The 112,619-nt window shown below is 62.8% G+C and carries 107 protein-coding genes and 1 pseudogene (2 of these 108 only partly in view); 41 read left to right on the forward strand and 67 right to left on the reverse strand.

Annotated elements, in window-relative coordinates:
* The 4 genes in view from AC5QPF_RS30980 to AC5QPF_RS30995 are tightly spaced (at most 10 nt apart) and all read right to left on the reverse strand, a layout consistent with a single transcriptional unit that may run on beyond the window.
* On the reverse strand, positions 1-410 hold the start of the coding sequence (locus AC5QPF_RS30980) for an aliphatic sulfonate ABC transporter substrate-binding protein (protein ID WP_494961366.1). 514 nt of this gene lie to the left of the window's left edge; the window shows 410 of its 924 coding nt (coding positions 1-410); the start codon lies at positions 408-410; its stop codon lies beyond the left edge, outside the window.
* A gap of 3 nt (positions 411-413) precedes the next feature.
* On the reverse strand, positions 414-1,451 hold the full coding sequence (mgrA, locus tag AC5QPF_RS30985; protein ID WP_494961367.1) for an L-glyceraldehyde 3-phosphate reductase: 1,038 nt from the start codon (positions 1,449-1,451) through the stop codon (positions 414-416).
* A 10-nt stretch (positions 1,452-1,461) separates the two neighbouring features.
* A complete protein-coding gene (locus AC5QPF_RS30990; protein WP_494961368.1) occupies positions 1,462-2,793 on the reverse strand; it encodes an NtaA/DmoA family FMN-dependent monooxygenase in 1,332 nt (443 codons plus the stop codon).
* A 1-nt stretch (position 2,794) separates the two neighbouring features.
* Positions 2,795-4,933, reverse strand: coding sequence for a TonB-dependent receptor domain-containing protein (locus AC5QPF_RS30995; RefSeq protein ID WP_494964280.1), 2,139 nt, complete (start codon positions 4,931-4,933; stop codon positions 2,795-2,797).
* Positions 4,934-5,247: 314 nt separating this feature from the next.
* Between AC5QPF_RS30995 and AC5QPF_RS31000 the strand changes: the two genes are divergently transcribed.
* A complete protein-coding gene (locus AC5QPF_RS31000; protein ID WP_494961369.1) occupies positions 5,248-6,288 on the forward strand; it encodes a substrate-binding domain-containing protein in 1,041 nt (346 codons plus the stop codon).
* A gap of 305 nt (positions 6,289-6,593) precedes the next feature.
* Here the strand turns inward: AC5QPF_RS31000 and AC5QPF_RS31005 are convergent, their stop codons facing one another.
* The 5 genes from AC5QPF_RS31005 to epsC all read right to left on the reverse strand — a co-directional run bounded on the left by AC5QPF_RS31005 (position 6,594) and on the right by epsC (position 12,838).
* Complete coding sequence (locus tag AC5QPF_RS31005) at positions 6,594-6,875, reverse strand: hypothetical protein (protein WP_494961370.1); 282 nt, start codon at positions 6,873-6,875, stop codon at positions 6,594-6,596.
* Between the two features lie 888 nt (positions 6,876-7,763).
* Complete coding sequence (locus AC5QPF_RS31010; protein WP_494961371.1) at positions 7,764-8,474, reverse strand: DUF4225 domain-containing protein; 711 nt, start codon at positions 8,472-8,474, stop codon at positions 7,764-7,766.
* A complete protein-coding gene (locus tag AC5QPF_RS31015; protein ID WP_494961372.1) occupies positions 8,471-8,953 on the reverse strand; it encodes a type VI secretion system tube protein TssD in 483 nt (160 codons plus the stop codon). Before AC5QPF_RS31015 ends, AC5QPF_RS31010 begins: the two co-directional genes overlap by 4 nt.
* A 689-nt stretch (positions 8,954-9,642) precedes the next feature.
* Entirely contained in the window at positions 9,643-11,604 is a 1,962-nt protein-coding gene (gene betT / locus AC5QPF_RS31020) for a choline transporter BetT (protein WP_494964281.1), read from the reverse strand.
* Positions 11,605-11,905: 301 nt separating this feature from the next.
* A complete protein-coding gene (epsC, locus tag AC5QPF_RS31025; protein ID WP_494961373.1) occupies positions 11,906-12,838 on the reverse strand; it encodes a serine O-acetyltransferase EpsC in 933 nt (310 codons plus the stop codon).
* Between the two features lie 208 nt (positions 12,839-13,046).
* Here epsC and AC5QPF_RS31030 point away from each other — a divergent pair, with 208 nt between their 5' ends.
* The 6 genes from AC5QPF_RS31030 to AC5QPF_RS31055 all read left to right on the forward strand — a co-directional run bounded on the left by AC5QPF_RS31030 (position 13,047) and on the right by AC5QPF_RS31055 (position 18,940).
* Entirely contained in the window at positions 13,047-14,045 is a 999-nt protein-coding gene (locus tag AC5QPF_RS31030; protein WP_494961374.1) for a D-cysteine desulfhydrase, read from the forward strand.
* A gap of 117 nt (positions 14,046-14,162) precedes the next feature.
* Positions 14,163-14,963: a cystine ABC transporter substrate-binding protein gene (tcyJ, locus tag AC5QPF_RS31035; RefSeq protein WP_494961375.1), complete on the forward strand. Its 801-nt coding sequence runs from the start codon at positions 14,163-14,165 to the stop codon at positions 14,961-14,963.
* Positions 14,960-15,634, forward strand: coding sequence for a cystine ABC transporter permease (gene tcyL, locus AC5QPF_RS31040; protein ID WP_330072763.1), 675 nt, complete (start codon positions 14,960-14,962; stop codon positions 15,632-15,634). The genes tcyJ and tcyL overlap by 4 nt, the downstream gene beginning before the upstream one ends.
* Positions 15,631-16,377, forward strand: coding sequence for an L-cystine ABC transporter ATP-binding protein TcyN (tcyN, locus tag AC5QPF_RS31045; protein WP_494961376.1), 747 nt, complete (start codon positions 15,631-15,633; stop codon positions 16,375-16,377). The genes tcyL and tcyN overlap by 4 nt, the downstream gene beginning before the upstream one ends.
* A gap of 113 nt (positions 16,378-16,490) precedes the next feature.
* On the forward strand, positions 16,491-18,350 hold the full coding sequence (locus tag AC5QPF_RS31050; RefSeq protein WP_494961377.1) for a DUF3857 domain-containing protein: 1,860 nt from the start codon (positions 16,491-16,493) through the stop codon (positions 18,348-18,350).
* A 149-nt stretch (positions 18,351-18,499) separates the two neighbouring features.
* Positions 18,500-18,940: a CBS domain-containing protein gene (locus AC5QPF_RS31055; RefSeq protein ID WP_494961378.1), complete on the forward strand. Its 441-nt coding sequence runs from the start codon at positions 18,500-18,502 to the stop codon at positions 18,938-18,940.
* A 4-nt stretch (positions 18,941-18,944) separates the two neighbouring features.
* On the opposite strand, the gene AC5QPF_RS31060 is transcribed toward AC5QPF_RS31055, so the two are convergent.
* The 8 genes from AC5QPF_RS31060 to AC5QPF_RS31095 form a co-directional block, all read right to left on the reverse strand.
* The gene (locus tag AC5QPF_RS31060; RefSeq protein ID WP_494961379.1) at positions 18,945-19,583 is read right to left on the reverse strand and encodes an NADH:ubiquinone oxidoreductase subunit N; all 639 of its coding nucleotides are present in this window, start codon (positions 19,581-19,583) and stop codon (positions 18,945-18,947) included.
* 65 nt (positions 19,584-19,648) lie between these two features.
* On the reverse strand, positions 19,649-19,888 hold the full coding sequence (locus AC5QPF_RS31065; RefSeq protein ID WP_494961380.1) for a DUF2789 family protein: 240 nt from the start codon (positions 19,886-19,888) through the stop codon (positions 19,649-19,651).
* Positions 19,889-20,059: 171 nt separating this feature from the next.
* A complete protein-coding gene (locus AC5QPF_RS31070; RefSeq protein WP_494961381.1) occupies positions 20,060-21,460 on the reverse strand; it encodes an efflux transporter outer membrane subunit in 1,401 nt (466 codons plus the stop codon).
* The gene (locus tag AC5QPF_RS31075; RefSeq protein ID WP_494961382.1) at positions 21,457-22,332 is read right to left on the reverse strand and encodes an efflux RND transporter periplasmic adaptor subunit; all 876 of its coding nucleotides are present in this window, start codon (positions 22,330-22,332) and stop codon (positions 21,457-21,459) included. The genes AC5QPF_RS31070 and AC5QPF_RS31075 overlap by 4 nt, the downstream gene beginning before the upstream one ends.
* Positions 22,329-22,541 (reverse strand): DUF1656 domain-containing protein, encoded by a 213-nt coding sequence (locus AC5QPF_RS31080; RefSeq protein ID WP_458979666.1) that lies wholly within the window; start codon positions 22,539-22,541, stop codon positions 22,329-22,331. Before AC5QPF_RS31080 ends, AC5QPF_RS31075 begins: the two co-directional genes overlap by 4 nt.
* Positions 22,538-24,625: an FUSC family protein gene (locus tag AC5QPF_RS31085; protein WP_494961383.1), complete on the reverse strand. Its 2,088-nt coding sequence runs from the start codon at positions 24,623-24,625 to the stop codon at positions 22,538-22,540. Before AC5QPF_RS31085 ends, AC5QPF_RS31080 begins: the two co-directional genes overlap by 4 nt.
* Positions 24,622-25,074, reverse strand: coding sequence for a MarR family transcriptional regulator (locus AC5QPF_RS31090; protein ID WP_494961384.1), 453 nt, complete (start codon positions 25,072-25,074; stop codon positions 24,622-24,624). The genes AC5QPF_RS31085 and AC5QPF_RS31090 overlap by 4 nt, the downstream gene beginning before the upstream one ends.
* Positions 25,075-25,172: 98 nt before the next feature.
* Positions 25,173-25,994 carry a tetratricopeptide repeat protein gene (locus AC5QPF_RS31095; RefSeq protein ID WP_494961385.1) on the reverse strand — a complete coding sequence of 274 codons (822 nt, stop codon included), beginning with the start codon at positions 25,992-25,994 and terminating at the stop codon, positions 25,173-25,175.
* Between the two features lie 209 nt (positions 25,995-26,203).
* Here AC5QPF_RS31095 and AC5QPF_RS31100 point away from each other — a divergent pair, with 209 nt between their 5' ends.
* Complete coding sequence (locus AC5QPF_RS31100; protein WP_494961386.1) at positions 26,204-27,211, forward strand: WYL domain-containing protein; 1,008 nt, start codon at positions 26,204-26,206, stop codon at positions 27,209-27,211.
* Here AC5QPF_RS31100 and AC5QPF_RS31105 read toward each other — a convergent pair.
* From AC5QPF_RS31105 to dadA, 10 genes are all read right to left on the reverse strand, one after another.
* A complete protein-coding gene (locus AC5QPF_RS31105; protein WP_494961387.1) occupies positions 27,208-28,074 on the reverse strand; it encodes an ABC transporter permease subunit in 867 nt (288 codons plus the stop codon). The genes AC5QPF_RS31100 and AC5QPF_RS31105 overlap by 4 nt on opposite strands.
* Before the next feature lie 13 nt (positions 28,075-28,087).
* Complete coding sequence (locus tag AC5QPF_RS31110; protein WP_494961388.1) at positions 28,088-28,951, reverse strand: ATP-binding cassette domain-containing protein; 864 nt, start codon at positions 28,949-28,951, stop codon at positions 28,088-28,090.
* A gap of 4 nt (positions 28,952-28,955) precedes the next feature.
* A complete protein-coding gene (locus tag AC5QPF_RS31115; protein WP_494961389.1) occupies positions 28,956-29,975 on the reverse strand; it encodes an ABC transporter substrate-binding protein in 1,020 nt (339 codons plus the stop codon).
* A gap of 18 nt (positions 29,976-29,993) precedes the next feature.
* Complete coding sequence (locus AC5QPF_RS31120) at positions 29,994-30,893, reverse strand: TauD/TfdA family dioxygenase (RefSeq protein ID WP_494961390.1); 900 nt, start codon at positions 30,891-30,893, stop codon at positions 29,994-29,996.
* 311 nt (positions 30,894-31,204) lie between these two features.
* On the reverse strand, positions 31,205-33,046 hold the full coding sequence (locus tag AC5QPF_RS31125) for an acetyl-CoA hydrolase/transferase C-terminal domain-containing protein (protein ID WP_494964282.1): 1,842 nt from the start codon (positions 33,044-33,046) through the stop codon (positions 31,205-31,207).
* Positions 33,047-33,237: 191 nt separating this feature from the next.
* Positions 33,238-33,642 carry a c-type cytochrome gene (locus AC5QPF_RS31130; RefSeq protein WP_494964283.1) on the reverse strand — a complete coding sequence of 135 codons (405 nt, stop codon included), beginning with the start codon at positions 33,640-33,642 and terminating at the stop codon, positions 33,238-33,240.
* Positions 33,643-33,802: 160 nt separating this feature from the next.
* The gene (locus AC5QPF_RS31135; RefSeq protein ID WP_494961391.1) at positions 33,803-34,351 is read right to left on the reverse strand and encodes a cupin domain-containing protein; all 549 of its coding nucleotides are present in this window, start codon (positions 34,349-34,351) and stop codon (positions 33,803-33,805) included.
* Positions 34,352-34,457: 106 nt separating this feature from the next.
* Positions 34,458-35,531, reverse strand: coding sequence for an alanine racemase (alr, locus tag AC5QPF_RS31140; RefSeq protein WP_494961392.1), 1,074 nt, complete (start codon positions 35,529-35,531; stop codon positions 34,458-34,460).
* Between the two features lie 88 nt (positions 35,532-35,619).
* The gene (locus AC5QPF_RS31145) at positions 35,620-35,973 is read right to left on the reverse strand and encodes a Rid family hydrolase (RefSeq protein WP_494961393.1); all 354 of its coding nucleotides are present in this window, start codon (positions 35,971-35,973) and stop codon (positions 35,620-35,622) included.
* Positions 35,945-37,246: a D-amino acid dehydrogenase gene (gene dadA / locus AC5QPF_RS31150; protein WP_494961394.1), complete on the reverse strand. Its 1,302-nt coding sequence runs from the start codon at positions 37,244-37,246 to the stop codon at positions 35,945-35,947. Before dadA ends, AC5QPF_RS31145 begins: the two co-directional genes overlap by 29 nt.
* A 155-nt stretch (positions 37,247-37,401) precedes the next feature.
* Between dadA and dadR the strand changes: the two genes are divergently transcribed.
* On the forward strand, positions 37,402-37,890 hold the full coding sequence (gene dadR, locus AC5QPF_RS31155) for a transcriptional regulator DadR (protein ID WP_042121505.1): 489 nt from the start codon (positions 37,402-37,404) through the stop codon (positions 37,888-37,890).
* Between the two features lie 103 nt (positions 37,891-37,993).
* On the opposite strand, the gene AC5QPF_RS31160 is transcribed toward dadR, so the two are convergent.
* The gene (locus AC5QPF_RS31160) at positions 37,994-38,347 is read right to left on the reverse strand and encodes a YkgJ family cysteine cluster protein (protein ID WP_494961395.1); all 354 of its coding nucleotides are present in this window, start codon (positions 38,345-38,347) and stop codon (positions 37,994-37,996) included.
* A gap of 113 nt (positions 38,348-38,460) precedes the next feature.
* Here AC5QPF_RS31160 and AC5QPF_RS31165 point away from each other — a divergent pair, with 113 nt between their 5' ends.
* A complete protein-coding gene (locus AC5QPF_RS31165) occupies positions 38,461-39,738 on the forward strand; it encodes an FAD-dependent oxidoreductase (protein WP_494961396.1) in 1,278 nt (425 codons plus the stop codon).
* 101 nt (positions 39,739-39,839) lie between these two features.
* Positions 39,840-40,301 carry a carbohydrate binding domain-containing protein gene (locus tag AC5QPF_RS31170; protein ID WP_494961397.1) on the forward strand — a complete coding sequence of 154 codons (462 nt, stop codon included), beginning with the start codon at positions 39,840-39,842 and terminating at the stop codon, positions 40,299-40,301.
* A gap of 7 nt (positions 40,302-40,308) precedes the next feature.
* Here AC5QPF_RS31170 and AC5QPF_RS31175 read toward each other — a convergent pair whose 3' ends face one another.
* Entirely contained in the window at positions 40,309-40,533 is a 225-nt protein-coding gene (locus AC5QPF_RS31175; RefSeq protein ID WP_494964284.1) for a YjiS-like domain-containing protein, read from the reverse strand.
* A 177-nt stretch (positions 40,534-40,710) separates the two neighbouring features.
* Here AC5QPF_RS31175 and AC5QPF_RS31180 point away from each other — a divergent pair, with 177 nt between their 5' ends.
* Both AC5QPF_RS31180 and AC5QPF_RS31185 read left to right on the forward strand, forming a co-directional pair.
* Positions 40,711-42,141 carry an aminotransferase class I/II-fold pyridoxal phosphate-dependent enzyme gene (locus AC5QPF_RS31180; protein ID WP_494961398.1) on the forward strand — a complete coding sequence of 477 codons (1,431 nt, stop codon included), beginning with the start codon at positions 40,711-40,713 and terminating at the stop codon, positions 42,139-42,141.
* Between the two features lie 76 nt (positions 42,142-42,217).
* Entirely contained in the window at positions 42,218-43,753 is a 1,536-nt protein-coding gene (locus tag AC5QPF_RS31185; protein ID WP_494961399.1) for a phospholipase D-like domain-containing protein, read from the forward strand.
* A gap of 159 nt (positions 43,754-43,912) precedes the next feature.
* Here AC5QPF_RS31185 and AC5QPF_RS31190 read toward each other — a convergent pair whose 3' ends face one another.
* From AC5QPF_RS31190 to AC5QPF_RS31215, 6 genes are all read right to left on the reverse strand, one after another.
* Positions 43,913-44,848, reverse strand: a complete 936-nt coding sequence (locus AC5QPF_RS31190; protein WP_494961400.1) for a hypothetical protein — start codon at positions 44,846-44,848, stop codon at positions 43,913-43,915.
* On the reverse strand, positions 44,845-47,646 hold the full coding sequence (locus AC5QPF_RS31195) for a toxin VasX (protein ID WP_494961401.1): 2,802 nt from the start codon (positions 47,644-47,646) through the stop codon (positions 44,845-44,847). Before AC5QPF_RS31195 ends, AC5QPF_RS31190 begins: the two co-directional genes overlap by 4 nt.
* Before the next feature lie 13 nt (positions 47,647-47,659).
* Positions 47,660-48,583, reverse strand: coding sequence for a DUF4123 domain-containing protein (locus AC5QPF_RS31200; protein WP_494961402.1), 924 nt, complete (start codon positions 48,581-48,583; stop codon positions 47,660-47,662).
* Positions 48,583-50,706: a type VI secretion system tip protein TssI/VgrG gene (locus tag AC5QPF_RS31205; protein WP_494961403.1), complete on the reverse strand. Its 2,124-nt coding sequence runs from the start codon at positions 50,704-50,706 to the stop codon at positions 48,583-48,585. The genes AC5QPF_RS31200 and AC5QPF_RS31205 overlap by 1 nt, the downstream gene beginning before the upstream one ends.
* Before the next feature lie 103 nt (positions 50,707-50,809).
* Positions 50,810-51,955 (reverse strand): MFS transporter, encoded by a 1,146-nt coding sequence (locus AC5QPF_RS31210; protein ID WP_494961404.1) that lies wholly within the window; start codon positions 51,953-51,955, stop codon positions 50,810-50,812.
* Between the two features lie 146 nt (positions 51,956-52,101).
* Positions 52,102-53,595 (reverse strand): aldehyde dehydrogenase family protein, encoded by a 1,494-nt coding sequence (locus AC5QPF_RS31215; RefSeq protein WP_494961405.1) that lies wholly within the window; start codon positions 53,593-53,595, stop codon positions 52,102-52,104.
* Between the two features lie 198 nt (positions 53,596-53,793).
* Here AC5QPF_RS31215 and AC5QPF_RS31220 point away from each other — a divergent pair, with 198 nt between their 5' ends.
* Together AC5QPF_RS31220 and AC5QPF_RS31225 are read left to right on the forward strand one after the other, a co-directional pair.
* Positions 53,794-54,153, forward strand: a complete 360-nt coding sequence (locus AC5QPF_RS31220) for a cupin domain-containing protein (protein ID WP_494961406.1) — start codon at positions 53,794-53,796, stop codon at positions 54,151-54,153.
* Between the two features lie 80 nt (positions 54,154-54,233).
* Positions 54,234-54,437, forward strand: coding sequence for an I78 family peptidase inhibitor (locus AC5QPF_RS31225; RefSeq protein ID WP_494961407.1), 204 nt, complete (start codon positions 54,234-54,236; stop codon positions 54,435-54,437).
* 123 nt (positions 54,438-54,560) lie between these two features.
* On the opposite strand, the gene rpmG is transcribed toward AC5QPF_RS31225, so the two are convergent.
* Both rpmG and rpmB read right to left on the reverse strand, forming a co-directional pair.
* Positions 54,561-54,716 carry a 50S ribosomal protein L33 gene (rpmG, locus tag AC5QPF_RS31230; RefSeq protein WP_003242516.1) on the reverse strand — a complete coding sequence of 52 codons (156 nt, stop codon included), beginning with the start codon at positions 54,714-54,716 and terminating at the stop codon, positions 54,561-54,563.
* Positions 54,717-54,727: 11 nt separating this feature from the next.
* Positions 54,728-54,964, reverse strand: a complete 237-nt coding sequence (rpmB, locus tag AC5QPF_RS31235; protein WP_037058999.1) for a 50S ribosomal protein L28 — start codon at positions 54,962-54,964, stop codon at positions 54,728-54,730.
* A gap of 363 nt (positions 54,965-55,327) precedes the next feature.
* Here rpmB and AC5QPF_RS31240 point away from each other — a divergent pair, with 363 nt between their 5' ends.
* Positions 55,328-56,917: an ABC transporter substrate-binding protein gene (locus AC5QPF_RS31240; protein WP_494961408.1), complete on the forward strand. Its 1,590-nt coding sequence runs from the start codon at positions 55,328-55,330 to the stop codon at positions 56,915-56,917.
* Positions 56,918-57,023: 106 nt separating this feature from the next.
* On the opposite strand, the gene radC is transcribed toward AC5QPF_RS31240, so the two are convergent.
* Complete coding sequence (gene radC, locus AC5QPF_RS31245; protein ID WP_494961409.1) at positions 57,024-57,713, reverse strand: RadC family protein; 690 nt, start codon at positions 57,711-57,713, stop codon at positions 57,024-57,026.
* 135 nt (positions 57,714-57,848) lie between these two features.
* Here radC and coaBC point away from each other — a divergent pair, with 135 nt between their 5' ends.
* The 4 genes and pseudogenes from coaBC (at position 57,849) to argB (ending at position 61,956) form a co-directional block, all read left to right on the forward strand.
* Positions 57,849-59,057, forward strand: coding sequence for a bifunctional phosphopantothenoylcysteine decarboxylase/phosphopantothenate--cysteine ligase CoaBC (gene coaBC, locus AC5QPF_RS31250; RefSeq protein ID WP_494961410.1), 1,209 nt, complete (start codon positions 57,849-57,851; stop codon positions 59,055-59,057).
* Between the two features lie 4 nt (positions 59,058-59,061).
* A complete protein-coding gene (gene dut, locus AC5QPF_RS31255) occupies positions 59,062-59,517 on the forward strand; it encodes a dUTP diphosphatase (RefSeq protein WP_494961411.1) in 456 nt (151 codons plus the stop codon).
* Between the two features lie 126 nt (positions 59,518-59,643).
* A pseudogene (locus tag AC5QPF_RS31260) lies at positions 59,644-61,017 on the forward strand (phosphomannomutase/phosphoglucomutase); the annotation flags it as partial.
* Positions 61,018-61,047: 30 nt separating this feature from the next.
* Positions 61,048-61,956 (forward strand): acetylglutamate kinase, encoded by a 909-nt coding sequence (gene argB, locus AC5QPF_RS31265; RefSeq protein ID WP_330072797.1) that lies wholly within the window; start codon positions 61,048-61,050, stop codon positions 61,954-61,956.
* Between the two features lie 60 nt (positions 61,957-62,016).
* Here the strand turns inward: argB and pyrE are convergent, their stop codons facing one another.
* Complete coding sequence (gene pyrE, locus AC5QPF_RS31270) at positions 62,017-62,658, reverse strand: orotate phosphoribosyltransferase (protein WP_458979692.1); 642 nt, start codon at positions 62,656-62,658, stop codon at positions 62,017-62,019.
* An 80-nt stretch (positions 62,659-62,738) separates the two neighbouring features.
* On the opposite strand from pyrE, the gene crc reads away from it, so the two are divergent.
* Positions 62,739-63,518, forward strand: coding sequence for a catabolite repression control protein Crc (gene crc, locus AC5QPF_RS31275; RefSeq protein ID WP_042121543.1), 780 nt, complete (start codon positions 62,739-62,741; stop codon positions 63,516-63,518).
* Positions 63,519-63,669: 151 nt separating this feature from the next.
* Here the strand turns inward: crc and rph are convergent, their stop codons facing one another.
* On the reverse strand, positions 63,670-64,392 hold the full coding sequence (gene rph / locus AC5QPF_RS31280; protein WP_330072799.1) for a ribonuclease PH: 723 nt from the start codon (positions 64,390-64,392) through the stop codon (positions 63,670-63,672).
* A 345-nt stretch (positions 64,393-64,737) separates the two neighbouring features.
* On the opposite strand from rph, the gene AC5QPF_RS31285 reads away from it, so the two are divergent.
* Both AC5QPF_RS31285 and gmk read left to right on the forward strand, forming a co-directional pair.
* Positions 64,738-65,601, forward strand: coding sequence for a YicC/YloC family endoribonuclease (locus AC5QPF_RS31285; protein WP_494961412.1), 864 nt, complete (start codon positions 64,738-64,740; stop codon positions 65,599-65,601).
* Positions 65,602-65,614: 13 nt separating this feature from the next.
* Positions 65,615-66,235, forward strand: coding sequence for a guanylate kinase (gmk, locus tag AC5QPF_RS31290; RefSeq protein WP_330072801.1), 621 nt, complete (start codon positions 65,615-65,617; stop codon positions 66,233-66,235).
* A 21-nt stretch (positions 66,236-66,256) separates the two neighbouring features.
* On the opposite strand, the gene AC5QPF_RS31295 is transcribed toward gmk, so the two are convergent.
* From AC5QPF_RS31295 to AC5QPF_RS31310, 4 genes are all read right to left on the reverse strand, one after another.
* The gene (locus AC5QPF_RS31295) at positions 66,257-67,789 is read right to left on the reverse strand and encodes an amino acid permease (protein ID WP_494961413.1); all 1,533 of its coding nucleotides are present in this window, start codon (positions 67,787-67,789) and stop codon (positions 66,257-66,259) included.
* Between the two features lie 75 nt (positions 67,790-67,864).
* Positions 67,865-68,614 carry a gamma-glutamyl-gamma-aminobutyrate hydrolase family protein gene (locus AC5QPF_RS31300; RefSeq protein WP_494961414.1) on the reverse strand — a complete coding sequence of 250 codons (750 nt, stop codon included), beginning with the start codon at positions 68,612-68,614 and terminating at the stop codon, positions 67,865-67,867.
* A 95-nt stretch (positions 68,615-68,709) separates the two neighbouring features.
* Complete coding sequence (locus tag AC5QPF_RS31305) at positions 68,710-70,203, reverse strand: aldehyde dehydrogenase family protein (protein ID WP_494961415.1); 1,494 nt, start codon at positions 70,201-70,203, stop codon at positions 68,710-68,712.
* Between the two features lie 16 nt (positions 70,204-70,219).
* Positions 70,220-71,602 (reverse strand): glutamine synthetase family protein, encoded by a 1,383-nt coding sequence (locus tag AC5QPF_RS31310; protein ID WP_494961416.1) that lies wholly within the window; start codon positions 71,600-71,602, stop codon positions 70,220-70,222.
* A gap of 206 nt (positions 71,603-71,808) precedes the next feature.
* Here AC5QPF_RS31310 and AC5QPF_RS31315 point away from each other — a divergent pair, with 206 nt between their 5' ends.
* The 5 genes from AC5QPF_RS31315 (at position 71,809) to AC5QPF_RS31335 (ending at position 76,477) form a co-directional block, all read left to right on the forward strand.
* Complete coding sequence (locus AC5QPF_RS31315) at positions 71,809-72,681, forward strand: LysR substrate-binding domain-containing protein (RefSeq protein WP_494961417.1); 873 nt, start codon at positions 71,809-71,811, stop codon at positions 72,679-72,681.
* A gap of 166 nt (positions 72,682-72,847) precedes the next feature.
* Positions 72,848-73,111 carry a DNA-directed RNA polymerase subunit omega gene (gene rpoZ, locus AC5QPF_RS31320; protein WP_330072807.1) on the forward strand — a complete coding sequence of 88 codons (264 nt, stop codon included), beginning with the start codon at positions 72,848-72,850 and terminating at the stop codon, positions 73,109-73,111.
* A 60-nt stretch (positions 73,112-73,171) separates the two neighbouring features.
* Positions 73,172-75,280 (forward strand): bifunctional GTP diphosphokinase/guanosine-3',5'-bis pyrophosphate 3'-pyrophosphohydrolase, encoded by a 2,109-nt coding sequence (gene spoT, locus AC5QPF_RS31325; RefSeq protein ID WP_494961418.1) that lies wholly within the window; start codon positions 73,172-73,174, stop codon positions 75,278-75,280.
* A gap of 23 nt (positions 75,281-75,303) precedes the next feature.
* Positions 75,304-75,684, forward strand: a complete 381-nt coding sequence (locus AC5QPF_RS31330; protein WP_009394407.1) for a RidA family protein — start codon at positions 75,304-75,306, stop codon at positions 75,682-75,684.
* Between the two features lie 55 nt (positions 75,685-75,739).
* A complete protein-coding gene (locus AC5QPF_RS31335; protein WP_494961419.1) occupies positions 75,740-76,477 on the forward strand; it encodes a hypothetical protein in 738 nt (245 codons plus the stop codon).
* Positions 76,478-76,597: 120 nt separating this feature from the next.
* On the opposite strand, the gene AC5QPF_RS31340 is transcribed toward AC5QPF_RS31335, so the two are convergent.
* Positions 76,598-77,455 (reverse strand): NAD-dependent epimerase/dehydratase family protein, encoded by an 858-nt coding sequence (locus AC5QPF_RS31340; protein ID WP_494961420.1) that lies wholly within the window; start codon positions 77,453-77,455, stop codon positions 76,598-76,600.
* 198 nt (positions 77,456-77,653) lie between these two features.
* Between AC5QPF_RS31340 and exbB the strand changes: the two genes are divergently transcribed.
* The 6 genes from exbB (at position 77,654) to AC5QPF_RS31370 (ending at position 84,460) form a co-directional block, all read left to right on the forward strand.
* A complete protein-coding gene (exbB, locus tag AC5QPF_RS31345; RefSeq protein WP_494961421.1) occupies positions 77,654-78,664 on the forward strand; it encodes a tonB-system energizer ExbB in 1,011 nt (336 codons plus the stop codon).
* Positions 78,665-78,667: 3 nt separating this feature from the next.
* Positions 78,668-79,096 carry a TonB system transport protein ExbD gene (gene exbD / locus AC5QPF_RS31350; protein WP_330072813.1) on the forward strand — a complete coding sequence of 143 codons (429 nt, stop codon included), beginning with the start codon at positions 78,668-78,670 and terminating at the stop codon, positions 79,094-79,096.
* Positions 79,093-79,827, forward strand: a complete 735-nt coding sequence (locus tag AC5QPF_RS31355) for an energy transducer TonB (protein ID WP_330072814.1) — start codon at positions 79,093-79,095, stop codon at positions 79,825-79,827. Before exbD ends, AC5QPF_RS31355 begins: the two co-directional genes overlap by 4 nt.
* Before the next feature lie 144 nt (positions 79,828-79,971).
* Positions 79,972-80,892: a LysR substrate-binding domain-containing protein gene (locus AC5QPF_RS31360; protein ID WP_494961422.1), complete on the forward strand. Its 921-nt coding sequence runs from the start codon at positions 79,972-79,974 to the stop codon at positions 80,890-80,892.
* A gap of 9 nt (positions 80,893-80,901) precedes the next feature.
* Positions 80,902-82,980 carry an ATP-dependent DNA helicase RecG gene (gene recG, locus AC5QPF_RS31365; protein ID WP_494961423.1) on the forward strand — a complete coding sequence of 693 codons (2,079 nt, stop codon included), beginning with the start codon at positions 80,902-80,904 and terminating at the stop codon, positions 82,978-82,980.
* Positions 82,981-83,059: 79 nt separating this feature from the next.
* Positions 83,060-84,460 carry an HDOD domain-containing protein gene (locus AC5QPF_RS31370; RefSeq protein WP_494961424.1) on the forward strand — a complete coding sequence of 467 codons (1,401 nt, stop codon included), beginning with the start codon at positions 83,060-83,062 and terminating at the stop codon, positions 84,458-84,460.
* A gap of 126 nt (positions 84,461-84,586) precedes the next feature.
* Here AC5QPF_RS31370 and AC5QPF_RS31375 read toward each other — a convergent pair whose 3' ends face one another.
* The 4 genes from AC5QPF_RS31375 to AC5QPF_RS31390 form a co-directional block, all read right to left on the reverse strand.
* Positions 84,587-84,958 carry a helicase gene (locus AC5QPF_RS31375; RefSeq protein WP_494961425.1) on the reverse strand — a complete coding sequence of 124 codons (372 nt, stop codon included), beginning with the start codon at positions 84,956-84,958 and terminating at the stop codon, positions 84,587-84,589.
* Positions 84,959-85,113: 155 nt separating this feature from the next.
* Entirely contained in the window at positions 85,114-85,386 is a 273-nt protein-coding gene (locus AC5QPF_RS31380) for an HU family DNA-binding protein (protein ID WP_494961426.1), read from the reverse strand.
* A gap of 187 nt (positions 85,387-85,573) precedes the next feature.
* Complete coding sequence (locus tag AC5QPF_RS31385) at positions 85,574-86,722, reverse strand: FAD-dependent oxidoreductase (protein WP_494961427.1); 1,149 nt, start codon at positions 86,720-86,722, stop codon at positions 85,574-85,576.
* A 33-nt stretch (positions 86,723-86,755) separates the two neighbouring features.
* Positions 86,756-86,923 (reverse strand): rubredoxin, encoded by a 168-nt coding sequence (locus tag AC5QPF_RS31390; protein WP_009394419.1) that lies wholly within the window; start codon positions 86,921-86,923, stop codon positions 86,756-86,758.
* Between the two features lie 161 nt (positions 86,924-87,084).
* Here AC5QPF_RS31390 and AC5QPF_RS31395 point away from each other — a divergent pair, with 161 nt between their 5' ends.
* Together AC5QPF_RS31395 and ubiA are read left to right on the forward strand one after the other, a co-directional pair.
* Complete coding sequence (locus AC5QPF_RS31395; protein WP_494961428.1) at positions 87,085-87,651, forward strand: chorismate lyase; 567 nt, start codon at positions 87,085-87,087, stop codon at positions 87,649-87,651.
* On the forward strand, positions 87,651-88,541 hold the full coding sequence (gene ubiA / locus AC5QPF_RS31400) for a 4-hydroxybenzoate octaprenyltransferase (RefSeq protein ID WP_494961429.1): 891 nt from the start codon (positions 87,651-87,653) through the stop codon (positions 88,539-88,541). Before AC5QPF_RS31395 ends, ubiA begins: the two co-directional genes overlap by 1 nt.
* Before the next feature lie 64 nt (positions 88,542-88,605).
* Here the strand turns inward: ubiA and AC5QPF_RS31405 are convergent, their stop codons facing one another.
* Positions 88,606-88,974 carry a COG4315 family predicted lipoprotein gene (locus tag AC5QPF_RS31405; RefSeq protein ID WP_494961430.1) on the reverse strand — a complete coding sequence of 123 codons (369 nt, stop codon included), beginning with the start codon at positions 88,972-88,974 and terminating at the stop codon, positions 88,606-88,608.
* A 150-nt stretch (positions 88,975-89,124) separates the two neighbouring features.
* Between AC5QPF_RS31405 and phoB the strand changes: the two genes are divergently transcribed.
* From phoB to AC5QPF_RS31420, 3 genes are all read left to right on the forward strand, one after another.
* On the forward strand, positions 89,125-89,814 hold the full coding sequence (gene phoB / locus AC5QPF_RS31410; RefSeq protein ID WP_075805828.1) for a phosphate regulon transcriptional regulator PhoB: 690 nt from the start codon (positions 89,125-89,127) through the stop codon (positions 89,812-89,814).
* A gap of 225 nt (positions 89,815-90,039) precedes the next feature.
* A complete protein-coding gene (phoR, locus tag AC5QPF_RS31415) occupies positions 90,040-91,314 on the forward strand; it encodes a phosphate regulon sensor histidine kinase PhoR (protein WP_494964285.1) in 1,275 nt (424 codons plus the stop codon).
* Positions 91,315-91,428: 114 nt separating this feature from the next.
* Complete coding sequence (locus AC5QPF_RS31420; protein ID WP_494961431.1) at positions 91,429-92,769, forward strand: CNNM domain-containing protein; 1,341 nt, start codon at positions 91,429-91,431, stop codon at positions 92,767-92,769.
* Positions 92,770-92,775: 6 nt separating this feature from the next.
* Here AC5QPF_RS31420 and AC5QPF_RS31425 read toward each other — a convergent pair whose 3' ends face one another.
* The 13 genes from AC5QPF_RS31425 to AC5QPF_RS31485 form a co-directional block, all read right to left on the reverse strand.
* Positions 92,776-93,672: a peptidoglycan DD-metalloendopeptidase family protein gene (locus AC5QPF_RS31425; protein WP_494961432.1), complete on the reverse strand. Its 897-nt coding sequence runs from the start codon at positions 93,670-93,672 to the stop codon at positions 92,776-92,778.
* Positions 93,673-93,872: 200 nt separating this feature from the next.
* Complete coding sequence (locus AC5QPF_RS31430) at positions 93,873-94,769, reverse strand: response regulator (RefSeq protein ID WP_494961433.1); 897 nt, start codon at positions 94,767-94,769, stop codon at positions 93,873-93,875.
* 166 nt (positions 94,770-94,935) lie between these two features.
* Entirely contained in the window at positions 94,936-95,691 is a 756-nt protein-coding gene (phoU, locus tag AC5QPF_RS31435; protein ID WP_494961434.1) for a phosphate signaling complex protein PhoU, read from the reverse strand.
* A gap of 94 nt (positions 95,692-95,785) precedes the next feature.
* Positions 95,786-96,625 (reverse strand): phosphate ABC transporter ATP-binding protein PstB, encoded by an 840-nt coding sequence (gene pstB, locus AC5QPF_RS31440; protein WP_494961435.1) that lies wholly within the window; start codon positions 96,623-96,625, stop codon positions 95,786-95,788.
* An 82-nt stretch (positions 96,626-96,707) separates the two neighbouring features.
* Positions 96,708-98,378 carry a phosphate ABC transporter permease PstA gene (gene pstA, locus AC5QPF_RS31445; RefSeq protein WP_494961436.1) on the reverse strand — a complete coding sequence of 557 codons (1,671 nt, stop codon included), beginning with the start codon at positions 98,376-98,378 and terminating at the stop codon, positions 96,708-96,710.
* Positions 98,379-98,396: 18 nt separating this feature from the next.
* Positions 98,397-100,685, reverse strand: coding sequence for an ABC transporter permease subunit (locus AC5QPF_RS31450; protein WP_494961437.1), 2,289 nt, complete (start codon positions 100,683-100,685; stop codon positions 98,397-98,399).
* A 137-nt stretch (positions 100,686-100,822) separates the two neighbouring features.
* Positions 100,823-101,821, reverse strand: a complete 999-nt coding sequence (locus AC5QPF_RS31455; protein WP_494961438.1) for a phosphate ABC transporter substrate-binding protein PstS family protein — start codon at positions 101,819-101,821, stop codon at positions 100,823-100,825.
* Positions 101,822-101,957: 136 nt separating this feature from the next.
* On the reverse strand, positions 101,958-103,466 hold the full coding sequence (locus AC5QPF_RS31460; RefSeq protein WP_494961439.1) for an S-type pyocin domain-containing protein: 1,509 nt from the start codon (positions 103,464-103,466) through the stop codon (positions 101,958-101,960).
* 58 nt (positions 103,467-103,524) lie between these two features.
* Complete coding sequence (locus tag AC5QPF_RS31465; RefSeq protein WP_494961440.1) at positions 103,525-103,989, reverse strand: DUF6392 family protein; 465 nt, start codon at positions 103,987-103,989, stop codon at positions 103,525-103,527.
* A gap of 5 nt (positions 103,990-103,994) precedes the next feature.
* Positions 103,995-104,123: a hypothetical protein gene (locus AC5QPF_RS31470; protein WP_494961441.1), complete on the reverse strand. Its 129-nt coding sequence runs from the start codon at positions 104,121-104,123 to the stop codon at positions 103,995-103,997.
* A 60-nt stretch (positions 104,124-104,183) separates the two neighbouring features.
* Entirely contained in the window at positions 104,184-104,645 is a 462-nt protein-coding gene (locus AC5QPF_RS31475; protein WP_494961442.1) for a DUF6392 family protein, read from the reverse strand.
* Entirely contained in the window at positions 104,642-107,233 is a 2,592-nt protein-coding gene (locus AC5QPF_RS31480; protein WP_494961443.1) for a pyocin-S2/colicin E7-DNase domain-containing protein, read from the reverse strand. Before AC5QPF_RS31480 ends, AC5QPF_RS31475 begins: the two co-directional genes overlap by 4 nt.
* A 146-nt stretch (positions 107,234-107,379) precedes the next feature.
* Positions 107,380-108,669, reverse strand: a complete 1,290-nt coding sequence (locus AC5QPF_RS31485) for an MFS transporter (protein WP_494961444.1) — start codon at positions 108,667-108,669, stop codon at positions 107,380-107,382.
* A gap of 362 nt (positions 108,670-109,031) precedes the next feature.
* On the opposite strand from AC5QPF_RS31485, the gene AC5QPF_RS31490 reads away from it, so the two are divergent.
* Positions 109,032-109,433, forward strand: coding sequence for an acyl-CoA thioesterase (locus tag AC5QPF_RS31490; protein ID WP_009402429.1), 402 nt, complete (start codon positions 109,032-109,034; stop codon positions 109,431-109,433).
* 70 nt (positions 109,434-109,503) lie between these two features.
* Positions 109,504-110,400 (forward strand): aldose epimerase family protein, encoded by an 897-nt coding sequence (locus AC5QPF_RS31495; protein WP_494961445.1) that lies wholly within the window; start codon positions 109,504-109,506, stop codon positions 110,398-110,400.
* 103 nt (positions 110,401-110,503) lie between these two features.
* On the opposite strand, the gene AC5QPF_RS31500 is transcribed toward AC5QPF_RS31495, so the two are convergent.
* From AC5QPF_RS31500 to purE, 4 genes are all read right to left on the reverse strand, one after another.
* Positions 110,504-111,037, reverse strand: coding sequence for a DUF3299 domain-containing protein (locus AC5QPF_RS31500; protein WP_494961446.1), 534 nt, complete (start codon positions 111,035-111,037; stop codon positions 110,504-110,506).
* Between the two features lie 50 nt (positions 111,038-111,087).
* Positions 111,088-111,333 (reverse strand): GlsB/YeaQ/YmgE family stress response membrane protein, encoded by a 246-nt coding sequence (locus AC5QPF_RS31505; RefSeq protein WP_494961447.1) that lies wholly within the window; start codon positions 111,331-111,333, stop codon positions 111,088-111,090.
* A 91-nt stretch (positions 111,334-111,424) separates the two neighbouring features.
* A complete protein-coding gene (locus tag AC5QPF_RS31510) occupies positions 111,425-112,507 on the reverse strand; it encodes a 5-(carboxyamino)imidazole ribonucleotide synthase (protein WP_494961448.1) in 1,083 nt (360 codons plus the stop codon).
* 10 nt (positions 112,508-112,517) lie between these two features.
* Positions 112,518-112,619 carry the final stretch of a 5-(carboxyamino)imidazole ribonucleotide mutase gene (purE, locus tag AC5QPF_RS31515; protein ID WP_009402441.1) on the reverse strand. The gene runs 390 nt beyond the window's last position, so the window shows 102 of its 492 coding nt (coding positions 391-492); its start codon lies beyond the right edge, outside the window — the gene reads right to left on this strand; it ends in the stop codon at positions 112,518-112,520.

Raw genomic sequence — 112,619 nt, forward strand, 5'->3', positions numbered from 1 at the left:
CTGGAGCCCTTCTGCAGCGCCACCTTGCGGCCCTTGAGGTCCGCTACCTGACGCAGCGCGCTGTCGTCCTTTACCAGGATCACCTCGGCCGACGGCTTGGCCGGTTCGGCGCCGATATACACCAGGTCCGCGCCCGCCGCCTGGGCGAACAGCGGCGGGATGTCACCGGTAGAGCCGATATCGAGGCTGCCGATATTCAGGGCCTCCAGCATCTGCGGGCCCGCCGGGAATTCGATCCACTGCACCGTGGTCTGGCTGAAGCGTTTTTCCAGCAAGCCATGCTCCTTGGCCAGCACCAGGGCGATGGAGCCCTTCTGGTAGCCGATGCGCAGGGCCTGCGGATCGGCCACCGCCACGGTCGCCAGCCCCAGCAAGGCCAGGCCTGCGCTCAATAGTGCGATTGCCTTCATCGGTCACTCCGCCAGCGAGGGCTTTTCCCAGAGGTTGATACCGCCCTCGACCGCATGCCGGTCGATCAGCGCCAGCTCCTCGGCACTGAACACGAGGTTATCCAGCGCAGCGACGTTCTCGACGATCTGTTCCGGGCGGCTAGCGCCGATCAATGCCGAGGTCACCCGCGCATCCCGTAGCGTCCAGGCCAGCGCCAGTTGCGCCAGGCTCTGGCCTCGGGCGCGGGCGATCTCGTTGAGCGCGCGGACATGGGCCAGGTTGGCCTCGGACAGGTGCGATGGCAGCAGCGAACCGCCGCCCGGTTTGTTGACCCGGGCATCCTGCGGGACACCGTTCAGGTATTTGTCGGTCAACAATCCCTGGGCCAACGGCGTGAACGCTATCACCCCCGCACCCAGCTCATCGGTCACCTCCAGCAGATCCTTCTCCACCCAGCGATTGAGCAGGTTGTATGCTGGCTGGTGAATCAGCAGCGGCACCTTCCACTCCTGCAGCAGGCGGGCGATCTCCCGGGTCTTGCTGCCGGAATAGGACGAAATGCCGACATACAGCGCCTTGCCCTGCTGCACCGCCGTGGCCAGCGCGCCCGCGGTCTCCTCCAGCGGCGTGTCGGGGTCGAAGCGGTGTGAATAAAAGATATCCACATAGTCCAACCCCAGCCGCGCCAGGCTCTGGTCGAGGCTGGCGAGGATGTACTTGCGCGAGCCTCCGCCCTGTCCGTACGGCCCCGGCCACATGTCCCAGCCGGCCTTGCTGGAGATGATCAGCTCGTCCCGATAGCCCTTGAAGTCCTCGCGCAGCAGGCGCCCGAAGTTGGTCTCGGCACTGCCGTAGGGCGGGCCATAGTTGTTGGCCAGGTCAAAGTGATTGATGCCCAGGTCGAAGGCAGTGCGCAGCAGCGCACGCTGGCTATCCAGCGGCGTGCTGTCGCCGAAGTTGTGCCACAGGCCCAGGGACAGGGCTGGCAGCACCAGCCCGCTGCGGCCGACCCGGCGGTAGGGCATGGTGGTGTAGCGGGTTTGCGCGGCGACGTAGGTCATGGGGTTTTCCTCAGGAGAAATAGGGGTTGTTCGGTCGGCTCAGGCCCAGGTGCTCGCGCAACGTGCGGCCTTCATAGCGACTGCGGAACAGACCGCGCCGCTGCAGCTCCGGCACGACGTGTTGTGCGACATCTTCGAGGCCGCCCGGCAGGTGCGGCACCAGTACGTTGAAGCCGTCAGCCGCCTCGTTTTCGAACCATTCCTGCAACTGGTCAGCGATCTGCTGCGGCGTGCCGATCAGGCTGTGATGGCCGCGTCCGCCGGCGATGCGCCGACCGAGTTGGGACAGATTGAGGTTTTCCCGCTCGGCCAGTTCGCTGAGCAGTTGCTGACGGCTGCGCTGGCCGCTGTCGGTCAGTGGCAGTGCTGGCAAGGGTCCGTCCTGTGGATAACCCGACAGATCGAAGTTGCCGAGCATCCGCCCGAGCAGGGCGATCCCCACCTCCGGCTCCACCAGTTCCTGAAACACCGCGAACTTATCCTCGGCTTCAGCCTGGCTCTCTCCGGTGACCACGAATACCCCCGGCATGATCTTCAGTGAATCGCGATCACGCCCGTGGGCCGCCAGCCGCCCCTTGAGGTCGGCATAGAACGCCTGGGCCGATGCCAGCGAGGTCTGCGCCGTGAACACCACATCGGCGGTGCGCGCCGCCAGGTCGAGCCCGGCCGGCGACGAACCGGCCTGGACCACCACCGGGCGGCCTTGCGGGGTGCGGGCTACATTCAAAGGACCGCGCACTTTGAAGTGTTCGCCGTCATGATCGAGCAATCGTACTGACTCAGGCTTGTAGTACGTACCGGATTTCTTGTCTCGAATGAAGGCATCGTCGGCCCAGCTGTCCCACAGGCCGACCACCACCTGATGAAACTCGCGAGCGCGAACATACCGTTCTGCGTGGCTTACGTGGGCTTCGAGACCGAAATTCAGCGCTTCGGCGGCTGCATCGGACGTTACCAGATTCCATCCTGCCCGCCCTCCCGACAGATGATCCAGCGAAGCGAATTTGCGTGCCACATGGTATGGCTCGTTGTACGTTGTAGTAGCTGTGGCCACCAAACCGATGCGCTCCGTGACGGTGCTGAGCGCCGAAAGCAGGGTGAGGGGCTCGAAATGGTCGGAACGGGCCATCCTGCTGGCAATCTGCCCTTCCGCTGCGGCCACGCTGTCGGCGACGAACAAAGCGTCGAAACAAGCGTCCTCGGCAATTCGTGCGAGCTGTTTGTAGTGCTGGATATCCAGTCCGGCATTGGCCGGAACATCGGGGTGACGCCAGGCCGCAACGTGATGACCAGTGGCCATCAGAAAGGCGCCGAGGCTCATTTGCCGTGGGGTTTTGCTCATGTCAGAAGTCCTTGCGCAGCTGGATGCCGAAGTAACGTTCGTCATCGCGCGGAACGGCGCGGTAGACGTAGTTGCCGCCGGTGGCCAGCAGGGGTGAGTAGGATTTGTCCGCAAGGTTTTTGGCCAGCAACGCCACGCGCCAGCCTTCGTTGTAGTCGGCCAGGGCGACGCTGGCATTCCATATGCCGTAGGCGCCCTGGATCGTGTCGACGTTCTGGGAAATGTCGTACTGCACTTTGCTCTGCCAGCTGAAGTCCGTGCCCAGTTCGATATCCAGGCCGTTGTCCAGCGGGATGCTGTAGTCGGCGCGCACGTAGCTCTTCCAGTCCGGGCTGTACGGCAACGGCTTGCCGTTGACGTTGCACGACGCCGCGGCCCCCGCCGGGCAGGCGAATTCGTCGATGCGCGCCTTGGTGTAGGCCACTGCACCGGAGAGTTTCAGCTGCGATGTCGCCTGCAGGGCGAAGTCCAGCTCGACACCTTCGCTCTTCACCGAGCCGGCGTTGATCAGGCGGGTCACCACCTGGCCGGCGACGCTGTCGAAGAAGTTGGCCTGGTAGTTGTCGTACTCGGTATGGAACACCGCGAGGTTGCTGGTCAGGCGGTTGTTCCACAGGCTGGCCTTGAGCCCGGCTTCCCAGCTGTTGGAGGTTTCCGGCTTGAGCGCGTCGGTGTCCCGCGGCTGCATGTTGAAGAACACGTTGTAGGCCGGGCCCTTGTAGCCGCGGGAGTAGGTCAGGTAGCTGGTGATGTCGTCGGTCAGGTCGTACTGCAAGCCGAGGCGCCCGGACCAGCCGTCCTCATCCACCGAACCCGAACTGCTGGTGCCCGGCTGGATGCCGTTGACCGCCACCGCCGAGGTAGAGACACGGCGGTGGTCGTATTCGAGGTCGTCGTGAGTCCAGCGCAGGCCGGCGATACCGCGGAAACGCTCGGTGAAGTTGAGGGTGCTTTCGCCGAACACCGCGTAGCTGTCGTTGGTGGTGCTGTAGTCGGCGATGCCCTGCTGGGTGACGGTGGTGGTGCGCAGGGTGCGACGGTAGGTTTCTTCGTCCTTGCCGTGCATGTAGAACAGGCCGCCGACGTATTCGATGAACTGCCCCTTCGGCGAGGCCAGGCGCAGCTCCTGAGAGTACTGGTTGTATTCCAGCTCGCCCTTGTCCTCGATGCCGGGGAAGGCGGCGCTGATGGTCGCCAGGCGGTCGCCGTCCTGCCACTGGGTGTTATCCCAGCCGCGCCAGGCGGTGATCGAGGTCAGAGTGTAGTCCCCGAAGCTCCAGTCGAGAGTGGCCGAAAGGCCCTTGTTGGTGTCGTCGACATGGCTGCGGTAGTCGCTGACCACATCGCGGTTGTCGCTGTCGGCGCGCACCGGCGCCAGGGCATTGGAGAACGCCGGCAGCAGGGACTTGCTGACCACGCCGTTGGGCGCGTCGTCGCGGGATTTCAGGTAGTCGGCGGCGAGGGTCAGGCTGAGGTCGTCGCTGGGCGTGAATACCAGCTTGCCGCGCACACCCTTGCGGTTGTAGCCGTTGACTTCCTGGCCGTTGGCCTTGTTGTCGACGTTGCCGTCGTAGCTGCCGAACAGCGTGGTGATCGAGCCCTTCAAGGTGTCCGGAATCAGGCTACCGCCAATGCCGAAACGGGTGCGGCTTTCGTTGCCGCTGTAGTACGACTGCTCGACGAAGCCGTGGGTCTCTTCCGTCGGTGTGCGGGTGGTGATGTTCAGCACCCCGGCCGAGGCGTTCTTGCCGAACAGCGTGCCCTGCGGGCCGCGCAGCACTTCCAGGCGCTCGATATCCAGCAGGTCGAGGGTCGATTGGCCCGGACGGCCAAGGACCACACCGTCGATCACCGTGGCCACGGTCGGCTCGACCCCCGGCGAGGTGGAGATGGTGCCTACACCGCGGATGAACAGCGAGGTGTCCTTGTTCGATGCTCCGGTACGGAAATTCAGGCTCGGCACCTGCTGCACGATACTCGCCACGCTGTTGCGGTTTTCCCGCTCCAGTTGCTCGCCGTCCACCACCGACACCGCTACCGGTACCTGTTGCAGCGAGGCTTCGCGGCGGGTGGCGGTGACCGTGACGGCTTTCAGCACAGGGCTGTCGTCCTGCACGGCGGGTGCCGCGTCGGCGGCCATGGCCGGGGCCAGTGGCAAGGCGCTCAAGGCGAGCACGCCGAGGCTCAGGCGTTGACGACGGATGGCCTGGGCCAAGGGAGAAATTGCGGTCTGGAACATGGTTGCGCTACTCGATGAATGCCCTGTCCACCGCAGTCACGGACCGCGGCGCCTGATGAAACGTCAGCGCGGGGTTCTTGGGGCATTCGCTCGTGCGAGTAGCAGACAAACCACTTTGTTAGCGCTAACATCGCCAGTATCAGCGGCGCTCGAATAGATCGTCCAATAATGAAAAATTACTTTTATATGCCTTTCAGTTTGTAAGGACGTGCCCCGTGACCGATGAGAAAAGCCCCACCCGCAAACGCCGCGGCGCCGGTCGCGTGACCCTGCAGGCGGTGGCGCGGGCGGCCGGGGTGTCGGCCATCACCGTGTCGCGCTACTTCAACCAGCCGGAGCAGGTTTCGCCGGAGCGACGCGAGCGGATCGCCGAGGCGGTCGCCGAGCTGGGCTATGTGCCGAACCTGGTGGCGGGCGGACTGGCGTCGGCGCGAGGGCGGATCGTCGGCATGGTGATCCCCAACATCTCCGGGCCGATCTTTGCCGACACCATCCAGGGTTTCAGTGACACCCTCAGCCGGCATGGCTACCAGTTGCTGCTGGCGTCCAGCTACTTCTCTGCGGAGCAGGAAGAGAACGCGGTACGCGCCTTTCTCGGCTGGTCGCCGGCGGCGTTGGTGCTGACCAGTCACTTCCACAGTGCGGCCACGGAAAAGATGCTCGCCGAGGCGGATATCCCGCTGGTGGAAACCTGGGACTACCGACCCGAGCGGGCGCCGGTACAGATCGGGTTTTCCCATCATGAGGTAGGGGTGGTGGCGACGCGGTATCTGCACGGCAAGGGTTACCGGCGGATCGCCTTCGTGCAGAACAGTGCGGCGGGGGATTTCAGTGCGCTGGAGCGGCGGGATGGGTATGTCGAGGCGCTGACGGCCCTGGGAGGCGAGCCGCAGGTGTTTGCGCCCGAGACGGACCTGGCGCCGTTCGAGGCCGGGAAGCAGGCGATGCTGGCGCTGATGGAATCGGCGCAGCGGCCGGAGGCGATCATCTTTGCCAATGACAATCTGGCGGCGGGGGCCTTGCTGGCCGGGCAGCGGGCGGGGTTCAGGATTCCCGAGGATTGTGCGGTGATGGGGTTTGGGGATTATCCGTTCGCCGGGATGCTGATGCCGGGGCTGACTACGGTGAAGCCACCGGCGTTGCAGATGGGGGTGATGGCGGCTGAGCGGGTGTTGCAGCAGTTGGGGGTGATCGAGGGGGAGGCGGTGCAGTTGAATCTGTTGGGGTGCGAGGTGATTGGGCGGGAGAGCGCTTGAGTAGCACTACCAATCGTTCTTGCGTTTGGACAAGGTCGCAAATCCCAGCGCAACCCCGTGAATTGCTGCTGCGACAACAGCCACCCATTGGACAATCTGGTACCCGTCGCGCCACCTGTCCATACACCCCCAGAGCACCAGGCAACCTGTTTCAGCTGCGCTCGTATATATGCAGAGGAATGCCATATTTACAAAAATGGCTAGAACGTACTTCCATGTAGCGTAGCGAAAATGCTCATAGAATCTTTTTAGCCAGTGAGCCAGTATCAGGCTGAAAAGGACAAGTAGCAAAAATGGAAGGGACGTCATCGTGTGGCCTTCAATGCATCAACACCTGCGACAAGGTGAAGAAATGTTGGAAATAATGCCATCATTGTTTCTCCTGCGGTGACCTCTCCAGCGCAGGGGCCAGTTCTCCCACAATTAATTTCATAAACAACACCATAGAAATATGAAGCCACCATATTCACAATGAAGAAGAGAAAATACCGCCCATTACCCCTCCATTCGACTAGATAGTAATCCCGCAGCATTCTGAGACATGCCAAGCTTAAGAAGCTTAAAACGGCCAGATCCAGATAAATCATTCAATACCCCTATAAAAAATCAACCAACCCCCGCACCAACCCCAGATATCCAGCGACGCACCTGTAAAACCCTCTAACTAATCACCCGACAGAAAGCCACTAATCCAAGCACGATTTAATTTATATATATCATCTCCCCAAGAGCCATGTAGGCATGGCCTATGACAACGATTTCAAGTGAGCTAAAGTATTTTCCTTCTTATCCTAAACAGCCGCCACGGCTCCCATTGAGTAGGAATGGCAAAGCAGTGAAGGAAAATGGCTGCGGTCGCTACTACTTCCAATATCAAGCTACTTTCAATCAGCCCCGGAAAGCATTTAAAAAATAGCACGCAGTCAGCCTGGGTCAGTTCTATGTAAAAGAAACTACAGAACGCATTGAGCAGCACAAGAAAAATCGCGATGTATTTATTGTAGTTTCTTCCTGAAAATCTAAATTTAAGAACATAGGCTAAAACCAAACCTAAGATCGCGCTAAATACAAGCGCATGAGCAATCACTTCTCAGCGCCCTACGGATTTATCTAGAAGAATCAAAATATCCGCCTGTCATTACGAAAATCAAAGACCGGTGATCAGTTTGATTTTTTCTTACGAAAAACCCAGCGCTTAACCTCCGAGTCCACTGGAAAAGCGTAAGCATGTAGAAATAGACAGACCAGGGCCGTCCAAAAAACAGCTGGATTCTCATTGATGAACTCCGGAAAGCATCCTAAAAACGAAATACATGCTTCTCGTGCGAGCTTCAGGTAAAAAAAACAAAAGATCCAATTAAAAGCGAGGCAGCCGGCAGAGTGGCTCACCTTGAGATTTTCACCGGAAACACAACCTCTCAAAAAATACGCCACCGACACACTGGATATTGCCACCAGAAAAAAAAGGAAAGCCATCAATTCTCTGCATCCTTATTCACAACCTCATACAGTTTTTCCATCGTAAAACCTGTTGCGGCCCCATCCAGAACAACAGCAACTTTACCCATCTTCCTGTAAGCACTCTGCATATCAGACTTTATATATCTAAACAATTTCCAAGCGCCTCTCTTCGGCACAGGCCTCAATAACGATACCGCAGAGAAAGATATATCTACAGAACCATAGGCAATATCACCTTTAACCGGATCCTCGCCCATCCACCGGGCACCACGCCGGTATGCCCACCTCACTGGGCCAGTAGCGTCAGACCGCCCTGTCCAGAGGTTATGACTGTTTTCGTAAAAATTATTAATGCCATGGGTAATCATAGGAAGTCCGATAATACAGCCTACCCGTGATCGGCATAGATCCGCGCCATCAAAGATCTGATACAAAGCTGCTCTAAGACCAATAACACCAACACCGGTATCAAAGTGTGGGTTCAGCTCATCCTGCCACGTCTTAATCTGTTTTAATCCATCTTCCGTCGAGGCTTTCGCACTTCTCACATCTTCCAGAACCTGCCGTACGTAATACGCCATATCCCGATTGAACCGCCCCCGCAGCGCACCATCCTTGATATATCGTGAACTGACCATGCAGGCATACTGCGTCAGGTTGACGGCACTTTGATGCAGTTCCCAGGACTCTTGCTGCAACCTGTATGGCGATGGGCGCTTGGTCATTCTTCTGGTCCCCAGAAGGCATGACCATCGGTGCTGGCGACACGGTGAACCCAAGTAATGCTGTGGTAACGCAACATGATCTCCTCGGTTGCTGGAGCATCGTTAAACATCAGTACATTGGGTATATCGAGGTTAATACCGATGATCCGTGCCCCCAGAAGTTTCACGGTGTAGTACCTCTGCTGTCCCCCATTGGCGGTCCGGTAGAGATCGATCTCGCACGACAGCTCTTCCCGGTTGGCCATCGCTTGCGCCAGCAGCGGAGAGGATTTGTCCAAGTGCTTATAGATAAGAAGAGGGTTGTGAACGGTGTGAGAGACGTTGCTGACGCTCGTCATCGCATGATTCAGCGCAAGCACGAGAATCTGGTCGGCATGCCCGATCTGGCATCTGTTGCCAATCGAGTCCGAGGTAGAACATCCGGCAGAAATCAGCCCGCTCTTGTCGCCGGTAATGCGCATGTAGCTGTGATTGGCCATGATCGAACTCCTGTGTAGGTTGGAGTTCGCAGCCTAGAGCGGTGAGACGGCAGCGTCTGTGAGACGTTTCCGAAAGAATGTGCGGATTTTCGGAAAGGTGGCGGGAGGACTCCGATTTCGGGAAAACGCATATCCCTGTAGGAGCTGGCTTGCCATTGGGCCCGACCTGACAACATCTTTGTCATTGCCGGCCCTATCGCTGCTTGGGTATCTACACATCTTTTCGGAACAGTGGTGGCTGCCATGTGTATGTCAGGAGATCGCATCATGGCCACCAGGCGCATGCCGGTAGATCTTCAGCGCCCTCAAGATCGAGCGCCGCCCGCGCGGCGCATCGCCGGCAACGCCGGCTCCCACATTTATTGCAACGTACCTATGTCTGTAAGGCCATAGTTGACCGCCTTGTTTGTCCGACTCGATATCCCGCCAAGCCCAACAGCCTCCCCGCGATATATCGCCGAACACCCAAAGGCTGGCAACGGAGATCTCACAGGCCATGGCGCGTTGCAACAAATGTGGGAGCTGGCTTGCCAGCGATGCGCCGCGCGGGCGGCGCTCGATCTCAAGGGCGCTGGAAAAGTCGTGGCGAGCACCTCTCAGCCCTCATGCAATCTACTGACGGGCCTTCTCACCTCAAAAGATGTGCAGATACCCATGCCTATCGCTGGCAAGCCACAGCGACCACCCCGCTAGCGCACCAAATGCAGATACTGCAAATGCCGCTCATACTGGTCGAGGATGTCGTTGATGATCTGCTCCTTGCTGTAGCCCATCAGGTCGTAATCCTGGCTACCCTCGGCCAGATGCACCTCGGCGCGGTAGTAACGCCGGTTCTTCAGCTCCTGCGTCCCCAGCCCGGCCAGGGCGAACGATGGCGTAAAGTACCCGCGCATCTGCACCTGATAGAGGAACGGCTGCTCCTCGCCATGCCCGATCTTCAGACTGACATTGTCATGGCTCGGGTCTTCCTGGGTAATGACACTCAGCCCCTTCTCCGCATACACCTCGGTGACCTCGGCAATCGCCGGCCGCACCACGTCGTCCATGAAGCGATACACCTCGTCCCGTGACGGGAAGTGCACCGCCTGGCTCAGACGCTGGCGCCAGCCGCCCTTGCCGCGGCGCGAGCTGGCGAACGGTGCCAGCGAGTGCATCTGCGCGATCTGCCGCTGCGACTCCAGGTAGAACGCCTTGTGCAGCCCCCACATCATCGCCAGCAGGATCACCGAGAACGGCAGCGACGTCAGCACCACCGCCGACTTCAGCGAGTCGATACTGCCGGCGAACAGCAGTCCGCTGGTCACCAGCGCCGTCATCACGCCCCAGAACACCCGCAGCCAGTTCGGCCCGTCTTCGTCAGTGCCGCCGCCCTTGGCCGACAGGGTCGAGAGCACCACGGTGCCGGAGTCGGCCGAGGTGACGAAGAACACGAAGCTGATGAACACGGTGATGGCGATCACCGTCTTGCTCCACGGATAGGTTTCCAGCAGCAGGTACAGGGTCATCGACGGGTTCTGCACGGCGGTGTCGGCCAGCGCGGTCATGCCGTGGTCGAGCACCTGGGTCAGGGCGCTGTTGCCGAAGATCGACATCCACGCCAGGGTAAAGCCCAGCGGGATCAGCAGCACGCCGAAGACGAATTCGCGAATGGTCCGGCCACGGGAAATCCGCGCGATGAACAGCCCCACGAACGGCGCCCAGGCGATCCACCAGGCCCAGTAGAACACCGTCCAGTTGCCCAGCCAGTCGTTGGCGCCGTCATAGGCATACACGTCGAAACTCTTGCGCGGCAGCACGGCAAGGTAGTCGCCGAGGTTCTGGATCAGGGTGTTGAACAGGTGCTGCGTAGGGCCGGCGAACAGCACGAACAGCAGCAGCGCGCAGGCGAGGAACAGGTTGATGTCGGACATCACCCGCACGCCCTTCTCCACCCCGGCCACCGCCACCATCACCGCCGCGCCCATCATCAGGACGATCAGCGCCACCTGCACCCATTGGGTGTGGGCCACGCCGAACAGGTAGTCGAGGCCGGAATTGAGGTGCAGCACGCCGAAGCCCATGTCGGCACCCAGGCCGAACACCGTGGCGATGATGCCGAAGCCGTCCACCGCATAGCCGATCGGCCCGTTGATGCGCTTGCCAATCAGCGGGTACAGCGCCGAACGCAGGGCCAGCGGCAGATTGTGGCGGTAGGCGAAGTAGGCCAGGGCCATGCCGACGAAGGCGAACACGCCCCAGCCGTGCAGGCCCCAGTGCAGGAACAGCACCTGCATCGCCTGACGCCCCGCCTCCACCGTACCGGCTTCGCCCTGGGGTGGCTGCAACAGGTGGGTCAGGGGTTCGGAGACGCAGAAGAAGAACAGGGTGATGCTGATCCCGGCGGCGAACAGCATGCCGGCCCAGGACAGGTAGCTGAATTCGGGCTCGTCATGGTCGGCACCGAGCTTGATCTTGCCGTAGCCGGACAGCGCGGTGACCACCACGAACACCAGGTACAGGGTCATGGCCAGCATGTAGTACCAACCGACGGTGTGTGCCGCCCAGTTCTGCGCGGCCAGCAGCCATTCGCCAGCGGCCTGGGGGTTGGCGATGACGATCAGGGCGAACAGCAGGATGAAACTGGCGGCGAAGTAGAACACCGGGGGATTCATGCGGATCTTTGACGGGGCATTCATCGACGAAGCACCCCGCAAGACGGGAAAAAGGCGAGGTTGAACGGGTTCAGCAAAGGCAGATCCTCCTGTTGAACACCGGCAGCGGACCAGCGTTTTAATTTGAACACGTGTTCAAGTTAAACATGGAACGGGGGTGGGAGGCGACCTATAGCTGACCATTGGAGTGGGAAATTGCTGATGTTGCACCGCAAATCTGTGGGAGCGGGTTCACCCGCGATTGCGGTAGTGAATCCACCATCGCCATCGCGGGTGAACCCGCTCCCACAGAGATCGGCGTTTACTTCTGCGCGCCTTCGTCCGACTGCAGATTGGCCTGGGTGATATTGCTCTGCGCCGGCACATTGCGCGTCAGCCACACGTTACCGCCGATGGTCGAACCCTTGCCGATGGTGATCCGTCCGAGAATGGTCGCCCCGGCGTAGATCACCACGTCGTCCTCGACGATCGGGTGGCGCGGATGGCCTTTCTGCAGCTTGCCGCACTCGTCCTCGGGGAAGCGCTTGGCACCCAGGGTAACGTGCTGGTAGATGCGCACCCGCTCGCCGATGATCGCGGTCTCGCCGATCACCACGCCGGTGCCGTGGTCGATGAAGAAGCTCGGGCCGATCTGCGCGCCCGGGTGGATGTCGATGCCGGTGATGGAGTGCGCCAGCTCCGAACTGATCCGCGCCAGCAGCGGCAGACCGGCGCGGTACAGGTGGTGGGCCAGGCGGTGGTGAATGATCGCCAGCACGCCCGGGTAGCACAGCAGCACTTCGTCGACGCTGCGCGCGGCCGGGTCGCCGTTGAAGGCGGCCAGCACGTCGGTGTCGAGCAGCACGCGCATGGCCGGCAGGGCTGCGGCAAACTCCTGGATCAGACGCAGCGCGGTGGCATCCACGGTGCTGGCGTCCTGATTGTCGTGCCGCGCGGCATAACGCAGTTCCAGACGCGCCTGGGCGAGCAGCGCGGTCAGCGCCGAGTCGAGGGTATGGCCGACATAGAAGTCCTCGCTTTCCTCACGCAGGTCGACCGGCCCCAGGCGCATCGGGAACAACGCGCCACACAGCTGTTCGAGGATGTGCCTGATGGCTTCACGCGATGGCAGTTCGCGTCCGCCCTGCTCGCCGCTGCTGCGGCCATTGCGGGTGCGCCACTGGTCGCGGGCCGCGCGAAGCTGGCCGACGATGGAGTGAAGTTGCCAATGCCCGGTTTGCGCGTTGTCGCTCACGGTTGTTTCTCCTGCTCGGCGGCATGGGACTGGAAGGGGAAATGCCGCTCTCTTGATCGAGCACTCTACGGCATAGGCCCGGTGTGGAAAAAATAACGGTTTATGCCAGTTGGCTATATGTAAGGCATAAGCCACAACCCTGTGGGAGCGAGCTTGCTCGCGAACGGCCGCCTGCCTATGCTCGAATTTTCCTACAGCGACTTCTCCCATGATCGAACGACAGCTAAACCGCTTCAATCGACTGGAACTGCTCGGCGCCCCGACTCCGCTGGAAAAGGCCCGGCGCCTGAGCGAATGGACCGGCCGCGAGATCCACCTCAAGCGCGACGACCTCACTCCCCTCGCTCTCGGCGGCAACAAGCTGCGCAAACTTGAATACCTCGCCGCCGATGCCCTGGCCAAGGGTGCCGACACCCTGGTCACCGCCGGTGCGATCCAGTCCAACCACGTACGTCAGACCGCCGCCCTCGCCGCCCGCCTGGGTCTGGGCTGCGTGGCGCTGCTGGAAAACCCCATCGGCACCGACTCGGCCAGCTACCTGGAGAACGGCAACCGCCTGCTCCTCGACCTGTTCGATGCCAGGGTCGAGCTGGTGGACAACCTCGACAACGCCGACGAACAACTGCAGTCCCTTGCCGTGCGCCTGCACGCCAGCGGCCGCAAGCCATACATCGTGCCCATCGGCGGCTCCAACGCCCTCGGTGCCCTCGGCTACGTGCGCGCCGGCCTGGAACTGGCCGAGCAGATCGAGCACAGCGGCCGGCGCTTCGCCGGTGTCGTGCTCGCTTCCGGCAGCGCCGGCACCCATGCCGGGCTGGCCCTGGCGCTGGCCGAACGGCTGCCGGACCTGCCGGTGATCGGCGTCACCGTGTCGCGCAGCGAAGAAGCGCAGAAGCCCAAGGTCCAGGCCCTGGCCGAGCGTACCGCCGAGCTGCTGGAGGTCCGTGTACCGGACGCTTTCAACGTGCAGTTGTGGGACGAGTACTACGCACCACGCTACGGCGAAGCCAATGCCGGCGGCCTCGCCGCGGTGCGCCTGCTGGCCAGCCAGGAAGGCGTGCTGCTGGACCCGGTGTACACCGGCAAGGCCATGGCCGGACTGCTCGACGGCATCGCCCGGGAGCGCTTCGACGAAGGTCCGCTGATTTTTCTGCACACGGGCGGGGCGCCGGCATTATTCGCCTACCCTGATGTCTGTAAACGTTGAATCAGGTGCGGTTTCATAGCTCTTAAATACATAAGAAAATATTCTTTTATTATTTTTGAACCTATAAACCGCGCCCTATAGTCACCACCACTTTCACAACAAGACTGGGGACAGGGCATGACGATTTCCGTTTTCACCAAACGTATTCTCTCCATGGGTGCCGGCCTCGTGCTGGGCGCCAGCCTGCTCGGCCAGGCGGTTGCCGGCGAGCAGTTGCAGGACATCCAGAAAAAAGGCGTGATCAACGTCGGCCTGGAAGGTACCTACCCGCCGTTCAGCTTCGTCGACGAGAACGGCAAGCTCACCGGTTTCGAGGTCGAGCTGTCGGAGGCCCTGGCGCAAAAACTGGGGGTCAAGGCCAAGGTGCAGCCGACCAAGTGGGACGGCATCCTCGCCGCCCTGGAATCCAGGCGCCTGGACGTGGTGGTCAACCAGGTGACCATCTCCGACGAGCGCAAGAAGAAGTACGACTTCTCCGAGCCCTACACCGTGTCCGGTATCCAGGCGCTGATCCTGAAGAAAAAGGCGGCCGACCTGAAGATCAACGCCGCTGCGGACCTGGCTGGCAAGAAGGTCGGCGTGGGCCTGGGCACCAACTACGAACAGTGGGTAAAAAAGGACGTCCCGCAAGCCGACGTGCGCACCTACGAGGATGACCCGAGCAAGTTCGCCGACCTGCGCAACGGCCGCATCGACGCGATCCTGATCGACCGCCTGGCGGCCCTGGAGTACGCGCAGAAAGCCAAGGACACCGAACTGGCCGGCGCCGCCTTCTCGCGCCTGGAGTCCGGCATCGCACTGCGCAAGGGCGAACCGGAACTGCTCGCGGCGATCAACAAGGCGCTGGACGAACTGCGGGCTGACGGCACCCTGGCCAAGCTTTCGGAGAAATACTTCGGTGCCGATGTCACCAAATGATCGCTGAAAGCCTGCAACTCGTTGCCGACTCCACGCCCTTCCTGCTGAAGGGCGCTGGCTACACGGTGCTGCTCAGTGTCGGCGGCATGTTCTTCGGCCTGGTGCTGGGCTTTGCCCTGGCGCTGATGCGCTTGTCGAAGATCCTGCCGCTGGACTGGCTGGCACGCATCTACGTCTCCTTCTTCCGCGGCACGCCGCTGCTGGTGCAGTTGTTCGTGATCTATTTCGGCCTGCCGCAGATTGGCATCGAGCTCGATCCGATCCCGGCCTCGCTGATCGGCCTGTCGCTGAACATGGCCGCGTACATCTGCGAGATCCTCCGTGCGGCGATTTCCTCCATCGACCGTGGCCAGTGGGAAGCCGCCGCCAGCATCGGCATGACCCGCACCCAGGCGATGCGCCGGGCGATCCTGCCGCAGGCGCTGCGCACCGCCCTGCCGCCGCTGGGCAACAGCTTCATCTCGCTGGTCAAGGACACCGCCCTGGCCGCGACCATCCAGGTCCCCGAGCTGTTCCGCCAGGCTCAACTGATCACTGCGCGCACCTTCGAAGTGTTCACCATGTACCTCGCGGTGGCGGTCATCTACTGGATCCTCTGCAGCGTCCTCGCGCACTTCCAGCACCGCATGGAAGCGCGGGTCAACCGTCATGACCAGGAGCCGCAGCGATGATCCGCGTGCAACGCCTGAACAAGCAGTTCAACGGCCAGGCCGTGCTCAAGGACATCGACCTCAGCGTCGAACCCGGCGAGGTGATCGCCATCATCGGTCCCAGCGGCTCGGGCAAGACCACCTTCCTGCGCTGCCTCAACCTGCTGGAAACCCCGGACAGCGGCCTGATCCAGGTCGGCGACGTGGAGATCGACGCCAGCCGCCCGCTCAAGCAGCAGGGCGGGCTGATCCGCCGCCTGCGCCAGCAGGTGGGTTTCGTGTTCCAGAACTTCAACCTGTTCCCCCACCGCACCGCGCTGGAGAACGTGATCGAAGGCCCGCTGGTGGTGAAGAAGACGCCCCGCGAAAAGGCCGAGGCACTGGGCCGGCAGTTGCTGGCCAAGGTCGGCCTGGCGGGCAAGGAAGACTCATACCCACGGCGCCTGTCCGGTGGCCAGCAGCAGCGCGTGGCGATCGCCCGGGCCCTGGCGATGGAGCCGGAAGTGATCCTGTTCGACGAACCCACCTCGGCCCTCGATCCGGAGCTGGTCGGCGAAGTATTGGCGACCATCCGCGGCCTGGCCGAGGAGAAGCGCACCATGATCATCGTCACCCACGAGATGAACTTCGCCCGCGACGTGGCCAACCGGGTGATCTTCTTCGACAAGGGGGTGATCGTGGAGCAGAACGAAGCCAAGGCGCTGTTCGCCAATCCGCAGCATGAGCGGACCCGGCAGTTCCTCGGCAAGATCCTTGGTGGTTGAGGGCCTGCCCCAAGGTACGCATAGAGCATTCGACCTGCGTCTTCGGGCACAATGCCAGTAGTGATTCGCATTACTGCGGATCAGCCCTGGAATCGTCTGCAAGAAGGATCTCTATGAAGTGGCTCGTTTCACGCCCGGCACATTGGCTGGGCCTGCTGGTCTGCCTGCTCACCCTGAACCTGGCCCAGGCCGCCGAGGACGGCGGCGACAGGTCGGTCACGGTGGAAAAGGACGCCCGCCATTACCGCGTGCAAACCGATGGCAGCTACGACCTGCGCCATGAACTGGTCTTCCAGATCGAGGAAGAACGCGCAATCAAGACCACCGCGCAACAGTCCCTGCCCTACAACCGTACCCTGGAAACCCTTGAGGTGATCGAGGCGTACACGCAGAAGCCCGACGGCCGCAAGGTGACCGTCAGCGCCGAGCAGATCAAGGAACAGCAGCAACAGGCCTCGGCCGATGCGCCGATGTTTCTCGACAGCCTGGTCAAGGTGGTGATCTTCCCGGAAGTGGCCGTGGGCGACCGCCTGGTCCTGACCTACCAGCGCCACCGCAACACCGCGCTGTTCCCCGGCCAGTTCGAGGACACGGTATTCCCCTATATCTACCCGGTACGCCAGATGAGCGTGGTCTACGACTTGCCCGCCGACCTGGCGCTGCATGCCGATGACCGCGACTTCAAGCCGTCCACCCCGGCCGCAGACAGCGGGCGCAAGGTCTGGCGCTGGGACTACCAGCACGACGCGCAGCCGCGTGCGGAAATCGGTTCGGTGTCCTATGCCGACTACGGCCAGTACCTGGCGGTCTCGACCTTCGCCGACTACGCCGCCTTCGCCAGGGCCTACGCGGCGCGCTCGCAGTTCGAGGTGACCCCGGCCATCGCCGAACTGGCGAAATCCCTCACCACCGAAATCAAGGAGCCGCGCGCCAAGGCCCTGGTGCTGAGCGACTGGGTCCGCAAGAACGTGCGCTTCGTCGCCGTCTACATCGGTGCCGGCGGCGTGGTGCCGCATGCCGCCGAGACCGTGCTGAACAACCGCTACGGTGACTGCAAGGACCATGTCGCCCTGCTCGGCGCGCTGCTGGCGGCGGTGGACATCCACAGCACTCCGGCGCTGATCAACCTGGGCAACGCCTACCAGTTGCCGAAGGTGCCGACCCTTGGCGTGATCAACCACGCCATCACCTACGTCCCGAGCCTGGACCTGTACCTCGACCCGACCATGAAAGCCATCGCCGCCGGCTTCCTGCCGTTGCCGGACATGGACAAGCCGGTGGTGCTGGTCGACTCGGCCACCCTCGCCCACACGCCGAAAACCCAAGCCAACATCGTCAAGAGCCGCACCCTCTTCAGCATCAACGAGAACGGCGAAGCGGACTTCAGCAACGATTCGGATATCCAGGGCTGGGGCGCCGAGCTGAACCGCTACGGCCTGCGCAACATGGCCCCGGGCGAACGGGACATGCTGGTGCAGCGTATCCTCAGCACGTACAACCAGTCCGGCAACGGCCGCGTCGAAGGCAAGAAGCTGGACAAGCAGGGCCATGGCTTCCAACTGAAGATCAACGGCCACTCGCGCAACCTGGTCAACCTGCCGGGACCGATCGGCGTGCCGACCCTGAGCAGCTTCGCCGGCGGCATCGCGCAGAACGCCCAGGGCTTCATCAGCGAGAAATCGCGCAAGCAGGCGTTTCTCTGCGTCTCGAGCCGGACCGAGGAAGAAGCGCGCTTCGACTTCCCGGCCCAGGTGCAGATCATCGCAACGCCCAAGCCGGTGTCGCTCAAGGCGCACAACCTCGAGTACAGCGCCGACTACCGCCGCGAAGGCAACAGCGTAGTGGTGACCCGGCGCATGGACTTCCGCAACGACGGTTCGACCTGCACACCGGAGCAATTGCGCACGCTGATGCCGACCGTGGAAGCGCTGATCCGCGACCTCAACAGCCAGGTGATCGTGCAGCAAAGCTGAGGCCGGAGGGGTAAAACGGAAAAAAACGCGGCGATGACGTTTTTCAATGGCGTCGATGCCGCAATCCGCCTTGCCCCTTTGCCCGCCGTGCACGATTCTTGAGGGTATCTGCCGTTACAACAACCATCCCCCCATGCAGAGGGCCCGCAATGAAAACCGTGGCACAGCTATTGAAGTTGAAAGCGCAGCACGCGCAGCAGGTCTACACCATCGCCCCGCACCAGACAGTGCTGGAGGCGCTGATGGTCATGGCGGAAAAGAACGTCGGCGCCCTGCCGGTGGTCGAGGGCGGCAAGGTGGTGGGCATCGTCAGTGAGCGCGACTATGCGCGCAAGATGGTGCTCAAGGGGCGCTCGTCGGTGGGCACCGAGGTGCGCGAGATCATGAGTTCGCCGGTGATCACCGTGGACTCGCACCAGAACGTCGAAACCTGCATGACCATGATGACCGACAGTCACCTGCGCCACCTGCCGGTGGTGGAAAACGGGCAACTGCTCGGCCTGCTGTCGATCGGTGACCTGGTCAAGGAGTCCATCGCCGCGCAGGCCGAGATGATTCGTCAGCTGGAAGGCTACATTCGCGGCGACTGACGGGTTACCTGTACTCGCCTTCCAGCTCGTCGAGCTGATGATCGAAACTGCGCAACCGCGCCGACCAGGTGTACACCAGCACTTCGAGGTCGCGGTTGAGCACCGCAGCACCACGGCGCGAACTCTGTTGCGAATCGCAGAGGTCGAGCTGGTAGCGCTCGCGGGCCATGGCCGTCGCCACGCTGGACAGCTCGCGGGCATTGTTCAACCAGTGGCGATGGTGATCATGGATTTCCTGGTCGAGCTCCTGACACTGCGCCTTCAAGGCTTCCAGGCTGCGTTCCAGCGGCGTGCCCTCAAGCTCGCCCATGACTTCCTGGAATGTCCGCCCAGGCTGCCAATAGCTGCCCCAGAAATACCGGTCGAACACCGTTTCCACGCGGCGCAGGGCGACTTTGGTATTCCAGATCGCCACCAGCGTTCGCCCCTGTTCCAGCTGGCGGCGACGCACCCTGAGCAGTTGCCAGCGTATCCACGCCAGCGCGCTCAGGGCGAGGGCCGCGATCAGGCCGGCGGCGCCATAAAGGAACTGGCGAGCCTGCTCGAGCTGGTGAACTTCCCTGACTCCGTAGAAATAACCGGTGGTCAGCAGGCCCAAGGCTGTCACGGCAGCCCAGAAGCCAACGGCATAGGGGTCTTTCATTGGCGCTGTCCCCTTGTTGTTTTTTTCTGAGCATAGCAACGCCAATGGGGGACATCAGGTGCCGCTCAGCGTTTATTTCTGAGGGCGACGTTGAGTTGATCGATGGTCATGATCCAGTCCGAATCGGCAATGTATTCGGCCTTGAGAAACGCCCGCTGGCTTTCGCTCCAGAACGGCGCGTCGACCAGCTTGATTTCGTTCTTGAGCGGGGAGTGACTGGTGAGGAATTGCTGGATGCTGGTGGCATCGGAGGGCAGGCCGAGTTGTTCGAACAGGACGGAAAACTCGTGGTGGGACAGGTCCATGATTCACTCCTTGGGCTGGGGTTACCAAGGGATTGAGTGCCTTGGGGAGTGAAAGTTTAGGTCAAGACGTCTGCTGTGCTCTTGAGGGCCTCATCGCGGGCAACGCCCGCTCCCACAGGTCCTGAGTACACCGCCGGACCTTGTGGGAGCGGGCGTTGCCCGCGATTGGGCCTACCAGCCGCCGCCAAGAGCCAGGAACAATCCCACCTGCCCCATCGCCACCTGGGTATTGGCCATCGCCAGTTGCCCACGCATCTCGGTATAGGTCCGGGTCGCTTCCAGATCGGCCAGGAACGACGCCCGTCCCGCCTGATAGAAGCGATGCGTCTGGTCCGCCGCCAGCTTCGCCGAACGCTCGGCATCCTCCAGCGCCTCACGCCGGTCCAGCAACGCGCTGTACTGCGCCAGGCTGGTCTGGGTCTCGCGGATGGCGTTGAGCACCACCCCGTCGAAATTCGCCAGCGCCGCCTGGGTGCTCGCCTCCGCCTCGCGGATTCGCGCCCGCGAGCCGTTGGTCGGCACGGTCCAGGTCAGCAGCGGGCCGAAGCCCCAGCGGTTGGTCGCCGGCTTGCCGAGGTTTTCCAGGATACCGATGGTGCCCACCTGGGCACCGATGCTGATGTCCGGATACAGCTGACCGGTAGCGACGCCAATGGTCGCGGTGGCCGCCGCCAGTTGCCGTTCGGCGCGACGCACATCAGGCCGGCGCTTGAGCAGCGCGGCACCATCGCCCACCGGCAGCAACTGGGCGATATGCGGCAGCTCGGCGCAATCGGCAGTGCCCGCCGGCAGTTGATCGACCGGCTTGGCGAGGAGCATCGACAGGGTGTACAGGCCCGCCTCCCGGGCCGCCTGGAAACGCGGCAGCTCGGCACGCAACGACTTGAAACGGGTCTCGGAACGGGTCACCTGGGTCTCATCGCCGCGCCCGGCATCGCGCAGGCGCGCGGTCAGGCTGACGCTCTGCTCCTGCAGGTCCAGCGACTCGCGGGCGATATGGTATTCCTCGTTTGCCGCACACACCTGGGTGTAGGCCCGCACCACGTCGGCGACCACGGTGATCCGCGCGGTATCCGCCGCCGCCTGCACCGCGTCGGCATTGGCCTGGGCCGCCTCGACGCCGCGCTTGAGGGTGCCCCACAGGTCGAACTGGTACGAGGCACTGAAGATCGCCTCGCCGATGTTCGCCACCGGTACCTTCTCCGGCAGCAGGAAGGCTTCGCCGGACTCCTGCAGACGCTGCGCCCCCAGCTTCACGCCGCCATTGAAACCGCCCTGGGCTTCGGCTTCCTCGACCTGGGCACGGGCCCGGGCGATGTTGGCCGCGGCCACGCGTAGCTCGCTGTTGGCCGCCAGCGCCTGATTGACCAGTCTGTCGAGGCGGTCATCGCGGTATAGCCGCCACCAGTCCTTCGGCACCGGCGCCGAGACTACGCTGTCGGCATCGGCGCGCAACTGGCCTTGCAGGTCGCCACGATTGAAGGCGGACTTTTCCGGCAGGTGGTAATCCGGCCCGACCATCTGGCAGGCCGACAGCATCAGGCTGATGCCCAACAGCGACAGCCTTTTCATTGCGCCTTGTCCTCGATGATCGACACCGTGGCCGTCCGCCCGGCGATCAGGCGGAAGTCCGCTGGCACTTCGTCGAAGGCGATGCGTACCGGAATCCGCTGGGCCAGGCGTACCCAGCTGAACGCCGGGTTGACGTTGGGCAGCAGGTTGGCGCCGCTGCTGCGGTCACGGTCCTCGATGCCGGCGGCGATGCTCTGCACATGGCCGCGCAGGCGGGTGTTGTCGCCCATCACGCGGATATCCACGGCCTGGCCGACCTGGATGCCGGACAGCTTGGTTTCCTCGAAGTAGCCATCAACGTGGTACGACTCACTGTCCACCACCGCCAGCACTGGCCGTCCGGCACTGACGAACTCGTGGGCACGCGGCGCACGGTCGTTGAGGTAGCCGTTGACCGGGCTGCGCACCACCGAGCGGTCCAGGTTCAGCTGTGCAGCGTCCACCGCCACCTGGGCCTCATCCAGTGCCGACTGGGCGCGGGCCTGGCGCGACTGGCTCTCTTCCAGTTGCTCGGCGGCGACCAGATTGCCCAGGCCCTTGTTGCGCTTGGTCTCGCGCTGCGCCTGGGCCAGGGTTTCCTTGCGCTCGGCCAGGGTGGCCTGGGCGTGACGCAGGGCCAACCTGAAGCGGTCCTGGTCGACGGTGAACAGCACATCGCCGCGCTTGATCGGCTGGTTGTCGCGCACCGCAACGTCCTGGATCAGCCCGGACACGTCCGGCGCCACCTGGATCACATCGGCGCGGATATGTCCGTCGCGGGTCCAGGGGGCGAACATGTAGTACAGGACCATCTGCCAGACCAGCACGGTCGCCAGGGTCACTACCAGCAGCGTCAGGACCACTTGGCCCAGGGTCAACAAAGGTTTTTTCATGGCAGCATCAGGCTTCGGCAAAAGTGGTCCACCGTGCCAAGCAGCACGGCATAGAGAGCAACGTTGAACAACGCCCGGTGCCAGACCAGGCGGTAGAAATGCACGCGGTTGAGCACCGCATGGATGCCGAGGAACAGCACGTAGCTGGCCAGCATCATCACCAGCAGCGTGGGCAGGAATACCCCGCTGATATCCAGTTCACCGATCACAGCGGGGCTCCGTCGAGGCCAAAGGGCAGTTGCGGTGGGTCAGTAGGTTCGAGCACCACCTCGACACCCGGCAGCAGCGCCAGGCGCAGGCCGCTGAGGGCGTGCAGCAGGTGCAGGCGGGCATCGCCGTGGCCGTCCATGCTTTGCATGTTCAGCGCACGCCGGGCCAGCTCCATGCTGCCCAGCAGCGCGGCGGGCGCGTGCAGACGCTCGCCGGCGTCGAGGCAGGCCTGAAAATGCCCGCCGACCTCCTCGATGACCTTCTCCAGCGCCGCTCGCGGTTGCGCTGCGGCACGCGGCAGGTAGGCCAGCAGGTCGAGCAGGTTGAGGCCCACGCGCAGGTCGCGCAGGGCGCCGCCGCTGTCCTGGCCGGTCTGGCTGAGGCGTGGCAGGTGCTGCATCAGGCGGTCGAGCATCTGCACGCCAAGGTGGCGGTGTTCAGCGAGGGTGGCCGGCTGGGTCATGCCGACGATGTCGCGCCAGCTGAAGCGGGTCAGGCGGCGTGCCGCCAGCTCGACGCCGAACGGGCGCATCACCAGGGTCCAGATGAAGGCGAACAGCAAGCCCACGGGGCCGGCGATATTGGCGTTGATGAAGGCCAGGAAGTCCGCATCGTAGGCACCCTGGATGCTGATGAACGAGGCGGTATTGACGATGGTCAGCAAGGTGCCGAGGTAGAAGCGCGGCTGCACGGTGAGGGTGCCGACGCAGATGAAGGGGATGGCGAAGGCCAGCACCAGCATCGGGAAGTCATGCAGGTTGGGCAGCACGAGGAACAGGTACAGGCTGGCGAACACCACCGACAGCGTGGTCCAGAAGAAGAAGCGGTAGATCTGCGGCGCCGGGTCGTCCATCGCCGCGAAGAAGCTGCAGGCTACGGCGGCGAGGATCACCGCGCTGGCGCCGTCGGCCCAGCCGGTGAGGATCCACAGGGTAATGGCGACAACGATGGCGCTGAAGGTGGAGAACACCGAGTAGAGCATCAGGCCGCGGTCGAAGAACGGCGTCAGGCGACTCAGACGCCAGTGCCGGTACACCGCGCGCCAGGGCGACAGGTCTTCGCGGGCGATGGCGTGCTTGAGGCTGCAGCAGTCCTGCCACAGGTCGATCCATTCGCCGAGGCGATAGAGGGCGTTGGACATCAGTAGACCCGGGCGCTCGTCCAGTTCGGCGGTACTCGGCTGCAAGCGCTCGAGCTGCTCGCGCAGGGCCGACCAGCGCGCTACCGAGGCATCCTCGGCGGTTGATTGCAGCCATTCCCGGCATTGCTCCAGCAAGCCCTTGATCGCCTCGGCCTGCTGCGGCGCGCGGCCTTCGAGGGCGAGCAAGGCGTCGTCGAGGGCATCGATCACCGGCAGCAGGTGGATCATGCGTCCACGCAGCTCGCGGGCGTTCTTCACCGTCTGCGGCCGCGCGCCTTCGTGGGACAACTGGCCGATCATCATTTCCAGGGAGTTGAAGGTAGTCACCATGGAGGCGCGCAGTCCGCCGACGGTGTCGGGAGTGGCGGTACGGGCGAGAAAGGTGTCGCTGTAACGGATCGCCTCGGCGAACCAGCTGCCGGTGGCGCCGACGAACACCGGGGTCAGCCGGCGAGGCCAGAAGATCGCCCCGACCACGGCGGCGCAGACGATACCCAGGCAGATTTCCTGGGCCCGCGACGACGCGATGTCGAACACCGCCAGCGGGTTGTCCACCACCGGCAGGGCGATCATCGGCAGGGTGTAGCCGGCGAGCATCAGGGTGTAGCTGTTGGCGGTGCGCAGGTGCAGGGAAAGGAACAGCAGCGTCGCGGTCCACAGGGCCACGGCGACGGTCAACAGCACCGGCGCCTGCACCAGCATGGGCACCAGGAAGATTGCCCCGGCAGCGCCGAGCAGCGTGCCCAAGGCGCGATACAACGCCTTGGAACTGGTAGGGCCAACGAAGGGGCTGGAGACGATGTACACGGTGGCCATCGCCCAATAGGGACGCGGCAGTTGCAGGAGCAAGGCGATGTACAGAGCGATCATCGACGCGGCGAAGGTGCGCACGCCGTAGAACCAGTCGCGGGCCGGCGGCATGGAGCTGAAGAAGCCTTTCACAGGGGCAGTCCTGGCGAACGCTGGGCGGCGTCTTCGAAGGCTTTCACCACCCGCAGCGCGGCTTCCAGGTCAGAGGCGGAAATGTCCTTGAGCACGTCGCGGCGCAGGCGTACCAGCTCGCCTTCGATAGCTTCGGCCAGTTCGCGGCCCTTGTCGGTCAGGCACAGCGCCTTGGCGCGGCGGTCACCTGGGTCCTCGGTGCGGCAGACCAAGCCTGCGTTGCACAACTGGTCGAGAAGGCGAACCAGAGACGGGCTTTCCACCCCTACCGCCTGGGCTACGGCGACCTGATGCACGCCGTCGCCGAGGCGCAGGATCATCAACAGCGGCACCGCGCAGGCTTCGGAAATGCCGAAGCGCGCCAGGGTGGTCTGGCAGATGCGCCGCCAGTTGCGGCTGGCCATCACCATGCCGCTGCTGGTGTTCAGTTGGAGGGCGTCGAGCGTCATGAGAGGGGTCGCGATCATATTCATAGTTTGCTAACTATCAATATTCTTCCATCACGGCGGGAGCGTCAATAGCCACCAATCTTTTGCCTGCACCGGCCTCAAGGCCGCAACTGATCTTCCAGCTTCATCGTCAACGCCAACGGACTCCCCAACCCGATCGCCTGGTCGCGCCAGAACAGATAACGCAGTTCGTTACCCATATCCTGGAAATGCAGCGCCAGTTCCTCCGCCGCCTGCACTACCCCGGCCACCGCCGCCAGTTCCAGCCAGTAGACCCCTGCCCGGCTGTCCGCCGTCACCTGCTGCCCATGCAACAGACGATACCCGGCCTCGAACCGGCAGCGCGCATCGCCCCGCTGAGCCCCGCGCAGGAACCATTCGCAGGCCAGGCCAAGGTCGACCCGCCAGGGGTTTGGCTCATCCTCGCTGTCGCAGGTCTCCTCCTCGAAGAGATCCCCCAGCGCCGCTGCGGCTTGCGCCAGTCCGGCTTCGAAGGCATGGCGGTAATACTCGGCAGCACTGGCGTAGGAAACATCCACACCCTTGCCGAAGTAGTACTGCTGACCCAGGTTGAACCAGGCCACCGCACTCCCCTGCAACGCCGCCATGCGCAGCAGATGCCCGGCCAGTACCGGATCGGCGCGCCAATAGCGACCATTCAGCCAGATCCAGCCCAGGTCGTTGAGTGCCGCCACGCTACCGTCCAACGCCTGCGCGCGCAGGTCAGCGTAGACCTGCTGCAGGTCCGGCGCTTCGTCCAGCAGGCTGACCAGGCTGAAGCTCTCCCCCAGCGCCGCTCGTTGTGCCGGCATGCCGACGCCGGTGTACAGCCGGCGCACCTGGGCGCGCCCCGGCGCCGGGACGACGCGCTCGGGCAACAGGCGCCCGAGCAGAGAATAGATATTGCTGGCAGCAGACATGTTCATCCTCATTGAACCGCCCTCCCTCTTGGTGTCCTTGTGGGCGATGAGGCGTGATTCTGCGCAGCGCCACGACAAAACCTGTCGCGAACGCGTTCGTCGGGGCAATTCAACGGTTCGTCCCTGAAGTGGGTAAATTAATGGCAAATTGCCATATGATGTCGCTGACTACCTGCGACCGCCGCAAGCCTAGACAAGGACTCACCGTTTTGCCCTCCGCCACCACCCGTGCCACCCTCAGTCGTCAATGGGAACTGCTGCGCCAACTGCCCAGCCGCTCCCCCGGCATCACCACCGCGGAGCTGGTGATGCGCCTCAAGGACGCCGGTTTCAACATCAGCAAGCGCAGCATCGAGCGCGATCTCAACGAGCTGTCGCTGATCTTTCCGCTGGAGCGCAACGACCGCAGCATTCCTTATGGTTGGTACTGGGCAGCGAATGCTTGCGTAGAGTTGCGTGGGCTTAGCGTGAGCGAAGCCTTGAGCCTGGCCCTGGTGGAAGAAGCCGTGCGTCCGCTACTGCCGGGCAGCATGCTCAAGGGCCTGGATGCACGTTTCGCCCATGCGCGGCAGAAGCTCGAGACCCTGTCGTCGGAAAACAAGGCGGCGCGCTGGCTGGACAAGGTCGCCAGCGTGCATCCGGAACTGAACATGCGCGCCCCCGAGGTGCCGGACAGCATCCTCGAAACCGTGCAGAAGGCCTTGCTCGAAGAGCATCAGTTGCAATGCCTGTACTACTCGGCGCACAACGACCGCACTGTCGAGCTGACCCTGGATCCGCTGGCGCTGATCCAGCGTGGGCAGGTCGCCTACCTGATCGCAACGGCACAACCGTACACCGATATCCGCCAGTTCGCAGTGCACCGTTTCCGTCAGTTGAGCGTGCTGGACAGCCCGGCCAAGGGCCTGGACGAATTCGACCTGCAGCACTACCTGCGTAGCGACGCCCTGCAGTTCGGCAGCGCGGAGAAGATCGAGCTGCATGCCTGGATCAGCGACAACCTGGCCCGCCTGATGCGCGAGACCCCGCTGTCGCCGGACATGCAACTCACCGACCTGGAGCACGGCCATCGCCTGCAGGCCACCGTCAGCAACAGCTGGAGCCTGCGCTGGTGGCTGCTGAGCAAGGGCGATGAGCTGATCGTCGAGCAGCCGGCGGCGTTGCGCCAACTGATCGCCACGACCCTGAGCAACGCCGCGGCGCAGTACAGCGATTAACGCTGCATGCCCCAGCGGCGCACGGTCACCCGTTCCAGGGCGTTGAACACCAGTCCTTCCACCAGCAGGCCGATAAGGATCACCACCGCAAGGCCGGCGAACACCTTATCGGTGTACAGCTCGTTGCGATTCTGAAAGATGTACCAGCCCAGCCCGCCCTTGCCGCTGGTGGCGCCAAACACCAGTTCGGCAGCGATCAGCGTGCGCCAGGCGAAGGCCCAGCCGATCTTGAGCCCCGACAGGATCGACGGCAGCGCCGCCGGCACCAGGATGTGCACGACCAGGCGCAGTCCGCGCAGGCCATAGTTGCGCCCGGCCATGCGCAGGGTGTCGCCGACGCCGCGAAAACCGGCGTAGGTATTCAGCGCCAGCGCCCACAGCACCGAATGCACCAGGACGAAGATCAGGCTGTTCTCGCCCAGGCCGAACCACAGCAGCGCCAGCGGCAGCAGGGCGATGGCCGGCAGCGGGTTGAACATCGAGGTCAGGGTGTCGAGCAGGTCGCGGCCGATCTGGGTCGAAACCGCCAGGCTGGTCAGGCCGAAGGCCAGGACGATGCCCAGCACATAGCCCTTGAGCAACACCACCAGGGACACGCCGACCTTGGCCGGCAGTTCGCCGCTGACCAGGCCGTCGAACAGCGCCCGGGCGGTTTGCAGGAAGGTCGGCAGCAGCAGGTCGTTGCCCTGATAGCGGGCGGCGATCTCCCAGAGGATCGCCAGCACGACCAGGATCACGCTCTTGCGCAGCCAGCCGTGCTGCCACAGGCGCTGCAGCAGCGGCAGCTCGCGCTCCAGGGCGACGCCGTCCCAGGGCTCGAGCACGACTTCGTACTCCTGGCGTGGAGTGGATGGGGTAGTCATGACGAAGCTCCCGTCAGTAGGCGATGCGGATGTCGTTGAAGTCCAGCGCGGCCTCGGCGGGCGGTTGCTGGCCATCTTCGAACAACAGGCTGTGGATACGCCGCGCACTGGCCTGGAAATCGGCGCCGCCGAGGCTGTGCAGGTCGTACTGATGGCTATGGATCTCCGCCCGCACCCGGCCCGGATGGGGCGAGAGCAGGAGGATGCGGTTGCCCACCACCAGCGCTTCCTCGATAGAGTGAGTGACGAACAGCAGGGTGAATTTCACCTCGTCCCACAGCGCCAGCAGTTCTTCCTGCATCTTGCGCCGGGTCAGGGCGTCGAGGGCGGCGAAGGGTTCGTCCATCAGCAGGATCTTCGGCTGCATGGCCAGCGCCCGGGCAATCGATACCCGCGCCTTCATGCCGCCGGACAAGGTGTGCGGGTAGGCGTCGGCGAAGGCTGCCAGGCCGACCTTTTCCAGGTACTCCAGCGCCCGCTGCTCGGCCTCGGCTCGCTTGAGGGTGCCGGACACCAGCAGCGGGAACATGACGTTCTGCTTCACCGTCTTCCACGGCGGCAACTGGTCGAACTCCTGGAACACCACGATGCGATCCGGCCCCGGGCCGTGCACCGCTTGGCCTTGCAGGCGAATGCTGCCTTCGCTCGGCTCGATGAAGCCTGCGACCGCCTTGAGCAAGGTCGACTTGCCGCAGCCGGAAGGCCCGAGCAGGACGAAGCGATCGCCCTTGTCCACTTCGAAACTGACCTGGTGGGTGGCCCGCACCACACGCTGCGCGGTGCGGTATTCCAGGCTGAGGTTGTCCACCTGCAACAGCGGTGGGGTGTCTACGCGGCTCAGCTTGCTGGCCGTGTGGCCTTGCAGGTGGGCGGTCATGGAATCAGCTCCCCTGAAGCGGCTTTTCATCCTGGAAGAAGTAGTCCTTCCACGACTCGGGCTTGTGCTTGATGGCGCCGACCCGGTAGAGGAATTCCGCCAGCGGGTAGGTGTTCTTCGGCGTGACGGTGAACTCGTATTTCGGGCTGTCGATGATCTTCAGCAGTTCTTCGCGGCTGATCTTGGCCTTGGTTACACGGATGTAGGTGTCGGCAGCGGCCGCCTTGTCCTTCTGGGCGAAGTCCGCCGCCTCGGCCAGGGCGTCGACGAAGGCTTTGTAGGTCTTCGGGTTGTCCTTGCGGAATTTCTCGGTGGTGAACAGCACCGTCGGTGAGTTGGGGCCGAGCAGTTCGTAGGTATCGAGGACCACGTGCACGTCCTTGTTGGCCAACGCCTGCTCCTGGAACGGCGGGTTGGAGAAGTGGCCATTGAGCTCGGTGCCGCCGGCGATCAGCGCCGCGGTGGCATCCGGGTGCGGCACGGCGATGGTGTACTTGTCGAGACGGTTGAATTCCTTGTCGCCCCACTGCTTGGCGGCGGCGTACTGGAGGAAGCGCGACTGCACCGACACGCCCACCGCCGGCAGGGCGATGCGGTCCTTCTCGCTGATGTCGGCGATGGTCTTCACGTTCGGGTTGCTGCTCAGCAGGTAGTACGGGAAGTTGCCCAGCGAAGCCACGGCCTTGACGTTCTGCCGGCCGTAGGTGCGGTCCCAGATGGTCAGCAGCGGGCCGACGCCGGCACCGACGATGTCCACCGAACCGGACAGCAGCGCATCGTTGGTGGCCGCACCACCGGACAGCTGGGTCCAGTCGACCTTGATGTCGATGCCCTGCTCCTTGCCGTGCTTCTCGATCAGGTGCTGGTCGCGGACCACGTTGAGCAACAGGTAGACGATGCCGAACTGTTCGGCGATGCGGATTTCGCCTTCGGCGTGGGCGGTGGCCGGGGCCACGAGGCTACCGGCAATCAGGCTGGCGCTCAGGCCGATACCGGCCGCAAGGCGGCTGAGTGTTTTGCGCATGTTGGATTCCTCGGCGGATCAAAACGGGGCGTCGCCCTGGATGGTGGTGCGGTACAGCTTGCGACGCAGGTGCGCCGGGCAGCCGGTGGCGAGGTGGATCAGCGAACGGTTGTCCCAGAACACCAGGTCATGGGGGCGCCACTGATGGCGGTAGATGTTCTGCTCCAGCACGCTGTGGGCGTATAGCTCGGCGAGGATCTGCCGGCTTTCGTCTTCGGGCAGGCCGACGATGCGGGTAGTGAAGCCTTCGCTGACGAACAGCGCCTTGCGGCCGTTTTCCGGGTGGGTGCGGACCACCGGATGGATCACTTCGGCCACCTGCGCCAGTTGCTCGGCGGTCAGGGTCGGGCGCCAGTTGCCCTCGAATTTGGTCTCGCTGTAGCGCGCGGTGTAGGAATGCGCCGCCTGACGACCTTCGACCGCCTTGCGCAGCGCCTCGGGCAGGCCGTCCCAGGCCTTGTGCATGTCGGCGAACAGGGTGTCGCCGCCTTCGCTGGGTAGCTCCTGGGCGTGCAGCATGGAGCCCAGGCTTGGCAGTTCCTTGTACGACAGGTCCGAGTGCCAGAACTTCCCGGCATCGCCCAGGCCGATGTTCTGGCCGTTCTCGATGATGTTGGAGACGATGAGGATTTCCGGGTGGTTGGCCAGCAGGAACTGCTTGAGCACATGGATCTGCAGCACGCCGAAGCGGCGGCTGAAGGCGATCTGTTGTTCGGGGGTGATGCGCTGGTCGCGCAAGACCAGGACATGGTGGTCGAGGTGGGCCCGGTGGATGCGGGTGAAGTCCTCGCCGTTGACCGGGCGGGTAAGGTCCAGGCCGATGATCTCGGCGCCGACCGCGCCGTCGAATGGCCGAATCTGGAAATCTTGCTGCTGTGCACCGTCGATGGACGACAAGGCGTTGGAGGCCGCTGACATGTTTCAACTCCCGCGAAGAGCGCGACCAGGGGTGCGCGCGTCGATCAGAAACTCACGGTTTCGCCGTGTGGGTTCGTGTTCGTGCGGCGCGCCGATTGGTCGGCAGGTACGCAGGAGTAAAACTTTAAAGGAATAAGAAAAATTATTTAAATATCTTTAACGCATAACAATATGTGGGTTTCAAGGTGTGGCCTTACCGGCCTCATCGCCGGCAAGCCGGCTCCCACAGGGTCCTGAGCCAGCCTCTGGACCTGTGTACGACGCGGACCCTGTGGGAGCTGGCTTGCCAGCGATGAGGCCGGAACAGACACTCAAGACGTTGCCTGAAGAGCAGCCAGCAACAGCCGCTGATAGATCTCTTCCTTCAACCCCTCCGGCGTCTCCAGCCCCATCCGCGCCAGTTGCGCCGGCCAGTCCTGCGCCGGTGGCGCATCCAGCGCCGCCTTGCCAAGCTCCAGTACCTCGCTCAGCTTGAACTTGCTCTTCAACCAGTTCAGCGCCCGCAACAGATCCCGTTCCTCCGCAGTGAAATCACACCCCAGCGGATACTCCGGGAACAACCTTGCATGCCGCTCACGCAATCCCGCCAGGCGCTGCGGAGTGTTATCGCGATAACGCGCATCGAGCTGGAACTCCGCCGGCAGCTTGCCGGCCTTCTGCGCCTCGGCCTGCAAATGCGGCTGGAAGCGCGAGTCACTGATCGCCAGCAATCGCGCGATCACCTCGGCGTCGGTCTGCCCACGCAGGTCGGCGATGCCGTACTCGGTCACCACCACGTCACGCAGGTGCCGGGGAATGGTGCAGTGGCCATAGTCCCAGACGATGTTCGAACTCACCTCGCCGCCCGCCTCGCGCCACGAGCGCAGCAGCAGGATCGAGCGTGCCCCTTCCAGCGCATGGCCCTGGGCGACGAAGTTGTACTGCCCGCCCACTCCGCTGAGCACCCGCCCGTCTTCCAGCTGGTCGGCGACCCCGGCGCCCATCAGGGTCATGGTGAACACCGTATTGATAAAGCGCGCATCGCGACGCTGCAGGCGCTTGAGCGACTCCTGGCCGTAGAGTTCGTTGATGAAGCTGATCGCGCCCATGGCGATGCGACCGCGCACCTCCATCGGCAGCTCGCGCAGGCGCTGGTAGAACGCCTGCGGCCCGAGGAAGAACCCACCGTGCACCAGCACGCCGTCATTGCTGCCTGACGCACCCTCCAGGGCGGCCTGCTGACGCACCTCGTCGGCATACACCGCCCGCCGTACGATTCCCGCCTCCAGCAGCGCCAGCAAGCCGTTGACGAACATCTCGCTGCAACCGTAGAGCCCGTGGGCAAACGGCATTACCCCGCCCTCGCGCTCGATCAGCACCTGCCACGGCGACAGGTCGAGCTCACCGAGCAAAGCCTGGTAACCCGGATTGTCCGCCTGCCGCGCCAGCAACGCCGCGGCCAGTGCATCGCCCATGGCGCCGATGCCGATCTGCAGGGTGCCGCCATCGCGCACCAGGGTGCTGGCATGCAGGCCGATCAGGTGGTCCTGAATGCCCACCGGCATGTTCGGTGTGGAAAACAGCCGGGTGCGCTCGGGTTCGTCGATCAGCAGGTCGAAATCCTCCTGCGGCAGCTCGGCGGTGCCGGGCATGTACGGCAGTTCGCTGTGCACCTGGCCGAGCAGCAGGATGGTCTCGCCGGCGGCGCGACGCCGCTCGATCATCGGCAGCAGGTCGAGGGTGATATCGGGGTTGCAGCTCAGGCTCAGGTGGTCGGGACGCGAAGGGTCCTCGGCGACGATCTGCGCGATGAGGTTCAGGCCCTTGGCGTTGATGTCCCGCGCCGCATGGCTGTAGTTGCTGCTGACGTAGTCCTGCTGCGCCTGCTCGCTGTGCAGGAGGCTGCCGGGCTGGAGGAAGAACTGCTCGACACGGATGTTCGCCGGCAACTGGCTGGCGCGCAGGTCGTGGAGGAAATCCAGTTCGGGATAGTCGGCGAACACTCGTTCGACGAAGGGTTCGAGGAAACGCCGCTGCAGGCCGTCACCCAGCTCCGGCCGGCCCAGGCACAGCGCCGTGTAGATCGTCAGGCGCCGCTCGGGCAGCTCGCGCACCCGCGCATACAACGCGTTGACGAAGCGGTTGGGTTTGCCCAGCCCCAGCGGCAGGCCCATGTGGATATGCGCCGGCAAGCGCGCCAGCACCTCTTCTACCGCGTCCTCGATCGAATGCCTGCGCACGCTGCCGTCTCCCGATGGTGCCCGTTGAGACAACTTGGACCGGGCGGGTGTACGAATTACTGCACAGTAGCCCAGAAACGACGAAGCCCGCGCAAGGCGGGCTTCGGTGCGGTATTTCGCGCGGCTTACAGGCCGGACATCTTCTTGATGGCGCCTTTCAGGTCGTCATCCGAGCAATCGGCGCAGGTGCCTTTCGGCGGCATGGCGTTGATGCCGGTGATGGCCTTGGCGAGGATGCCGTCCAGACCACCCTGGTGGTCGGCGCGCTCTTTCCAGGCAGCGGTGTCGCCGATCTTCGGCGCGCCCAGCAGGCCCGAACCATGGCAAGCGTTGCAGTGCTTGGCGATGATCTCATCCGGGGTCTTGGCACCGCCGCCACCAGCGGAGGCCGCCACTTCCATGCCCTTGCATTCCTGACCCTGAACGCAGACCTGGCCGACCGGTTCCAGGCGTTTGGCAATGTCGTCATTGGTCGTAGCCTGGGCACTGACTGCCCAAAGGGCCACTACGGTAGCTGGTATAGCCAGCATTTTCTTGATTGGATTCACACGTACACCCTCATGGTGGCTAGTCACGCCCGCGGCCACGGAATCGCAGGCGGCGCAAGTATAGCGGGAACCCTGACTCGCCGAAACAACCCTATTAATTAAAGGGCTTTATCCGCGACAATCAGCCGCGCCACCCTTTACGTCAGAAGTTCGCGGGGGTGGCCGCGCTGATCAGCCTGGCCGGCTCATCGTAGGGGTTACGAAAACGGTGCGGCTTGGTGCTTTCGAAATAGTAGCTGTCGCCCGCTTCGAGGATGAAGGTTTCAAGACCCACTACCAGTTCCAGCTTGCCTTCGAGGAGGATGCCGGTCTCTTCGCCGTCGTGGGTGAGCATTTCTTCGCCAGTGTCGGCGCCCGGCGGGTAGATTTCGTTGAGGAAGGCGATAGCGCGGCTCGGATGGCCGTTGCCGACCAGCTTCATGGTCACCGCACCGTCCGAAATGTCGATCAGTTCATGCGCCTTGTAGACGATCTGCGTCGGATTTTCCGGCAGCAGATCTTCGGAGAAGAACTCCATCATCGACATCGGAATGCCACCCAGCACCTTGCGCAGCGAACTGATCGAGGGGCTCACGCTGTTCTTCTCGATCATCGAGATGGTGCTGTTGGTCACGCCTGCGCGCTTGGCAAGCTCCCGCTGGGACAGGCCCTTGAGCTTGCGAATGGCTTGTAGTCGTTCACCGACGTCCAAAGCGTGCGCCCTCCTGAGGATCGAAATGGGGTCGAAATGTGCGCCATCATCGCAACAGCGTTCAGTATTTACAACACTTCGACCCGCAGCTCGTCAGTGATGGCGCTCACTCTCCGGTGTAGACCAAGGGCACCCGGCGCAGGTTGCAAAAGATCTGGTAGGGAATGCTGCCGGCCTGGGTTGCGACGTCGCTGGCCAGGACGTTCTTGCCCCACAGTTCCACCGGGCTGCCAAGGCCGGCTTCGGGAACGTCAGTGAGGTCGATGCACAGCATGTCCATCGATACCCGGCCGATCAGTTGGCTGCGCTTGCCCGCCACCAGCACCGGGGTCCCGGTCGGTGCGTGGCGCGGGTAACCGTCGGCGTAACCCATGGCGACCACACCGACCCGGGTCGGCCGCGGGCTGACGAAGCGCGCACCGTAGCCCACCGGCTCGCCGGCCGGCAGTTCACGCACGCTGATGACTTTCGATTCCAGAGTCATCACCGGCTGCAGGCGATCGGCCTCGGCCTGGGCGGTTTCGAACGGCGTGGCACCGTACATCATGATGCCCGGGCGTACCCAGTCGCTGGGGATCTGCGGCCAGCCCAGCACGGCCGGCGAGTTGCGCAAGCTGACTTCAGCCTTCAGCCCTTGGCGCGCCGCTTCGAACACCGCGACCTGCTCGTTGCTGGCATTGCTGTCCAGCTCGTCGGCGCGAGCGAAATGGCTCATCAGGACGATTTTGGAAACCTTGCCGCTGGCCTGCAGGCGCTGGTACGCCGCCTGGTAATCGCGCGGATGCAGACCTACGCGGTGCATGCCGGTGTCCATCTTCAGCCAGACCTGGATCGGTTTGGCCAGGCCGGCCTTCTCGATCGCTTCCAGCTGCCACAACGAATGCACCACGCACCAGAAATCATGCTTGACGATCAGCTCCAGTTCACTGGCCTCGAAGAAGCCTTCGAGCAGCAGCACCGGCGCCTTGATCCCGACCTCGCGCAGTGCCAGCGCCTCCTCGATGCAGGCCACGGCAAAACCATCGGCCTCGGCCTCCAGCGCCAAAGCGCAACGTACCGCGCCATGCCCATAGGCATCGGCCTTGATTACGGCCAGGGCGCGGGCGCCGGACAGCTTGCGGGCCAATTGATAGTTGTGACGAAGCGCTTGGAGGTCGATCAGGGCACGGGCGGGACGCATGACGGCAGCCTTCTGGCAGTCTGTTTGGAATAAAAGACCCGGTGCCGCAACGACCTGTAAGCCAGGGCACCGGGTGAAGAGAGGATCGTTACGAGAGCGCGGCGACCACCGACATTTCGACGAGGATCTCCGGCTCGCAGAGCTTGCTTTCAACGGTGGCGCGGGCCGGTGCCACACCCTTGGGCAGCCACTTGTCCCACACTGCGTTCATGCCCTGGAAGTCGGCATCGATGTCCTTCAGGTAGATGGTCACCGACAGCAGACGGGTCTTGTCGGTGCCCGCCAGGTCCAGCAGGCGCTCGATGTTGGCCAGGGTCTCGCGGGTCTGCTGTTCGATCCCCGCGCTCATGTTGTCACCCACCTGGCCCGCCAGGTACACGGTGCCGTTGTGGGCGACGATCTGACTCATGCGCTCATTGGTGAGCTGGCGCTGGATTGCCATGCTTGGCGATCTCCTGGTTGTGTCCGTAGCGGGAAATGTCGAGGCCTTCAGCACTGATCTGCGGTTTTTTGCGCGCCATCAGGTCGGCGAGCAGGCGACCGGAACCGCAGGCCATTGTCCAGCCGAGGGTACCGTGACCGGTGTTGAGGAACAGGTTGCGGAACGGCGTGGCACCGACGATCGGCGTGCCGTCCGGGGTGGTCGGACGCAGGCCGGTCCAGAAGCTGGCCTGGCCCAGATCGCCGCCGAGAGGATAGAGGTCGTTGACGATCATCTCCAGCGTTTCGCGCCGGCGCGGGTTCAGCGACAGGTCGAAACCGGCAATCTCGGCCATGCCGCCGACGCGGATGCGGTTGTCGAAGCGGGTGATCGCGACCTTGTAGGTTTCGTCGAGGATGGTCGAGGTTGGCGCCATGTCCGGGTTGGTGATCGGCACGGTCAGCGAGTAGCCCTTGAGCGGGTACACCGGGGCCTTGATGCCCAGCGGCTTGAGCAGTTGCGGCGAGTAGCTGCCCAGGGCCAGCACGTAGCGGTCGGCGGTTTCCAGCTTGCCGTCGATCCAGACGCCGTTGATGCGGTCGCCGGCGAAGTCCAGGCGCTGGATGTTCTGGCCGAAGCGGAACTCCACGCCCAGCTTGACTGCCATCTCCGCCAGGCGGGTGGTGAACAGCTGACAGTCGCCGGTCTGGTCGTTGGGCAGACGAAGGGCGCCGGCGAGGATGTCGGAAACGTTGGCCAGGGCCGGCTCGACCCGGGCGATGCCTTCGCGATCCAGCAACTCGTAAGGTACGCCGGCCTGTTCGAGGACGGCGATGTCCTTGGCGGCGTTGTCGACCTGGGCCTGGGTGCGGAACAGCTGGGTGGTGCCGAGGGTGCGGCCTTCGTAGGCGATGCCGGTTTCGGCGCGCAGTTCGTCGAGGCAGTCGCGGCTGTACTCGGACAGGCGGACCATGCGCTCCTTGTTCACCGCGTAGCGGTTAGCGGTGCAGTTGCGCAGCATCTGCGCCATCCACAGGTACTGGTCGACGTCGCCGGTGGCCTTGATCGCCAGGGGCGCGTGGCGCTCCAGCAGCCACTTGATGGCTTTCAACGGTACGCCCGGGGCGGCCCACGGCGAGGCGTAACCCGGCGATACCTGGCCGGCGTTGGCGAAACTGGTTTCCATGGCCACCGCCGGCTGGCGATCGACCACGACCACTTCGAAACCTTGCCGGGCCAGATAGTAGGCACTCGCGGTCCCGATTACACCACTACCCAGTACCAGAACGCGCATTTGATTACCCTCGAAGCGGCGCACCGCAGCTATTTATTGTGAAAGGCGTGAATGCGCGCAGTGTAAAAAACTCGGGCCAGTGCATTTCACTATATAAAAGCCTATATTTGGCGAGAATTCTCGGCAAAGTCGGCTTTTACAAAGGGGCATCCACTATGAGAACCCAGCACCAGAGCAAGCGCGAGCTGGACAAGATCGACCGCAACATCCTCCGTATCCTGCAGACCGACGGGCGAATTTCCTTCACCGAGCTGGGGGAGAAAGTCGGGCTGTCGACCACACCGTGCACCGAGCGCGTCCGCCGCCTGGAGCGCGAGGGCATCATCATGGGCTACAACGCCCGGCTCAATCCGCAGCACCTGAAGGGGAGCCTGCTGGTGTTCGTCGAGATCAGCCTGGACTACAAGTCTGGCGATACCTTCGAGGAGTTTCGTCGCGCGGTGCTGAAGCTGCCCCATGTGTTGGAGTGTCACCTGGTATCAGGTGATTTCGACTATCTGGTGAAGGCGCGGATTTCCGAGATGGCCTCGTACCGCAAGCTGCTGGGCGACATCCTGCTCAAGCTGCCGCATGTGCGGGAGTCCAAGAGCTATATCGTGATGGAAGAGGTGAAGGAGAGTTTGAACCTGCCGATTCCGGATTGAGACTTCGCTGGCCTTATCGCGGGCAACGCCCGCTCCCACAGGTATCGCATGCGCCGCGGCCCCTGTGGGGAGCGGGCGTTGCCCGCGATGAGGCCAGCAGCCGTTACACCAGCACCTGCCGGGTCGTGGCAATGAACTCATGCACCAACCGCTCTGCCCCGGCATCGATCATCTCGTCCGGGCCGCGTCCACGCGGGCATGGCAGGCGCGGCGTGGTACCGAACAGGCGGCAGATCAGCGGCCGCTCTTCATAAACGGTGCAGCCCCGCAGCCCCAGGTGCACGCAGTTCAACTCGGCCAGCGCCGCCTCCTGCTCCGCCGCCGTCTTCCTCGGCAGCCGGGCCATTTCCTCGGACGAGGTGGTCACCGGCCCGCAGCAGTCATGACAGCCGGGCACGCAGTCGAACGAAGGAATCTGCTCACGCAGGAAACGGATCTTGTGGCTGTTGCAGGCCATGGCACGGGACCGCGAGAACAATAAAGGCCGCCATTCTGCCTCACGGTTGCCGACCCATGAAAGCACCGCCTATGCTGCGCCGACCTCACCGACACTCACCCAGGACCACCTCCATGCACACCGCTTCCTACTACGCCGCCAGCAGCGTCCCACAGCCGGACTACCCCACGCTGAACGGCGAGCAGCAGTGCGACGTCTGCGTGGTCGGCGGCGGCTATTCTGGCCTGAACACCGCCATCGAGCTGGCCGAACGCGGCTTCAGCGTGGTCCTGCTGGAAGCCCGCAAGATCGGCTGGGGCGCCAGCGGACGCAACGGCGGGCAACTGATTCGCGGCGTCGGCCATGGCCTGGAGCAATTCGAAGCGGTCATCGGCGCCGATGGTGTGAAGCAGATGAAGCTGATGGGCCTGGAAGCGGTGGAAATCGTCCGCCAGCGTGTCGAGCGCCACGCCATCCCCTGTGACCTGACCTGGGGCTACTGCGACCTGGCCAACAAACCCCGCGAGTTCGCCGGCTTCGCCGAGGAAGCCGAGGCCCTGCGAGCCCTGGGCTACCGCCACGAGTTGCGCCTGGTCCAGCCGGAACAGATCCACACGGTGATCGACTCAGAGCGCTACGCCGGCGGCCTGGTCGACATGGGCTCCGGCCACCTGCACCCGCTCAACCTGGCCCTGGGCGAGGCCGCAGTGGCGGCACAACTGGGCGTGCGTGTGTTCGAACGCTCTGCGGTCACCCGCATCGACTACGGTGCGCAGGTGAACGTGCACACCGAGCGCGGCAATGTCCGTGCGACCACCCTGGTGCTCTGCTGCAACGCCTACCTCAATGACTTGAACCGCGAGCTCGGCGGCAAGGTCCTGCCCGCAGGCAGCTACATCATCGCCACCGAGCCGCTGGGTGAGGAACGCGCACGGCAGTTGCTGCCGCAGAACATGGCGGTGTGCGACCAGCGGGTGACGGTGGATTACTTCCGCCTGTCCGCCGACCACCGCCTGCTGTTCGGCGGTGCCTGCCATTACTCAGGACGCGACCCGCAGGACATCGGCGCCTACATGCGGCCGAAGATGCTCAAGGTGTTCCCGCAACTGGCCGACGTGCGCATCGACTTCCAGTGGGGCGGCATGATCGGCATCGGCGCCAACCGCCTGCCGCAGATCGGCCGCCTGCGAGAACACCCCAATGTCTATTACGCCCAGGCCTACGCCGGGCATGGCCTGAACGCCACGCACCTGGCCGGTCGTCTGCTCGGCGAGGCGATCAGCGGCCAGCAGGGCGGACGCTTCGACCTGTTCGCCCAGGTGCCGCACATCACGTTCCCGGGTGGCAAGCACCTGCGCTCGCCGTTGCTGGCGTTGGGGATGTTGTGGCATCGGTTGAAGGAGTTGGTCTGAGTCCGGACCTGGTATTTCTGTCAGTTTCGAGGGGGTGGGCTCGATCTTAATATCGAAGTGCCTTGAACACACCATTCACGCAATCGATTGGAGCCCGCATCATGAACCTCATCAAAAACGGAAGCTTCGAGTCCGGCCAACTGGAACCATGGGAAGCCTACCCCGCAGCTGTCACTATTTCGAACAACGCCGTCCTCTTGCCACTGGGTTCGCACCTACTTCAGGTCCTTGACCTCGACGCAATTGGCGACGCCACTACATTCACCGTAAAAGTGAGGGCTCGCGCATCACAGGAGCCGCCGGCCGAGGCACTGAAAACCAAAAGTCGCTTCCAACTTAGTTTCTATTATCAATACGGTACGCAGTTCATCGTACACCCCATCGAATTCGACGCTTCCGGCGGTTTTCAAAACTTCGAGAGTTCGTTCAGGATCAGCCTGCCTGAGCCCTTGGTCTATGCCCGGATCAAATGCTGGGTTCCCCGCAATTCGACACCTGATTACGATCCTCGGGACATCTGGTTCACCGGCTTCGAACTCCTGCCCGGAGCGCATATCCCTTGAGTTGAGCTCAGCTCCGCCAGAACGGCTTGAGCCCTTCTTCGATAGCGTCCGCGCGGCTTAGCCCGATGTCCTTCAACTGCGCGGGCGTCAACTCGAGCAAGGCCCGCCGGGTTTCCCAGCGGTGCCGCCACAGGCGCAGCGTGCTCGGCAGTGCGCGAATTCCGACCTTGCGCTGAGCCTGCTCCAGCTCGCCGCCATACAGTTTCAAGCGCACATCACTCAGGCCGTTCATCACATCGTTCTCCAGGGTTGGTAAACCGTGAAGAAAGAATGCGCGTTTGGGAAATTCCATTACAGATTCAACCGATCAGAATTTTCCTCATACAGATTTCTCCATTTCTTCTCTGAATGATGTATTTTTCCGACATCTGTAATGGTTTCATCCTACGGAGCTGCCTGGAGTATGCCCATGACCCTCTACGTCAATCTCGCTGAACTGCTGGGCGCCCGTATCGAGCAAGGCCTCTATCGTCCGGGCGACCGCCTGCCGTCGGTGCGTGCTCTGAGCCTGGAGCACGGGGTCAGCCTGAGCACCGTGCAGCAAGCCTACCGCCTGCTGGAGGACAACGGCCTGGTGGCGCCGCGGCCGAAGTCCGGCTATTTCGTACCGCAGCACCGCAACCTGCCTGCCCTGCCGGTTGTGGGACGCCCGGCCCAGCGGCCCGTGGACATCTCCCAGTGGGAACACGTGATCGAGCTGGTGCGCAGCTCGCCGAGCAAGGACGTGGTGCAACTCGGCCGCGGCATGCCCGACGTCAACAGCCCGACCCTCAAACCCCTGCTACGCAGCCTCGCCCAGTTGAGCCGACGCCAGGACATGCCGGGCCTGTACTACGACACCATCAGCGGCACCGAAGCCCTGCGCGAGCAGGTCGCACGGCTGATGCTCGACTCTGGCTGCACCCTGAGCGCCGCCGACCTGGTGATCACCACGGGCTGCCACGAGGCGCTATCAGCCAGCATCCGCGCGGTGTGCCAGCCCGGCGATATCGTCGCGGTGGACTCGCCCAGCTTCCATGGCGCCATGCAGACCCTAAAGGGCCTGGGTATGAAGGCCATGGAAATCCCCACCGACCCGCTCACCGGCATCAGCCTCGAAGCCCTGGAACTGGCCCTGGAACAATGGCCGATCAAGCTGATCCAGGTGACCCCGACCTGCAACAACCCGCTCGGCTATGTCATGCCCGAGGCCCGCAAGCGCGCCCTGCTCAACCTGGCCCAGCGCTTCGACGTGGCGATCCTCGAAGACGATGTGTACGGTGACCTCGCCTACACCTACCCGCGGCCGCGTACCATCAAGTCGTTCGACGACGATGGCCGGGTCCTGCTCTGCAGTTCCTTCTCCAAGACCTTGGCCCCAGGACTGCGCATCGGCTGGGTGGCACCAGGACGCTACCTGGAGCGCGTGCTGCACATGAAGTACATCGGCACCGGCAGCACTGCGACCCAGCCACAGCTGGCCATCGCCGACTTCATCGAGGCCGGCCACTACCAGCCACACCTGCGCCGCATGCGCAATCAGTACCAGCGCAGCCGCGACCAGATGATCGACTGGGTCACCCGCTACTTCCCCGAGGGCACACGGGTCAGCCGGCCGCAAGGCAGTTTCCTGCTGTGGGTCGAACTGCCGGAGCACTTCGATACCCTGAAGCTCAACCGCGTGCTGCTCGAGCAGGGCGTACAGATCGCCATGGGCAGCATCTTCTCCGCCTCGGGCAAGTACCGGAACTGCCTGCGCATGAACTACGCAGCGTTGCCGACCCCGGCCATCGAGGCGGCGGTGCGCAAGGTGGGGGAAAACGCCATTCGTCTACTGGCGGAGCAAGCGAACGCCGGGTAACGTTTCGCTGTTCAACGCGGTCTACAGTTCACCTGCCCCGCGACCACGGAATCCGCCCTTGACCCGTCACCGGCTCATGCCCTTTCTGCTTGTCTTCCTGCTGACACTGGGCGGCTGCGCCAGTGTCGACGTGCCACGCGACGTCAGCCAGGCCCTGCCGGCCAGCCAGTCGGCGTTCGGCCGCTCGGTGCTGCGCCAGGCCGAAGCTTATGACGGGCGCTCGGGCTTTCGCCTGCTGCCCAACAGCAACGAGGCTTTCCGCGCCCGCGCCGAGCTGATCCGCCGTGCGCAAAGCAGCATCGACCTGCAGTACTACATCGTCAATGACGGCCTCAGCACCCGCGCACTGATCCATGAGCTGCTGGTGGCGGCCGACCGTGGCGTGCGCGTACGCATCCTCCTCGACGACACTACCAGCGATGGCCAGGACGACCAGATCGGCGTGCTCGCGGCACACCCGAATATCCAGATCCGCGTGTTCAACCCGCTGCAGCTGGGGCGCGCCACCGGCGTGACGCGGGCCATGGGTCGCCTGTTCCACTTGTCGCGCCAGCACCGGCGCATGCACAACAAGCTATGGCTGGTGGACAACGCCATGGCCATCGTCGGCGGGCGCAACCTCGGCGACGCCTATTTCGACGCCGAGCCCAACCTCAACTTCACCGACATCGACCTGCTCGGCGTTGGGCCGGTGGCCGAGCAACTGGGGCACAGCTTCGACCAGTACTGGAACAGTGCCCTGAGCAAGCCCATCGGTGATTTCCTTTACAGCCAGCCGGACGCCGACGACCTGCGCAGCAGCCGCCAGCGCCTGGAAAAGTCCCTGGCCGAGGCCCGTGCCCAACACAAGGCACTCTATGAGCGCCTGATGGCCTGGCAGACCCAGCCGCGCCTGGACATCTGGCGCAACGAGCTGATCTGGGCCCATGCCCAGGCGCTGTGGGATGCGCCGAGCAAGGTGCTGGCCGACGACGAGCCGGACCCGCAGTTGCTGATGACCCGGCAACTGGCGCCGGAGCTGAATGGCGTGCACAAGGAACTGATCCTGATCTCGGCCTACTTCGTACCGCGGGAACAGGGCCTGCTGTACCTGACCAGCCGCGCCGACGCCGGGGTGTCGGTGAGCCTGCTGACCAACGCCCTGGAAGCCACCGACGTGCCGGTGGTCCACGGCGGCTACGCGCCCTATCGCCGAGCGCTGCTGGAGCACGGAGTGAAGCTCTTCGAACTGCGCCGCCAGCCCGGCGACCCGGGACAGCCGCGCTATCGGCTCAGCGGTGGCTCGGATTCCAGCCTGCACAGCAAAGCGATCGTCTTCGACCGGCAAAAGACGTTCATTGGCTCGTTCAATTTCGACCCGCGCTCGGTGTTGTGGAATACCGAGGTCGGGGTGCTGGTGGACAGCCCGGAACTGGCCCAATACACCCGCGACCTGGCGATCCAGGGTATGGCGCCGGCGGTGGCGTATCAGGTGGAGTTACGGGAAGGGAAGCTGGTGTGGGTGACCGAGGACGATGGTCAGCTGCATGTGCTGACCACCGAGCCTGGGGGGGTGTGGCGAAGGTTCAATGCGTGGATCGCCAAGGCGGTGGGGTTGGAGAAGATGCTTTAGGCGGGGGGGTTTACTCCAGCAGCCAGTCGGCGTCGCCTTCGATCAGGGTGCCGCCGTGGCTGGTGGTGTCCTCGAATTTCTGTCCCATATAGATCCGCTGGGACACCGTGTTCTTGGCCGTACAGGGAGGGAGCTCACAGACTGTTTTAGTGCACAGAATCAAGCGTCCCGACTGCTCGATTCAACTTCACATAAATCATCAACTTCTTTAGAGAATCTAACTTCGGGAATGGTGTAGTCGAGGTAGTCACCGATACTCTCGGGAAAAACCATGGTGATGAGCCAAAGTACTTTGGCAGGTATCCACAGAATGCCCCAACGTTTTCCTTTTGGGCTGGACAAATCTTCACGAAACTTCCGCCCCCACTGCCGATAGCTATGGAGAAACGCTTGATTGCGGGACATCTTCGATATCAGAGGAGGAGGAGCCGGTAGACCTTGGGGTCCATGACTCATGAAGTGCTGCATGTAGCTCCAAAGCTTGCGAGCGGTTTCACCTTGGTCACGCCAGCCTAAGTTTCCACATGAGACAAAAAACTCTTCGGGTGGTAGTTTGGTCCAGTCAATGCCAACCAGGCAAAGAGGGTGAAAGCTGGTATATCCACCGGCGTTAGTTATTGGTAGATACCCTTCCAATGGTTTCAATTCATCCCAATCCAGCACCACCAGATTTCCACTGGGGAAAGTGTAATATAATTTACGTGTTCTCCTGCTCAAGCGTATGCAGCTACCACGAATGTTTCTAGTGACCGCATATAAAAAACCTGCTATTGCGGCTAAAGTAAACGGAGATAGAATTGTAAAATACCACATACCCGCAGAAACTGGGGAGGCCGCTTGGAACAGCATTACAATTGATATCCCAACCCCCATCAAAAACATAACACCAACCCCACTACTAAAACTACTTTTTGCGCGGTGACCGGCTGAAATAACTTCAAGAACTGTTCCATTGAGCTTTATGACTCCAAGCTCACCATAAATATAATCTGGACTTACCGGACCTTCATAACGTTGATGGCGCTGATAGGAAATCGGGGTTGTTCCTGCAAGCTCACTTCCCGCAAGCTTTTTCAGCGTGGAATTGGAACTCATTCTGGCTTCCTGACCGGAGCCAGCTTATCCGGATTAATCTCATGAAAATTAAGCCAACCCGTAGAGGTAAAGACCAGCGGTTCCGGGGCATCGGGTTGTTGCAATGCAAAAGTCGGACGTGACGTTGTGTCTGGCCTGTACAAGTATTCAAGCTTGACGTGGGCATCCTCATGCATAGCTATCTGCCATCCCCGTTCAGCCCCCTTACCATCAGTTAAGGGAGCAATCACAAAGTGAGTGTCAAGATTGATCTCCCGTGCAGATGTGGCCAGAGCTTCCTCTGCCGGCATTCGCCTTAGGGGCTGGCCATTCAACTCGACCGTCACTAGCGCACGGAAATCTTCATTGCCGAGGATAAAACCGGGGAGAGTGCATCTGAGCCACAATGTACCGGCGGCCCCTGGTCCACTTTCCCAACGTGCAGTAATTTGCGGGCTGAACTGAATACTGTTCCAAGCGTTCATTTCTTCCTGAAACGAAAACTTAGGCGTTAACCACCCCCAGGCAGAGTGTTTCAACAGAATTTCGACTGGGCCATGACCCACCTCCGCTATTTTGAACGCAAGGTAGAAAATCACCCCCACAGCGACCAGGGCCAAGATCACGCAGATCGACGGCTTAATTGCTATCGCCGTTAGCCCTATATACTTTGCACCCAACGCCAAGGTAGAAAAAGCAATCACAGAGCCCGCTATTGCTGAGAGTAAGTACAACCTGGCCTGTTCTGGATTTCCATCCTCATAAGCCAGGTACGCCCGGAAACCGTCCACAAATGCAAGGATGATTGAGGATATCGTCCCAGCGACAGTAGATGCCCATTTAATTCCGAAGTTTTTAATCGCTATTGCAAACCCCGCGTTTCCACGAGATTTTAAATATGATGAAAGAGCAAGAGTTGTGACTTCCACAGAAGCCGACACAAGGGCAATATAAGCACCGACCATCGAAGCTTTATTTACGAAGTTTTCCTCTCTCTGAAGCGCTTCATGTGAGTTTCTCACCCCCCATATCGCCAGCCCCGCTCCAATCCCTGAAAAAACTGCCCCGGCTGGCTCCTGCATTTTTTTCAGATTACGCAGTAGAGGATTCCCTTCCGCTGGCATTGATTGAGGCAGGTTAACTACAGCGTTTGAGGATACAGTCTCCCACTCCCAAATCTCTACATACTGGACGACGGATTGCTGTTTATGGCCCGAATGAGGTGCCGGATCTTCCCCAAGACGAATTCCCCAACGTGCCTGTAGTTCTCCAAGCTCCATATAGCCTTGCAGTTCCAGCGCCCATGTATTGAATTGCTCCAAAGGCACGTCCCGTCGACCGATAACTACACCGAACCGAAGTTCCGCGACATGCCTGAGCCGACGTACGTGTATTTCCGCAACATTCTTCGGCGCCCTGGCTAAGCTGGGCCATATAAGTCGGCTTAAAAGCTCGGTAATGACTGTTCCGGGTCGTTCATCAAGTACTTTGTCGACCACGTCAAAAACACGTTTGGCGATAGTGAGAGGAGTATTCAACCTACTCATCAACGAAGCATTTCCCGCGCCCAGCGCCCGCCATACCGGGCTGATTTCCGGGCTCTCGTTGATGTGCATGCTTAAAGCCTCAAGACCAGCTTCCGTATAGGGTGTTGTCGCCAAGCAATTGAGCACTGCCTGCTCGTAATCACTCGCGTTGCTGGCACACGATAGATCGAACAACTCCAGCGCCTTGCCCACCAGCCCGGACTTGTTCATCAACCGGGCCCAGACGGCTGCGGCAGTCCCCGACCGATTGATGGCCTCATTGAAGGCCTTCACCTCTTTCTCGTAGAGCGCCGAGAAATTTCCCGCACCGGTGACGTCAACCAACTTGCGCTGACGTTGCAGCGCCTCGTAGATCTCCTGCTTCTTGCCCCCCTCGTTGTAAGTCTTCTCGGCATGCTTGAAGTAGCTGGTCACCAGCGCCGCACTTTGCAGGCGATGCTTGTTGCTGGCCTGATACCGGTCGCGCCTGGCGACATCCATTGCGCAGATCTGGTTGAGTTCGCTGGCCATGCCGAGAAAATCATTCAGCACTACAGCCAGGGGCTTAATGTCCTTGCGCGGGACAAGGGCCCGATGCATCGCTGTGAAGATGAAGTCAGAAGTCGCCATCCTTTCCGGCAACACGACTTCACTCCAGGGAAAGTGCCTGGGCCGCTGACTCAGCCCGGGTGAGAGCAGCTCTTTAGTGGAAGAACCCAGCAGCACGGCATCGAATGCGTTCTTCTGCTCCGTCCCTCCCTCCGGCTTCACCTCGGTTGCCAAACTCCGACGTAGCCCGTTGGTGTCCTGCTCGATCTTCCACAAGGTGGCATGGGTAAGGATGGTGTCGCTCATCAACACGTACACCGTCTGCGCAACACTGGCTTCCGGTGCCAGGAGATACAGGGTCGAACCGGCAATATCGGGCGGGACGTGCCGTCCCGGCGCCTCGTCGTTGTAGTCTGCCTCGGTCCACCAAAGAGGGGCGAAACGGAGATCCATGGTGACCTGATAGTGGCGGGTCAGCATGCGACCGTCCCGGAAGTAGAACAGGTAGACGTAGCTGCTGGGCCTCAGTACTCGCAGCCCATAGGCCTTGCCTGCCTTCAGCTCCGGGTAACCCTCCACGCTCAGCGTGGGATAGATCGCGGCATTGATCGGTTGGTCCGATACGCCGTAGCGCAGCGGATACAGCGGCACACCGCGTTCACACGGCGGAGGAGAAATTGCACTTAGCGTTTTGCTACCAGGCCGGTCGGGCTGCACGGCTCTCTTGAACGATGATTTGGACATTCGAAGGAGTTCCTTAGAAAGATTTGGTCGCGGTCTGGCTGAGCCTTGCGCTGGCCTCGAATAGCCGCGCCAATCCGTGAATGTGGGATTGGCCTAATAGCGTTCTGATTTCCTCATTCTTGCTGAAGGCTTCCTGCGGATAGCGCAGGCGCAGTTCCATGTAGAAGCGCATGTCGCGTTCCAGGCGCAAACCGATGCGCTCAGCCTCTTCAACGAACAGGACCAGTTGCCGACGCATACGCAGTTGGTTGCGTTCGGAAGCAAACAGGGGAAAGCGCTCGGTCATGTCTCGCGAGAAATGGCGGAGGAACCAGGCGCGGCTGGCGAGGTTCAGGGCGGCTTCATCGCCACTGGTCAGGGTGATGCGCTGGTTGTCGTCGGATTCGGCTGACGCTGCGATCTGTGCCGGCATCTGCAGCCATTCACCGAAGTCCTCACCTGCATGCCAGATCGCACTGGTGATCGGCCCGAAAAGACGGGCCCGCTGCCCTGAGGGCAGCGCCTCGCACATTTCTTCCAGTGTCCGTAACGCACCCAGTTGGAAAGCGATCGAATGACCATCCGGGCCGATGATCTGATCCAGGAGTTGCAAGTGCTGCAACAGGGACTCAGGGTCTTGCGGACCGATCAGGACGAGCCCTACCTGCTCTGGTCCCCAGGTGCTGACGAACTTTTCCAGCAGCGACGCATTCAGCGGTATGAGCATCGGTCCATGTTGATAACCAGGGTGCTCATATTCTTTCGGTGTTCCACGCCACAACCATTGAACAGAGAAGGGGTCGGCCAGGGGCTGTACTTCACTCTCCAGCTCCAGACGGTTTCTTCCGTCGAGCCAGAGCCAGGTTTTGCCCTGGGTTTCCAACCGGCTCCATTCAGGTTCAGCGACCACTTTCACGACCTGACGAGGCCAGCCTGCATCGATGTAGTGCTGATCCATCACGCTGCTCCTCTGGCACAGGGACATGGCACACGGGAGCAACTGCCATCGGCGCGCATACCGCACACCTGGTCCATCGCCAGCCCTTCCTTGGACACGCCTGTCACCACGTGACCAGTACCGCTTCCGACTGTTGTGAGTTGCATCGGTCCCTTGAAGTCGAGGGCGACTCCGTTCAGGGATATGCCCGCCCGGTTGATGCGGAATGTGCCGCCCGGCCCTTCGATCACGAACTCGTCTTCCACCTGAATCCGATAGGTCTTGGTGCGGTGACGGATTTCCTGCATCGCGTCCAGATAGGCATGGCCTTGCACAATCTCTTCGCGATGGTTGCCAATCTCGATGTGGTGGCTGGCGCCGGTCTTGTCTCGACGGTTATTGCCAACCTCCTCCGTACGGTCCTTGCCCGTCTTGATACGGTGATTGCGACCAATGACCAGGTCGTCATCCTGTCCGGCTTCATGGCGCCGGTCGCGGCCAATGGACACCTGCTCGTCATTGCCAACGGTGTCCTTGCGGTCGTGGCCGACAGTCAGGGTTTCGTCGTGTTCCACCTGTTCGCTGCGGTCGTTCCCGACAAGAGTGGTTTCGTCATTCTTGACGACATTGTTCTGATCCCTCTGCGCATGAATGAACACCTCTTCCAGCCCGGCCTCATCCTCGAAGCGCAACTCGTTGAAGCCGTCGCCCTTGTGGGTCTGACTCTTGATGGTCATGCGCGTCTTGTTTGCGGGCAGTTCGTAGGGCGGACGCTGTAGCGCCGTGTAACACCTGCCCGTGATTATTGGCTGGTCAGGGTCCGAGTTCTGGTAGCTGACAATGACGCCCTGGCCGATGCGCGGGATCGCCATATGGCCCCACAGCGCCCCGGCGATGTTCTGCGAAACCTGAATCCAGCAGGAGCTGGGTTCGTTTTCCTTGGTTTGGCGGTCCCAGGGGAAATGAACCTTCACCCGACCGTATTCATCGCAGTAGATTTCCTCGCCCGGCGGCCCGACCACCGTGGCCATCTGCGGGCCGTCGATGCGGGGTTTGGGCAGCGGCTCGGGGCGCCATTCGGCATTGTCCCGCACCAGCGTGGCGATGCAGTTGTAGTGGGTGCCGCTGTCGGCCCCGGCACTTTCCTCGGCCTGGCTGACGTACTGCTTGCCATGGTGCTCCAGGTGCACCGGGCGCCAACCGCAGTTCATGTCGTCGCGGGGGTGGCCGACCAGGTCGAAGTACAGGCCGGGGACCATCCGGGCATCGTCGCCCTCGGCAATGACCTGGCAGGCATCACCGCGCAGGCCGAGCAGGCGGCTGCGGCTGAAGGCCTCACCGGTCTTGTCTCCCCGGTAGCGACCGGGGTAGTCGTAGCGCTCGTAATTGTCGGCCTGGTGCTCGAGGTCCGTGGCCTTGTACTTGCTCTGCTCAGTGAATTTCGGGTTCTTGAAGCTGTAGTCGCGCTGGACCTGCTGGGCGCTGCGCACGTTTTCGCTGTAGGTGAAGCGGTGTAGCGCCGGGCCCGGGCGGTCCGCGCCGGGCTTGGGGTTGTATTCCACCGGCAGGCCGGGCTGCTTGCCGAAGATCAACGGGAAGTCGCAGTGGACCAGGCGACAGCCTTCCTTGCTGTGCACGAAGCCGTAGAAAAAGCCCTCTTCGCGCATGATGCGCTCGACGAAGTGATAGTCGGTTTCGCCGGCCTGCACGCAGTACTCGCGGGCATTGCGGTCCTTGGCGGCGCGCAGTTCGTAGTCGAGGTCGAGGGCGTGCTTCTTCAGCATCACCTTGGCGATGTCGGGCACGCTGAGGGTCTGGAAGATGCGCCAGTCCGAACACAGATTCAGGCGGGCCAGGCGGGGTTCGACGACCGCGCGGTAGCGGGTGCGGCGAAAGCCGGTTTCGCCCTGCTGGAAGGTGCTGACCGAGCCGTGGACGTAGCGCACGGCCTGGTCGCCCTGCCAGATCGTGAACAGCGCGGGACGGTCGAGGATCTTGCCGAACTTGACGGCGGGATCGGTGCTGCTCAGGTCGACTTCGAGGCGGAAGGTTTCGGAAAGACCTTCGCTGAGGTGGAATTCGACAACCTCGAATACACCAGTTGCTGCGGTGAAGGTGAAGCGCAGATCGGACTGGACGACCATGGAGGATTTCCTGGGGAACGAATTCCTTGGAGATCCTCCATGTCAGCCAACAGACGGGATATAGGAAAAATCCTGAGAGAACGTGTGAAACTTCCGTTCGTGCTCAGTCAGCTACCGCTACCGCCTCGAAGGCATTGGCCCGACGCGACAACAGCACCAGCACGAAAGCCCCCACCGCCATGAACCACGGCAACGCATGCCCACTCAGCCACTGGCTACCCGCCCCCGCCGCCAGCGGCCCGATCAGGCAACCGATACCCCACAGCTGCGCCACATGGGCGTTGGCCCGCACCAGCGCATCATCGCGATAACGCTCGCCGATCAGGATCAGCGACAGGGTGAACAACCCGCCGGCACTGGCGCCGAACAGCACCCACAGCGGCCAGATCAGTTGGGTCTGCAGGAACAGCGGAATCATCAGGCTGGACACCGCCAGCGTCACCGCACACCCAGTGAACAGCGTGCGCCGGGACATGCGGTCGGCCAGGGCACCGATCGGCAATTGCAGTATGGCATCCCCCACCACCACGGTACTGACCATGAACAGCGCCACTTCCGCACTGAAGCCCTGTTGCAGGCAGTACACCGGCAGCAAGGTCAGGATCATTGCCTCGAATGCGGCGAACAGGGCGATGGCCCACGCAATCACCGGCAACTTCCGACAGAAGCCAAACAGGTCGAAAAAGGTCACGCTGGCCGCCTCGGTGCTCGGCGCACCACCGCGACCGAACAGCAGCAGCGGCGAGACGATCAGCAGGCCGACGCCGATCCAGAAGCCGAGGTCATCATCCGAACCCACCACGCCCAGCAACAAAGGTCCGGCCAGTTGGCTCAGGGCATAGCTGCTGCCATACAGCGCCACCAGACGCCCGCGCCACTCCTCCACCACCAGCTGGTTGATCCAGCTTTCACCGAGGATGAAGACGATGGTCAGGACCACGCCGATCAGCAGGCGCAGCACCAGCCAGACCGGGTAGCTGGGCAGCAGCGCCAGGGCCCCGATGGACAGCGCGCCGGCCCACAGACACATGCGCATCAGGCCTGGCGTGCCGAAGCGCGCGGCCAGGCGGCTGGCGAGGCTCGCCCCGAGCAATACGCCAATCGCCGGCATCGCCGCCATCACGCCAATGGCGAAGCTGCCGTAGCCCCAGCCTTCCAGGCGCAAGGACACCAGCGGCATGCTGACGCCCAGGGCCAGGCCGACGCTGAGGACGGCGGCCAGGACGGCGAAGTAGGTACCCCAACGCATTGCATGCTCCTTGAAGAGAATGGGGCCGCCTTGCGGCCCTTCGCGAGCAAGCTCGCTCCTACAGAGGGCCATGTTAAACACCCTGCGGGAGCGAGCTTGCTCGCGAAGGGCTGCAAAGCAGCCCCAATGGCATTAGCCGATCTGGATTACAGCTTGATCCAGGTAGCCTTCAGCTCGGTGTACTTGTCCAGCGCATGCAGCGACTTGTCGCGGCCGTTGCCCGACTGCTTGAAGCCACCGAACGGCGCGGTCATGTCGCCGCCGTCGTACTGGTTGACCCAGACGCTGCCGGCACGCAGTGCCTTGGCGGTCTTGTGGGCCTTGCTGATGTCCGCCGTCCACACGCCGGCGGCAAGGCCGTATGGGGTGTCGTTGGCGATGGCGATGGCTTCTTCGACGGTGTCGAAGGTGATCACCGACAGCACCGGCCCGAAGATCTCTTCCTTGGCGATGCGCATGGCGTTGTTCACGCCGTCGAAGATGGTCGGCTCGACATAGGTGCCGCCGGTCTCTTCAAGGATGCGCTTGCCGCCGACCAGCAGCTTGGCGCCGTCGGTGTGAGCCGACTCGATGTAGCCCAGCACGGTGTTCAGTTGCTGGGTGTCGACCAGGGCGCCGACGGTGGTCGCCGGATCCAGCGGGTTGCCCGGTTTCCAGGCCTTCAGCGCATCCAGCACCATCGGCAGGAACTGGTCCTTGATCGAACGCTCCACCAACAGGCGCGAGCCGGCGGTGCAGACTTCACCTTGGTTGAAAGCGATGGCGCTGGCTGCGGCTTCGGCAGCAGCCTTCAGGTCAGGAGCGTCGGCAAAGACGATGTTAGGGCTCTTGCCACCGGCTTCCAGCCACACGCGCTTCATGTTCGACTCGCCCGCATAGACCATCAACTGCTTGGCGATCTTGGTCGAGCCCGTGAACACCAGGGTATCGACGTCCATGTGCAGGGCCAGGGCCTTGCCCACGGTGTGGCCGAAGCCTGGCAGGACGTTGAGCACGCCCGCCGGGATACCGGCGTCCACGGCCAGCTGGGCGATACGGATGGCGGTCAGCGGGGATTTTTCGGACGGTTTTAGGATCACCGAGTTACCGGTGGCCAGCGCCGGACCAAGTTTCCAGCAGGCCATCAGCAGCGGGAAGTTCCACGGCACGATGGCCGCGACCACGCCCACCGGCTCGCGGGTGACCAGGCCGAGCTGGTCGTGCGGGGTGGCGGCGACTTCGTCGTAGACCTTGTCGATGGCTTCGCCATTCCAGGCCAGGGCATTGGCTGCGCCTGGGATATCGATGGTGGACGAGTCGCCGATCGGCTTGCCCATGTCCAGGGTTTCCAGAAGGGCCAGCTCCTCGACGTTCTGCTTGAGCAGGCCGGCGAAGCGGATCAGGGTGGCCTTGCGCTTGGCCGGAGCCATGCGCGACCAGACGCCGGAGTCGAAGGTGGCGCGGGCATTTTCCACGGCGCGCTGGGCGTCGGCTTCGTCACAACTGGCGATCTGCGCCAGGAGGCGGCCGTCGACCGGACTGATACATTCGAAGGTGTGGCCGGAAGCGGCCGCGGTGTATTCGCCGTTGATGAAGGCGCGGCCTTCGATCTTCAGTTGCTGGGCACGCTGTTCCCAATCCGCACGCGTCAGGGTGGTCATAGCAAACTCCTCCTGTTGTTGATGTGCAGCGTCGTGCGAGAAGTCATCGACACTGTCAGAAATTTCCGCCGGAGCTGTCATCGCTCTACAGCATTCGACACCCTAAACTACCGGGACCCGGATTATCAATATATTTGACATTAAGCCGTCAAAAGCCTAGTGATGTTCATTTTATTTAACAATCAGGTGAGCCGTTCCATGAATATCCAGCAGATCGTCGACTTCGCCCAGGTCCTGACCGAAGCAGAACGCTACCGTCCCGCCGCCGAGAAGATCCTCAAGGGCGAACCCGACCAGGCGGTCTACAACCACTACTCCAGCCCGTGCGGGCAGTTCGCCGCCGGCGTCTGGGAAGGCGCAGCGGGACAGTGGACGGTGAACTACACCGAGCATGAATATTGCGAGATCGTTCAGGGCGTTTCGGTCCTGCGTGACGAACAGGGCCAGGCCAAGACCCTGCGTGCCGGCGATCGCTTCGTGATTCCCGCAGGTTTCAAGGGCACCTGGGAGGTGCTGGAACCATGCCGCAAGATCTATGTGATGTTCGAACAAAAATAGATATGTAGCACACGCGGGGTCGTCGACATTGAGAGCATGACATGGTCCAACCGGACAACAACCTACAAGGAAGAATCCTCATGACCAATGAAGAAGCGCAAGCAAAACTGGCCCAACTGATCGGCAGCAACTACACCGAAGCCGTCAAGGCCAAGATCACCGAGCTGACCGGCCGTGCCCGTGTCGTCGGCCCGAATGACATGGCCACCATGGAAGTCGACGAAGCCCGTATCCACGTTGTCGCTGGCGGCAACGGCGTGATCACCGGCTTCCGCTTCGGCTGATCGGCCCCGCGTCAGGACGCCCGGCACGAAAGTGCCGGGCGTTTTCGTTTGCCTGCGGAAAACCGCGGGCATAAAAAAAGCCCGTATCCAGGGGATACGGGCCTTTTTCGCAAGCCGGATCAATTACTTGATCTTGGCTTCCTTGTACATCACGTGCTTACGGACGACCGGATCGTATTTCTTGATCTCGATCTTGTCCGGAGTGGTGCGCTTGTTCTTGTCGGTGGTGTAGAAGTGGCCAGTACCGGCGCTCGACACCAAACGGATCAGTTCACGCATGACGTTCTCCCTTAGACCTTGATGCCGTTACGGCGAATGTCAACCAGAACGGCGTCGATGCCGCGCTTGTCGATGATACGCATGCCCTTGGCGGAAACGCGCAGACGCACGAAACGCTTCTCGGACTCGACCCAGAAGCGATGATGCTGCAGGTTCGGCAGGAAACGACGACGGGTTTTGTTGTTTGCGTGGGAAATGTTGTTCCCGGTTACTGGACCCTTACCAGTAACTTGACAGACTCTCGACATGCCTCAGCCCTCTAAAACCACATGCCCAACCCGGCATGGGTTGGCCGCTTAATCTCTCAGTCTTTGGCGCCAGGCGCCTTGATTCTTCAGGGTCTTACCGGCTACACCCAAGGGTGCTGCACACCGGGCCCCTAGAAAAGAGCGCTGCTTTATACCAGAAACGCCAGAGTACAACAACACAGAATGTGATTGCCCAAACACGTTCCGTGGCCCGCACGGCGCGGCAAACGGGCTGCGGCGCTTATTACCGCTCGTCGCGCAATTCGTTTAAAAAGGTGTTGGCGATTTGTAATCCGGGGCACTAGGGTAGGACTTTTCCAGACTGCACTGGCAGATGGGTCGTCGTTCAGCCAAGGAGTCCTCATGCGTCGCGCCGTTCTTCCCCTGTTGTTCATCGCCCTGCTCGGTCCCGCCCTGGCCCAGGCTGCCGCGCTCAGCGTGTGCACCGAGGCCAGCCCCGAAGGCTTCGACGTGGTCCAGTACAACTCGCTGACCACCACCAACGCCTCGGCCGACGTGCTGATGAACCGTCTGGTGGAGTTCGACGCGAAGGCCGGCAAGGTGGTACCGAGTCTGGCAGAAAGCTGGACGGTGTCCGAGGACGGTCTGGTCTACACCTTCAAGCTGCGCCCGGAAGTGAAGTTCCACACCACCCCGTACTTCAAGCCAAGCCGCGCACTGAACGCCGACGACGTGCTGTTCAGCTTCCAACGCATGCTCTATCCGGCGCACTCTTGGCACAAGATCGCCCAAAGTGGCTTCCCTCACGCACAGTCGCTGCAGTTACCCGAGCTGATCAAGCAGATCGACGCCCCGGACCCGCTGAGCGTGCGCTTCACCCTGAGCCACCCGGACGCCACCTTCCTCGCCACCCTGAGCATGGGCTTCGCCTCCATCTACCCGGCGGAATATGCCGATCAGTTGCTCAAGGCCGGCACGCCCGAGAAGCTCAACAGCCAGCCGATCGGCACCGGGCCGTTTGTGTTCAATCGTTTCCAGAAGGACGCGGTGATCCGCTACCGGGCCAACCCGGACTACTTCAATGGCAAGCCGGCGGTCGATCCACTGATCTTCGCCATCACCCCGGACGCCAACGTGCGCCTGCAGAAGCTGCGCCGCAACGAGTGCCAGATTGCCCTGTCGCCCAAGCCACTGGATATCGCCGCGGCCAGCGAAGACGCCAACCTGAAGGTGGAAAAGACCGAAGCCTTCATGACCGCCTTCCTCGCCATCAACAGCCAGCATCCGCCGCTGGACAAGCCGGAAGTGCGTCAGGCGATCAACCTCGCCTTCGACAAGGACAGCTACCTCAAGGCCGTGTTCGAAGGCACTGCAGTGGCGGCCAACGGACCGTTCCCGCCGAACACCTGGAGCTATGACAAGTCATTGCCGGGCTACCCGACGGACCAGGCCAAGGCCCGGGAACTGCTGAAGAAGGCCGGCCTGCCGGAGGGTTTCAGCACCACGATCTGGACCCGCCCGTCCGGCAGCCTGCTCAACCCCAACCCGAGCCTCGGCGCCCAGCTGCTACAAGCGGACCTGGCCAAGGTCGGGGTCAAGGCGGAAATCCGTGTGATCGAATGGGGCGAACTGATCCGCCGAGCCAAAGCCGGCGAGCATGACCTGCTATTCATGGGCTGGGCCGGCGACAACGGCGACCCCGACAACTTCCTCAGCCCGCAATTCTCCTGCGCAGCGGTGACGTCCGGGACCAACTTCGCCCGCTACTGCGACCCGCGCCTGGACCAGTTGATCAGCGCCGGCAAGACCACCAACGACCAGAGCGTGCGCAGCCGCCTTTACCAGCAGGCTCAAGCGCAGATCCAGCAGCAGGCGCTGTGGCTGCCGCTGGCGCATCCGACGGCGGCGGTGTTGCTGCGCAAGGATGTGGAGGGGTATCAGGTCAATCCGTTCGGGCGCCAGGACTTTGCCGGGGCGAACGTAGAGCGCTGAGGTCAGGTCCGCCTGAGCTCTCATTGTTCATGCTGGCCAATCGCTGGCAAGCCAGCTCCCACAGCGTTCGCAGTGCACTCGATCCTGTGGGGGCCTGCCTGCCACCTCAGGCCGGGGCGCTGAAAAAGCAGCCTCTCTCCCGCATCGATAGCGGCTCGCCGTCACCAACGATGAAGTGATCAAGGATGCGCACGTCAATGGTCTCCAACGCATCCATCAGGCGGTGGGTAAGCCAGATGTCGGCCTGGCTCGGCTCGGGATTGCCGGAGGGATGATTGTGGCAGAGGATCAGCGCAGCAGCGTTGTGCGCCAGGGCCCGCTTCACCACCTGTCGCGGGTATACCGCGGCACTGTCGATGGAGCCACGAAACAGAATCTCGAACACCAGCGGCCGGTGCTTGGTGTCAAGGAACAGGCAGCCGAATACTTCGTCGGCTTCATGGCGCAACTGCGCCTTCAGGTAGGTGCGCACCGCCTCCGGGCTTTCCAGCGCAGAACCGCGCTTCATGGACTCGCCCAGATGCCGCCGGGCCAGTTCCATCACCGCCTGTAACTGCGCGTACTTCGCCGTTCCCAGCCCCAGCTCGGCGCTGAAGCTGCGACGGTCGGATTCCAGCAACCCACGCAAACCTCCAAACCGCCCCAGAACATCCCGGGCCAGGTCCACCGCACTCCTCCCGCGCACTCCAACCCGGAGGAAAATCGCCAGCAATTCTGCATCCGACAGGCTCGCCGCCCCCTGTTCCAACAGCTTCTCCCGTGGTCGTTCCGCCGCGGGCCAATCCCTGATACTCATGACCAATCCCTCTGTCCGTAGGTAACTGCTACCGGTTTGAGCCCTGTGCTATCTTAGCCGCCACTTTTTGCGCAACGCCCGGCCTGGGGAGGCGTCGACGTTGCGTGCAAACCTCCATCAGAAAAAGGCAGGCCTATGCAGCGGCTGTATCGGAAACGCATCGTTCTCGGCGTCGGCGGCGGCATTGCCGCCTACAAGAGCGCCGAGCTGGTTCGCCGACTTCTGGAACACGGCGCCCAGGTACGCGTCGTCATGACCCGCGGTGGCGCTGAATTCATCACCCCGCTGACCATGCAGGCGCTCTCCGGGCACCCCGTGCACATGGACCTATTGGATCCCGCTGCCGAAGCGGCGATGGGCCATATCGAACTGGCCAAGTGGGCCGACCTGGTGCTGATCGCGCCTGCCACCGCCGACCTGATCGCGCGCCTGGCCCAAGGCGTGGCTGACGACCTGCTGACCACCCTGGTGCTCGCCACCGACGCCACGGTCGCCGTGGCCCCGGCGATGAACCAGGCCATGTGGCGCGACCCGGCCACCCAGGCCAACCTGGAAACCCTGCAGGACCGCTCGATCCAGGTCTTCGGCCCGGCCTCGGGCAGCCAGGCCTGCGGCGATGTCGGCCTTGGCCGCATGCTCGAAGCCACCGACCTGGCCTGGCTCGCCGCCGAATGCTTCAAGCGCGAGTCGCTGACCGGCAAGCACGTGCTGATCACCGCTGGCCCGACCCAGGAAAACATCGATCCGGTGCGCTACATCACCAACCACAGCTCCGGGAAAATGGGCTTCGCCCTCGCCGAGGCCGCGGTGGAAGCCGGCGCGCGGGTGACCCTGGTCACCGGCCCGGTGTACCTGCCGACCCCGGACCGGGTCACGCGCATCGACGTGGTCAGCGCCCGCGACATGCTCGCGGCCTGCGAAGCGGCCATGCCCTGCGACCTGTTCATCGCCTCGGCCGCAGTCGCGGATTACCGTCCGGAAGTCGTCGCCCCGCAAAAGCTCAAGAAAGACCCTACGACCGGCGACGGCCTGCTGCTACAGATGGTGCGCAATCCAGACATCCTGGCCACTATCGCCACCCGCCCGGACCGCCCGTTCAGCGTCGGCTTCGCCGCCGAGACCGAACACCTGCTCGACTACGCCGCACGCAAGCTCAAAGACAAGAACCTCGACCTGATCGTCGCCAATGACGTGGCCAACCCCAGCATTGGCTTCAACAGCGAGGAAAACGCCTGCAGCGTGATCGACCGCCAGCTCCACGAAACCCTGTTCGCGCAGACCAGCAAGGGCAAGATCGCCCGCCAGCTGGTCGCTTTCATCGCCGAACGCCTCAACCAGGTTTGATTCAATGCACGCTCTCCAAGCCAAGATTCTCGATCCACGCATCGGCGGCGAATTCCCGCTGCCGCAATACGCCACCCCGGGCTCGGCCGGCCTCGACCTGCGCGCCATGCTCAAGGAAGACACCGTCCTCGAGCCGGGCCAGACCCTGCTGATCCCCACCGGTCTGTCGATCTACATCGGCGACCCGGGCCTGGCGGCCATGATCCTGCCGCGCTCGGGCCTGGGCCACAAACACGGCATCGTCCTCGGCAACCTGGTCGGCCTGATCGACTCCGACTACCAGGGCGAACTGATGGTGTCCTGCTGGAACCGTGGCAGCACCGCCTTCACCATCGCCGTCGGCGAGCGCATCGCGCAACTGGTGCTGGTCCCGGTAGTACAGGCCCATTTCGACATCGTCGAAGCCTTCGACGAGACCCAGCGCGGCGCCGGCGGCTTCGGACATTCCGGCACCAATTGATCCACCGATCGTCCCTGGCGCCCGGCCAGGGGCGAACTCTCCGGCAGAAAGGCCGTCCAAGCGTTCCATACGCCCGCAAGCCTTCGAGACTGGAGTCCCGTGATGAACGATATGGCCCAACTGATCCCTGCACTGCCCGACAGCATCTTCCGCGCCTACGATATCCGTGGCGTGGTCGGTGACACCCTGCATGCCGAGACGGCCTACTGGATCGGCCGCGCCATCGGTGCGCAGAGCCTGGCCCAGGGCGAACCCAACGTCTCGGTCGGCCGCGACGGCCGCCTGTCCGGCCCGATGCTGGTGGAACAGCTGATCAAGGGCCTGGTCGAGGCCGGCTGCCAGGTCAGCGATGTCGGCCTGGTACCGACCCCCGCGCTGTACTACGCGGCCAATGTCCTGGCCGGCAAGTCCGGGGTCATGCTCACCGGCAGCCACAACCCGTCGAACTACAACGGTTTCAAGATCGTCATCGCCGGCGATACCCTGGCCAACGAACAGATCCAGGCACTGCTGACCCGCCTCAAGACCAACGACCTGACCCGCGGTGACGGCACCGTCGAGAAGGTCGACATCCTGCCGCGCTACCAGCAGCAGATCGTCGGCGACATCAAGCTGGCCAGGCGCCTGAAAGTCGTGGTGGACTGCGGCAACGGCGCCGCTGGGGTCAATGCCCCGCAGTTGCTGGCCGCATTGAACTGCGAGGTCATCCCGCTGTTCTGCGAGGTCGACGGCAACTTCCCCAACCACCACCCTGACCCGGGCAAGCCGGAAAACCTCGTCGACCTGATCGCCAAGGTCAAGGAAACCGGGGCCGACCTGGGCCTGGCTTTCGACGGCGACGGTGACCGCGTCGGTGTGGTGACCAACACCGGCAGCATCGTCTACCCCGACCGCCTGCTGATGCTCTTCGCCCAGGACGTGCTGGCGCGCAACCCGGGCGCCGAGATCATCTTCGACGTCAAGTGCACCCGCCGCCTGACCCCGCTGATCGCCGAGTACGGCGGCACCTCGCGGATGTGGAAGACCGGCCACTCGCTGATCAAGAAGAAGATGAAGGAAACCGGCGCCCTGCTCGCTGGCGAGATGAGCGGGCACATCTTCATCAAGGAACGCTGGTTCGGTTTCGACGACGGCATCTACAGCGCCGCGCGCTTGCTGGAGATCCTCAGCAAAGTCCCGGTGGACGCCGAAACCCTGTTCGCCGGCTTCCCGAATGACATTTCCACGCCCGAAATCAACATTGATGTGACCGACGAGGGTAAATTCAGCATCATTGATGCGCTGCAACGCGATGCCGACTGGGGCAAAGCCGACCTCACCACCATCGATGGGGTGCGGGTCGACTATCCCCACGGCTGGGGCCTGGTCCGCGCGTCCAACACCACACCGGTGCTGGTCCTGCGCTTCGAGGCCGACAATGAAGCCGAACTGCAGCGAATCAAGGCTATATTCCATGCGCAGATCAAGCGCGTAGCCCCCGACCTGCAACTACCGTTCTGACCGAACCACTTGTTCCAACTGGAGCCCTGCATGACCCTCGATCGCGATGCCGCTACCCATGTCGCCAAGGTACTGTCCGAAGCGCTGCCTTATATCCGACGCTTTGTCGGCAAGACCCTGGTGATCAAGTACGGCGGCAACGCGATGGAGAGCGAGGAGCTGAAGACCGGCTTCGCTCGCGACGTGGTGCTGATGAAGGCGGTCGGCATCAACCCGGTGGTGGTGCACGGCGGCGGCCCGCAGATCGGTGACCTGCTCAATCGCCTGTCGATCGAAAGCCGTTTCGTCGATGGTATGCGCGTCACCGACGCCGCAACCATGGACGTGGTGGAGATGGTCCTCGGCGGCCAGGTGAACAAGGACATCGTCAATCTGATCAACCGTCATGGCGGCAGCGCCATCGGCCTCACCGGTAAAGACGCCGAACTGATCCGCGCGAAGAAGCTCACCGTCACCCGCCAGACCCCGGAAATGACCACCCCGGAAATCATCGACATCGGCCACGTCGGCGAAGTCGTGGGGGTCAACACCGACCTGCTGAACATGCTGGTGAAGGGCGACTTCATCCCGGTCATCGCGCCGATCGGCGTGGGGCCGAACGGTGAGTCGTACAACATCAACGCCGACCTGGTCGCCGGCAAGGTTGCCGAGGCCCTGAAGGCCGAGAAGCTGATGCTGCTGACCAACATCGCCGGCCTGATGGACAAGCAAGGCACCGTGCTGACCGGCCTGAGCACCGAGCAGGTCGACGGCCTGATCGCCGACGGCACCATCTACGGCGGCATGCTGCCGAAGATCCGTTGCGCACTGGAAGCGGTCCAGGGCGGCGTGCACAGCTCGCACATCATCGACGGTCGCGTACCGAACGCCGTATTGCTGGAAATCTTCACCGACAGCGGCGTCGGTACCCTGATCACCAATCGCAAGCCGCGTCAGTAAACTGTCCGGCAGGCAAAGAGAAAGGCGACCATCCGGTCGCCTTTTTCATGTTCGCTGCAATCAGATGCCGTATTGCGCGCGGTAGGCTTCCACCGCCGGCAGGTGCTGCTTGAGCTGCGGGTCATCGGCGAGGAACTCGAGAACCTGGGTCAGCGAGACAATGCTGACCACCGGGATACCGAAGTCGCGTTCCACTTCCTGGATCGCCGACAGCTCGCCATTGCCGCGTTCTTCGCGGTTCAGCGCGATCAGCACGCCAGCGGCGCGGGCTTCCTGGGCCTTGATGATCTGCATGACTTCACGGATCGCGGTGCCGGCGGTGATCACGTCGTCGATGATCAGCACGTCACCGGCCAAAGGTGCGCCTACCAGGCTGCCGCCTTCGCCGTGGTCCTTGGCTTCCTTGCGGTTGAAGCACCAGGGTACGTCGAGCTGGTGTTGCTCGGCCAGTTGCACCGCGGTCGCCGCCGCCAGGGGAATACCCTTGTAGGCCGGGCCGAACAGCACGTCGAAGGGGATCTTGCTATCGACGATCGCCGCCGCGTAGCAACGCCCGAGCTGGGCCAGGGCCGAACCGCTGTTGAACAGGCCGGCATTGAAGAAATAGGGGCTGGTACGACCCGACTTGAGGGTGAACTCACCGAAGCGCAGAACCCCGCGATCGATGGCAAAACGGATGAATTCGCGCTGATACGGCTGCATGAGGAGTCCCGGATACCACGGATTTAGCTAATTGAGTACAGCTCGGGTATCATACACGCACGAGATTTTTGGGGCCATTTATGCGGATCATCAGTGTGAACGTGAATGGCATTCAGGCTGCGGTCGAGCGAGGGTTGCTCAGCTGGCTGCAAGCCCAGAATGCCGACGTCATCTGCCTTCAGGATACCCGCGCCTCGGCCTTTGAACTCGATGACCCGGCTTTTCAGCTAGATGGCTACTTCCTTTATGCCTGCGACGCAGAAGTACCCGCCCAAGGCGGCGTGGCACTTTATTCGCGCTTGCAGCCCAAGGCAGTCATCAGCGGCCTGGGCTTCGAGACAGCCGACCGCTACGGGCGTTACCTGCAGGCCGACTTCGACAAAGTCAGTATTGCCACCTTGCTCCTGCCTTCCGGACAGAACGGCGACGAAGACCTGAACCAGAAGTTCAAGTTGATGGACGACTTCGCCAAGTATCTGGACAAGCAGCGGCGCAAACGCCGTGAATACATCTACTGCGGCTCGCTCTACGTCGCGCAGCAGAAACTCGACATCAAGAACTGGCGCGACAGCCAGCAGTCGCCGGGCTTCCTCGCTCCGGAACGCGCCTGGATGGACGAGATCATCGGCAACATGGGCTACGTCGACGCCCTGCGTGAAGTCAGCCGCGAAGGCGACCAGTACAGCTGGTGGCCGGACAACGAACAGGCGGAGATGCTCAACCTGGGCTATCGCTTCGACTACCAGTTGCTGACCCCGGGCCTGCGCCGCTTCGTGCGCAGCGCACGCCTGCCACGCCAGCCGCGCTTCTCGCAGCACGCGCCGCTGATCGTGGACTATGACTGGACGCTGACGATCTGATCGTCACGCACAAAAAAGCCGACCTTATGGGTCGGCTTTTTTATTGCAAACTGATCCAGCGGACAACGCGGACCCTGTGGGAGCTGGCTTGCCAGCGATTGCGATGGTGAACTCACTGCCGCTATCGCTGGCAAGCCAGCTCCCACATGGATCAGTCGGCCAGCGAAGCCTTCTGCAGCTCGAACAGGTCGGCCATGCCTTTCTGTGCGATAGCCAGCATGGCGTTCAGCTCTTCCGGCTGGAACGGCGCGCCTTCAGCAGTGCCCTGGACTTCGATGAAGCCGCCAGCGCTGGTCATGACCACGTTCAGGTCGGTCTCGGCAGCGGAGTCTTCCAGGTAGTCCAGGTCGAGGACCGCTTCACCCTGGTACATGCCCACCGATACTGCGGCGATCATGTGCTTGAGCGGGTCGCCACCCTTCAGGCCGCCACGCTTCTTGACCACACGCAGGGCATCGACCAGGGCGACCATCGCGCCGGTGATCGAGGCGGTGCGGGTGCCGCCGTCGGCCTGGATCACGTCGCAGTCGACGTACAGAGTGATGTCGCCGAGCTTGCTCATGTCCAGTGCGGCGCGCAGCGAACGGCCGATCAGGCGCTGGATTTCCAGGGTACGGCCACCCTGCTTGCCACGGCTGGCCTCGCGCTGGTTACGCTCGCCAGTGGAGCGCGGCAGCATGCCGTACTCGGCGGTCAGCCAGCCCTGACCCTGGCCTTTCAGGAAGCGCGGGACACCATTCTCGACGCTGACCGTGCAGACGACCTTGGTGTCGCCGAACTCGACCAGTACCGACCCTTCGGCGTGCTTGGTGTAGTTGCGGGTGATGCGGATCGAGCGGAGCTGATCGGCGGCGCGACCACTTGGACGTTTCATAAGGGATACCTGTACTGGGGGTTCGAATCTGCCGAGCATTATAGAGCGCAAGACACGCAGTGGACATGCCTGAGGGGGTTACCGGTCCATTCATTGTGTTGCCTGGACCGGCCTCATCGCTGAAGCCAGCCCCTACAAGGATCGGCGCGCACCGGACCCTGTGGGAGCCGGCTTGCCAGCGATGAGACCCGAAAGCCCACCCCAAGGCCCCCGGTCGGGATTCACCCACCCCTCTTCCGGCGGTTTGTAACATCAGTGGATGGGACCGGACAGCGCACTGCGTTACAATCCTGCGCCTTTGCAGCCTGTCGGCTTTCCCCTTCATCTATCTGCGAGGTACTTCCCATGGTGCACAGCATGACCGCCTTCGCTCGTGTCGAACGAGCCGGGACCCAAGGCACCCTCATATGGGAACTGCGCTCGGTCAATCACCGCTACCTCGAACCGCACCTGCGCCTGCCTGAAGCCTTCCGTGACCTCGAAGGCGCGGTCCGCGAAGCGCTGCGCCAGGGTCTGTCCCGCGGCAAAGTCGAGTGCACCCTGCGCTTCACCGAGGAAAACGCCAGCAAGTCGCTGCAGGTCGACCAGGAGCGCGCCCGGCAGTTGGTGGAAGCCGCCGAGACCGTGGCCGCCCTGATCAAGAACCCCTCGCCGCTGAACCCGCTGGCCGTGCTGTCCTGGCCCGGCGTGCTGGTGGCCGATGCCGCCGACCCGCAGGCGCTGAACCAGGAAGCCCTCAGCCTGTTCGAGAATGCCCTCGACGAGTTGAAGAGCGGCCGCAATCGCGAGGGCGCCGAGCTGGCCCGGCTGATCAACGAGCGCCTGGACAGCATGAGCCAGGAAATCACGACCTTGCGCGCCCTGGTCCCGCAGATGCTTGCCGCGCAGCGGCAGAAGATCCTCGACCGCTTCACCGACATGCAGGCCGAACTCGACCCGCAGCGCCTGGAACAGGAAATGGTCCTGCTGGCGCAGAAGAGTGATGTCGCCGAAGAGCTCGACCGCCTAGTCACCCATGTCACCGAGGTGCGCCGCGTGCTCAAGTCCGGCGGTGCGGCGGGCCGGCGCCTGGACTTCCTGATGCAGGAACTCAATCGCGAAGCCAACACCCTCGGCTCCAAAGCCTTCGACCCGCGCAGCACGCAATCGGCAGTGAACCTCAAGGTCCTGATCGAGCAGATGCGCGAACAAGTACAGAACATCGAGTAAGGCCACTCCCATCATGAAACACAGCAGCGGCACCCTGTTCATCATTTCCGCACCGTCCGGCGCCGGCAAGACCAGCCTGGTCAAGGCCCTGACCGACGACCTGAACCACATCCGCGTGTCGGTCTCGCACACCACCCGCGCCATGCGTCCGGGCGAGCACGACGGGGTCAACTACCACTTCGTCGACCGTGCTGAGTTCGACCGCATGAACGCCCAGGGCGACTTCCTCGAACAGGCCGAGGTGTTCGGTAACTGCTACGGCACCTCGCGCCAGGCGCTGCAACAGACCCTCGACCAGGGTCACGACCTGATCCTGGAAATCGACTGGCAGGGCGCGCAGCAGGTACGCAAGCTGATGCCGGGCACTCGCTCGATTTTCATCCTGCCGCCGAGCCAGCAGGCACTACGCCAGCGCCTGACCAACCGCGGCCAGGACAGCGACGAGATCATCGAAGGACGGATGCGCGAAGCGGTCAGCGAGATGGAGCACTACGACGAGTACGAGTTCGTCATCATCAATGACGACTTCGCCACCGCACTGGAAGACCTGAAGGCCGTGTTCCGCGCCAACCGCCTGCAACGGGACGGTCAGCAGCAGCGCCACGGCGAGTTGCTCAAGCAGCTGCTGGCTTGAGCTCTCGCCTCCCCGGCCGCTTCAGCGGCGGCTGGGGATGGTGGCATGACGACGCAAGGTCATGCCCAGGAAGAACGCCGGCGCGCGCAGGCGCGACAGCAGCATCAGGACGATGCCCAGCAGCAGGATGATCATCGCGATCACGAACACCAGTCCCAACCCGCCCACATGCGAGCCGCTGCCGAACTCCGGCGAAGCGCTGTCAATGGCCGTCTGCACGAAGATCACCGAGAGAATGGAACCGCCTAGCAGCGGGCACAAGCCGCGCATGAAGAAGTGGCGCAGGCTGTCGAACAGGCTGTGGCGGAAGTACCAGACGCAGGCGAAGGCAGTCAGCGAGTAGTAGAAGCAGATCATCATGCCCAAGGCGGTGATGGTGTCGGCCAGCACGTTTTCGCTGAGGGTGCGCATGGTCACGTAGAAAACGCCTGCGGCAACGCCGGCGCAGATGGTGGCATAGCGCGGGGTCTGCGAACGGGGGCAGATGCTGGCGAAACGCTCCGGCACGGCGCCGTAGTAACCCATGGCCAGCAGCGTCCGCGCCGGGGAGACGAACGTCGATTGCAGCGACGCAGCGGTACTCGCCAGCACGGCGATGGACATCAGGATCGCCAGAGGTCCCATAACCGGGCCGGCCAGGTGGGCAAAGACGTTCTCCTGAATGCGCGGGTTGCCCAGGCCCAAGCCTTCCTCGCTGATCCCGGCAAATTGCAGCGTGGCGATGGCGGTAACCAGGTACAGGCCCAGGATCAGCAGCACAGTCAGGGTCGCGGCACGGCCCGGGACCTCGTCGCTGCCCACCGACTCCTCGCTCATGGTCAGGCACACGTCCCAGCCCCAGAAGATGAAGATCGACAGCGACAGGCCGGCAGCAAAGGCCGAGAACGACTCCACGCCAAACGGATTGAACCAGCTGATATCGAAGTCCATCGGCGGAGTCTCTGTCGAGCCACCGAACGCGGCGAAGGCGAAGCCGATCAGCACCAGCAGTTGCAAGGCCACCAGGCCATATTGCACGGTCATGGTGGTGCCGATGCCGCGACAGCAGATCCACACCGCCATGGCGATGAACACGCAACAGGTGACCACGTTGACCAGCAGGTTGTCGCTCAGCGCAGCCACCTCGTGGCTGCCGACGAGTTGCCCGAGGAACAGATAGAAGAAGTCCACCGCCACGCCGGCCAGGTTGGACAGCACGATGGTGGTCGCCGTGACCAGCCCCCAGCCGCCGATCCAACCGATCATCGGCCCGAAGGCCCGAGCCGACCAGGTGAAGGACGTACCGCTGTCCGGCTCTGCGGCGTTCAGCTCGCGATAACCGAGGGCCACCAGCAACATCGGCAGGAAGCCGACGATGAACACGGCCGGCAGGTGCTGGCCGACCTCCCGCACCGTCGGCCCGAGGGCGCCGGTGAGGGTATACACCGGGGCGATGGTAGAGATGCCGAGCACGATACTGGCGAGCAGTCCGAGGCGGCCCTTGGCCAACCCCTTGGATGCCTTGCGAGCCAGCCCCGCCGTACTCGAGGACAGGCTTGCTTCGAATTCGCTCATGAGTAGATGTCGTCGCTATTGGTATTGTTTTTCAAGGCATCCCTGGGAATGCCCGCACTCGATGAATCTGCCGGATCACTTCCCGGCGTAGGCCTGGCAGGCTGCACGGAACGCCTCGAACAGACGCAACGAAACCGGGTTTTCGGCGTAACGCCACTCCGGATGCCACTGCACTCCGAGCACAAAGCCGGGTGCGTCCTCCATGGAAACCGCTTCCACCAGCCCGTCCGGTGCCAGCGCCTCGACCCGCAGCCCATCGGCCAGGCGATCGATGCCCTGGCCGTGCAGCGAGTTGACCATGAAGCTGTGCGGTAAACCCAGCCGCTGGAATTGCCCCTCGGGCTCGACCGTGACCAGGTGCCGCGGGCTGTATTGTTCTGCCAGCGGGGCATCGTGCGGCTCACGGTGATCCAGGTAGCCGGACAGTTCATGGACGCGCTGGTGCAGAGAGCCGCCCAGGGCTACGTTGAGCTCCTGGAAACCGCGGCAGATGCAGAACACCGGCACGCCGGCGGCGATGGCCGCACGCAGCAGCGGCAGGGTCAAGCGGTCACGCGGGATGTCGTGCCGGGTGCCTTCCGCGCTGGGGGCGCCATTGTAATGATGCGGCTCGACATTAGAAGGCGAACCGGTGAAAAGAATGCCGTCGAGGCGTTCCAGCAGGCGCTGCGGGTCCAGCGCCTGGTCGCGCGCCGGCAGGATCAGCGGCACGCCGGCGAACCCGGCGGCCTCGACGTACTTGTCGCCCACGGTATGGGAAGGGGTGTTGCCGAGCATCTGGCGGCACGCTGTGACGCCGATCAAAGGGGTTCCGGCTTGCTTCATTGATCCAGCCTCGCATGGAACAACAACGGATTCACGGAGATGGCACGGCCCTTGTGGGAACGGGTTCACCGGGTCCGTGTCGCTTCAGCAATTTCTCAGAGCTTGATCCAGGTCGCCTTCAGCTCAGTGTACTTGTCGAAGGCATGCAACGACTTGTCGCGACCATTGCCCGACTGCTTGAAACCACCGAACGGCGCGGTCATGTCGCCGCCGTCGTACTGGTTGATCCACACGCTGCCGGCACGCAGGGCGCGAGCGCTGCGGTGGGCCTTGGAGATGTCCGCGGTCCATACCGCCGCCGCCAAGCCGAATGGCGAGTCGTTGGCGATGGTGATGGCTTCCTCGGCAGTGTCGAAGGTGATCACCGAGAGCACCGGCCCGAAGATTTCCTCGCGGGCGATGCGCATCGCGTTGGTCACGCCGTCGAAGATCGCCGGCTCGACATAGACCCCACAGGTGTCTTCCAGCACCTGGCGGCCGCCGCTAACCAGCGTGGCGCCATCCGCCTTGCCGGCTTCGATGTAGCCAAGCACGGTGTCCAGCTGGGTGGTATCGACCAGCGCACCGACGCGGGTCTGCGGATCCAGGGCATGCCCCGGTTTCCAGGCCTTGAGCGCCTCCACCACCATCGGCAGGAAGCGGTCCTTGATCGAACGCTCCACCAGCAGGCGCGAGCCGGCGATACACACCTCGCCCTGGTTGAAGGCGATGGCAGCCGCAGCGGCTTCGGCAGCGGCGTGGAGGTCCGGGGCGTCAGCGAAGACGATGTTCGGGCTCTTGCCGCCGGCCTCCAGCCACACGCGCTTCATGTTCGATTCGCCGGCATAGACCATCAGTTGCTTGGCGATGCGGGTCGAGCCGGTGAACACCAGGGTGTCGACGTCCATGTGCAGGGCCAGGGCCTTGCCCACGGTGTGGCCGTAGCCCGGCAGGACGCTGAGCACGCCGGCCGGGATACCAGCGTCCAGCGCAAGCTGGGCGACGCGGATGGCGGTCAGCGGGGACTTCTCGGATGGTTTGAGGATCACCGAGTTGCCGGTGGCCAGGGCAGGCCCCAGCTTCCAGCAGGCCATCATCAGCGGAAAGTTCCACGGCACGATGGCCGCGACCACGCCCACGGCTTCGCGCGTCACCAGCCCGAGCTGGTCATGGGGCGTCGGCGCGACTTCGTCGTAGACCTTGTCGATGGCCTCGGCCATCCAGCGGATCGAATTGGCCGCCGCAGGAATGTCGACGCTCAGGGAATCGCCGATCGGCTTGCCCATATCCAGGGTTTCCAGCAGCGCCAACTCGTGGGCATTGGCCAGCAGCAGGTCGGCGAAGGCGATCAGCACGCGCTTGCGTTGCGCGGGGGCCTGATTGGCCCACACGCCGCTGTCGAAGCTGCGGCGCGCCGCAGCCACGGCCAGCTCGGCATCGGCAGCATCACAGCTGGCGATGGCAGCCAGGGCGCGGCCATCCACCGGGCTGATGCAGTCGAAGGTGTCACCGGAAACGCTGTCGCGGTATTCACCGTCGATGAAGGCACGGCCTTCGATATGCAGGCCCCGGGAGAGGTTTTCCCAGTATTCGCGAGAGGGGATTGTCATTGTTCTTCTCCAGGCATCAGACCGTATGCAGGTACCAGTTGTATTCGAGGTCGGAAATCGACACCTCGAACTCCGCCAGTTCGCTTTCCTTGCAGGCGACGAAAATATCGATGTATTCGGGGCTGATGTACTGGTTCAGTACTTCGCTGTCGTCCAGCTCGCGCAGGGCGTCGCGCAGGTTGTTCGGCAGGCTCTGTTCCAGCTGCTCATAGGAATTGCCTTCGATCGGCGCACCGGGTTCGATCTTGTTGGTCAGACCGTGGTGAATACCGGCGAGGATCGAGGCCATCATCAAGTAGGGGTTGGCGTCAGCACCGGCCACGCGATGCTCTATCCGTACCGAGTCACTGCTGCCGGTCGGTACGCGGACCGCCACGGTGCGGTTGTCCAGGCCCCAGCTTGGCGCGTTGGGTACGTAGAACTGCGCGCCGAAGCGGCGGTAGGAGTTGATGTTCGGGCAGAGGAAGGCCATCGACGCCGGCATGGTTTCCAGCACGCCACCGATGGCGTGGCGCAGGGCATCGTTCTGCTCAGGGTCGTCGCTGCTGAAGATGTTCTTGCCGGTGGCCTTGTCCAGTAGCGAGATGTGCACGTGCAGACCGTTACCGGCCTGACCCGGATAAGGCTTGGCCATGAAGGTGGTGTCCATCTCATGGTCGTAGGCGATGTTCTTAATCAGGCGTTTGAGCAGCAGGGCGTAGTCGCAGGCCTTCATCGGGTCGGCGACGTGATGCATGTTTACTTCGAACTGCGCCGGGGCGCTTTCCTTGACGATGGCGTCGGCCGGGATGCCCTGCTCCTTGGCGGCTTCGAGCATGTCCTGCAGGCAATCGACGTACTCGTCGAGGTCATCGATCAGGTACACCTGGGTCGATTGCGGACGCTTGCCGGAAATCGGCGAGCGCGGCGGCTGCGGACGACCGTTGAGGTTGTCCTGGTCGATCAGATAGAACTCCAGCTCGAACGCGGCGCAGATGGTCAGGCCCATGGCGTCGAACTTGCTCACTACCTGACGCAGCACTTCCCGCGGATCGGCAAAGAACGGCGTACCGTCCAGCTCGTGCATGGTCATCAGCAATTGCGCGGTGGGGCGCTTTTGCCACGGCTCGAAACTGAGGGTGCCGGGAATCGGATGGCAGATGCGGTCGGCGTCGCCGATATCCAGACCCAGGCCGGTGCTTTCCACGGTCGAACCATTGATATCCAGGGCGAACAGCGACGCGGGCAGGTTGATGCCCTTTTCGTAGACCTTGACCAGGCTCGCCCGCTCGATGCGCTTGCCGCGCACCACTCCGTTCATGTCAGCGATCAGCAGATCGACGAACTGCACCTCTGGGTGGGCCTTGAGAAATTCGCCCATTTCGTCAACGGGGATGGCGCACGGGGAGACCGACGTCATGGCTTAGGCATCCTTTGGAATTTTTATTGGGGGCAGCGGTGTAGGGAGGTAACGCGGGTATTCGGGCGGCGATGGCTGGTCTTGTTCTCGGGTAGTCCATCGAAGATCTGATGGCGCGACAAACCTTGCTTGACGGCCACGTTCGCACTATAGAATGGCCGTCACGCAAACAGACATTGGCGTTTTGGCAAGCGAAGAGTGCACCGATGCAATATCAGATCAGCCATGCCGACCTCTCCCTGGTTCTCGCCCTGGTCCGCGGACGCTCCCTGGCGAAGGCGGCGGAACTGCTCAAGGTCGACGTTTCAACGGTGTTCCGTTCAATTCGGCGGATGGAGGCGGCACTGGGCACGGCGTTGTTCGTGAAGAGCCGCAAGGGCTACCTTCCCACCGGCACCGCCCAGGCCCTGGCCGAGCAAGCCGAGCGCGCCGAGCAAGCGCTGGACGCAGCACGAGTGGCCCTGGCCCACGGTGAGCAAGTGGTCAGCGGCACGGTGCGCCTGACCTGTACCGACGCGGTGCTGCACAGCCTGCTGCTGCCGGCGTTGGCCGAATTCATGCCGAACTACCCGGCGCTGACACTGGAACTGGCGACCTCCAACACCTTCGCCAACCTCAGCCGCCGCGACGCCGACCTGGCGCTTCGCCTGACCAACACACCACCGGAACATCTTGTAGGACGCTGCCTGGGTTCGGCGTCCTATGTCGTTTGCGGACGTGAGGAGTTTCGTGCGCGGCTGGATGAATCCCCATCCAACGTGCCATGGATCGCCCCGGACGATTCCATGCAGGATCACCCCACCGTGGTCTGGCGCAGCGAGAAATTCCCCGGGGTGCTGCCGCGCTACCGCTGCAGTGGCATCGCCTCCATCGCCCAACTGGTGGCCGCGGGTATGGGCGTGGCGGCGCTGCCGGACTACATGGCACACACCCTGCCAGGGGTCGAGCAACTGAGCGATGCCCTGCCCGGCTGCGACACCCAGCTGTGGCTGCTGACCCGCCCTGATTGCCGCGCCCTGCGCTCGGTGCAGACGCTGTTCGACGAGCTGACGCCGCGCCTGCGCAACGCGCTGATCTGAGCGATAGACGAAGACTATTGAAATAGACACTTACAACTAGGTATCGTCAACATATTCGGGGCTCGAAGCCGAAATCAGCGCTTCCCTAAAGGCTGGTGATTTTTTAAACTATCGAGTCCGCTCGCCCATCCGGGCAGTACACCGCATTTGCTACTTGAGGAACACCATGGCCCGCGTAACCGTTGAAGACTGCCTGGAACACGTTGATAACCGCTTTGAGCTGGTCATGCTGTCCACCAAGCGTGCCCGTCAACTGGCTACCGGCGGTAAAGAGCCGAAAGTGGCCTGGGAAAACGACAAGCCTACCGTTGTTGCGCTGCGCGAAATCGCCGAAGGTTTCGTGACCCCTGAGTTCATCGCCGCCGAAGAGATCGTCACTGAAGACCCGGTCTTCACTGCGTTCGAGGACGAGGCCAACGAGGCCGTCTAAGTCCATGCCTGGTCGACGTTGTACGGCGCGGGTCCCTTATCCTCGGCAGGAGGTCGAATCTTGCCGAGCATAGATGCCCTCGCCGATCGTCTGTCGACCTATCTGGGTCCCGACCAGGTCAACCTGGTCCGCCGGGCCTATTTCTACGCCGAGCAGGCCCACGACGGCCAGCGCCGCCGCAGTGGCGAGGCGTACGTCACGCATCCGCTGGCCGTCGCCAGCATCCTCGCCGACATGCACATGGACCATCAGAGCCTGATGGCGGCCATGCTGCACGACGTGATCGAAGACACTGGCATCGCCAAGGAAGCCCTCAGTTCGCAGTTTGGCGAGACCGTTGCCGATCTGGTCGATGGCGTCAGCAAGCTGACCCAGATGAACTTCGAGACCAAGGCCGAGGCCCAGGCGGAAAACTTCCAGAAGATGGCCATGGCCATGGCCCGCGATATCCGCGTGATCCTGGTCAAGCTGGCCGACCGCCTGCACAACATGCGCACCCTGGAAGTGCTGTCCGGCGAGAAACGCCGGCGCATCGCCAAGGAAACGCTGGAAATCTACGCCCCCATCGCCAACCGCCTGGGCATGCACAGCGTGCGCATCGAGTTCGAGGACCTGGGCTTCAAGGCGATGTACCCGATGCGCTCCGCGCGCATCTACCAGGCAGTCAAACGCGCCCGCGGCAACCGCAAGGAAATCGTCAACAAGATCGAAGAGTCGCTGAGCCACTGCCTGGCCGTCGACGGCATCGAGGGCGAAGTCAGCGGACGGCAGAAGCACATCTACGGCATCTACAAGAAGATGCGCGGCAAGCGCCGCGCCTTCAACGAGATCATGGATGTCTACGCGTTCCGCATCATCGTCGACAAGGTCGACACCTGCTACCGCGTGCTCGGCGCCGTGCACAACCTCTACAAGCCGCTGCCCGGCCGCTTCAAGGACTACATCGCGATCCCCAAGGCCAACGGCTACCAGTCGTTGCACACCACCCTGTTCGGCATGCACGGCGTACCCATCGAGATCCAGATCCGCACCCGCGAGATGGAAGAGATGGCCAACAACGGCATCGCCGCGCACTGGCTGTACAAGTCCAGCGACGACGAGAAGCCGAAAGGCACACATGCCCGCGCGCGCCAGTGGGTCAAGGGTGTGCTGGAACTGCAGCAACGTGCGGGCAACTCCCTTGAATTCATCGAGAGCGTGAAGATCGACCTGTTCCCGGACGAGGTCTACGTGTTCACGCCCAAGGGCCGCATCATGGAGCTGCCGAAGGGCTCCACCGCGGTCGACTTCGCCTACGCGGTGCACACCGACGTCGGCAACAGCTGCATCGCCTGCCGCATCAACCGCCGCCTGGCGCCGCTGTCGGAGCCGCTGCAGAGCGGCTCCACCGTCGAGATCGTCAGCGCCCCAGGCGCCCGGCCGAACCCGGCCTGGCTCAACTTCGTGGTCACCGGCAAGGCGCGCACGCACATACGTCACGCCCTCAAGCTGCAGCGCCGCTCCGAGTCGATCAACCTCGGCGAACGCTTGCTGAACAAGGTGCTCAACGGCTTCGACAGCGCCCTCGACAAGATCCCGCAGGAGCGCATCCAGGCCATGCTCGGCGAGTACCGCCTGGAACTGATCGAGGACCTGCTGGAAGATATCGGCCTGGGCAACCGCATGGCCTACGTGGTGGCTCGGCGCCTGTTGTCCACCGAGGGCGAGCAGTTGCCGAACCCGGAAGGCCCGCTGGCCATCCGCGGAACCGAAGGCCTGGTGCTGAGCTATGCCAAGTGCTGCACGCCGATCCCGGGCGACCCGATCGTCGGCCACCTGTCGGCGGGCAAGGGCATGGTGGTGCACCTGGAGAACTGCCGGAACATCAGCGAGATTCGCCACAACCCGGAAAAATGCATCCAGCTATCCTGGGCCAAGGACGTCACCGGTGAATTCAATGTGGAGCTGCGCGTCGAGCTGGAACACCAGCGCGGCCTGATCGCCCTGCTCGCCAGCAGCGTCAACGCTGCCGACGGCAATATCGAGAAAATCAGCATGGATGAACGCGATGGTCGCATCAGCGTCGTCCAGTTGGTGGTCAGCGTGCACGACCGCGTGCACCTGGCCCGCGTGATCAAGAAACTGCGCGCGCTGACGGGCGTCATCCGAATCACCCGCATGCGCGCGTAGCCCTTCCCTTGCAAGGAGTCACCATGACCAAGACCGTCATCAACAGCGACAAGGCACCTGCCGCCATCGGCACCTACTCCCAGGCGATCAAGGCCGGCAACACCGTCTACATGTCGGGCCAGATCCCCCTCGACCCGAAAACCATGGAACTGGTCGAAGGCTTCGAGGCCCAGACCGTCCAGGTCTTCGAGAACCTGAAGGCCGTGGCCGAAGCCGCTGGCGGTTCGTTCAAGGACATCGTCAAGCTGAACATCTTCCTGACCGACCTGAGCCACTTCGCCAAGGTCAACGAAGTCATGGGTCGCTACTTCGAACAGCCGTACCCGGCCCGTGCGGCTATCGGCGTCGCCGCCCTGCCACGCGGCTCGCAGGTCGAGATGGACGCGATCCTGGTTCTCGAGTAATACCCCTGCGGCGAACCGTCCGGTTCGCCGCACTCTTTTCCTGAAGGACCCCGTCATGCGCCACGCGCTTGCCCTTTCCCTGGTTGCCGCACTGCTGGGCGGCTGCGCCAGCCACAAACCCGAAGACTACAACGGCATCTGGATCAACCAGGCCGCGATCGACGCTGCCTCCAAGGGCACCGGACTGCGCTACGCGCTGGAGCGCAACGGTCCTAACTTCGAGTGGAAGGTCAATGTCGCGGCAAGCCAGGCCAGCTACAGCAATGGCTTCGAGCTGGTCGAAGGGCGCCTGAAGGCAGTGGACGACAACCACTGGCAGGTGGAGCTCGACGGCGACCAGGTGGAAAACCTCTCGCTGGATGGCAAGGAACTGGTCCAGGCCACCAGTGACTGGGCTCCGGAGCAGCATTTCCAACGCAGCACCAACGTGATCGACCCCGACATTCCGCCGGGCGCCATCTTCGAGAAGGCCCTCTATGGCGCCTACATGAAGGGCGACTGGCGCGTTCTGGAAGGCCCGGGCCAGGGCGGCACGGTGCGTTTCCGCGACAACGGCAGCCTCGACGGCCTGCCCAATCTCGACCGCTACGCCCTGTGCCTGGCGGGCGACTGCGCGACCATGACCGGCAAGTACGACAGCCTCTGGCTGGAGCGCAACCAGCAGGGCAACCCGTGGATTTTCAAACGTGATGGCAAACAGCTGGAGATCTTCCAGGCCATCAACGAAGCGCAGCCCGACGAGATGCCTGAGCTGCGCCCAGGTGCGCGGCGCTGGTTGCTGGAACGCAAGTAGACCCCACTGGCCTCATCGCGGGCAACGCCCGCTCCCACAAGGATTGCTGTCAGCCACAAGATCCAGGCCCGACGCGAAACCTGTGGGAGCGGGCGTTGTCCGCGATGAGGCCCCCGTCAACTAGCCCCGCCCCTCCAGAATCGCCGCATAGCCCTCGCGATAGCTCGGATAAACCGGTGCCCAACCCAACGCCCGAGCCCGCGCATTACTGCAACGCTTGCTACCGGTCCGCCGCACCCGCTGCTGCTCCGACCACTCGGTAACGCCCATGTACTCGCGCAGCCAGGCCACCACTTCGGCCAACGGCGCCGGCGCGTCGTCCACGCCGATATAGCAGTCGTCCAGCACCCGCCCCTGGTGATCGGCACGCAGCAGGAACGCCAGCAGCCCGGCAGCATCCTCGGCATGAATCCGGTTGCCATACAGCGGCGGCTCTTCAGTCACCCGATAGCCCTGCCGCACCTGGCTCAGCAACCACTCGCGACCCGGCCCGTAGATCCCGGTCAGACGCACCACGCTGGCAGGAATCCCGCTCTCCAGCGCCAACCGCTCCGCCTCCAGCATTACCCGTCCGGAATACTCCTGCGGCGCAGTCTCCGCGGTTTCGTCGATCCATTCGCCACCCTGCTGGGCGAAGACGCTGCTGCTGGAGACGAACAGCAGCCGGCGCGGCTTCTGTCCACGCTCGGCCAGCCACGCCAGCACATTGCGCAAACCCTCGACATAAGCCGAGCGATAACCAGCCTCGTCATGCTGGCTGGCGGCGACGCAATAGACCAGATAATCGGGGCTGACCAACGGCCAGTTCGCCGGTACCTGCCGCTGCTCCAGGTCGGCGGCAATGGCACCGACACCCTCCGGCAACGCACCAACATTCCTTCGCAAGCCGCTCACCGACCAGCCGCCCGCCAGCAATTGCGTGGCCAGGCGACCACCTACATCGCCACATCCGACGACCAGAACTGAAGGGGTAGACATGCTGAAACTCCCGTAACGATTGACCCGCACTATCCCGCCAAAATCGATAGGCGGCTAGCGATCACTGTAAAAAAAGCTACTTTATTACTTCTGCTAACAAGAATTACTTGCAATAATGGCCACCCTTTTTTCAGTTCTCGGCCTGTTTCGAGGCCTTGAAGACCATCCATTCATTCTTCTTCATCAGGTCCGGCCAGCATGACACGTATCCAACCTTCCGCTTCGCCAACCACGTCGCGCTCCCTGCGCGCCATCGCCGCGCTGATGTTCAGCCTGATGCTGACGCCCGTCGCCATGGCTGACGAGCCGACCGCCGCCCCGGCAGCTCCTGCTGCTGCCGCTGCGCCAGTCGCTCCGGCCGCCGAAGGTGCAGCTCCGGTCGCGCCGGGTGCCGAACAGGCCGCAGCCGCCCCTGTCGATCCGGCCGCCGCTCCGGTGGAAGGTGCAACCGACCAGCCGCTGAATGCGGATGGCGAGCCTCTGGCCGAGGACACCACCCTGGGCATGGGTCACGACCTGTCGCCATGGGGCATGTACCAGAACGCCGACGTAGTGGTCAAAGCGGTCATGATCGGCCTGGCCATTGCCTCGATCATCACCTGGACCATCTGGATCGCCAAAGGCTTCGAGCTGCTGGGCGCCAAGCGCCGCCTGCGCAGCGAAATCGCCGTGCTGAAGAAGGCCACTACCCTCAAGGACGCGTCGGAGAAGACCGACAAGCCGGGCACCCTGGCCCACGTCCTGGTGCATGACGCCCTGGAGGAAATGCACCTCTCGGCCAACGCCCGCGAGAAAGAAGGTATCAAGGAGCGCGTGAGCTTCCGCCTGGAGCGCCTGGTGGCCGCCAGCGGTCGCAACATGTCCAGCGGCACCGGCGTGCTCGCCACCATCGGCTCCACCGCGCCGTTCGTCGGTCTGTTCGGTACCGTATGGGGCATCATGAACAGCTTCATCGGCATCGCCAAGACCCAGACCACCAACCTCGCCGTGGTCGCCCCTGGTATCGCCGAAGCCCTGCTGGCCACTGCCCTGGGCCTGGTCGCTGCAATCCCGGCCGTGGTTATCTACAACGTATTCGCACGCTCCATCGCCGGCTACAAGGCCCAGGTATCCGACGCTTCGGCGCAGGTCCTGCTGCTGGTCAGCCGCGATCTGGACCACCAGCCAGGCGAGCGCTCCGCTCAGCCGCACATGGTGAAAGTGGGGTAAGCCATGGGCCTGCATCTTAACGAGGGTGGCGACGATCTCGCCGAGAACCACGAAATCAACGTAACGCCGTTCATCGACGTGATGCTGGTGCTACTGATCATCTTCATGGTCGCGGCACCGCTGGCGACGGTCGACATCAAGGTCGACCTGCCCGCCTCGACGGCGAAACCCGCGCCAAGGCCCGAGAAGCCGGTGTTCCTCAGCGTCAAGGCCGACCAGAAGCTGTACCTGGGCGAAGACCTGGTCCAGCAACAGGACCAGCTCGGCGCCATGCTGGATGCCAAGACCAAGGGCGACAAGGAAACCACGATCTTCTTCCAGGCCGACAAGGGCGTGGACTACGGCGATCTGATGGAAGTCATGAACATTCTGCGCGCCGCCGGCTATCTCAAGGTCGGCCTGGTCGGGCTTGAGACGGCAGCGAAGAAATGATCGAGACCCGGTACAAGCTGGGGCGTTATGGCGGTAGCCTGTTACTCGTACTGGCAGTGCATGCCATTGCCATCGTGCTGACCCTGAACTGGTCGACACCTCAGGCTATCGAATTGCCGCCCGCGGCCATGATGATCGAGATGGCGCCGCTGCCGGAACCGGCGCCGCCACCACCACCCAAAGTGGTGACCCCGCCACAGCCGCCCGCACCGGTGGAAGAACCGCCACTGCCGAAGCTGGTCGAGGCACCGAAACCGAAAATCGCCATTCCCAAACCTGCCAAGCCGAAGGCCAAGCCACAGCCGCCGAAGCCGGAGCAGAAGGAAGAGCCGAAGGAAAAACCGGTCGAGCAGGAAGTCGCCGATACGCCACCGAGCACTGCGCCAGCGCAGAAATCGGCAGCCCCGGCACCGAGCATCGCGACCAACAGCAACGCCCTGCCAACCTGGCAAAGCGACCTGCTGCGTCACCTGGGCAAGTTCAAGCGCTACCCGGAAGACGCCCGCCGTCGTGGCCTGCAAGGTATCAACCGCCTGCGTTTCGTGGTCGATGCCGAAGGCAAGGTCCTCTCCTACTCGCTAGCCGGTGGTTCGGGCAGCGCCGCGCTGGACCGCGCGACCCTGGAGATGATCCGCAAGGCCCAGCCGGTGCCGCCGCCACCGAAGGAGCTGCTGAACAACGGCAGCATCGAAGTGGTCGCGCCGTTCGTCTACTCGCTGGACAAGCGCTGAGTCACGCAATGAAAGCCGGCCGCTGATGCGGCCGGTTTTTTTTCGCATGCAATCGTCGTTTCTGTCGCACTGACGCAAGTCTGATAAGGTGCGTCTATCGGTTGCAGCCGCTATGCTGGGGCCGCTACTTCATGGACGCATGCTATGACCCTCACAGAATTACGCTACATCGTCACTCTTGCTCAGGAACAGCACTTCGGCCATGCCGCCGAGCGCTGCCATGTCAGCCAGCCGACCCTGTCGGTGGGCGTGAAAAAGCTGGAGGACGAGCTGGGCGTACTGATCTTCGAGCGCAGCAAGAGCGCGGTACGCCTGACTCCGGTCGGCGAAAGCATCGTCGCCCAGGCGCAGAAGGTCCTCGAACAGGCCCAGGGCATCCGCGAACTGGCCCAGGCCGGCAAGAACCAGTTGACCGCGCCGCTCAAGGTCGGAGCGATCTACACCGTCGGTCCCTACCTGTTCCCGCACCTGATTCCGCAACTGCACCGGGTCGCCCCGCAGATGCCGTTGTACATCGAGGAAAACTTCACCCACGTCTTGCGTGACAAGCTGCGCAACGGCGAACTGGACGCGGTGATCATCGCCCTGCCGTTCAACGAAGCCGACGTGCTGACTCTGCCACTGTACGACGAGCCGTTCTACGTGCTGATGCCCAGCGGCCACCCGTGGACCCAGCAACAGACCATCGACGCCAGCCTGCTCAACGACAAGAGCCTGCTGTTGCTTGGCGAGGGCCACTGCTTCCGCGACCAGGTCCTGGAAGCCTGCCCGACCCTGACCAAAGGCAGCGAGGCCGCCAAGCACACCACCGTGGAGTCCAGCTCGCTGGAAACCATCCGCCACATGGTCGCGTCCGGCCTCGGCGTGTCGATCCTGCCGCTGTCGGCGGTACACAGCCATCATTACGCACCCGGGGTAATCGAAGTCCGCCCACTGAGCCCGCCGGCACCGTTCCGCACCGTGGCCATCGCCTGGCGCGCCAGCTTCCCGCGGCCCAAGGCCATCGAGATCCTCGCCGATTCGATTCGCCTCTGCTCCGTGGCCAAGCCACTCACGGGCGAGTAGGTCGTTGCCATGACCGAGTTGTCCCATGTGTCGGTCACGGCACTGAAAGGCGTTGGCGAAGCACTGGCCGAGAAGCTGGCCAAGGTCGGCCTGGAGAACCTGCAGGACGTGCTGTTCCACCTGCCGCTGCGCTATCAGGACCGTACGCGCGTGGTGCCCATCGGCGCGCTGCGCCCGGGCCAGGATGCGGTGATCGAAGGGGTGGTCAGCGGTGCCGACGTGGTAATGGGCAAGCGCCGCAGCCTGGTGGTGCGCCTGGGTGATGGCAGCGGCGTGCTGAGCCTGCGCTTTTATCACTTCAGCATGGCGCAGAAAGACGCACTCAAGCGCGGTACCCATGTGCGCTGCTACGGCGAAGCCCGGCCCGGCGCGTCGGGCCTGGAGATCTACCATCCAGAATACCGCGTGCTCAACGGCAACGAGCCACCGCCCCCGGTGGACCAGACCCTGACGCCGATCTACCCGACCACCGAAGGCCTGACCCAGCAGCGCCTGCGCCAGCTCAGCCAGCAGACCCTCGCGCTGCTCGGCCCGCGCAGCCTCCCGGACTGGCTGCCGAACGAACTGGCCCGCGACTATCACCTCGGTCCGCTGGACCAGGCGATCCGTTACCTGCACCAGCCGCCGGCGGACGCCGATGTCGACGAACTCGCCGAAGGCCAGCACTGGGCCCAGCATCGCCTGGCTTTCGAAGAGCTGCTGACCCATCAACTCTCGCAACAACGCCTGCGGGAAAGCCTGCGGGCCCTGCGTGCACCGGTACTGCCGAAGGCGAGCCGGCTGCCCAAGCAGTTTCTCGCCAACCTGGGCTTCCCACCGACCGGCGCACAGCAACGGGTCGGCAATGAGATCGCTTACGACCTGAGCCAGCAAGAACCCATGCTGCGCCTGGTCCAGGGCGACGTCGGCGCCGGCAAGACCGTGGTCGCCGCCCTCGCCGCGCTACAGGCACTGGAAGCCGGTTACCAGGTGGCGCTGATGGCGCCCACCGAGATCCTCGCCGAACAGCACTTCATCACCTTCAAGCGCTGGCTGGAGCCACTGGGCATCGAAGTCGCCTGGCTCGCCGGCAAGCTCAAGGGCAAGGCCCGGGTCGCGGCGCTGGAGCAAATCGCCACGGGCACGCCGATGGTGGTCGGTACCCATGCGCTGTTCCAGGAAGAAGTGAAGTTCCACAACCTGGCCCTGGCGATCATCGACGAACAGCACCGCTTCGGCGTGCAACAGCGCCTGGCCCTGCGCCAGAAGGGCGTCGGCGGCCGGTTCTGCCCGCACCAGTTGATCATGACCGCCACGCCGATCCCGCGGACCCTGGCAATGAGCGCCTACGCCGACCTCGACACCTCGATCCTCGACGAATTGCCGCCCGGGCGTACCCCGGTCAACACCGTGCTGGTGGCCGACAGCCGCCGCTTCGAGGTGGTCGAGCGGGTCCGCGCCGCCTGCGCCGAGGGGCGCCAGGCCTACTGGGTGTGCACCCTGATCGAAGAGTCCGAAGAGCTGACCTGCCAGGCCGCCGAGACCACCTTCGAGGAACTCTCCAGCGCCCTCGGCGAGCTGCGCGTCGGCCTGATCCACGGTCGCATGAAACCCGCGGAAAAAGCCGCGGTGATGGCTGAATTCAAGGAAGGTCGCCTGCAATTGCTGGTGGCGACCACGGTGATCGAGGTGGGCGTCGACGTGCCCAACGCCAGCCTGATGATCATCGAGAACCCCGAGCGCCTGGGCCTGGCCCAGTTGCACCAGTTGCGCGGCCGGGTCGGGCGCGGTAGCGCGGTGAGTCACTGCGTGCTGCTGTACCACCCGCCACTGTCGCAGATCGGTCGCGAACGCCTGGGGATCATGCGCGAGACCAATGACGGTTTCGTCATCGCCGAAAAGGACCTGGAGCTGCGTGGTCCCGGGGAAATGCTCGGCACCCGCCAGACCGGCCTGCTGCAGTTCAAGGTCGCTGACCTGATGCGCGACGCCGACCTGCTGCCTGCCGTGCGCGACGCAGCCCAGGCCCTGCTGGCGCGCTGGCCCGATCACGTCAGCCCGCTACTGGAACGCTGGCTGCGCCATGGCCAGCAATACGGCCAAGTGTGACGTCTTCGGCGGAATTGGATCCAGCCTGTCGGTCAGGCTGGTTATACTCTTGCCTCTGTAAAGAATTTGGATACAGACCATGATTGAAGTTGCCCTCGATACCGCAACCCCACAGGTTCCGTCTGTTATCCGGCTGCTGCTCGACAAGTTGGGTGTCGCCTACCGCGAAGTGGCGGATCACCCGCAGTTGCCGCCTGAAACCCGCGTTCAGGCCGTCCTGCTGGACGATTCGGTCGGTGCCCTGATGGTGCTGTTCCCGCAGAACCAGTTGCTCGACCTCAGCCGCCTGACCGAACTGACCGGACGCACACTGGCCGCCGTGCCGCTGGAGCGCCTGCAACACATGCTCGACAAGCACGGGCTGAAGACTCTCCCCGGCATTCCGGCGCTGACCAGTTCACCATGCCTGTACGAAGAAAGCGTGCTCAAGCCGCCAGCCTTGCTGGTGCAGTCAGGTGAGGCCGGGCTGCTGCTGGAGATCGAACGCGACGACTTCCGCAAGATGCTCAGCAAGGCCAGCGCCGGCCAGTTCGGCGAGTTGCTGAGTCAGATCCACCCGAATCTCGACCGCCCGGCAGACGACCGCGAGGAAATCACCCAGGCGGTCCAGGCCTTCACTGCGCGGCGCATCCAGCAACGCCTGGAGTCGACCATCGAGATTCCGCCGCTCGCCGAGACCGCGCAGAAGATCATCAAGCTGCGGGTGGACCCCAACGCCACCATCGACGACATCACCGGCGTGGTGGAAACCGACCCGGCACTGGCGGCCCAGGTGGTCAGCTGGGCGGCATCGCCCTACTACGCCTCGCCGGGCAAGATCCGCTCTGTGGAAGACGCCATTGTCCGTGTGCTCGGCTTCGACCTGGTGATCAACCTGGCGCTGGGCCTGGCCCTGGGCAAGACCCTGAGCCTGCCCAAGGACCATCCGCAACACACCACGCCGTACTGGCAGCAATCGATCTACACCGCCGCGGTGATCGAGGGACTGACCCGCGCCATGCCGCGGGCCGAACGTCCGGAAGCCGGCCTGACCTACCTGGCGGGCCTGCTGCACAACTTCGGTTACCTGTTGCTGGCCCACGTGTTCCCGCCGCATTTCTCGCTGATCTGCCGGCACCTGGAGGTCAATCCGCACGTCTGCCACAGCTACGTCGAGCAGCACCTGCTGGGCATCAGCCGCGAGCAGATCGGCGCTTGGCTGATGCGCTTCTGGGACATGCCGGATGAGCTGGCTACCGCCCTGCGTTTCCAGAACGACCCGACCTACGCCGGCGACCATTCGCCGTTCGCCAACCTGGTGTGCCTGTCGGTGCGCCTGCTGCGCGCCCGCGGCATCGGCTCGGGGCCGGACGAGTCGATCCCGGATGAGTTGCTGGAACGCCTGAATATCAGCCGCGAGAAGGCCGAGGACGTAGTGAACAAGGTGTTGGAGGCGGAAGTGATGTTGCGCGAGCTGGCTTCGCAGTTCAGCCAGCATTGATGAGTGGTGCTGCTGATGGCCTCATCGCTGGCAAGCCAGCCCCCAGAGGGTTGGCGGTGCATGCGATCCCTGTGGGAGCTGGCTTGCCAGCGATAGGGCCGGCAGCCACAACGATGGACTGAAGTCTTACTTCTTCTTCGGTTTCAGGTATTTCATCAAGCCCTGGAACCAGATCACCAGCGCCGGATTGCCCTTGATCTGGATGCTCTTGTCCTGAATCCCCTGCATGAACGCCAGTTGCTTGTTCTTCGCCTGAAGGGTCTCGAAACCGAACGCTGCATCCTTGAACGCAATGGCGAAGGCGGGTTCCGGGTGGGTGCCGCCGCTGCTGCTGATGCGGCTGTCCTTCACGATGAAATGCCGGGCGGCCTTGCCGTCCAGAGTCTGGAGCTGGAACACCAGGTCCTTGTCCTTCAGTTGCTGCTGGAACGCCGGATTATTGCGACTGGCCCGGGACATCAGCAGCCCCATGGCCCAAAGGAGAAAGCGAAACTTCATGAATGCGCCTCGGTGAAAAAGTGACTGGCCGGCGCAGTTTATCCTTTTAGTGAACGAAAGCTACTGAATCCAGCGCATTTCTCCCCTGTTCGGAGCAAAACGAAACGGGCATCCCTTGGGATGCCCGTTTGCACTGCATGCACTGGATCAGGCCATCAATTGACCATGTCCTTGAGATTCTTGCCTGGCTTGAACGCCACGGTGTTGCTGGCCTTGATTTTCACCGGCTCGCCGGTTTGCGGGTTTTTGCCGGTGCGAGCACCACGGTGGCGCTGTTCGAAAGTACCGAAACCGACCAGGGTCACGTTTTCCTTCTTGCCCAATGCCTGGGTAATTTCTTCGAGCAGGGCGTTCAGTACACGGTTGGCCTGCTCTTTGGTGAGGTCGGCCTTTTCGGCGATGGCTGCGGCGAGTTCGGGTTTACGCATGGTGAAGCCTCTTTGACGGAATTTTTGTTGTTATGCCGTGCTGCCTTTGCAAGCAGCGCCCAAGGCACCGCAGGCTCTAAACTGCGGCAGACGGAACTGAGGATGGCACGCCGCCAATGGCCGCGCCAGTCTCTGCGCGGCCATTGAGCGGGCAATGGAGGGGTAAATCCGACAGAACGACCGGTATTTACGCCAGCAGGGCCGGAAGCTGGCGATTCAATGCCAACTTCTCCATCACAGCGGTACCGGTGAGCGCATAACCCAGCAATTGCCCCTGAGCATCGTGGCAGAGCACTTTCAGGTCGCCGCCCTGGCCTTCGACGCTCCACGTTCCTTCCATTCCAAGGGGTGGAGGCGACACTACCAGCGGACATACCGGGGTCTTCACAGTGACTGGCATCGGGCCGTAGCTGACCGCCGTCGGGTTACCGGCCAGGGTTTGTGCCAGCGCCCGCGCACCGGTCATCAGCGGCATCACGTAGAGCAGGTTGAGGCCCTCGACCTCGGCGCAATCACCCAGGGCGAAGATATTGGCGTGGGAGGTGCGCAACTCACGGTCCACCACCACGCCGCGGTTGATACGCAGGCCAGCGGCGGCGGCGAGGTCGGTACGCGGCCTCAGGCCGACCGCCGACACCACCAGGTCGCAGGCGATCACGGAACCGTCCGACAGATGTGCCTCCAGTCCCTCGCTCACCCGCTGCAGGCGGTTCAGTACCGGTCCCAGGTGGAAACGCACGCCGAGCCCTTCCAGGCCAGTCTGGACCGCAGCCGCAGCCGCCGGATGCAGCAAGGTCGGCATGACCTGCTCGCACGGTGCCACCAGCTCAACTTCGAAACCGCCCAGGCTCATGTCATTGGCGAATTCGCAGCCGATCAGGCCGGCGCCGAGGATCAACACCCGACGCTTGCCGACCGCCGCCGCACGGAAACGGGCGTAGTCTTCGAGGTCGTTGATCGGGAATACCGCATCGCCCGCGTCACCCTCGATCGGCACCCGCACGGTCTCCGCGCCCCAGGCCAGGATCAGGTCGCGGTAGCGCACCTGTTCCTCGCCAATCCACAGCCGCTTGTGGCCAGGATCGATACCGCTGATGCGGGTATGGGTACGGACCTCGGCCTTGAGCTGTTCGGCCATGGCACCCGGTTCGGCCATGCTCAGGCCGTCGGCGTCCTTGCTCTTGGCAAAACCGGTCGAGAGCATCGGTTTGGAGTAGGAGCGGCCATCGTCCGCGCTGATCAGCAGCAACGGCGTCTCGCCGTCGAGCTTGCGAAATTCGCGGGCGAGGTTGTAGCCCGCCAGTCCGGTGCCGATTATCACGACGGGATCGGTCATGCCTTGAATGTCCTTGTCTGGGTGAAAAACAGATCAGCCGATGGCGATCATTTCGAAATCGGTCTTGCCAACGCCGCAATCCGGGCACAGCCAGTCTTCCGGCACGTCTTCCCAGCGGGTGCCCGGAGCGATGCCGTCATCCGGCCAGCCCTCGGCCTCGTCATAGATCAGGCCGCACACCACGCATTGCCACTTTTTCATCGCTCGTTCTCCTCGTTTCAGGCTTGGCACGATCATGGTTTTTTTCGAATGGGCGATCGGCCTTCAGCGGGCTTTGTACTGAGCCCGGCCAGACGATGCAAGCCGCCCCGGCAAACATGTTAAGCTCCGGCGCTTCACTGGCCTGTAACCGTATATCTACCGTGCCAAACGAATCCCCGCATTATCCTGCCGCGCAGTGGACGCCGCATACGCCGCAACTGGCCGCGAAGACCCCGGCGCTGATCCTCGACTGGTTGTTCGACCAAGGCTCCTTGACCCGTCGTCTGACCCACCTTTCCACCGATAATTTCTCCGTGACGCCCCTGTTCGAAGGCTGGCAGCCACTGCGCGACGACGAGTGCCTGAGCCTGGACCTCGCCCCCGGCAGCGAAGGCTGGGTCCGCGAGGTGTACCTGCGCGGTCATGGCGAGCCGTGGGTGTTCGCCCGCAGCGTGGCCGGCCGCGAGGCCCTGCGCAACGACGGTCTCGACCTGGAGGCGCTGGGGAGCCGTTCGCTGGGCGAACTGCTGTTCTGCGACCAGGGCTTCGCCCGTCAGGCCATCGAGGTCTGTCATTACCCTGCCGACTGGCTCCCCGCCGAACAGGTCACCCACGCCCTGTGGGGCCGGCGCTCGCGCTTCGATCGGGGTGGATTGCGCTTGCTGGTGGCCGAAGTGTTCCTGCCCACCCTGTGGCAGGCCACCGCAGCATTCAAGGAGGTGCGCTGATGTACCTGGACCTGCTCAAGTCGCTCAATCGCCTGCATCCGCGGGCCTGGGACTTCATCCAGCTAAGCCGCATGGACAAGCCGATCGGCATCTACCTTCTGCTTTGGCCGACCCTGTCGGCGGTGTGGATCGCCGGCAACGGCTCGCCGACCCCGGCCAACGTGCTGATCTTCCTGTTCGGCGTGGTATTGATGCGCGCCGCCGGCTGCGCGATCAACGATTTCGCCGACCGCAAGGTGGATGGCCACGTCAAGCGCACCGCCGAGCGCCCACTGGCCGCTGGACGGATCAGTGCCCGCGAAGCCCTGGCCCTGTTCGCCATCCTCGTGTCGATCAGCTTCCTGCTGGTGCTGTGCACCAACCAGAAGACCGTGCTGCTGTCGTTCGGCGCTGTGGCGCTGGCGGCGTGCTACCCGTTCATGAAGCGCTACACCTACTACCCGCAGGTGGTCCTCGGCGCGGCGTATTCCTGGGGTATCCCGATGGCCTTCACCGCGGCCACCGGCGAGCTGCCGGCGATCGCCTGGCTGCTGTACATCGCCAACCTGCTATGGACGGTGGGTTATGACACCTACTACGCCATGGTCGACCGCGACGACGACCTGAAGATCGGCGTGAAATCCACAGCGATCCTGTTCGGCGAGGCCGACCGCATCATCATCCTGTCGCTGCAGGGCGCGTCGCTACTGTGCCTGCTGCTGGCGGGCAACCAGTTCGGCCTGGGGGGCTGGTTCCATCTGGGGTTGCTGGGTGCGGCGCTGTGCTTCGCCTGGGAATACTGGTCAACCCGCAGGCTTGAGCGGGATGCTTGCTTCAAGGCGTTCCTGCATAACCATTGGGCGGGGTTCATCATCTTTGTCAGCATCGTGATTCACTACATCACCCGCTAACTCACTGACTACACAAAACCTGTGGGAGCGGGGTTACCCGCTCCCACAGAGTCTTCGGCAAGCCTTACGGCTTGGCCGCGTGCCACACATCCTTCATGCCATCACCGGTCATCTCCCCGGCCTTCTTGTCCTTGACGAAGGTGTACAACGGCTTGCCGTCGTAGGCCCACTGCATGCTGCCATCGTCACGCTTGATCTGCGTCCACTTGCCTTCAGCCTTGTCGCCGGCCTTCACCATCAGTGGCGGCCAGTTCTTCGCGCAATCACCGTTGCACATGGACTTGCCACCGCTGTCCTTGTCGAAGGTGTAGAGGGTCATGCCAGCATGGTCCACCAGCATGCCTCCCTTCTCCATGGCCGGCTGCGCTGCCGCCACCCCCGGGATCGCCAGGGCTGCACAGAGCGCCATCCAGTTCAGCGTATGTCGTGTCATTGGATTCACCGTTTTTATTGAAGAGCAGGACTTTGAAGCCTAGTTCAGTAACAAGAAGTTGCTGCAACGGCCCCCGACCTGTCACACAGCTGCAATAATTCCGTTATCTAATGCGGGCCAAGACACCTGAAGCTGGGGAGAGGTTTGAGCATGGTTGGCAGAAACATTCTGATCGTTGACGACGAAGCGCCAATTCGCGAGATGATCGCCGTTGCATTGGAAATGGCCGGCTATGACTGCCTGGAGGCCGAAAACTCGCAGCAGGCCCACGCCATCATCGTCGACCGCAAGCCGGATCTGATCCTGCTCGACTGGATGCTGCCGGGCACCTCCGGCATCGAACTGGCCCGCCGCCTGAAGCGCGACGAACTGACCAGCGATGTACCGATCATCATGCTCACCGCCAAGGGTGAGGAAGACAACAAGATCCAGGGCCTGGAAGTCGGCGCCGACGACTACATCACCAAGCCGTTCTCGCCACGCGAGCTGGTCGCCCGCCTGAAAGCGGTCCTGCGCCGCGCCGGCCCGACCGATGGCGAAGCGCCAATCGAAGTCGGCGGCCTGCTGCTCGACCCGATCAGTCACCGCGTAACCATCGATGGCAAACCTGCCGAGATGGGCCCGACCGAATACCGCCTGCTGCAATTCTTCATGACCCACCAGGAGCGCGCCTACACCCGTGGCCAGTTGCTGGACCAGGTCTGGGGCGGCAATGTCTACGTCGAGGAGCGCACCGTCGACGTGCATATCCGCCGCCTGCGCAAAGCGCTGGGTGATGCCTACGAAAATCTGGTACAAACCGTTCGCGGCACTGGCTATCGGTTCTCGACCAAGAGCTGAAATACAGCCGCAAGCTTCAAGCCATAAGCTTCAAGAAAGAGCAAAACCGACCCGTTTCGACTTGCAGCTTGAGGCTTACGGCTTGTAGCCAAGAAAAAGCCTCATGAAGAGCAAAAGAACAACGAGATCCGCTTCAAACTTGCAGCTTGTAGCTTGCGGCTTGCAGCTGATCCGCAAGGATCCCCCCAATTGAACCAGAACTGGCACGGCACCCTGATTCGCCACATGCTGCTGCTGATCACCGTCTGCCTGCTGGTCGGACTGGTCAGCGGTTACTACGGCTGGAGCCTGGCCTTGGGCCTGGCAGTCTACCTGGGCTGGACCCTCAAGCAGATGCTGCGCCTGCATCAATGGCTGCAGGCGCACAAGCCCGACGAGCCACCACCGGATGGCTACGGCCTCTGGGGTGAAGTGTTCGACAGCATCTACCATCTGCAACGCCGTGACCAACGCGTACGCGGGCGCCTGCAAGCGGTGATCGACCGCGTGCAGGAGTCCACCGCCGCGCTGAAAGACGCGGTCATCATGCTCGACAGCGAAGGCAACCTGGAGTGGTGGAACCGTGCCGCAGAAACCCTGCTGGGCCTGAAGACCCCACAGGACAGCGGCCAGCCGGTGACCAATCTGGTCCGCCATCCGCGCTTCAAGGAATACTTCGAACAGGAAAACTACGTCGAGCCGCTGGAAATCCCCTCTCCCACCAGCGACCGGATGCGTATTCAGTTCCACATCACCCGCTACGGCAACAATGAGCACCTGATGCTGGTGCGCGACGTGACCCGCATCCACCAACTGGAACAGATGCGCAAAGACTTCGTCGCCAACGTTTCCCACGAACTGCGCACGCCGCTAACGGTCATTGCCGGCTACCTGGAGACCCTGCTGGACAACGTCGAAGACGTGAACCCGCGCTGGGTCCGTGCCCTGCAGCAGATGGCGCAACAGGGTTCGCGCATGCAGACTCTGCTCAACGACTTGCTGCTCTTGGCCAAGCTGGAGGCCACCGACTATCCATCGGACAACCATCCTGTGTCGGTCGACAACCTGCTGCAATCGATCAAAGGCGATGCGCAGGCCCTGTCCGGCCAGCGTAACCAACGCATCACGCTGGAGGCCCAACCCGGTATCCGCCTCAAGGGCAGCGAGGCGGAACTGCGCAGCGCCTTCTCCAACCTGGTGTTCAACGCCGTGAAGTACACCCAGGACGAAGGCAATATCCGTATCCGCTGGTGGGCCGACGAACAGGGCGCGCACCTCAGCGTGCAGGACTCCGGCATCGGCATCGACGCCAAGCACCTGCCTCGCCTGACCGAACGCTTCTACCGTGTCGACTCCAGCCGTGCCTCCAACACCGGCGGTACCGGCCTGGGCCTGGCGATCGTCAAGCACGTGTTGTTACGCCACCGCGGTCGCCTGGAGATCAGCAGCGTGCCGGGTCATGGCAGCACCTTCACCTGCCACTTCCCCAGCGCCCAGCTCGCCGCGCAAAGGGCGTACTGATCCAGCGCACTTTGCATTTGCGCCCTCAGCCGCTACATTGGCGGACCGGTGCCAGCATGAGCTGGCACCTATTTCTTACTATTTCAAGAAAACGGAACCCCGTAAAACTCCATCATGGATCCTTCCTCTAGTATCAGCCTCGCCTCCCTTTTCGCCGACTTCGGCATGATTCTCTTCGCCCTGCTCCTGGTTCTGCTCAACGGCTTCTTCGTTGCCGCCGAGTTCGCCATGGTCAAGCTGCGCTCGACCCGGGTCGAGTCGATCGCCGAGCAGCACGGCTGGCGCGGCAGCATCCTGCGCACCGTACATAGTCAGCTGGACGCCTACCTGTCCGCCTGTCAGTTGGGTATCACCCTCGCTTCGCTGGGCCTGGGCTGGGTGGGTGAGCCGGCCTTCGCCCACCTGCTGGAGCCGCTGCTGGCCGCGGTTGGCGTGCAGTCCCCGGAAATCATCAAGGCCATCTCATTCTTCAGCGCCTTCTTCGTGATCTCCTACCTGCACATCGTGGTCGGCGAACTGGCGCCCAAGTCCTGGGCGATCCGCAAGCCGGAACTGCTGTCGCTGTGGACGGCGGTGCCGCTGTACCTGTTCTACTGGCTGATGTACCCGGCCATCTACCTGCTCAACGCCAGCGCCAACGCCATCCTGCGCATTGCAGGGCAAGGCGAGCCTGGCCCGCACCACGAGCACCATTACAGCCGCGAAGAACTGAAGCTGATCCTGCACTCCAGCCGTGGCCAGGACCCCAGCGACCAGGGCATGCGCGTACTGGCCTCGGCGGTGGAAATGGGCGAGCTGGAAGTAGTCGACTGGGCCAACTCCCGGGAAGACATGATCAGCCTCGACGCCAATGCGCCGCTGAAGGAAATCCTGGCGATGTTCCGCCGCCACAAGTTCAGCCGCTACCCGGTGTATGACGCCGAGCGCGGCGAGTTCGTCGGCCTGCTGCACATCAAGGACCTGCTCCTGGAGCTGGCGGCCCTGGACCACGTGCCGGAGTCGTTCAACCTGGTGGAACTGACCCGCCCGCTGGAGCGCGTGTCCCGGCACATGCCGCTGTCGCAGTTGCTGGAGCAGTTCCGCAAGGGCGGCGCGCACTTCGCCCTGGTCGAGGAGGCCGACGGCAAGGTCATCGGCTACCTGACCATGGAAGACGTGCTGGAAGTGTTGGTGGGCGATATCCAGGACGAACACCGCAAGACCGAACGCGGCATCCTCGCCTACCAACCGGGCAAGCTGCTGGTGCGGGGCGATACGCCGCTGTTCAAGGTGGAGCGCCTGCTGGGCATCGACCTCGACCATATCGAGGCGGAAACCCTAGCCGGCCTGGTCTACGAGACTCTCAAGCGCGTTCCGGAAGAGGAAGAAGTGCTGGAAGTCGAAGGCCTGCGCATCATCATCAAGAAGATGAAAGGGCCGAAGATCGTCCTGGCCAAGGTACTCAAGCTCGATTGAGCCGCTTCACGGGTTGCCGGCTGTGAAGTTCGGCAATCCGCCTATGGGCTGGTTGAACTGGTAGGGAATCGACTCCACCGCCAGCCCGACATTGCGCTGCACCACGAAATGCAGGTGCGGCGCGGTGCTCCTCCCGGTGTTCCCAGAACGCGCCAGCGGCGTGCCATAGGCCACCTGCTGGCCCTCGCGCACCACCACCGAACCGCGCATCAGGTGCAGGTACACGCCCATGGTGCCGTCGTTATGCAGGATCCGCACGAAGTTGCCTGATGGCTGGGTGCCCTGCCCGCTCTGCTGGTTCTCGATCTTGACCACCACCCCGGCCCGAGCGGCGATGATCGGCGTGCCCTCGGGCATGGCGATGTCCATGGCGTAGCGGCCTTTGGGGCCGAAGTGGCTGAAACGGCCATTGGGGCCCTGGGTCAGGCGGAACGGGCCACCGCGCCAGGGCAGCGGATAGCGATAGGCCTGGGGCCGCTGCGCGGGATCGCCGAGGGCGGTGCGGAAGGTTTCCCGGTAAGTGACCTTCTGGCCCGGACGCAACGCGGTGAGGCCGGTGAGCGCCACCGTGGCCCGTGGTCCGACCACCCGGCGCACCACCCGCGGCCCGCTTTCCCGGGCGTTGCCCAGGCGTTCCAGGCGCAGTTCCACTTCAACTGGCGCATAGAGTTCGTTGTACACCGAGAAGTGCACGCCTTCGGGATGGGGGGTGGTCTGCAGGTGCACCTGGCTGTCGAGCTTCTCGTCCATGCGATCGCGAAATACGAAGGGTCGAGAGCCCGCCATGGGGCGGTCTGAATAGGTGACCACGCCGTAGGCGTCGCGACTCTGGTAGATGGTCATGGCCAGCGCCGGTCCGGCGGATAACAGCAATGCGCAGAACAGCAGCAGGCGGGATGGCATGGCGGGTGGCCTTCTGACGACAGGGTTGTTTCGGGTCTGTCGTCGAAGACTAGCAGCGCACTGTTACGCTAGAAGGCGTGGAAACGGCTTGAGAGGGTTGCAGGCGATCAGCGGTGGCAATTTGCCGCTAAACGGCCATATGCCACGACGCGGACCTTGTGGGAGCGGGTTCACCCGCTCCCACAAGGTCCGCGTTGCAATCAGGCGCTCGGGATGTACTGCTTCTGCGCGGTACCACGGGCGATCAGGCGCGACAGGTAGTCGAGCTTCTGCGCATCCTGGTCGACGAAACGGAAGATCAGTTGCAGCCAGTCGCTATCCGGCTTCGGCTCCATGGCCGCGACCGAGTGCAGGTAGCCGTTGAGACGGGCGACTTCCGACTGCTCGCCCTGCTCCAGGTCGAGTACGGCGCCTTCCAGCACCTGCGGCAGTGCATCGCTGCGACGCACCACCAACGAGGCCTCCTTGAGGGTCAGGGCCTTGATGATGCAAGGCTGGTTGCCGCTGGACAGGCGCAGTTGGCCCTGGCCACGACCCGTCGGGGTAGCCGGCTGGGTCGGTACCGGCGGGGCGCTGATCAGCGGCTTGGCGGCCGCAGCAGCCGCCGGCGCGCTTGGCGCGGCAGGCTTGGCGGCGCCGGTCAGGGCCGACAGGGAATCGTTTGCGAAGCCAGTGGAGGAGCGCGCCGGACCACCTGCCATCGCAGCATCCAGCTTGCCGACCTTGGCCAGGGCTTTCTTCACCTTGGTCAGCAGTTGCTCGTTAGTGAACGGCTTGCCGACATAGTCCGAGACGCCGGCCTGGATCGCCTGAATAACGTTCTCCTTGTCGCCACGGCTGGTCACCATGATGAACGGCAGGGCCTTGAGTGCGTCCTGCTGGCGGCACCAGGTCAACAGTTCGAGACCGGACATCTCCGGCATCTCCCAGTCGCACAGGACCATGTCGAAGGCTTCCTTGGCCATCACGGCCTGGGCCTTGCGACCGTTGACCGCATCCTCGATGACCATGCCGGGAAAATAGTTACGCAGGCATTTCTTTACCAGGTCGCGGATGAACGGCGCATCATCCACAACAAGCACACTGACTTTACTCATCGCCACTCCTTCCTGATCCCGACTAGCATAACGTTGACTGATGGCTATTTGCCAAAACTTCGGTCACGCCGGGACACAACAACAGATTCGTTCGCGGGTGCCTTCTCTTGCGCTGCCGCAAACGAAAACGCCCGGCCAGAGCCGGGCGTCAGTTCTCGGGGCAATCTTATTTATCGTCAGATTCGGCCGGAACATTAGGCATTTCAGCGCCTTGTACTTCTTCTTTCATGCGCTTGAGGCCCAGGTGACGCACGTCGGTGCCGCGCACCAGGTAGATCACCAGCTCGGAGATGTTGCGCGCATGGTCGCCGATCCGCTCCAGCGAACGCAGGGCCCAGATGACGCTGAGGACGCGCGAGATCGAACGCGGGTCTTCCATCATGTAGGTGACCAGCTCGCGCAGGGCGGTCTTGTATTCGCGGTCGATGGTCTTGTCGTACTGGGCCACGGAGAGCGCCAGGTCGGCGTCGAAACGGGCGAAGGCGTCCAGGGCGTCACGGACCATGTTGCGTACCTGGTCGCCAATGTGACGGACTTCGACGTAGCCGCGTGGCGACTCGCCTTCCTCGCACAGCTGGATGGCACGGCGGGCGATCTTGGTGGATTCGTCGCCGATGCGCTCCAGGTCGATCACCGACTTGGAAATGCTGATGATCAGGCGCAGGTCGGACGCAGCCGGCTGGCGACGGGCGAGGATACGCACGCATTCCTCGTCGATGTTGCGCTCCATCTGGTTGATCTGCTCGTCGACTTCACGCACCTGCTGGGCCAGGCCGGAGTCGGCCTCGATCAGCGCGGTGACTGCGTCGTTGACCTGCTTCTCGACCAGGCCGCCCATGGCCAGGAGGTGGCTGCGCACCTCTTCGAGCTCGGCGTTGAACTGCTGGGAGATGTGATGGGTGAGGCTGTCTTTATCGATCATGCTTTCGCTCCGCAAAGCTGCCGGCTCCAAGCCGCAAGCTTCAAGTCATTCGTGTCTGTCCCGGGCACCGCCTGCTCGCCGCTTGTGGCTGTTCCTAGCCGTAGCGACCGGTGATGTAGTCTTCGGTCTGCTTCTTGGCCGGGTTGGTGAACAGGGTGTCGGTGTCGCCGAACTCGACCAGTTTGCCCATGTACATGAACGCGGTGTAGTCGGAGACGCGCGCCGCCTGTTGCATGTTGTGGGTCACGATGACGATGGTGTACTTGGATTTCAGCTCGTAGATCAGCTCTTCGACCTTCAGGGTCGAGATCGGGTCGAGTGCCGAGCACGGTTCGTCGAGGAGCAGGACTTCCGGCTCGACGGCGATGGTGCGGGCGATGACCAGACGCTGCTGCTGACCACCGGACAGGCCCAGTGCGGAGTCGTGCAGGCGGTCTTTCACTTCGTCCCACAGTGCGGCGCCCTTCAGGGCCCACTCGACGGCTTCGTCGAGCACGCGCTTCTTGTTGATGCCCTGGATGCGCAGGCCGTAGACCACGTTTTCATAGATGGTCTTGGGGAACGGGTTAGGCTTCTGGAACACCATACCGACGCGGCGACGCAGTTCGGCAACGTCTTCGCCCTTGCGGTAGATGTTGTTGCCGTAAAGGTTGATGGCGCCCTCGACGCGGCAGCCGTCGACCAGGTCATTCATGCGGTTGAAGGTCCGCAGCAGGGTCGACTTGCCGCAGCCGGACGGGCCGATGAAGGCGGTCACGCGCTGTTTCGGGATGTTCATCTGCACATCGAACAGGGCTTGTTTCTCGCCGTAGAACAGGCTCAGGCCCGGTACTTCGATGGCCACGGTTTCTTCGGCCAGGCGCAGGCTCTGTTTGTCGCGACCCAGGGCCGACATGTCGATGCCGTGGGCGTGGGCGTGGGATTCATGCTGCATGGTCAGACTCCATACGCTATCAATTTCGTTTCATCGCACCGCCCGGCGCTGGGCACGGGCGGCAATCGCAAAGGGGTGTCGATCAGCTGTCCAGCGCCTTGTACTTCTCGCGCAGGTGGTTACGGATCCACACCGCCGAGAGGTTCAGGGTGGCGATCACCAGCACCAGCAGCAGCGCGGTGGCGTACACCAGCGGACGGGCCGCCTCGACGTTCGGGCTCTGGAAGCCGACGTCATAGATGTGGAAGCCCAGGTGCATGATCTTCTGGTCCAGGTGCAGGTACGGGTAGTTGCCGTCCACAGGCAGCGAAGGCGCCAGTTTCACCACACCCACCAGCATCAGCGGCGCCACTTCACCGGCGGCACGGGCCACCGCGAGGATCATGCCGGTCATCATCGCCGGGCTGGCCATCGGCAGGACGATCTTCCACAGGGTCTCGGCCTTGGTCGCACCCAGGGCCAGGGAGCCTTCGCGCACGGTCCGCGGGATCCGCGCCAGGCCTTCCTCGGTGGCGACGATCACCACAGGTACCGCCAGCAGGGCCAGGGTCAGCGAGGCCCAGAGCAGACCCGGGGTACCCAGGGTCGGCGCCGGCAGCGCCTCAGGGAAGAACAGGCGGTCGAGCGAGCCACCCAGCACGTAGACGAAGAAGCCCAGGCCGAATACGCCGTAGACGATCGCCGGAACACCGGCCAGGTTGTTCACCGCGATGCGGATCAGGCGGGTCACCGGGCCCTGGCGGGCGTATTCGCGCAGGTAGACTGCCGCCAGTACGCCGAACGGGGTGACGATCACGGCCATGATCAGGGTCATCATCACGGTACCGAAGATGGCCGGGAAGATACCGCCCTCGGTGTTGGCTTCACGCGGGTCGTCGCTGAGGAATTCCCAGACCTTGCTGAAGTACACGCCCATCTTGGTGGCCAGGCCCATGCCGTTAGGCTGGTAGGCGTGTACCACTTTGCTCAGGTTGATCTCCACTTCGCGGCCGTTGCCGTCGCGGGCAACCAGGGCGTCGCGGGCGAAGTCCTGGTGCAGAGTGCCCAAGCGGTCTTCGATGGCCTTGTAGCGGTTGTTCAGTTCGGCGCGTTCAGCTTCGATGTCGGCCTGCGCGGCCGCATCCAGCTTGCCTTCCAGCTCCAGCTTGCGGCTGTGCAGGCGCAGACGCTCGAGGCCATGGTTGATGGCGCCGATATCCTTTTTCTCCAGGCTTTGCAGGTCGCGGGCAAGCTTCTCGGAGCGGGCCAGGCGGTTCTGCAACTCAGCCCAGGCGGCCTGACCTTCAGCGACGACCTTGCCGTTTTCCTTGACGCTGACCAGGTAGCCATAGAAGTTGCCCCACTCACGGCGCTCCAGGGCGATCAGCTCGGCGGGACGCTGCTGGTCAACCAGCCATTCACCGACCACCCAGGTGAAGTCGCTACCGTTCAGGTCACGGTTACCGACCTTGATCAGTTCGCGGGTCATGAACTCCGGACCGTCATCCGGTACCGGCAAGCCGGCACCTTTCAGACGTGCACGCGGTACTTCTTCCTTCTGTACCACCTCACCGACCACCACGTGCGCGGGCTGGCCCGGCACGTTGTAGCTGGCCTGGATCAGGTCAGCAGGCCAGAAGTGGCCCAGGCCGCGGACGGCGATTACGGCGAGCAGGCCGATGGTCATGATGACCGCGATGGCAACCGAGCCACCGCTGATCCAGACGCCCGGGGCGCCGCTCTTGAACCAGCTGTTGAGGGAATCCTTTTTCACGGATCTCTACCTTCTCTATCAAAGCGACGAGTATTTCTTGCGCAGACGCTGGCGAATCAGCTCGGCCAAGGTGTTCATGATGAAGGTGAACATCAGGAGCACCAGCGCGGCCAGGAACAGCACACGGTAATGGCTGCCGCCGACTTCCGACTCAGGCATTTCCACCGCGACGTTGGCCGCCAGGGTGCGCATGCCTTCGAACAGGTTCAGCTCCATCACCGGCGTGTTGCCGGTAGCCATCAGCACGATCATGGTTTCACCCACGGCGCGGCCCATGCCGATCATCAGCGCCGAGAAGATGCCCGGGCTGGCGGTCAGGATGACCACGCGGGTCAGGGTCTGCCATGGCGTGGCACCCAGCGCCAGCGAGCCCAGGGTCAGGCTGCGCGGCACGCTGAACACGGCGTCCTCGGCGATCGAGTAGATGTTCGGGATGACCGCGAAGCCCATGGCGATACCCACTACCAGGGCGTTGCGCTGGTCGTAGGTGATGCCCAGGTCGTTGGTGATCCACAGGCGCATGTCACCGCCGAAGAACCACGTCTCGAGGAACGGGCTCATGTACAGGGCGAACCAGCCAGTGACGAGGATCACCGGGATCAGGATCGCCGCTTCCCAGCCATCCGGGACGCGCAGACGGATCGACTCCGGCAGGCGGCTCCAGCTGAAACCGGCGACCAGGATGCCCAGCGGCAGCAATAGCATGAGGCTGAACACGCCCGGGAGGTGGCCTTCGAGGTATGGCGCCAGGAACAGACCGGCGAAGAAGCCGAGGATCACCGTCGGCATCGCTTCCATCAACTCGATCACCGGCTTGACCTTGCGGCGCATGCCCGGAGCCATGAAGTAGGCGGTGTAGATGGCGGCGGCGATGGCCAGCGGAGCGGCGAGGATCATCGCGTAGAACGCCGCCTTCAGGGTCCCGAAGGTCAGCGGCGACAGGCTCAGCTTGGGTTCGAAGTCGGTGTTCGAGGCGGTCGACTGCCAGACATATTTAGGCGCGTCGTAGTTCTCGTACCAGACCTTGCCCCACAGCGCGCTGAAGGAGACTTCCGGGTGCGGGTTCTTCAGGGTCAGCGGCTGCAGCTTGTTGCCTTCCTCGATGAACACGCGGTTGGCACGTGGCGACAGGGCAAGGATGCCCGGGCCTTCGACCGCCTGCTCGACCAGCAGGGTACGGTGCGCGGTGCTGTGGAACACACCGAGCTTGCCGGCCGCGTCGAGGGCGACGAAGCCCTTGCGGCGCTCTTCGGCGTCGATCTGCACGATCGGCGCGTCGCTCATCTTGAAGTCGCGGATACGCTTCAGGCGTTGCTCGCCATCCGGGTCGCGGGCCATGAACCACTGCGACAGGACACCCTTGGAGTCACCGATGATCAGCGAAATACCACCGACCAGCTGGGCGCTGGCGGTGACTTCGACATTGCCGTCCTCGGCCAGCTTGTAGCGACCGTTGAGGCTCTTGTCGCGCAGGCTGAACACGTCGGCCTGCGCGCGACCGTTGATCACGTACAGCCACTGCTGACGCGGATCGATGAAGATCTGCTTCACCGGCTCGGTCATCTGCGGCAGGTCGATACGGTTCTGCTCGTTGGTGACCTCGCCGGTCATCATGTTTTCCGAACGGCTCAGTTGCAGCACCTGCAGGTGCGCGCCAGCAGAACCGGTAAGCATCAGGGTGTCGCCGTTGACGTTCAGGCTCACGTGTTCCAGCGCGCGACCCTCGTCGTCCAGGGCAATGGGCTCCTGGCCGTAGGGGAAGTCGATGGCGGGCGTGATGGTCTTCTTGTTGTCCGGGTAGGTGATCTTGTAGGTGTGGTGGAACACCAGCACCTGACCGTTGGACAGGCCCAGCACGATCAGCGGGCTACCCGGCTGGTCGGCACCGATCGACGTCACCTGGACGCCAGCCGGCAGGGGCAGATCGACGCGCTTGATCTCGGCGCCGGTCTTGGTATCGAAGAACAGAGCCTGCCCCCTGTCGGAAACACGCATGCCGACGAGGTTCTGCTCTTCCAGGGCAATCATCAGCGGTTTGCCCGCGTCCTGTTGCAGCCAGGTTGGCTCCAGGGCCTTCTTGCTGGTCAGGCTCGCGCCCTGGAACAGCGGCACGACCACATAGGCCAGGTAGAAGAAGATCAGGGTGATCGCCGCCAGCACGGCGAGCCCGCCTACCAGTACATACCAGCGGGTCAGGCGATCCTTGAGCGCGCGAATGCGGCGCTTGCGTTGCAGCTCGGGCGTATTGAAATCAATCCGCACGGGGGGAGAATTTTGGGTCATTGTGGAGTTGGCCAGATCATTCATGCGCACACCCTAGCGGTCCCGTATGACAGAAACATGACAATGCAGTGACGCAAAAAAGCCCGCCGCGCAGATGTCCTGGCAGCGGACTGGGAATTTGCAGCGGAGCTCGGCATCCTCCGAGCCCCGCCTGGTCACACTTAGTTCTTGGCTACACCGGCAGCGTGGGACAGGCCCAGGTCAGCCAGGGCTTTCTCAGCCACTTTGGCTGGCAGCGGGATGTAACCGTCCTTCACGACCACTTGCTGGCCGGCCTGCGACAGAACCAGCTTCACGAACTCGGCTTCCAGCGGGGCCAGAGGCTTGTTCGGAGCCTTGTTGACGTAGACGTACAGGAAGCGCGACAGCGGGTACGAGCCGTTCAGGGCGTTGGCTTCGTTGTCTTCGATGAACTCGCCGCCTTCTTTCTTGGCCAGGGCTACAGTCTTGACGCTAGCGGTCTTGTAACCGATGCCCGAGTAGCCGATGCCGTTCAGCGAGGAACTGATCGACTGGACAACGGAAGCCGAACCAGGCTGCTCGTTGACGTTAGGCTTGAAGTCGCCTTTGCACAGGGCTTCTTCCTTGAAGTAGCCGTAGGTGCCGGATACCGAGTTACGGCCAAACAGTTGAACTGGCTTGTTGGCCAGGTCGCCAGTCACGCCCAGGTCGCCCCAGGTCTTGACGTCGGCTTTGCCACCGCACAGGCGGGTGGAGGAGAAGATAGCGTCGACCTGGGCCATGGTCAGGCCTTTGATCGGGTTGTCCTTGTGAACGAAGACAGCCAGGGCGTCAACGGCAACCGGGATGGCAGTCGGCTTGTAGCCATACTTCTGCTCGAACGCCTGCAGCTCGACGTCCTTCATCTTGCGGCTCATAGGGCCGAGGTTGGCGGTGCCTTCGGTCAGCGCGGGTGGCGCGGTGGAGGAACCGGCGGCTTGGATCTGGATGTTTACGTTCGGGTATTCTTTCTTGTACGCCTCAGCCCACAGCGTCATCAGGTTGGCCAGGGTATCGGAACCAACGCTGGAGAGGTTGCCCGACACACCGGTGGTCTTGGTGTAGGTCGGAATAGCTGGGTCAACAGCGGCTACCGCGTTGGCGGTGGCAACGCCAGCGGCGACAAAGGTCAGGGCCGCCATCAAACGCTTCAGTTTCATGCCTTGCTCCTAGCAGGAATTCGGGGGTGAGATGGATCGGGCCCAAGTATCTGTAGGCCGCATGACCAATCTATGACCTGAATATGACAATTAGATGAAAGGCCATCACCTGCCAGCCTTTATCTGACGCCCGGCCTTATGCCGGTAAACCGCGGCCTCCCTTGAACATCAGATACAGCGGCGCAAGGCCGCTGTCTGCCGGAAATACCAGGACACAATCGTCAAAGCTGACCTGGTCCATCGCTGCCAACGGCTCCAACAAAGGTGTCTCGGGCGTATCCACCACACCGCCCACCTGCCGTGGCACGGGCGCCGGGGCAGGACTGGTAGCCGCATTCCAGCTCAACGCCAGGGACGGGAAGCCCGAAACACCGTGACTGAGCGTCTGGTCCACGGCAACGACCTTGACCCGTGAGGACAGCTGGGTGCCGCTGGTGGGAGTCAGGGCTATCTGCTGCATGACCGTGATCTGCTGCAGTCCGACAAAAATCTTCCGGCGCTCGACAGGAGCGGTCCGGGAAAACAGGCGATAGGGCATTTCCACCTCGGCGCCGGCGCGAGCTAGTCCTTGCCAGTCATGTCCCTCAATGGGCATCAGCTCACCCAACGGCACACTGACGGCGTACCAGTTGCGCGCTTTCCAGTGTTCGAAGAAAAAGCCGGCGACGCCGCAGAAAGTGCCGGGATGTTCTTCCTTTAAAGAGGTTGCTTGCCAGCTGAACTCGGCCACGGCGGAGCGGATGGCCTTTTTCATGGCGGCAAGGCTTCCAAGGTCATCGATCGCGATGGCATCAGCGAACATCAACGCAGGACGCAACTGGGTGGCACGGGATGAAAGCGCCACGATCTTCGGCGTCTTGTCTATTTCGGCACCAGGAGCGGACAGACGACGGACCAGATGCGCTTCTGCAGCCGCGAACAAGGGAACGCAGCGTTCGTGCAACTGCCGATGACGTTGCTCGGCGTCGGCGAGGGAGGCCAGATAGCGACTGCTGCCCTGGGTGAGGATGTCGAGAACCCTGGACTGGATACCCGGATCGCGGAAAGGACTGGTGAGGTTTCTTTCAGCAGCGGATTTGGCGAACTGGACTTTCAGCTTCAGGTATTCGAGCGCCTTTATGGATCGGACCATGACAGTCTGCGCCATTTCAAGGACGCTCATTTCCTCGATATGGCCGGCGATGGAGCGTGAGTCGAGGGTTTTTGCCTGCCATTGATCCAGTAGCCGGGCGAGGTGAAGCAGAGCGTTGTCGACCGACTTCACGGCGACATCGATCTGGGCAACCTGTCGGTTGGCCTGGTCCAGATCCTTGTTCGACTCGGCGACCTTGCGCTGCTGCGGGTTCAGGCGAACAGCAGGCTTGGGCGGAGCGGGTACGGGTTCGTTGCGGAAGGCGGCCTTGCCTTGGCGATGATGCCACTGCCGGACATGAAACACGATGCTGTCGACCGAGTGGCCATTGCCGGTTTCGAGATAGGGCGGATAGAACAACAGGTCGGCCCCGAGGGGATCACCGATGATCTTGTCGAAGTGGTCGATCAGTCGGGCATGGGTTTCGTTGTCCAGGTCGGCGTTCCAGAGGGTCGATACCAGGGATTTGAATTCGTCGGGGGTGTAGTCGCCTAAAGCTTTCTTGATTTCCATTTCAACTCTCCCTGTTGAAAGATGGCGGCATGTCATCAGACGTGACGCCCTTTTCTACTCATATTTTCTTCTTGAAGACCAACGCTTCAACTTTCATTTCAGCGGAATACTTGAATATCAACGTAATCCCTGGGAACAACGAACTGTCGTAATCATAAGTATCCCATCCACCGGTCCAACCCGTTGGCTGGGGAAGCTTCACCGGGCCATGGGTTTCCTCAGGCACCCCGAAAACCTCGCGAACCCAGTTCTGGTCCATGTTTTTTTGCAATTTTCCGGGAAGCTCACCTTCGTACTCAAGCGTCGACGGCGTCGTTTCCTTGAGCAGGATGAACAATTTGATGAACACGCTTTCCTCCGAGGAGAATGTCATTTCTACACCCTCCTCCGGTTCAAAATAGACGTGCTCTGATCCAGGAAATATCTGCAGAAGCGGCTCATCGGGGATAACTCCGCCGGCCAACAGGTCAATATGCGGGCGCCCAAGAAAACGTATGACTTTCTCGATTACTTCAGCCTTCATTGGCATCACCTTTGCTCACCTTGAAGCGCATGAAAATAGGGCTGATAAAACAGCAGGTCAGCGCTCCAGCGGTTCGAAACCAAGGCCTCGCATTCGTCTGCTGGGTACACGACCAGCGTTGGCTTGAATTCCATTTCAAAGCTCCTTTAATTAATAAAAGCCACCATGCTGTAAGCGCATGGCGGCCAGGTCTGTTATCTCAACGCAAAAACTACTGCTTTTACTTGCATATCAGCCGCGTACTGAAACTGCAATAATACTCCCGGAAATAGTTCGTCATCGTACACATAGTACGCCCAGCCTCCCGTCTGCCCTATAGGCACAGGCATTAAAACCGGAGCCCCAGAAGAGAGAGGCTCACCGAACAAATCGAGAACCATCTCCTGATCCATTCCCGGAAAAAAAATCTCGGGAAGTTCACCTTTGTATACACTAGTACCTTCGTATGTTTCTTTCAGCGTTATGTGCAACGCCTTCAACATTTTATTCTCCGCCAGGAAGTCCAACCCAAGGCCTTCCTCTGGAAGGATGTAAATACTGTCAGAGCCAGGGTAGATTTCGATAAATTCTACCTCTGGGAAAATATTCTCCGCAGCAAGTTCTGCATAAGGTCGACCAAGATACCCAACGATTTTATCGATATCGTCCTTCTTCATTTTATCCACCCTTGCAGTCTTTGCAGATCATGTATTTTCTGCCTGGCCTGCTCAATTTTCGATTCTTCCAGTCCATGCTCAATCAGCCCCGGCTTTATCGCGTCGAAATTTCTGTCGATAGCGGATTTTAAATCAAGAGCATCTGCGTTCTGCTTCTCCTTGGTATTTCTCCCACCGTAGGTTTCACTGAGTTTCCTGTGAACTTCGCTAGGGATCGCAATACCAGGCGCCTTGGAGAGTGCCGCTTTTATGTCCGGACCAGTCATGTTCGGAAAAGCCCTCGACAGGTATAGCTGCAATGCTTTCTTCGAAACAATATGATCGATATCCAGACCATCCCCGTTACTGTCTCTCTGCAATTGATCAGCTGGCCCAACATCCAATGGCTCCGAAAAAACCAACCCCGGCGACGGCAGATCACTCCCCTCTCCGTAGCCAGGAAGCTTGGACCCGATCTCGCCCTCGTCCAGCCCCGGAAGTGTTTCGATTTGCGGCCGATACGGATCGAGTTCGGCGCCAGGAATGGTCCCCGGCAGCGTCGGCCCCTGGGGAAGATCGGTCGAGCCCAGCAGATTGCTGCCCGGCGGTACCAGGGGCGTCCAGGTGCGCCGCCCTCCCGAGGAGTGCGCCAGCGATTTCGCGGCCTCGAGTGAAATCGGTTCGCCCAGTTGCAGCCAGGGCGCAAATCGCTGGGCCTGCGCTCGCACACCGAAGGTGCTGGCCGGGCTGTGCAGGCTGAGACGGTCCAGGTCATACGGCGCGGTGCCCAGTGCCGCGCTCTGCGCGTACCGAACCTCGAACTCGCGACGCTCGCCAACCCAGGTGTTTTTCGGCGCATAGGGTGCGAGACCATTGGCGATACGCCTCTGGTTGATCTCGCTGAACGCACCGCCAGGCGCGGCTTCCTCTCCAATGGACCGCCACAACGCTTGCTCGAAACCGGCGAACGAAGCGAATTCCCTGCCCCGCAACGTGCTTGCCGCCTGCGCCGGAATCGCAGCCCCGCTCGCCTGGGTGCTGGCATCCCACCACCCCGGAGCGGCAACCTGCCCGCTGCCACTGACAACACCCGTTCCGGCGGGTGGTACATCGAACGAAAAATAGAGAGGCGCCCTACCCGGGATACAGACGATGCAGTCATTGATGCGGGTGTCCGCACCGACAGGGATCGCTAGCGCTTCCAGTTCGGATGACAGCAGCCCCGATGCCGCCTGCAGCTCCGATGTTGGCGAATCAGCCGTGAACACCAGATCACGGTCCGTAGCCGCCTGCCCTTCAGCACGGTAGGTGTTGGTCAGCGGATCGAAGACCGCGTTTCTCACCGGGACCTGGGACGAAATTTCCTCACCGGTACTGGCAACGATGATGGCGGTGCTGTTGCCATGGGCTTCAAGCCTGACCCGGTAGTCGACCTCGGCCATCCCTCCGCGCTCAGCCAGGGCTTGCAGGTCCTGCCCCGTACGCACGCCCATCCCATCAGCAGGAATCCCGATCCCTTGAAGAAGGCGGCGCTGCTCCGGCAGCAGTTCGCCGTTGCCCACGGCCGCGGAGTATGTCGCCGCGGTCACGAATGTGCCGAGCGCCTGGCCGGTGCGAATGGCCGCGACCCTGGCAATCTCCCTGATCGAGTCGAAAACCGCCCGTTCGATCGCCGACACCACGCCTTCCGCCACCCGGACCCCATCCCAGGTGAGCATGCTTCCAGCGCCAACAGCGGCCATGGGCAGGGTCAGCGAATTGGCTTCGCGGATCCGCTTCAGCCGCAGGTTTTCATCCGCCAGTTGCTTGAACTGGACCCGCGCCTCGCGCAGCTCCTTGTACTGGCGCTGCTTCTCCCACGCGTCCTCGCGGGCCTTCCACACGACTTTCTGCTCGGCATGACGAGCCGCCAGAGCATTGGATCGCTCGGTCAGCTGACGTATGGCTTCGGAGAGCAACTGCGCTTCCTGCGCCGCGACATAAGCCGCTTCCCAGTCCTGGTGGAGTTGCTGGAACGACTGGCTGGAGCTTTGCTGCGTGAGGCGTGCGGCGTAGTCCTGTGGGGAACGCTGGAGCGGGTCCTGGCCGTCGAACGCCCGGGCCTGTTGGTTCTTGCGCTGCAACTCGGCGGCTTTTGCCGCGATCATCTGCTCGACCACCTGCTTTTCGCGGGTGATCAGATGCAGTTGCCAACGCTCGCTGCCGTCATTGGCCGGGTACTTGCGCACGGCCTCCAACTCGGCCTTCAGCGTTTGCCCGACGCTTCCGAGACTGGCAGCGTAATGCCGGTCTATCGTCGAACGGGTGGCTTGCTGGGTTTGCGCGAAATGACGCACCCATTGCTGGTGCGCGGCGGCCTGGGCAGCAAGCTTTGCCTGGTGTGCCGCTTCGGCTGCGGCTTGTTGTTCGGCACGGCGTTTGGCGATTGCCGCCGCCCTGGCCCTGGCACGCTTCTTCGCCCGCTTGCGACTCGATCCGCCAAAACCGCCGGAAAATCCATTCCCGCCGCCTATGTCGAAAAAGCCCGCGTCCCTCGGTCCTTGCGTTTCGACGGTGCCGTCGCGGATAACCACGTCGCCCGTCGATTGATCGGGAAACAACTTGTCCATACAGAATCTCCTTGTCTGTATGGCGCAGCGTGGCGAGTTGGAGGGGGACGACTGGGGTACATGTTTATGACCCTGGGGCGGCCATATACATCAATGTGTTTCAAAGGCTCCGTTGCAGGATTGCCCTGCAACGGAGGCGTGGCAGATCAGCGCTTGGTCGCCAGCAAATACAGGCCCACCAGGAAGCCAATGGTGCAGATCCCCGCCACATACATCGCCGGCGCCATCGGGCTGAACTTGAGGAGCGCGGTGACGGCCATCGGGGTCAGGCCGCCGAAGATGGCGTAGGCGACGTTGTAAGAGAACGACAGGCCGCTGAAGCGCACCACCGGAGGGAAGGCGCGCACCATGACGTAGGGGACGGCGCCGACGATGCCGACGCACAGGCCGGTCAGGGCGTACATGGGGAACAGCAGGTCCTTGTGGTCCGCGAGGGTGTGGTAGAAGGTCCAGGACGTCACCAACAGCGCAAGACTGCCGACGACGAATACGCGACCCGCGCCGAAGCGGTCGACCAGCTTGCCGGCGCCGACGCAGCCCAGGGTCAGGAACACGATGGCCAGGCTGTTGGCCTGCAGTGCCACGCTCGGGGTGAAGCCGTAGACGGTCTGCAGCACGGTCGGGGTCATCAGGATCACCACGATGATCCCGGCGGAGAGCAGCCAGGTCAGCAGCATCGACAGGACGATGGCGCCACGGTGGTCACGCAGCACCGCGCGCAGCGGCACTTCCTCGGCCAGGGCCTTGCGCTGCTGAAGCTCGGCGAACACCGGGGTCTCGTGCAGCCAGCGGCGCAGGTACACCGAGAACAGGCCGAACACGCCACCCAGCAGGAACGGGATGCGCCAAGCGTAGTCGGACACTTCCTCGGGGGTATAGACGCTGTTGATCAGGGTCGCCACCAGCGAGCCGAGCAGGATACCTGCCGTCAGCCCCGCCGTGAGGGTGCCGCAGGCGAAGCCGGTGTTGCGCGCCGGCACGTGCTCGGAGACGAACACCCAGGCGCCCGGCACTTCACCGCCGATCGCCGCGCCCTGGATCACCCGCATCAGCAGGAGCAGGATCGGCGCCGCCATGCCGATCTGCGCGTAGGTCGGCAGCAGGCCCATGATCAGGGTCGGCACGGCCATCATGAAGATGCTCAGGGTGAACATCTTCTTGCGCCCCAGCAGGTCGCCGAAGTGGGCCATGACGATGCCGCCCAGCGGCCGCGCCAGGTAGCCCGCGGCGAAGATGCCGAACGTTTGCATCAGGCGCAGCCATTCCGGCATGTCGGCCGGGAAGAACAGCTTGCCGACCACCGTGGCGAAGAACACGAAAATGATGAAATCGTAGAACTCCAGCGCACCGCCGAGGGCGGACAGCGACAGGGTCTTGTAGTCGTTGCGGGTCAGCGGTCGGGCCGGTTGGTCGAGGCTGGAGGGAACCGATGTCATTGAGGCTTCTCTTATTGGAAGGTGCGCAGGCCTGGCAGCAAGGTTTCAAGGGCCTGGAAGAACTTCGAACGATAACAAATTGTCCGAAAGCGACACAGATCTACATAAACCACGCAGATAATCCTGACTACGTGGTCGTCGGTCCCTGCGAGGCTCTATATACTGGCCCCTCGTAGCAACCGGTTGAGTCCAAGGTGGGATATTGTGCGAAAACGCTGCCAAGTAGGCTTGGTCGGTTTCGCAGAGTCTCCCTTCGCCGCCCTTCGAAACGAAAGCTGCGTGGTATGAATCAGCTGAATCGTTTTTTGCGGCGCCCTTCTGCGTCAACCAATGAAGCGTCACGGGTCAGAGGCACCCCCGGCATGATTGAACTCGAACAAGAAGATCCGATCCCGCAAGGCGACCTGGCCTTGCAGATCACCGCACTACCCCGCGAAACCAATGGTTTCGGCGATATCTTCGGCGGCTGGCTGGTCGCCCAGATGGACCTCGCCGGCACCGCCATGGCCAGCCGCGTCGCTGGTGGCCGGGTTGCCACCGTGGCGATCGATCGCATGGCCTTCCTGGTGCCCGTGGCAGTCGGCGCGCAGTTGTCCTTCTATACCCAGACCCTGGAAATCGGCCGCAGCTCGATCCAGATGATGGTCGAAGTGTGGAGCGACGACCCGCTGTCCAGCGAATGGCGCAAGGTTACCGAGGCGGTCTTTGTCTTCGTCGCCATCGACGGCAGTGGCCGCACCCGCTCGGTACCGCCTCGTCGCTGATCGGGCAGCGCGCTAAACTCGCTGATTCGCGAAAGGTCCAACCCTTACGTCACTTCATCGAGATCAGCGCATGTCCACACCCAAGGTCGAATCGGAACAACACGGCGAACTCAACTGCTGGCGCATCACCAGCGACAGCGCCGAGCTGCTGGTGGCCCAGCAGGGTGCGCAGGTGCTGAGCTACCAGCGATTGGGCGAGCCGCCCCTCCTCTGGCTAAGCGACCAGGCCTTGTTCAACCGCGGTAAATCGGTGCGCGCTGGCGTACCGGTGTGCTGGCCGTGGTTCGGCAACCTGCAGCGCAACCCGGAAGCCGTACGCAAGCAGTTCAATGGCAGCGAAGCCCCGGCCCATGGCCTGGTCCGCGGCCGCGACTGGCAACTGCTTGGCATCGACAGTAGCGGTGACGCTGTGCAACTGTCCTTCACCCTCCCGGAAACCCAGGGCGACCTGCCCGGCTGGCCGCATCAGGTCGAGCTGGCCCTGACGATCCGCATGGGCGAGGACCTCAGCCTCGATCTCACCAGCCGCAACCTTGGCAACGACCCCGTGGCCCTGAGCCAGGCGCTGCACAGTTACTTTGCAGTCAGCGACGTGCGTTCGGTCAGCCTCGAAGGGGTAAAAGGCCTCGACTACATCGAAACCCTGGCGGACTGGGAGCAGCGCACCCAGCAGACGGACCTGACCTTCAGCGGCGAGACCGATCGCATCTACCTTGATACTCCGGCCGAACTGACCATCGTCGATGCGGCGTGGAACCGCCGTGTGCGCGTCACCACCCGCGGTTCGCGGTCGGCGGTGATCTGGAATCCGTGGACCGAGCGTGCCGCGCAGCTGCCGGACATGGCTGATGATGGCTGGCAGCGCATGTTGTGCATCGAGACGGCGAATGTGTGGGGCGATGTGGTGGAATTGGCGCCGGGGGCCAGTCATACCCTGGGCCTGACCCTGTCCAGCGAGCGAATCTGAAAAGAGCGACGCGGACTTGTGGGAGCGGGTTCACCCGCGATTACGATAGTGAATCCACTGCCGCAATCGCGGGTGAACCCGCTCCCACAAGGTCCGCGTTGCCTTATAGATCCGCGTCTTCGACCACCCGCACCTTCGCCGCATCCATCGCGTACGCGGCATCGGCCATGTCATTGCTGACCTTCTCGATCTTCAATTTCCCGCTGACCCACAGCGGCGTGTAGATATCCGCCAGCTTCACACCCTTGGGATAGCGCACCAGCACCAGCTGGTTCGGCGGTGGCGGCGGCACGTGGATGCAGGCGCCCGGGTAAGGCACGAGGAAGAACAGCGTGCTGTTGCCCTTGGCATCCGCTTCCAGCGGCACGGGATAGCCGCCGAGACGGATCGACTTGCCGTTCATGCCGGCCACGGTATGGGTCGAATACATCACCGCCGGCAGGCCCTTGCTCTGCTTCAGGCCCCCCTTGGCATCGAACGTGCCCTTGGCTTCCGGGGAGTTGTGATCGATTTCCGGCATTTCTTCGAGGGCTTTCTGGTCCGACTTGGGCATCAGTTCCAGCCAGTCGGTCTCAGGCAGTTCGGCCCGGGCGAGGGTGCTGCACAGCAGCAGGGGAATGAGAAAAAGCGCACGCATGAAAAAGCTCGGCAACCGTAGGAAAAGTTGCCGAGCATTCTAGCCCGGAGTCAGCTCTTTTTGATGAAACCGTAGATCACCAGCAGGATGATCGCGCCCACCACCGCACCGATAAACCCGGCTGCCTGGCCCGCCTGATAGATACCCAGAGCCTGGCCGCCGTAAGTCGCCGCCAGCGAGCCGCCGATACCCAGCAGGATGGTCATGATCCAGCCCATGCTGTCGTCGCCGGGCTTGAGAAAACGCGCCAGCAGACCGACGATCAGGCCGATGAAGATGGTTCCGATGATTCCCATGGCAATCCCTCTGATGATAAATGCACCACCAAAGCCTAGTCAGCGCTTTGGTGTCCTGCCATCAGAGGGTTGCGAGGCGCAGAGGTTCAGCTCAACCCGCGATCAGGGCTTCGACCTGCTGGATTTTCTGCTCCAGCGTGGCCAGGTCAGCGCAGCGCAGGGTAGCGTGACCGACCTTGCGTCCGACCTTGAAAGCCTTGCCGTAGTGGTGCAGGTGGCAGTCGTCGATGGCGACCACTTTATCCACAGGCGGGACCTCGCCGATGAAATTGAGCATGGCGCTTTCGCCGACCTTGCGGGTCGAACCCAGCGGCAGGCCGGCCACGGCACGCAGGTGGTTCTCGAACTGGCTGCACTCGGCGCCTTCAATGGTCCAGTGCCCGGAGTTGTGGACCCGCGGGGCGATCTCGTTGGCCTTCAGGCCACCATCGACCTCGAAGAACTCGAAGGCCAGTACGCCAACGTAGTCCAGCTTCTCCAGGACGCGACCGGCGTAGTCCTCCGCCAGCGCCTGCAGCGGGTGCTCGCTGCTGGCCACCGACAGGCGCAGGATGCCGCTCTCGTGGGTGTTGTGCACCAGCGGGTAGAAACGGGTTTCACCGTCGCGGGCACGCACGGCGACCAGCGAGACTTCGCCGCTGAACGGCACGAAGCCTTCCAGCAGGCACGGCACGCTACCCAGCTCGGCGAAGGTGTCGACCACGTCGGCGGCGCTGCGCAGGACCTTCTGGCCCTTGCCGTCGTAACCCAAGGTGCGGGTTTTCAGCACGGCCGGCAGGCCGATGCTGGCCACGGCGGCCTCCAGGTCGGCTTGCGACTGGATGTCGGCGAAGGCCGGGGTGGGGATGCCCAAGTCCTTGAACATGCTCTTCTCGAACCAGCGATCGCGGGCGATGCGCAGGGCTTCGGCACTCGGGTAGACCGGCACGAACTGCGACAGGAAGGCCACAGTCTCGGCCGGCACGCTTTCGAACTCGAACGTCACCAGGTCGACTTCATCGGCCAGTTGACGCAGGTGGTCCTGGTCGCCGTAGTCGGCGCGCAGGTGCTCGCCAAGCGGCGCGGCGCAGGCGTCCGGTGCCGGGTCGAGGAAGGCGAAGTTCATACCCAGCGGGGTGCCCGCCAGGGCCAGCATGCGACCGAGCTGGCCGCCACCGATTACACCGATCTTCATGCGTATGACCTCAGGCCTGACGCGGATCTGGATTGTCCAGAACGCTGTCTGTCTGTTCTGCGCGGAACTGCTTCAGCACAGTGTGGAATTGCGGGTGCTTGGCGCCAAGGAT

This window comes from Pseudomonas sp. Con_6, from assembly GCF_059379395.1.

Coding starts and splice junctions, on each gene's coding strand:
- tcyL (WP_330072763.1), top strand. CDS start 14,960: ATGATCGCTGAAAGCCTGCAACTCGTTGCCGACTCCACGCCCTTCCTG.
- AC5QPF_RS31225 (WP_494961407.1), top strand. CDS start 54,234: ATGACCAATGAAGAAGCGCAAGCAAAACTGGCCCAACTGATCGGCAGC.
- AC5QPF_RS31110 (WP_494961388.1), bottom strand. CDS start 28,951: ATGACCGCCCACCTGCAAGGCCACACGGCCAGCAAGCTGAGCCGCGTA.
- AC5QPF_RS31500 (WP_494961446.1), bottom strand. CDS start 111,037: ATGCGTGCGCTTTTTCTCATTCCCCTGCTGCTGTGCAGCACCCTCGCC.
- AC5QPF_RS31170 (WP_494961397.1), top strand. CDS start 39,840: ATGAACCTCATCAAAAACGGAAGCTTCGAGTCCGGCCAACTGGAACCA.
- AC5QPF_RS31455 (WP_494961438.1), bottom strand. CDS start 101,821: ATGAAACTGAAGCGTTTGATGGCGGCCCTGACCTTTGTCGCCGCTGGC.
- AC5QPF_RS31070 (WP_494961381.1), bottom strand. CDS start 21,460: ATGAAAAGGCTGTCGCTGTTGGGCATCAGCCTGATGCTGTCGGCCTGC.
- AC5QPF_RS31355 (WP_330072814.1), top strand. CDS start 79,093: ATGATCGAGACCCGGTACAAGCTGGGGCGTTATGGCGGTAGCCTGTTA.
- AC5QPF_RS31330 (WP_009394407.1), top strand. CDS start 75,304: ATGACCAAGACCGTCATCAACAGCGACAAGGCACCTGCCGCCATCGGC.
- AC5QPF_RS31065 (WP_494961380.1), bottom strand. CDS start 19,888: ATGGACCTGTCCCACCACGAGTTTTCCGTCCTGTTCGAACAACTCGGC.
- AC5QPF_RS31200 (WP_494961402.1), bottom strand. CDS start 48,583: ATGGATCAGCACTACATCGATGCAGGCTGGCCTCGTCAGGTCGTGAAA.
- AC5QPF_RS31130 (WP_494964283.1), bottom strand. CDS start 33,642: ATGCTGGCTATACCAGCTACCGTAGTGGCCCTTTGGGCAGTCAGTGCC.
- AC5QPF_RS31240 (WP_494961408.1), top strand. CDS start 55,328: ATGCGTCGCGCCGTTCTTCCCCTGTTGTTCATCGCCCTGCTCGGTCCC.
- AC5QPF_RS30995 (WP_494964280.1), bottom strand. CDS start 4,933: ATGGCCGCCGACGCGGCACCCGCCGTGCAGGACGACAGCCCTGTGCTG.
- betT (WP_494964281.1), bottom strand. CDS start 11,604: ATGAATCCCCCGGTGTTCTACTTCGCCGCCAGTTTCATCCTGCTGTTC.
- AC5QPF_RS31305 (WP_494961415.1), bottom strand. CDS start 70,203: ATGACAATCCCCTCTCGCGAATACTGGGAAAACCTCTCCCGGGGCCTG.
- tcyJ (WP_494961375.1), top strand. CDS start 14,163: ATGACGATTTCCGTTTTCACCAAACGTATTCTCTCCATGGGTGCCGGC.
- AC5QPF_RS31145 (WP_494961393.1), bottom strand. CDS start 35,973: ATGGCAATCCAGCGCCAGCTCACCAATGAGCGCATGAGTCAGATCGTC.
- AC5QPF_RS31005 (WP_494961370.1), bottom strand. CDS start 6,875: ATGATTTATCTGGATCTGGCCGTTTTAAGCTTCTTAAGCTTGGCATGT.
- AC5QPF_RS31310 (WP_494961416.1), bottom strand. CDS start 71,602: ATGACGTCGGTCTCCCCGTGCGCCATCCCCGTTGACGAAATGGGCGAA.
- radC (WP_494961409.1), bottom strand. CDS start 57,713: ATGAGTATCAGGGATTGGCCCGCGGCGGAACGACCACGGGAGAAGCTG.
- AC5QPF_RS31505 (WP_494961447.1), bottom strand. CDS start 111,333: ATGGGAATCATCGGAACCATCTTCATCGGCCTGATCGTCGGTCTGCTG.
- exbB (WP_494961421.1), top strand. CDS start 77,654: ATGACACGTATCCAACCTTCCGCTTCGCCAACCACGTCGCGCTCCCTG.
- AC5QPF_RS31075 (WP_494961382.1), bottom strand. CDS start 22,332: ATGAAAAAACCTTTGTTGACCCTGGGCCAAGTGGTCCTGACGCTGCTG.
- dut (WP_494961411.1), top strand. CDS start 59,062: ATGCACGCTCTCCAAGCCAAGATTCTCGATCCACGCATCGGCGGCGAA.
- AC5QPF_RS31480 (WP_494961443.1), bottom strand. CDS start 107,233: ATGGACAAGTTGTTTCCCGATCAATCGACGGGCGACGTGGTTATCCGC.
- AC5QPF_RS31295 (WP_494961413.1), bottom strand. CDS start 67,789: ATGAGCGAATTCGAAGCAAGCCTGTCCTCGAGTACGGCGGGGCTGGCT.
- AC5QPF_RS31360 (WP_494961422.1), top strand. CDS start 79,972: ATGACCCTCACAGAATTACGCTACATCGTCACTCTTGCTCAGGAACAG.
- AC5QPF_RS31300 (WP_494961414.1), bottom strand. CDS start 68,614: ATGAAGCAAGCCGGAACCCCTTTGATCGGCGTCACAGCGTGCCGCCAG.
- phoU (WP_494961434.1), bottom strand. CDS start 95,691: ATGATCGATAAAGACAGCCTCACCCATCACATCTCCCAGCAGTTCAAC.
- pstB (WP_494961435.1), bottom strand. CDS start 96,625: ATGCAGCATGAATCCCACGCCCACGCCCACGGCATCGACATGTCGGCC.
- AC5QPF_RS31160 (WP_494961395.1), bottom strand. CDS start 38,347: ATGGCCTGCAACAGCCACAAGATCCGTTTCCTGCGTGAGCAGATTCCT.
- dadR (WP_042121505.1), top strand. CDS start 37,402: ATGAGAACCCAGCACCAGAGCAAGCGCGAGCTGGACAAGATCGACCGC.
- AC5QPF_RS31095 (WP_494961385.1), bottom strand. CDS start 25,994: ATGTCTGCTGCCAGCAATATCTATTCTCTGCTCGGGCGCCTGTTGCCC.
- tcyN (WP_494961376.1), top strand. CDS start 15,631: ATGATCCGCGTGCAACGCCTGAACAAGCAGTTCAACGGCCAGGCCGTG.
- AC5QPF_RS31390 (WP_009394419.1), bottom strand. CDS start 86,923: ATGAAAAAGTGGCAATGCGTGGTGTGCGGCCTGATCTATGACGAGGCC.
- rph (WP_330072799.1), bottom strand. CDS start 64,392: ATGAAACGTCCAAGTGGTCGCGCCGCCGATCAGCTCCGCTCGATCCGC.
- AC5QPF_RS31485 (WP_494961444.1), bottom strand. CDS start 108,669: ATGACATCGGTTCCCTCCAGCCTCGACCAACCGGCCCGACCGCTGACC.
- AC5QPF_RS31340 (WP_494961420.1), bottom strand. CDS start 77,455: ATGTCTACCCCTTCAGTTCTGGTCGTCGGATGTGGCGATGTAGGTGGT.
- AC5QPF_RS31185 (WP_494961399.1), top strand. CDS start 42,218: ATGCCCTTTCTGCTTGTCTTCCTGCTGACACTGGGCGGCTGCGCCAGT.
- crc (WP_042121543.1), top strand. CDS start 62,739: ATGCGGATCATCAGTGTGAACGTGAATGGCATTCAGGCTGCGGTCGAG.
- rpoZ (WP_330072807.1), top strand. CDS start 72,848: ATGGCCCGCGTAACCGTTGAAGACTGCCTGGAACACGTTGATAACCGC.
- phoB (WP_075805828.1), top strand. CDS start 89,125: ATGGTTGGCAGAAACATTCTGATCGTTGACGACGAAGCGCCAATTCGC.
- AC5QPF_RS31335 (WP_494961419.1), top strand. CDS start 75,740: ATGCGCCACGCGCTTGCCCTTTCCCTGGTTGCCGCACTGCTGGGCGGC.
- AC5QPF_RS30990 (WP_494961368.1), bottom strand. CDS start 2,793: ATGAGCAAAACCCCACGGCAAATGAGCCTCGGCGCCTTTCTGATGGCC.
- AC5QPF_RS31090 (WP_494961384.1), bottom strand. CDS start 25,074: ATGACGCTCGACGCCCTCCAACTGAACACCAGCAGCGGCATGGTGATG.
- AC5QPF_RS31475 (WP_494961442.1), bottom strand. CDS start 104,645: ATGAAGAAGGACGATATCGATAAAATCGTTGGGTATCTTGGTCGACCT.
- AC5QPF_RS31430 (WP_494961433.1), bottom strand. CDS start 94,769: ATGAGTAAAGTCAGTGTGCTTGTTGTGGATGATGCGCCGTTCATCCGC.
- phoR (WP_494964285.1), top strand. CDS start 90,040: ATGCTGCTGCTGATCACCGTCTGCCTGCTGGTCGGACTGGTCAGCGGT.
- AC5QPF_RS31010 (WP_494961371.1), bottom strand. CDS start 8,474: ATGACCAAGCGCCCATCGCCATACAGGTTGCAGCAAGAGTCCTGGGAA.
- AC5QPF_RS31210 (WP_494961404.1), bottom strand. CDS start 51,955: ATGCGTTGGGGTACCTACTTCGCCGTCCTGGCCGCCGTCCTCAGCGTC.
- AC5QPF_RS31285 (WP_494961412.1), top strand. CDS start 64,738: ATGGTGCACAGCATGACCGCCTTCGCTCGTGTCGAACGAGCCGGGACC.
- AC5QPF_RS31385 (WP_494961427.1), bottom strand. CDS start 86,722: ATGACCGATCCCGTCGTGATAATCGGCACCGGACTGGCGGGCTACAAC.
- AC5QPF_RS31165 (WP_494961396.1), top strand. CDS start 38,461: ATGCACACCGCTTCCTACTACGCCGCCAGCAGCGTCCCACAGCCGGAC.
- AC5QPF_RS31050 (WP_494961377.1), top strand. CDS start 16,491: ATGAAGTGGCTCGTTTCACGCCCGGCACATTGGCTGGGCCTGCTGGTC.
- pyrE (WP_458979692.1), bottom strand. CDS start 62,658: ATGCAGCCGTATCAGCGCGAATTCATCCGTTTTGCCATCGATCGCGGG.
- AC5QPF_RS31175 (WP_494964284.1), bottom strand. CDS start 40,533: ATGAACGGCCTGAGTGATGTGCGCTTGAAACTGTATGGCGGCGAGCTG.
- AC5QPF_RS31315 (WP_494961417.1), top strand. CDS start 71,809: ATGCAATATCAGATCAGCCATGCCGACCTCTCCCTGGTTCTCGCCCTG.
- gmk (WP_330072801.1), top strand. CDS start 65,615: ATGAAACACAGCAGCGGCACCCTGTTCATCATTTCCGCACCGTCCGGC.
- AC5QPF_RS31425 (WP_494961432.1), bottom strand. CDS start 93,672: ATGCCATCCCGCCTGCTGCTGTTCTGCGCATTGCTGTTATCCGCCGGA.
- AC5QPF_RS31105 (WP_494961387.1), bottom strand. CDS start 28,074: ATGACTACCCCATCCACTCCACGCCAGGAGTACGAAGTCGTGCTCGAG.
- AC5QPF_RS31405 (WP_494961430.1), bottom strand. CDS start 88,974: ATGACACGACATACGCTGAACTGGATGGCGCTCTGTGCAGCCCTGGCG.
- exbD (WP_330072813.1), top strand. CDS start 78,668: ATGGGCCTGCATCTTAACGAGGGTGGCGACGATCTCGCCGAGAACCAC.
- AC5QPF_RS31495 (WP_494961445.1), top strand. CDS start 109,504: ATGTCCACACCCAAGGTCGAATCGGAACAACACGGCGAACTCAACTGC.
- AC5QPF_RS31470 (WP_494961441.1), bottom strand. CDS start 104,123: ATGGAATTCAAGCCAACGCTGGTCGTGTACCCAGCAGACGAATGCGAG.
- AC5QPF_RS31450 (WP_494961437.1), bottom strand. CDS start 100,685: ATGAATGATCTGGCCAACTCCACAATGACCCAAAATTCTCCCCCCGTG.
- AC5QPF_RS31115 (WP_494961389.1), bottom strand. CDS start 29,975: ATGCGCAAAACACTCAGCCGCCTTGCGGCCGGTATCGGCCTGAGCGCC.
- recG (WP_494961423.1), top strand. CDS start 80,902: ATGACCGAGTTGTCCCATGTGTCGGTCACGGCACTGAAAGGCGTTGGC.
- AC5QPF_RS31380 (WP_494961426.1), bottom strand. CDS start 85,386: ATGCGTAAACCCGAACTCGCCGCAGCCATCGCCGAAAAGGCCGACCTC.
- AC5QPF_RS31125 (WP_494964282.1), bottom strand. CDS start 33,046: ATGGGCCTGCCGCTGGGGCTGGGCAAACCCAACCGCTTCGTCAACGCG.
- AC5QPF_RS31180 (WP_494961398.1), top strand. CDS start 40,711: ATGACCCTCTACGTCAATCTCGCTGAACTGCTGGGCGCCCGTATCGAG.
- AC5QPF_RS31215 (WP_494961405.1), bottom strand. CDS start 53,595: ATGACCACCCTGACGCGTGCGGATTGGGAACAGCGTGCCCAGCAACTG.
- AC5QPF_RS31120 (WP_494961390.1), bottom strand. CDS start 30,893: ATGTCAGCGGCCTCCAACGCCTTGTCGTCCATCGACGGTGCACAGCAG.
- AC5QPF_RS31030 (WP_494961374.1), top strand. CDS start 13,047: ATGATCGAACGACAGCTAAACCGCTTCAATCGACTGGAACTGCTCGGC.
- rpmG (WP_003242516.1), bottom strand. CDS start 54,716: ATGCGTGAACTGATCCGTTTGGTGTCGAGCGCCGGTACTGGCCACTTC.
- AC5QPF_RS31490 (WP_009402429.1), top strand. CDS start 109,032: ATGATTGAACTCGAACAAGAAGATCCGATCCCGCAAGGCGACCTGGCC.
- argB (WP_330072797.1), top strand. CDS start 61,048: ATGACCCTCGATCGCGATGCCGCTACCCATGTCGCCAAGGTACTGTCC.
- AC5QPF_RS31190 (WP_494961400.1), bottom strand. CDS start 44,848: ATGAGTTCCAATTCCACGCTGAAAAAGCTTGCGGGAAGTGAGCTTGCA.
- coaBC (WP_494961410.1), top strand. CDS start 57,849: ATGCAGCGGCTGTATCGGAAACGCATCGTTCTCGGCGTCGGCGGCGGC.
- rpmB (WP_037058999.1), bottom strand. CDS start 54,964: ATGTCGAGAGTCTGTCAAGTTACTGGTAAGGGTCCAGTAACCGGGAAC.
- alr (WP_494961392.1), bottom strand. CDS start 35,531: ATGCGTCCCGCCCGTGCCCTGATCGACCTCCAAGCGCTTCGTCACAAC.
- AC5QPF_RS31220 (WP_494961406.1), top strand. CDS start 53,794: ATGAATATCCAGCAGATCGTCGACTTCGCCCAGGTCCTGACCGAAGCA.
- AC5QPF_RS31375 (WP_494961425.1), bottom strand. CDS start 84,958: ATGAAGTTTCGCTTTCTCCTTTGGGCCATGGGGCTGCTGATGTCCCGG.
- AC5QPF_RS31060 (WP_494961379.1), bottom strand. CDS start 19,583: ATGAAAGACCCCTATGCCGTTGGCTTCTGGGCTGCCGTGACAGCCTTG.
- AC5QPF_RS31195 (WP_494961401.1), bottom strand. CDS start 47,646: ATGTCCAAATCATCGTTCAAGAGAGCCGTGCAGCCCGACCGGCCTGGT.
- mgrA (WP_494961367.1), bottom strand. CDS start 1,451: ATGACCTACGTCGCCGCGCAAACCCGCTACACCACCATGCCCTACCGC.
- AC5QPF_RS31510 (WP_494961448.1), bottom strand. CDS start 112,507: ATGAAGATCGGTGTAATCGGTGGCGGCCAGCTCGGTCGCATGCTGGCC.
- AC5QPF_RS31370 (WP_494961424.1), top strand. CDS start 83,060: ATGATTGAAGTTGCCCTCGATACCGCAACCCCACAGGTTCCGTCTGTT.
- dadA (WP_494961394.1), bottom strand. CDS start 37,246: ATGCGCGTTCTGGTACTGGGTAGTGGTGTAATCGGGACCGCGAGTGCC.
- ubiA (WP_494961429.1), top strand. CDS start 87,651: ATGTACCTGGACCTGCTCAAGTCGCTCAATCGCCTGCATCCGCGGGCC.
- AC5QPF_RS31465 (WP_494961440.1), bottom strand. CDS start 103,989: ATGAAGGCTGAAGTAATCGAGAAAGTCATACGTTTTCTTGGGCGCCCG.
- AC5QPF_RS31055 (WP_494961378.1), top strand. CDS start 18,500: ATGAAAACCGTGGCACAGCTATTGAAGTTGAAAGCGCAGCACGCGCAG.
- AC5QPF_RS31205 (WP_494961403.1), bottom strand. CDS start 50,706: ATGGTCGTCCAGTCCGATCTGCGCTTCACCTTCACCGCAGCAACTGGT.
- AC5QPF_RS31420 (WP_494961431.1), top strand. CDS start 91,429: ATGGATCCTTCCTCTAGTATCAGCCTCGCCTCCCTTTTCGCCGACTTC.
- AC5QPF_RS31460 (WP_494961439.1), bottom strand. CDS start 103,466: ATGGAAATCAAGAAAGCTTTAGGCGACTACACCCCCGACGAATTCAAA.
- AC5QPF_RS31015 (WP_494961372.1), bottom strand. CDS start 8,953: ATGGCCAATCACAGCTACATGCGCATTACCGGCGACAAGAGCGGGCTG.